Genomic DNA, 115,343 nt, shown 5'->3' with positions numbered 1-115,343 from the left:
ATTCTTCTGCAACGGAGAGAAGTACTGCTCAGTGCTTTCTCCCTCTCCCGTGGGAGAAGGGCGGGGTGAGGGCACCAGACCGCACGGTTAAAATCCGAAACCCAATTTCATTTCAGTCAAACTCGCCGCCCGATCCACTTCACAGTTCTCTGTCCTTTTGTGAAAAGTATCACTCCCTCCCGTGCATATGCACAATAAATGGCCGATGCTTAGCGGAATTTGTCTAAGGCCGTGGATGAATTTTGCGCTTAAAGTTAGTTTCGAAACAGCTTTTCAAATTACGACGTCGCTCTGACCTCTGTTGTGTTAAGGACTGATAATGAAAATTGAATCTGTAAACGTCACCGTCTTCCAGTATCCCACGCGTCGGGTGTCCGACACCGCCGGGCACTCGCATCCTGGACCTGAAAGCATGGCCAAAATGGCGATGCTGACGATTACCGCAGACGATGGCACTAAAGGGTATTCATTTGCACCGCCGGAAGTGGTGCGCCCTTTTGTTGTGAATACCTTCTTTCGTAAAGTGCTGGTCGGCCAGGATGCGTTCAACCGCGAACGCATCTGGCAGGATCTGGCGCACTGGCAGCGCGGCAGCGCGCATCAGCTTACCGAACGCGCCCTGTCGTTTGTGGAGCAAGCGCTGTGGGATCTGATCGGTCGCAAACTGAATATGCCCGTGTGGAAACTATTGGGCGGGTTCCGCGATAAAGTGCCTGCGTACGGCAGCACCATGTGCGGTGACGATCTGCCGGGTGGCCTCTCGACGCCGGACGAATACGCAAGCTTTGCTGAAAAACTGGTGGCGCGCGGTTATAAAGCCATCAAGCTGCACACCTGGATGCCGCCGGTTTCTTTCGCGCCAAACCCCAAAATGGACGTCAAAGCGTGCGCTGCCGTGCGTGAAGCGGTCGGTCCGGATATCGACCTGATGATCGACGGCTATCACTGGTACAGCCGTACCGAAGCGCTGTACATCGGCAAAGAGCTGGAGAAACTCGACTTTGCCTGGTTCGAAGAACCGATGGAAGAAGAGAGCATGTCCTCTTACGCCTGGCTTGCTGAAAACCTGTCCATCCCAATCATTGGCCCGGAAAGCCTCGGCGGAAAACACCACAGCCGCGCCGACTGGGTTAAGGCGGGTGCGTGCGACATCTTACGCGCAGGCGCAAACGGTGTGGGCGGCATTTCCCCGACGCTCAAAGTGGCGAACCTTGCTGAGTCGTTTGGCATGGATTGCGAAGTCCACGGCAACGGCGCTGCAAGCCTGGCAGTTATCGGTGCCATCAAGAACTGCCGCTGGTACGAACGCGGTCTGTTGCATCCGTTCCTGGATTACGATGAACCCGCCGCCTACCTCAACAGTATCGTCGATCCGATGGATGAAAACGGCATTGTCAGCCTGCCGACTGGCCCAGGACTGGGCGAAGACATTAATTTTGCGTATATCGAAAACAATACCGTCAGCCACGACTGACACATAACGATATCTCACCCTACAAACGGTATACACAGATGAACAAAAACTCCCTCACGGGGGCGTGTTTACTCGCGCTCTCGCTGATGATGGGGAGCGGTGCGGCGTACGCAAAAACGCCGCCCGACCAGCTCATCATCGGTATGAATATGAACAACCTGCTGACGCTCGACCCGGCCGCCATGACCGGGAACGAAGTGGTCGGCATCGTGGTGAATCTCTACGATTCGCTGGTGGAACTCGATCCAAACCAGCTCACCAACGTCAGGCCCGCGCTGGCGAAACGCTGGGATATCGCCCCTGACCGCAAAACCCTGACCTTCCATCTGCGTGATGACGTCAAATTCCATTCCGGCAACCCGCTCACCGCACAGGACGTGGTGTGGTCGATGCGCCGTCTGCTGCACCTTAATCTGGCGCAGGCCTCGGTATGGAAATCCTATGGCTTCAGTAAAAAAAATATCGACCAGCAGATCAGCGCGCCGGACGACTACACGGTCCAGATCGTGTTGCCGAAAGCCAACGATCCCCAGCTGGTGATTTACTCTCTCGGCGCGCTGGGCAACCTGGGCGTGCTCGACAGCAAAACGGTGCAAACCCATGAGGTCAATAACGACTGGGGCAACCGCTGGCTGACAACGAACGAAGCCGGGTCAGGGCCGTTTATGCTCGACATCTGGCAGGCGAAGGACGTGCTGCGGATGCAGCGTAATCCGCACTACTGGCGCGAACAGCCGAAGATGAACCGCGTTGTGCTGCGCCATTTCCAGGAATCACAAACCCTGCGCCTGATGATTGAAAAAGGCGATTTGGATATTGCCAATAATATGGCCGTCTCCGACATCAACGCCCTGCGTAAAGACCCAAACCTCACGGTTGAAGCCGTGCAAAAAGGGACGGTGTATTACGTGGCGATGAGCATGAAAGAGGCGCATTTCGCGAACCCTAAAGTGCGTGAAGCGGTGCGTTATCTGATCGATTATCAGGGCATCAATAAGGCGCTGATGCCGGGATATGGCGTACTGCATCAGCGGCCGATTAAAGCCGGAATGCCGTCGACGCTGCCGGATCCGGGCTACAAGCTGGATATCCCGCGCGCCAAAAAACTGCTGGCGGAAGCAGGTTATCCGGAAGGATTTGACACCACGCTGCGCGTACTGGCCGATCAGCCGTTTTTGAATATCGCCATCGCGGTGCAGTCGACGCTGATGCAGGCGGGGATCAACGCCAAAATCATCACCGGCACCGGGAACCAGATTTACGGCGCAATGCGCGAGCGTAAATTCGATCTGCTGGTCGGGCGCGGCGGCAGCGGCGTGGAGCCACATCCGCATTCCAGCCTGCGTGCGCTGGTCTACAACCCTGACAACAGCGACGAAGCGCGGCTGACCAACTTCCAGGGCTGGCGCACCAGTTTCTACGATAAACCGCTGAATGAGATGATCGACAAAGCGCTGCTTGAGCGCGATCCGAAACAGCAAATTGCCGATTACCAGCAAATCCAGGTACGCTACGACGAGCTGATCCCGGCGATGATTCCGCTCTCGCAAATGGTCGATTCCGTGGTGGTGCGTAATGAAGTCAAAAACTTCCAGTCGCACCCGTCAGCCACCACGTTCCTGCGCGAAGTGTATAAAACCGGAGGTGACAAATGAGCGTTGCGATCCTCTCTCCCGGCTCGCGTACCCGTCGTTTTTCGAAGCGACTGACGCAGGTGCTGATCACGCTGTTTGGCCTGCTGGTGCTGACGTTTTTTATCGGCCGCGTAATGCCGGTCGATCCGGTGCTGGCGATTGTCGGCCCGGATGCCGACCACAGCACCTATCAGCAGGTGTATCAGCAGTTAGGCTTTGATAAGTCGCTGCTGACGCAGTTCGGCATTTATCTGAACAATCTCCTGCATGGTGATCTGGGCAATGCGCTGCTCACCGGTAAACCGGTGACTGACGATATCATGCGCGTCTTCCCGGCCACGCTGGAGCTGGCCACCATGGCGATTATCGTCGGCGCAGGGCTTGGCATTCCGCTGGGCGTGCTGGCGGCAGCCCGTCGCAACAGCCTTTCCGATTACGTGGTCCGTATCATTAGCCTGGCGGGGTATTCCACACCGATCTTCTGGGTCGGGATGATGGGGCTGCTGCTGTTCTACGCCTGGCTCGGTTGGGTGGGCGGGGCCGGACGGCTTGATTTGGGGCTGGACGGTATCGTGCCGCGTCGTACCGGATTAATGACCGTCGATGCACTGCTGGCGGGCAACAGCGCGGTGTTCTGGAACGCGATAAACCATCTGGTACTGCCTGCGTCCTTGCTCGGATTTCACTCGCTGGCCTACATCAGCCGTATGACCCGCAGCTTTATGCTGGCGCAGCTGTCGCAGGAGTTCATCATCACGGCGCGCGTGAAAGGCTTAACCGAGCGTCAGGTTATCTGGAATCACGCGTTCCGCAATATTCTGGTACAGCTCCTGACCGTCGTGGCGCTGGCCTACGGCTCTTTGCTTGAAGGTGCGGTCCTGATTGAAACCGTCTTCTCCTGGCCGGGCTTTGGCTCGTATCTCACCGGCAGTTTACTGCTCGGCGATATGAACGCGGTGATGGGTTGTGTGCTGCTGGTGGGGCTGATCTTCGTGATGCTCAACCTGCTCTCCGACATGTTGTATCAATTCTTCGACCCGAGGACGAAATCATGACCGTTTCTCTGGATACGCCGCTGGGGGCACGCAACAGCGAAAGCCGTCAGCGTATTAAACGTACGGCTCTGCGCGCCGCAGGATTTGTAGGCAAAATGGCGCGCAATCCGCTGACCGCGATTGGCGGCGGAATTGTTCTGCTCCTGCTGATTGTCGCGGCGTTTGCTCCGTGGATCGCGCCGTACAATCCGCTGGTTCAGGATCTCAACAATGCGCTGGTCGCGCCGAACGCGCAGCACTGGTTTGGCACCGACGAATTCGGTCGCGATATCTTTAGCCGGTTGGTCTATGGCTCGCGTATCACGCTTTACATCGTGCTGCTGGTGTCGGTTACCGTGGGGCCGCTGGGCCTGTTGCTGGGCGTCACCGCCGGGTATTTCGGTGGCAAAGTCGATGCGGTGCTGATGCGCGTGACCGACATTTTCATCTCGTTCCCAAGCCTCGTTCTGGCGCTGGCGTTTGTCGCCGCGCTGGGGCCAGGGCTTGAGCACGTGGTCATCGCGATTACGATCACTGCATGGCCGCCGATTGCCCGTCTGGCACGTGCCGAAACGCTCTCACTGCGTCAGGCTGATTTTATCTCCGCCGTGCGTTTGCAGGGGGCGTCCGCGCCACGCGTGCTGTGGCGACATATCGTGCCGCTGTGTCTGCCGTCGGTCATTATCCGCATCACCATGAATATGGCCGGGATCATCCTGACCGCTGCCGGGCTGGGCTTCCTTGGGCTTGGCGCACAGCCGCCGGAGCCGGAGTGGGGCGCAATGATTTCCAGCGGGCGCACCTACATGATGGAGTGCTGGTGGGTAGTGACTATTCCGGGGCTGGCGATTTTGATCAACAGCCTGGCGTTTAACTTCTTAGGAGATGGCCTACGTGACATCCTCGATCCTCGCAGCGAATAATGCACCTCTGCTCGACGTGCGCGATCTCCACGTCGATTTTATCAACGGCGGCGCGGTCACCCACGCGGTGCGCGGCGTCTCCTTCCAGCTCGGACGCGAAAAGCTGGCAATTGTCGGCGAATCAGGTTCCGGTAAATCCACGGTCGGGCGCGCACTATTACGCCTGCACCCGGCGAAAGCCCGTATCAGCGCCACGCGCATGCAGTTTGGCGATGTGGATCTTCAGCGCGTCAGCGAGGCGCAAATGCGCGGCATTCGCGGCAAGCGCATCTCGATGATCATGCAGGACCCGAAATACTCGCTCAATCCGGTGGTTTGCGTCGGCAACCAGATTGCTGAAGCCTGGCTGACGCACCATCCTGGTCGCAAAGCCGAGGCCAAGGCCAAAGTGCTGGAGATGCTCGATGTGGTGCGCATCCGCCAGCCGGAGCGGGTGTATAACCTTTATCCGCATGAAATTTCCGGCGGTCAGGGGCAGCGCATCATGATTGCGATGATGCTCATCACCGACCCGGATCTGGTGATCGCCGACGAACCAACATCCGCGCTGGATGTGTCCGTGCGTTTGCAGGTGCTGGGGTTGCTGGACGATCTGGTGAAATCGCGTGGTCTGGGGCTGATTTTTATCAGCCATGACATCAACCTGGTACGCAGTTTCTGCGACCGTGTGCTGGTGATGTACGCCGGGCGGGTGGTGGAATCCATCGCTGCCTGCGATCTGCATAACGCCAAACATCCGTACACGCAGGGCCTGATCAACGCGCTGCCGGAACTTAACCATCGCCGTCCGACGTTACCCGTCATGCAGCGTCAGGCCAGCTGGCTCACCGAGTAAGGAGCAGAGATGATCGAGATTAAACACCTCAACCTCGCGTTTGGCGAAGGTGAGAAGCGTAATCAGGTGCTGGACGACGTGAACATTCACGTCAAGGAAGGGGAGATTTACGGACTGGTGGGCGAATCGGGTTCCGGTAAAACCACGGTACTGAAATGCCTCGCCGGTCTGTTTACCCACTGGGACGGGGAGCTGGCAATCAACGGCAAACCCCTGGAGAAGCGCATCAGCCAGGAACGCTGCCGTCGCGTGCAGATGGTGTTTCAGGATCCGTACGGCTCGTTGCATCCGCGCCATACCATCGGTGACATTCTGGAGGAACCGCTACAAATTCAGGGCATGAATGACCGGGATCGCCGCATCCACGGTTTGCTGGACAAAGTGGGACTCAACCGGGCGTTTCGCGATCGCTATCCGCACCAGCTTTCGGGCGGCCAACGACAGCGCGTGGCGATTGCCCGGGCGTTGATTCTGGAACCGCAGGTGCTGCTGCTGGATGAGCCGACGTCAGCGCTGGATGTCTCCGTGCAGGCCGAGATCCTGAATTTATTGGCGGATTTGCAGCGCGAATCCAATCTCACTTATCTGATGGTGACGCACGATTTGGGGGTGATTGCGCATCTGTGCCAGAAAGTGGCCGTGATGCAGTACGGCAAAATTCTGGAAACCTTGACCGTTGATGAGCTGGTGGCTGGCAATGCCAAAACCGACTATACCCGCATGCTGGTGAATGCCAGCCAGCAGTACAGTCGTGAAATGGCGCGTGAAGTGGCGGTGTATTAAAACGATGATTCCCTCTCCGCGCGGGAGAGGGGACTTTTCGTGCAGCGCTAAAACATTAGCGTAAAAGCGGGCAATCGGGCGGCAGTCGACAGTTCAGCGCGCGGGGCAACAGCGAAATACGGAAATGTTCACCGCTTAGCGGCTCGCCGTCCAGATTAAACGTCATACCGTGTGGGGCGATAATTTCAAACCACGCGGACTGACCGTCGAGAATATTGGGGCTTTCTTCTGGATTGGTCAGCGTGGTGAACAGCGCCGGCAGCAATCCATCACTGGTAAAAATACGCAGTTGTAGCAAACCGTCATTAATCAATGCATCGGGGCAAAGCTGCTGCCCGCCACCGGCTTGACGCCCGTTACCGATGCCAATCACCAGTGCATCGCCCTGCCAGTGAAAATTCTCACCGTTGATTTCACAGCGGTCGGGCTTCAGCATATCCATCCGCATCAGGCCATGAATCAAATACGACACGCCGCCGAGCGCAGCTTTAAGTTTTTCCGGCGTTTCGCTGGTGATCCGCGTGCCAAAACCGCCTGTCGCCATGTTAATAAAGCAGGTTTTATCATTAACCTGAGCGATATCCACCGCCGCGGCTTTCCCCGCAATCGCCAGCTGGAGCGCTTTATCCAGGCTTTCCGGAATCCCCGCGCTGGTGGCGAAATCATTCGCGGTACCGAGCGGTAAAATCCCCATCGCCGGACGATCCGCCGCATCGCGCTCGATAAGCGCGGTCGCAATTTCATTGATTGTCCCGTCGCCACCGCCTGCGATAACGGTCTCAACGCCCAACTGGCAGGCCTCTTCGATATAACGCGCGGCGTCGCCTTTTTCCCAGGTGACGCGAACGTGAATAATCACTCCGTTATCACGCAGTTCAGAGATGACCTCGCGCAGCAGTTCGTTACCGGCACTTTTGCCGTTGAGGATCAGTAAACTTTCCGGATATGTCGCCATCCACGATGCTCCCTATTTAGCTCTACCAAGAGTGTATCTCAGGGAAGGGAAAAGCGCGTAAGAACAGGATGAAAGGGACAAAATATGTCCCTCATCGATTTGTGATGATGATTGCGTGGCTGTCGCCTCCGTACCAGGAGTGGACTCCGCCTGGCAGTGAGTGCTGACATAAATATCATTCTACTCGTCGCAATCCACGAAGTAGCAGGTTCAGCGCAGTAATGGCTTTTGTTAATCGCCATCTTGTTCGCCTACGGTGTCGCAGGTATCGTCGGTAACTTTCTGGCGGGCATCACCGCAGCGCGCTACACGACATTCACTCTTATTATGATTGCGGCAGGTCTTGTGTTAACGCCGTTACTGTTTATTACCACCGGGCAATCGGTCACTGGGGGCGGCGGTGTTCTCATCTTTTGGGGGCTGGCATATGGTGGACTTTCCGTCGGACTGATGACCTGGATGATGAAAGCCGCACCGCGTGCGGTGGAAATTGCCGCTGCGCTTTATGTCGGGGTATTCAACACTGGGATTGCGTTGGGATCGTGGAGCGGGGGGCAGATCGTCGATATGATGGCCCTGACAGACACACTCTGGTTGGCCTGCGGGTTAGCGACAGCAGCCTTGCTTTTGGCAGTGGCCGCTGGCCTGAATCGAGATAATACTGAGTAAAATCTGGCGCAGGGTGCCTGTTGGTTGCTCTTACCGTTCGACTTTGCAAAGATGAATCGCATACGATTCCCGACCTGCCACGCACTCTGGACCGGGGTCTTCTCTTCACGACACATACCCTGTGCTCCCGAGACAGCACAATAGGTTAATGTCGACGTCGAACCGGTTCAACTTTGAGGATTCCCCTATGACCGCCTTTTATCAACTTACGGCCACCAGCCTTGGCGGCCAGATTATCTCTATGAACGACTACGCGGGTAAGGTGGTTCTGGTCGTCAATACCGCCAGCCAGTGCGGTTTCACGCCACAATATGGCGGCCTTGAGGCGCTTCATAAGAAATACGCCGCACAGGGTTTGGTGGTGCTTGGTTTCCCTTGCAATCAATTCGGTAAACAAGAACCCGGCGGGGCCGACGACATTGCGCGGACCTGCCACATTAACTACGGGGTGAGCTTCCCGATGTTCGAGAAAGTCGAGGTCAACGGAACTGCAGCGCACCCGGTTTTTCGTTATCTAAAAAGCGAATTGCCCGGCGTGCTGGGTGGGCGGATCAAGTGGAACTTCACGAAATTCCTGATTGGACGCGACGGTAAACCGCTCAAGCGTTTTGCACCGATCACCACACCGGAGAAAATGGAAACCGCCATCCTTGCTGCACTTGGGATTTAGGTGTCCGGTAAAACTATCCCGCAAAGGTTAGTGAGTAACGTGCATATATCGGCAACGTTGGAGGGTGATCATCATGCTTCACTGCCCAAAATGCTGTGCCCAGCTCATGCTCGCACGAGTCGCTATTTTTCAGACATGACAAACGAGCGTTATCATCAGTGCACCAACATCAACTGCAGTTCTCATCAGTGCACACACATCAACTGCAGTTCTCATCAGTGCACACACATCAACTGCAGCTGCACCTTTTCACGGTCGAAACACAATCGTTTTCTATCGTTTCACCGGTGAAGTTGTGCCGATACCGCCGCACCCGACAAAGATTGGTCAGCAGCAAACCCATTGGATGTAACCAAAAAAAGCCCGTATTCACGGGCTTTTTTTATCCGCTAGATTTGTGGTGGTAATGACATGACAGTCGGCAAAGTGCCAGAAGCGGACGTCGATATCCTAAGCCAGTGTTATTCAAAGGGAGCAGGTCAGATTTACAGTAATGATTCCAGTCAGTTAAATGTTAAGGTATAACTATTTTCAGTAGAGCAACTTATGCAATCGACACTGGGAAAGGAAGATGTCATCAGACAAAAAAGAAACCGTTTGTAGCGATATAGATGTCTATAGTGTTTTAGAGCATAGAGCAAGGTTTGTGAGACGGACAAACATCGCTCTGATAATTCTATTGATTATGGCTGCCACTTTAGTTACGACTCTTATTGTTGGATATAAGGACAATCAGAAAAACTGGATTTCCGATATTCTTAATGCGTCCATAATTAAAAAAAATAACCTCAAGCCGGGCGATCTGGTTTTATTTAATACTGGTAAAAATGAGGGGGATAGGCATGTGGGTGTATTTTTAGGCAATAACTCGGAAGTCGGTTCCTTTAAGCCCCTCAGTCCGGAACAAGAGGCTTCCTATAAGGCTTGGAAAGGGATCACTTACAACACCACAAAAAATCAGAGTGAAAAAATTGCTGATTCGATAGCTACGGTCCTACTAACTCTATCTCTAATAATATTTGTTGGTTTCATAATGAGAGCCGTTTTGGTGTTCATTAGATATTACATGCAACTTGGGACTGATTTTGAAAATCAGAGGCTGGCTTATATTATAAGTAAAAAAGAAGGAGGCGATTTTAGTAAAACATTGCAAGATCTTAGGAGTAGCAACATCAATTTTGAGAAAACACCTCAATTACCACAAGAGAAAATAATCATAGGTCTAATTGACGTGTTAAAAAAGATTGACCCGTCTAATAAAAATTCAGCTACAAAGGATTGATACAGTGAAAAGATTTAAAGATACAAGCATAACTGGATGGTCAGGAGAATATTATTTTGCATATTGGGTTGTTTCAAACTTTAAATGGGCTTGCAGACTTCTTGATATAGATATTGGGATTGATGCGCAAGTTGAAGTTTTTGACAAGGAGTTTTCAACTGGTGACTTTTTTGCAGTTCAAATAAAGAGCACTGTTTCTGACTCTCCTAACATATCCTTGTATCTTTCAGATTTTAATTACTGGAATCAGATTGATGGAGTCGTGGTTTTGGTGTCCATAGTTCTTGGTGATAGAACATCTAATCCCGTTATTTACTACAAAGTCATGAATGAAAATGAAGTTGAAAAACTAATTTTAGCTGCAAACAAAAATAATGGTGGTAGCGCAACGGTAAAATTTAATAATAGAGACCTTCTCACCAAAAGGTCCAAGATGAAATGGCTTTCTTCACTTATCCGAGGAGAGAGTATTGTAATTGTTGAAAAGGCAAAAGAGCTTTCAGGGCTTATCGATGTCGTTTTTACTTACTCGCAAGATAACAGTGTCCAAGATATGGATGGTCACATGGAAATTTTTAAAAATATTAATGACATCTGGTATTCTTATGAAAAGATATGCGAAGCAACTCGGTACCATAAGAATTTAGAAAATTATTCAAGAGATATTCGTCTCGCGCTTGCTAAATTCTCGAAAGATAAAGACGAACTTCTTGAAGTATTTTCAAACTTAGTATATGAAGTTAAAAGAGATTATCAACCTGAAGAAATGTTGCCTGACAACTTACATGAGGAGTTAAGACAGTCAGAGTATTCATGGGTGAATAGTAGTCGTAATAGATAAATGAAGAAGGGATACGCCACCTTCATTTATCTAAGCAGTATATGCCATCCTCAATTACTGTCAGCATTGTTACTCTGCGAGGACATCGGTTTCAGTTCCATATCTTTTTAATACTTCCGCTCCTCGCTCATTGCAGACCTTCGGCTCCAGCAGATCGTCCGCTTCGTGCCAGGAGCAGAAGTGACTGCCCCCCCGGTACGCTATTAAACAGTTTGCAGTGCCGCTTATTCATATTCCGCATGTAAAAAGGGCACTAACTGAAAGATGTCACTCCACCTCCTCATGTATATCTACATCCACACAAAGTAACTAAGAAAAGGATGCATGAAGATGCTGAGAGGTAAAAGAGCGGTTATTACTGGTGGAGGCGGGGGATTTGGTCAGGCGCTGTGCGTGTGGTTGGCACGAGAGGGTGTCGAGGTGGATTTTTGCGCGCGACGGGATGATGATATTCAAAAAACCTGCAGCATCATTGCCGCTGAGAGCGGCATTGCAAAAGGGTATATCTGTGATTTAACCCGACATGAATCGGTTGCTCAGCTTTCTTCACAGCTGTTAACTGCAGACAAGCCCATAGACATTTTAATCCTCAATGCTGCTCAGTGGTTGTCAGGGAGATTAGACGATCAGCCTGACACAGAAATTATCAATACCGTCAGTTCGGGGCTCACAGGTTCGATTCTACTGACTCAGGCGTTGCTGCCTGGATTAAGACGTTCAGACAGTGCTGATATCATCTCAATTATATCTTCATGCGGGATCCCGAATTTTACGGATTCAATTGCGCATCCCGCCTTTTTCGCGAGCAAACACGGGCTGAGCGGGTTTACTTCTAAACTGTCACAGCAACTGTCTGAAGAAAACATCCGTGTGACCGGCCTGTATCCACCGGATTTTGAGCTTACAGGGTTGGAGACGTTTGTTGATAGTCAATCCAGAATGGGGGAACGTCTGATGAACGGGCGATCGATCTGGGAAACGATTCGTTTTGTACTAACTCAACCGCGCAGTTGCCATATAAGTAGCATCTACTTTCAAGGTCCAACTCGCGAAGACCTGAGTGCCAGGAGCTGAATCCGATGAGGTTGAACTCACAGCGCTTAGCAGGCCTTTAGCTTAGCCCCAGTTCGTCCGCTTCGTGGTGTGAGTTCAACGGGTCGAAGCATGCCCTGTGGACTAAATGGGGTTTACCTACCAGCGTCAGTACAAACAAAAGCCCCGCATGAGCGAGGCTTTACGTATTGATATGGTCAATGCGGATAAATTGATGGAAAAGACCATGTATGTCATTTGGTTAAAACAAAAAATAAGCCTGCGTAAGGGCGTTTATACGCCCTTACAACAGGGGCTTTCAGCGGTGCAATGCGGGTTTGCACGGCACACAAGACCACTGAAAACCACTATAAATCACTCAAGCGTGGACACTGTGTGGACACTCTGAGCGTCCGTGCCACCGCGTAAAGGATTGAGCGTTATCGCGTCCTGCAGGTATTCAGGGGCGAAATGTGCATACGTCATTGTTTGCTCAATTCGTGAATGCCCGAGAATCCGTTGAAGCGTGATAATGCTGCCCCCGTTAATCATAAAGTGAGTGGCAAAGCTGTGACGCAATGCGTGCGTTGCCTGACCCGGTGGCAGGTCCGGTTTCAACTCCTTCATTAGCCGTCTGAACGCTGGATAGTTAGCGTCAGTGAACAGAAAGCCACGCTTACCTGCAGTGATCATTGTTGCCAGCTCCTCTGATATCGGAACGGTTCGCGGCTTGTTGGTCTTTGTCTTAACGAACGTGACGCGATTTTGGATGATGTTTTCCGCTTTCAGTTTTGCCGCCTCACTCCATCTCGCGCCGGTGCTAAGGCAAAGAATCGCAATTTTTTTATTATCTCCGTCTACTTTAGACAGGAGCTCGGCGATCTCTTCTTGCGTGAGATATCCAGTTTCCGGTTTATCTTCCTTCAACCTTTTCAGGCCCCGGAAAGGATGCTCCCCGAAAAATAGCTCCGCATCTATCAATGCAGTAAACATCCCGCTAAGACACGTTAAATCACGATTTATACTCGATGGCTTGATGCCTTGAGAACGCCGCACAGTGCTGTATTGGCTTATCAATGATTTTGTAATCTGAAAAGCACATGGGTCACTGGTTATCTTGGTAAACAGCTCAATCTTGCCCAGGTAATCTCGACCGTGAGTCTCATGTTTGCCTTTCAACTCCCACCAAATTTTTGTCAGTTCCGACAGATGCCGCTTATCAGTCGGTTTCGCTAACCATTCTTTGTTGTGATGGTTGTACTGCGTATGTTTCTCGAAAGCGATAGCTTCGCTTTTCTTTTCGAACTTCCTGCGGATGCGCTTTCCGTTGCGCCCTGCAGGTCTAATGTCCACTTCATATCGACCATCATCGAGTTTCTTAATTGTCATAAGAAAACCCTCCGAAGGTATGTTTACTCTTTGTTGCTAACTGCTTGTTTTTAAATGCTGGGTACTTTTCGGCCAGTATTAAGCACTTTTCAAAAATGTACCTGCGATGAAGCGTTAACCAGTCTTTTGGTCTGAGTGCGGCAAGTTTGTTGTTTCTTGCCCAAAGTGTGCGAGTGCCGGTGCAATCTGCCCGGATTCTGGTGATATTTGTTCAGTCATAAACCACAAGGTGTATTTACTAAAGCGGGGGTTTTGAAGGATTTTCATCGTTACATCTGTCGGCGGAACAGTCCTTCCACTTTCATAGTAAGTTAAGGAGCTGTAAGGAACTCCTGTAATTTCAGCAAATTGCTTCCGATTCAGCCTTTCTGACTCCCTTATAAGCGCCAGCTTCTCACTGATTGCTGTTGACATGTTTTCAAGATCCTCTAATATTTACGAAATGTTCTATTGTGATTCAAGTTACTCTAAGTTCACTTGGAAACATTAGAGAACATTGAAGCCCATTGGTTAGATCTAGATGAAAGGTTATCAGATGATCAAACAAGTTGTCAGTACTAGTGATGCAGTTCCCTACCCTGAGTTTGCCAAACTCATCGGCAAGACACCTGCAGCGGTGCGTGGAATGATTGAGAAAGGGAAGTTGCCAGTAATTGAAATGACTGACCCGCAATCAACTTCTGGCAGGGCGGGGGAGTTCTGGGTGTACCTCCCTGCATGGAACAATGGGATGAAACTTGCCTACGAAAGCCGCCCGAAAGAAATTCGCGAAGGGTGGCTTATGTGGCTTGGTTTGGGGGAGCCCAAATGATGACCGAGCCACGTTGTATTGCCCAGTTGCTCCGTAATGAAAGCCCTGTGTCGATTAACTTCACGATCACTCATGGCCGTGGACGTCAGGGCGTTATTATTAGAACCCGCAAGCCTGGCATTTTTGCCACCGCGAAACGCATCTTTAAATCAAGAGGGTTATCCCTATGTCGGTTATGACTCTTGCGCTGGTCCAAAAACAACCTCAATCACTTCGCGTTGTAATTGGTAAACATCTTGCGCTTCCCCGCTGGCAGGATACTTGCGATTTTTATAATCAGATGATGGAACGTGATCGCCTGACAGTATGTTTTCATGCTCAGTTAAAACAGCGTCATGCAACTATGCGCTTTGAGGAAATGAATGATGTAGACCGTGAGCGTCTGGCTTGTGGTATTGATGAATTGCGAGCCGCATTTTCGAAACGTCGGCAGGTTGGCGCTTCTGAGTCGGCTTATATTAGTTTTTTGTCAGTGGGTCAGCGTCGCGCTTTATTCCTTCATGCTGGTTTAAGCGAGGTCGAATTTAATCAGCCTTACTGGCGCATTGATGAAGATTCTTGTTATTGGCGTGAGAAATTATTCCGCGCGCTCCGTGAATTATTCAGCTTGTTTGAGTATGCCCCAACTATTTTAACCTCGGTTAAGCCTGAGCAATATTTGCATTAATTAACTAGTCGAACATTTCACGCACTTGAATGTGCGGGGCATCTTTTTGTCTGGAGCCGGGTAAATGGAAAAAGAATTATCAGCACCTCCCAGCAATATGAAAGCTCTGTTGGAACAGGCTGCAGTTGAGGCGCAGCTAGTCACGGCGACCCGTTTCGCGTCGGCGCTTGATTCTTTGATAGCTCACATTTGCAAGTCTGAAATGAATCGGACTGAAATCATCGAGCTGTTGGGGCAGGAATCAGCAAAGATTCACAATGATATTTTAGGAAGTAATGGTTTTTAATTATGACTCAAATTAAACGTTCTGGAAAAAAACTAACTGACTTTCAAATTGTGTTGCTTAAAAAACTCCACTTACTAACCCCTTTATACATTACTAAAGGATTGTTTAGAACGTGCCCCTCTAAAGTGAGTAAAGCCTATCTAGGCATGGTTGGTCGTGGATATGTAATTGAAGTGGATGGTGGGTTTTGCATTACGAGTGAAGGTTTAAAGGTAGTTTGTCTTTAATATTGTTAAGGTGGTTTTTTTATGAGCATTCATATCGTTATCGGAAATAAATTCGTAATTACCAGCGATCAATTCCAATTTATTTTGCAGGAAAAGAAAATCGCTAAATCTGGAAAGAGTGCCGGTAAAGAGTGGCTTGATATCGTGGGCTTTTATCCAACGATTCCTAAGCTCGTTTCTGGCCTGATTTTGCATACCCTTCTAACCGGTGAAGCTCGTCAGTTTTCGGATTTAGAAAAGCAGGTTGAGCAGTTGGGACACAAATGTCTGGAAGCATTCACTGCTAATGGCCGCTGAGAATCGGGGGCGCGTCGCCCCCTCGCCACAACCCCCACTATCAAAAAGCACCGGTGATACTTTCGTCGGTGCTTATTCGTGGAATAAACCCCGCGAGGCCATAGGCCGCGACAGACCCCTTACACGTGCCGAACTCCGTCAGGTGCAAGGTGTTTTAAACCGAATTGACCGGCTGCCTTTTTTCCTACAAACGCTGTTTACGTCGCGTTATAACTTCATCCGCCGCACTAAGAGCCCACTCGGTGCGCTCTATTTCCTGAAAAATACTTTTGAGAGGAAGCTGTTGCCGCGTCTTGAGCGCGTTAACGAGCTGTGTGGGATGAATGAATCCGCCTCGATTGGCTTTTTGTCCGAGCGTGACCAATATGCGCGCCTGCCTGATATGAGCGACAAAGAGCTCAGGAAATTTTCAGCCCGAATTGCCTCACAGCTCTGGAGCAAATACGAGGAACTGAGCGACGCCTGGGCGGAGGCGCACGGCGGTAAAGAGACCCTTTTTACCGACGAGGCGCAGGCGCATTTGTATGGTCAGGTGGCCGGTGTTGCACGTGCTTTCAACTTCACCCCTTTGCACTGGAAAAAATACCGTAAGGGTCAGATGACGATCCGACAGGCATTTTCCGCTATCTCCCGTCTGATTAAAGATGAGTGGTGGGTCAACCAGCTCAAAGCGCAGCGTATGCGATGGCGCGAGGCGTTGCTAATTGCTGCCGGTGAGGTCAATAAAGACCGTTCACCCTACGCCAGCAAAATGGCGATCCGCGATGTTCACGCGCGCCGCCTGGCTAATCTCGAATACCTCAAATCCTGTGAGCTGGAAAACAAAGTTACCGGCGAACGAATCGACCTTATTAGCAAGGTTATGGGAAGCATTTCAAATCCTGAAATACGTCGAATGGAGCTGATGAACACTATCGCCGGGATTGAACGCTACGCGGCAAGCGTTGGCGACGTGGGGATGTTTATCACACTGACCACACCATCGAAGTATCACCCGACTCGTCAGGTTGGCAAAGGCAACAGCAAAACGGTTCAGCTCAATCACGGCTGGAACGATACCGCATTCACCCCCAAAGACGGCCAGCGCTATCTCTGCCGAATATGGAGCCTGATGCGCACTGCTTTCAAAGATAACGATTTAGAGGTTTACGGAATGCGGGTTGTCGAGCCTCATCACGACGGTACGCCACACTGGCACATGATGCTGTTTTGCAAACCCGGTCAGCGTAAAACTATCAACGAAATTATGCGTCGTTATGCACTCAAAGAGGACGGACACGAAAAGGGTGCGGCAAAACAGCGCTTTGAGTCCCGTCATCTTAATCAGGGTGGCGCGGCGGGTTATATCGCTAAATACGTTGCCAAAAACATCGACGGCTACGCGCTCGACGGCCAGCTCGACCACGACACCGGCAAGCCACTGAAAGACACGGCTGCAGCGGTCACCGCATGGGCGTCTACGTGGCGCATTCCTCAGTTTAAACCGATTGGCCTCCCGACAATGGGCGCTTACCGGGAACTGCGCAAACTGCCGCGCGGGGTGAGTATTGCCAGCGAGTTTGACGACAGGGTCGAGGCCGCGCGAGCTGCTGCAGATGAGGGCGAGTTTGACCTCTATATCATCGCGCAGGGTGGGGCAAATATGCCGCGTGATGCTCAGGCCGTCAGGGTCGCCCGTAAAGCGACGGATGAGGTCAACGATTATGAGGAGGATATTGAGAGAGTGGTTGGTATTTATGCCCCTCACCTCGGCGCGGGTCATATCCGTATAACGCGATCCGCAGACTGGCGCATCGTTCCAAAGGCTTTGGCCGTTGAGCCTTTGACTTTAAAAAGCGGCTCTGCCGCGCCTCGGAGTCCTGTCAATAACTGTGGAAAGCTCACCGGCGGTGGCGATCCAGTTATGACCCCCACACCGTCAGAGCAAGCCGCAGCGGTGTTAAATCTGATTGATAACGGGGTGATTGGCTGGGATGACCCCGAGGTGATGAGCGTGTTCAGAGCCGCGTCAAAAGTGGGGGCGCGTCGTAAAAATCGTCAGCAAAGAAATGCAGCACCGCTAAAACCTGCCGAACAGGCACCATCAGCCAGGATGACAAAACCCGAAAGGGATCGCGTCGCAAAAATTCGTTTCGATTTGGCTCAGGAAGGTATTACGCCGGAACGGTGGGAGCTCGACGTGCTGGCGCGTGGGGCATCGGTTATTTATGGCGATAAAAAATTCAAATATCTGGTTGCTGATGAGTGGCCAGGATTTTCAACAAACCAATAAGGGTTATTTAAATGGCTGATTTTGCATCAACAAAGAGAGCCGCTAGTTTTGAGGAGTGGCACGAGCAGTTAATGGATTATGCAGAGCTACGCGGAGGTAGCGCTTCTGACGCGGATGCGTGGAGAGAAGATTATGATTCTGGCCGAAGTGTTGCGGATGCCTGGCATGATGCATGGGGGGATGACTGATGCATGTAGTTCGAGGCGAGATACCGCAGCACAAAACCAAAAGTATCAAGCTGATGGCCGTCGTGCATCGCCTGCAGCAAATTATGATTAACGAGAATCTGACGCCTGACGAACTGGTCAGGTGTGCCGGTGTCGTCCGGGATAATCACCGTAAATTTAACGACATCAGCAACCCGAAATTAGATGTTATCCAGCCGCCACCACGGCGACCGTAAAACGTCGCCGGTGCTGAAACTCGCTTTCAGTGCCGGTGGCGTTGAACAACGAGCCCGGCGAGGCGTTAGCTGGTTATCAGATTGACACCGAGGGAAAGCAGGTTTGTCACCGCGCCGGCAATAACTCCCGGCGTCCCGTCTTTCACTGCGCTGATAATTTTATCGCCCATCGTTTCATTGCCGCCGAGTGCATCAGGTTTTTTGTTGAGGACAGCGAGTGCTTTCTCGGTCAGGCGCACGTCCCGAAAATAGGTCTGATGGTCTGTCTCATACTGGATGTAGCCGTTTTCATTAAGAAAAGTGAATGTGCCCTCAACCACACTACGTAACTGATTGAGTGCTTTCATTTCTGGTGAGTTAAGTTGGTCAAAGTAGTCATGAGGTAGTGCGGCGTTAAATTTTTCGTAGGTAATAACCTGTGGTACGGGGAAGTTATCCCATAACACCGCAAAGATTGCCGCCGTCTGCTGGTTAAATAATTCGAGGTTTTTGGACATGCAAAATTCCGTTTTATCGTTAGACCCGTTTGCCAACTGGGCAAAGAGATTGACTGTTATGGCCTCAAATAACGACCTGAGCTCCCGTGAGGTGGAAAGCTACACTGCAAAAATGGTTGAGCAAGCCAGTAAAGATGAGCTTACGGTCATTATTAAACACCTGTTAAACCACATCAGAATGCACAAATAATAGGATCTATTTCAATATGTTATCTCTCGTTTATGAAAATCCGTGGACTACGATTTTTCTGCTGATTGTTGCCAGTATGTGCCTCAACAGTGTTATTGGCGCATTGCGCGGCCAGTAACCCGCCATAAAACCCGTCCCAAACCGGCACACTGTATGCCGGTTTTTTTATGCCATTTATCCGTGCTTGCTTCGTTTTTTAGCGGCGCATGCAACAGGTGCATGAGTTTGCATTCGTTTTTTATTTCCGGTTTTGCCAACCAGCGCCAGCGCTGGCGTGGCACGGGGCTCCTGATGCACCTGCATTAAAAGCGACCCGATAAGCGTGCAGGCGTGGCGGGGAAAGCATTGCGCGCCAGATGTGGTGTCAGCATTTAATTGTGTACGCCTGCGAGCCTCCTGACGGCGCTGCCGCTTCGCTGGCCTGCGACGGGGCTGACTGATAAATGCGTTGCGTGTGGCGCGTCTGAGGCGGTCTGTGATGATGCCGCCCGGAGGCGGCATTTTTTGCGGGTTTTATTCTGATTCGAGGCTGTAATCTTTAAAGCGGATCACCTCCATTCCGAGCCAGTCGTTTACCTCTTTGAAACGCTCCTGCAGTGGTGACAGCTCGTTACGCACAAACACCTTCGCCACCTTCTCGACATCACCCATTGAGCCGATATTTTCAGGCTTGCCGCCCATCAACTGGAACGGCACGCGGTGCGCATCGAGCAGGTCAGCGGCGCTCACTTTTTTGATATTGAAAAAATCATCCTTCGTGGCGACTTCACTCAGTGGCACGATCTTAATGCCGTCCGGTTTTCCGTTGGGTGCATAGAAAAACAGGTTTTTAAAATTCCCGAGCCCTTTCGAATCCCGCATTGCAGAGCGCAGCGACTCAACGTCGGTGCTGCTTTGCGCCGCGTCAGTGACGTACATGATGTAACCCGCGTGTGCGCCGTTCTGGTAATACTTGCGACGAAACAGCGTGGCGGACTCATTCAGCCAGGCGGAATTGAGCGCGCTCAGGTATTCCGGCATCCCGTAAAGCTCCTGATTAATATCAGGCTCAAGCAGGTGAAATACCGAGCCGGGCGCAAATTCGTGCGGATGGGTGAAGCTCGACACGTACCAGTAAACATCCTCCTCGACGCCACGGCGGGTGTATTTTGCAGGCGATGTTTCCAGCTTCATGAGCTGGCCAGTGACGCTCATGCGTTTTTCAAGATAGCCGTTGGCAAAGACCAGATAATCGAGCACCAGGCGGCTGAAATCCTGACGCGACAGCAACGGATGCGGGATGTAGGTGCTCGCCAGAATATTACGCTTCACGTAAATTGGTGAGCTGTGATGTACGGCGGCGCGCAGGCTTTTCGCCAGCCCCGACAAGTTGACCGGCGGCTCGTACCATTTTCCGTTATGAATACACTCAACGTAATCAAGAATGTCACGGCGATCCAGAACAGGGGAGGGCTCACCAAAAGTAAACGCCTCCATTTTTTGCGGTGCGCTGGCGGTCGTGGTGGCTGGTTTTTTCTGTCGTTTTTTCATCTTAGTAAATTTCCAGAATTGAATTGGAGTGCATCCCGCTCCCGGCGGAAAGCGGTTCGTTTAACAGTGCGTGCATGGTCGCCCACGCGATATCCGCGTGGCTGGCTTCCTCGCTGCGACTCGCTTCATAGGTCGAGCTGCGCCCGCTGCTGGTCATGGTTTTTCGAATGGCCATAAACGACAGCGTGATGTCAGTTGCACCGGCGTCGTATTCCAGACACCCGCGTCGGATGGTGTCTTTGGCTTTGAGCACCATCGCGGTTTTCATTTCAGGCGTGTAACGGATGGCGCGCGCCGCCGGGAAGAAGGAGCGCACGAGCTGGTAAACACCCTGGCCGATGCCGGTCGCATCGATGCCGATATAGTCGACGGTATATTTTTCGGTGAGTGACCTGATGGCCTCCGCCTGCGCCGCAAAATCCATCCCTTTCCACTGGTGACGCTCAAGGATGCGGAACTTGCCCCCGGCAACCAGCGGCGGAGCCAGTACCGCACAGCCTGCGCTGTCGCCGGTGTGTGACGGGTCATAGCCAATCCAGACCGGACGCCAGTTAAACGGACGGTCGGCAAATTGTTCGAAGTCCTCCCATTCTTCCATCGCATCGACCATGCAGCGCTGCAGCTCCTCGAACGGGAATACCGACGCTTTGTCGTCGACGAACTCGCACATGAACAGATTGCGGAAATCGTCGGCGCTGTTTTCCTGTTTCAGTTGATCCAGATTGAACAGGGTGCAGCCCCCGGCGAGCGCGTCCTCGATAGTGACAATCTGCCGCCACTGACCATCCGGGCACAGCACGCCACCGGCGAGCGCCTTGTGGCTGATATCGATGTCGACCCGTTCGTCGCGGTTGCTGCGCCCCCGGTTAAACAGCTCGCCTGACCAGAACGGATAAGCCCCATGCGCCAGCGTGGACGGGGTCGAGAAATAGGTGGTGCGCAGGTGCGACTGTGACGCCATCCCTGAGGCCACTTTGCGCAGCCGCTGAAAGTTGGGTATCCAGAAAATTTCATCGACGTACAGGTCGCCGTTGTGGCTCTGCGCGGTGTTGGAGTTAGTCCCGAGGAAAATCAGCTCTGCGCCGTTGTTGCCGATGACAATCGGATCGCCTGACAGGTCAACGTCGACCAGCCGCGCAAAGGCGATGATGTACTTACGGAACACGTATGCCTGCGTTTTACTGGCTGACAAAAATATCTGGTTTTGTCCTGTTTTCAGCGCGCGCAGCAGTGCCTCGCGTGCAAAGTAGAACGTTGCGCCAATCTGGCGCGATTTGAGGATATGGCGAATACGGTGCGCGATGCCTGCCCTGTGCCAGTTGAGCTGATACTCAAACGACTGGTGGAGGAAAATCTCTTCCAGCTTTTCGATAGCCTCGTCGCTAAAGAAATTGCGTTTCGGCTTTTTGCGATCGCCTTTGTTGCGGTTCGCAATGTTGGGATTTAAATCCACTTCATTTCCGGTCTGGCCGTAGCGGTTGATGCGTGCGAAACGTTCCATCTGGCGTGACAGAAAATCAGCGACCTTAAAATCATGCGGTGTCAGGTCTGGCTTGGCGTAAAGCTGAATCAGCCGCGCCTCAAGTGTGGTTTCCACGCGGTTGAGCGGGGCGGTTTCCTCCCATCCGTCGCGCTGTTTCCAGCTCTGCACCGTCGGGCGCTTCACCTGCAGCGTGTCGGCGATTTGCGGCACGGAAAACCCCTGCCAGAACAGCAGGCGTGCCTGTCGTCGCGGGTCGTGCAAAAGGGAGAGGTCAGTCGAAATGGTCATGGTTGCCTCGTGTCGGTGAATACGGGGCAAGGCTAAGGAATTAACAGGTCTTTATCGCTAAGCCCCTGTTGTGTCAGGGGTTGCACTTCTGCAAGCGGTGGCTGATGCGGGGCGGAGTCGGGAAACTAAGCCCGAACCGAAAACCCAACATCAGGACACCTGAACAATGGCAAAGAAAGTTTCTAAGTGGTTTCGCATCGGCGTCGAGGGTGATACCTGCGATGGCCGCGTGATTAACGGCGATGATATTCAGGACATGGCGGACACCTTTGACCCGCGTGTCTATGGCTGTCGTATCAACCTCGAACATCTGCGCGGCATCCTGCCCGACAGCGTGCTCAAACGTTATGGCGATGTGACCGAAGTCAAAGCGGAAATCATCAGCGATGACTCGGCGCTGAACGGCAAGAAAGCGCTGTTTGGCAAAATCGCGCCGCTCGACGAGCTGGTCAGCATGGTGAAAGCCGGGCAGAAGGTTTACACCTCCATGGAAATTCGCCCGAACTTCGCCAACAGCGGCAAGTGTTACCTGATTGGTCTCGCCGTCACCGATGACCCCGCAAGCCTTGGCACGGAATACCTCGAATTCTGCAGCCGCGCCACGCAGAACCCGCTCGCCGGTAAAAAAGCCCATCCTGACGACGTGTTTTCCGTTGCCTCGCTGGCTGAGCTGGAATTTGAAGATGTCCCCGACACCGTGCTCAGCAGCCTGACCGACAAGGTCAAGGCCATTTTCAGCCGCAAGCAGGTCAGCGACGACGCGCGTTTTGCTGACGTGCATGAGGCGGTGACGGAAGTCTCTGAACTAGTGCAGACCTGTCTCAGCGCGACTGACCAGCGCATCGCGGAGCTTGAGACCACCTTCGCTCAGTTTAAGCAGGACGTGACGCGCAAGGCCGAAGAAAGCGCGCAGGCGTTTTCCTCGCTAAAAAGCACCCTCGATAACACCGAAAGTCTGAGCCAGCCGCGCCGCGAAAAATCGAAAGGCGGGACGGGCGACGAGCTGCTGACTAACTGCTGATAACGCGCCGGGCGCTGTCCAGCCTGAAACCCCATTTTTAGAAAACAGGAATAACAATGCGTAAAGAAACCCGCTTTAAATTTAATGCTTACCTGTCCCGCGTTGCGGAACTGAACGGCGTCGGCACCGACGACGTGGCGAAGAAATTCACCGTCGAGCCGTCGGTCACGCAAACCCTGATGAACACCCTGCAGTTGTCATCCGCGTTTCTGACCAAAATCAACATCGTCCCGGTCGATGAGCTGAAAGGCGAAAAAGTTGGGGTGGGTGTCAACGGTACGATTGCGAGCACCGCTGATACTGCCGGGGATGACGAGCGCAAGACCGCCGATTTTACGGCGCTGGAATCCAACAAATACGAATGTGCGCAAATCAACTTTGATTTCCATATCCGTTACAAACAGCTCGACCTGTGGGCGCGATTCCAGGACTTCCAGACCCGTATCCGTGACGCGATTATCAAGCGACAGTCGCTCGATTTCATCATGGCCGGTTTCAACGGTATCGAGCGCGCGGAAACCTCCAACCGCAAAACGCATCCGATGCTGCAGGATGTGGCGGTGGGCTGGCTGCAGAAATACCGCAATGAAGCACCGGCACGCGTCATGTCGAAAATCACTGATGCAAACGGCGATGTGGTTTCGGCGGTGATCCGCGTGGGTGAAAACGGCGATTATGCCAACCTCGACGCGCTGGTGATGGACGCCACCACTAACCTGATTGACGAGATTTATCAGGACGACCCGGAGCTCGTGGTCATCACAGGTCGCAAGCTGCTCGCGGATAAATATTTCCCGATTGTCAACAAGACGCAGGAAAACAGCGAGTCGCTGGCCGCTGACATCATCATCAGCCAGAAGCGCATTGGCAATTTGCCTGCCGTGCGTGTGCCGTACTTCCCGGCCAATGCGCTGATGGTGACGCGCCTCGATAACCTGTCGATTTACTTCATGGATGATGCGCACCGCCGCGCCATCATCGAGGAGCCGAAAAAAGACCGCATCGAAAACTATGAATCGATGAACATCGATTATGTGGTCGAGGCTCACGCCGCCGGTTGCCTGATTGAAAACATCACTCTCGGCAACTTCGCGGCTCCTGCTGAGCCAGAAAGCGCCGCCGCGCCTGCTGACCAGAACGGCGGAGAGTAAGCCATGACGAGCCCCGCAGCGCTTCACATGATGCGGGTCTCGGCCTCTGAAACTGCGCGGCGGGGTGCTGCTCCGCTGCGCAATGCAACTGCCTATGAGCAGATGCTGGTTAAGCTGGCCGCAGACAATCGCACACTTAGACAAATCAGTTCCAAAGAGCAGAAAGCCGAGAAAAAGCGTGAGCTGCTGCCGTTCTACCTGCCATGGGTGGCGGGTGTTCTTGCCAATGGTAAAGGCGTACAGGATGACATTGTTATGACCGTCATGCTCTGGCGTCTCGATGCAAATGACATCGCCGGTGCGCTGGAGATTGCCCGTTACGCCATGACCTATGGCATGACGATGCCGGTCGGTCGCCGTCCGACGCCATGCCTGCTGGCTGAGGAAGTGGCGCTTGCCGCACAGCGTCTGTGTGACGCAAAACAGTCACCTGAGCTGGCGCTGCTGGCGTATTTCGGGGCGATGTCCCCTGAAAAGCTGGCGCTGTATGTCGGCGGTGGCTGCGCCATTTTTACCGCGCTGACGAATTACTGGTTTAAGCGAAAAACCTATCGCTATCTGATTTCGCTCGGACTCGATAAGGGGGCTATTCGTGAGCTCAATCATTAAAAAATGCAGTGTGGCCGCTGTGCTGGCGCTGGCGGCGCTGATGCCTGACTTTCGTCTGCTGAATACCTCGCCCGAGGGGCTGGCGTTACTCGCTGACCTCGAAGGATGTCGCCTGACACCTTACCAGTGTAGCGCGGGCGTGTGGACGTCAGGCATCGGCCACACTGCCGGTGTCACCCCGAAAGGGGATATCACCGAGCGACAGGCGGCGGTGAACCTCGTCGCGGATGTGCTCAATACCGAGCAACGACTCGCCGTGTGCGTGCCGGTGAAGATGCCGCCGCGCGTCTATGACGCGCTGGTCAGTTTTGCCTTCAACGTTGGAACCGGCGCGGCCTGTCGCTCGACGCTGGTCTCGTTTATCAAACGTCAGCAGTGGTGGCAGGCGTGCGACCAGCTTACCCGCTGGGTGTTTGTGAATGGCGTCAAAAATCAAGGACTGGAAAACCGCCGTGCGCGGGAATGGGCTTACTGCATGAAAGGAGTACCTCAATGAAAGCGTTGTTATCTTCTCTGATTTTTAATGTCGTGATTGCCGTTCTACTTGTGCTGGGTTTGAACAATCCCGACGGTGTGGCCGTTAATTTTATTGCCGTCTGGGCGTTATTTGGCTGTTTGGTTTGTATCGGAGGAAGTGTGCTGGCTGCTGTCAGCTATGAGGACTGGTTTGCGAGTCAGTCTGACCCTTACCGAACGCCAAAACACATGGCTATTTTTAGGTCTCTTATCGGAAAGCCCCGCCCACTATGGCGTCGATTTTGGTCTCTGATTCTTTCTGCTGGTACGGTTTTATGCCTGCTTACCGGGGGCAAGGTGTTTATCGCATTCACGTACTTACTTTGGCTGATCCTGTTTAACATGGTTCGTTGTTCGTACCGTCGGCGCATTAAGGAGGCTGGCCTGTGTCCAGAATCATTGTGATATTGCTTGCCGCCGGTCTGGTGCTGGCGTCGGTGCTCTGGCTGCGTCATGAGAACGGCAATTTACGGCGCTCATTCGACAGGGCGAATAAAGTCGCCACCGAACAAAAGACGACTATCGGGATGCTGAAAAATCAGCTTGCCGTGTCGCAACGTATCGCCAGGGCGAATGAGGCCGGTCAGGTCAGGCTCGCTGATGAACTGACTGCCGCCGGTGAGCAGGCGGTAAGGCGCGAACAAACTATCACGAGGTTACTCAATGAAAACGAAGATTTACGCCGCTGGTATCGCGCTGATTTGCCTGATGCTGTGCGCCGGTTGCACACCCGAAAGGCCTGCGCCTCCGCCGGTCATTGTTTACAACAACTGCCCGAAAGTGAGCCTTTGCCCGATGCCGGGAAGCGAGCCCACGATTAACGGCGATTTGAGTGCCGATATCCGCAGGCTTGAGAATGCGCTCGCCGCCTGCGCGCTCAAGGTCGAGACCACTAAAGACTGTCAGGACAAAATCGATGCAGAAAATGAAAAGTCTGCGCAAGGCACTCACTGATGCCGTGCCGCAGTTAGAAACAAATCCCGAAATGATGCGCATCTTTGCCGACGAGGGGAATATCGATGCACGCCTCGCGGCCTCGCTGTCGCACGAAAAGATTTACACCCTGAATGTGATCGTGTGTGACTTTGTCGGCGACCCCGATTTGATTTTTGTACCGGTGACGGCGTGGCTGCGTGAGAATCAGCCGGATATTTGCACCTCGGATGAGGGGCGCAAAAAGGGCTACCGCTTCCAGATGGATTTAAACGACGGTGACAACGTTGATCTCAGTATCAGTCTGCAGCTTACCGAGCGCACGCTGGTCAGGGAGGAGAACGGCGCGCTGCACGTCAGCTATGCACCTGAGCCGCCATTACCCGAGCCGGTCACGCGCCCGACCGAGCTCTATATCAATGGCGAACTGGTGAGCAAATGGGATGAATGAGTTTAAGCCTTTTGACGATAAGCTCGCCGGGCTGATTGGGGCGCTGTCACCGGCGGGGCGGCGAAAGCTTGCTGCTGCGATTGCGAAAGAGCTGCGAAAATCGCAACAGCAACGGATTAAACTGCAAAAAGCCCCGGATGGCACGCCGTATCAGGCGCGAAAGCGTCAGCCGATCAGGGCAAAAAAAGGGCGTATTAAAAGGGCGATGTTTCAGAAGCTGCGAACCAGCCGCTACATGAAAGCCCGTGGCCGCAATGATACTGCTGTGGTGCAGTTTACCGGTAAGGTGCAACGTATCGTGCAGATCCATCAGTACGGACTTAAAGACAGGCCAACCCCTAATAGTCAGGATGTTCAGTATCCACAGCGTGAGTTGCTGGGATTTAGTCGTGCTGATAAAAAATATATTGAGGAGCTGATAGTTGATTACCTTGGGGATAGTTCAGCCTTTGAATAATTTCGGATGGGAATTTTGCATTTCATTATGATAGTATTTAAAGCGCTTGAATAGCCAGGTTATAGCAGAAACTGTTCCTGCCAAGACATTCGCTACGTAACGATATTACGAGTATTCTGTAGCTTGATAAAAGTGTTAGCGTTACCTTGTGGCTGTTCCAGAACGATAGCCAACGTAACGTTTTTTGGACGATAAGCATTCTAGCTATCAGGAAATATAAATGACGATCTCTTCTACTGCACGCGTTTCGAGTAGCAGTATCATAGCACCAGGCGCAGTGATCGAGGCACATGTCAATATCGGTCCATTTTGTATTATTTCTGCGGATGTTGTTATTGGTGAGGGAACTATTATAGGGTCCCATTCAGTTATTAATGGATTTACAGTTATCGGGTGTGATAATCAGATTGGGCAGTTTTCATCGATAGGTGAAGTGAATCAAGATCTAAAATATAAAAATGAGTCAACCAGGCTAATTATAGGGAGTCGTAACAATATTGGTAACAATGCAACAATCCATCGAGGCACGGCGCAAGATAATGATTACACTATAATAGGTGACGATAATACCCTCCTGAATAACGTTCACATTGGGCATGACTGCATCATTGGTAATAGTACGCACATTGGTGATAACAGCGGCCTGGCAGGACATGTTGCACTGGGTGATGGTGCTGTGGTCGGGTTCATGTGCGCAATCCATCAATTCTGTGTATTAGGTGCATATGCAAATGTTGGGCATCACTCAGGTGTAACTCAGGATATTCCCCCATTTGTTTATGCTAGCGGTAACTATGCTGAACCCAATGGAATAGACACCACATCCAGATATTTCACCGGGTCGGGTCAGAGCGATCAGAGCTTAATAAAAGGTTGTTACGATATACTTTACAATAAATCACTATCGTTACATGAAGCGAAGGTTATGTTAAAAGAGAGGTTAAATAAGCATCCTGTTGGCGAACTATTCGAATGGTTTTTCCAGCACTCAACACGTGGAATTATCCGTTAGTAGAGTATATATTTAGTTGGATGAGTGTCGAATCTCGAATTATGCGATAGGTAAACAGAATGAAGATTGAAAAATGCTACTGTCAGCAAAATGTGGAATGTGGCATTTAATAGTGGTGGTTCGTTTTAAATACGGCAATTGAAAAATATCTTTAACTATTTTTCGATTGGCTATTCAAGGTTTGGTGGCAGTAAATGTGCAATACCCAGAACGCAAGTTACTCGTGTTCGATATGCAAGAAAAGTTTCTCATTGAACAGTTGATTCTAAGAAAACTGAAGTGAGTTATGGAGAACGTATTCATATATTCTCTATTTTAAGCTGGAGTTTATTGATTTAAATAGAGTTGAAGCAGTTTTGTGTGGTTAAGCAGGTCCTTACTGAGTGGTTCCATGTGTTTTATCATAGACGCATGGTAAGCATTCTATTGGTTCTATAGGTAATGAATACTAAAAACTTGTACGTTTCTCATAAGTGGTGCTATGCTAAATTTACTTCATCTGAAGTAAATGGTTGGTAAGCACCTTTTCTGATATTTCAGAAGTCTGTCAATTTATTGATGGACTTTTTTTTGCGTTTTCATGCAGGTCAGATAATGATTGTCAATTAATGTTGGAAATATAAACTAAGCTGGTGTGACAAAAGCATGCTTTTTCGTTTGGTATAAGCATAGCTGACACAAAATTTCTTTATTGTGATCATGGGATCATGAAAAAACACATGTCTGCTAAAAAAACTTGACTCACGTGAGACTGTTTTCTATTTTTCTAGGTGTGGTGAATCCCCCTATGCGGCGGGTCGAACCAGACACCTTTGCGATATGCTCGCGCTTCTTTGGTCTGGCAAAGAAGCACCGGGAGGCACCCGGCACCACGATTTTAATTTCATGATCATATTTTTCTAACTTTCAAGCATTTATTATTGTAATAATTATTCTGGAGGGCTGGGTTTAATTTAATGAAAAGAGCGGAGTAGGCGACATCACCGTCCGCTAATATATCATTGCTTTGTTTTTGGTTTACCTACGCTATTATTATTGCCTGGTTTCCTTCATGGTTCAATCGGAAATTTTTTAACTTATAGCATGAGTTAATTGGTTTTATTTTTTTTAAATATTTCCTGATCGCAATGGAATAGTTCACTTGTATGACTTTCAATATCTCAATTATTTAAAAGTAAGAGGTTGAACAACAAGGGAACGACAGTTTTTTGATCTCGCACAGTATCAGTGTGTTGTTTCATGCCTCTTCAAACTGCATTTAATTGTCGTTGACCATACCAGGCGGCATTCTACCTCCATGAACACATTAAATTCACTTCAGGATATCGCTCGCGCTATGCGCAACCTTATCCGTACCGGCATCGTGACCGACGTCGATCACGATGCTGGGCTCTGTCGCGTCCAGACCGGCGGGATGCAAACCACCTGGCTTAACTGGCTGACCTCCCGCGCCGGTCGCTCGCGTGTGTGGTGGGCTCCTTCCGTTGGCGAGCAGGTGCTGATTCTTGCCATCGGTGGCGAACTCGACACCGCGTTTGTGCTGCCCGCCATTTTCTCGGATGACCATCCCGCGCCGGATGCCTCGCCGGATGCGCTTCACATCGCCTTTCCTGACGGCGCGGTCATTGAGTACGAGCCTGAAAGCGGGGCGCTCACCGTGTCCGGGATTAAAACCGCTGACGTCACCGCGTCAGATTCCCTTACCGCCACTGTGCCGGTGGTGCTGGTCAAAGCTGAAACCCGCATCACGCTCAATACCCCAGAAGTGGTGTGCACTAACAAGCTCATCACCGGCTCACTCGAAGTGCAGAAGGGCGGGACGATGAAAGGAAATATCGAGCACAGCGGCGGGAAACTGACCTCGAACGGCGTGCAGGTGGATGACCACGACCACGGCGGAGTAGAACGCGGCGGTAGCAGAACGGAGGGGACGAAATGACGGTGCGTTATTTAGGTATGAACAGCCACACCGGGCTCAGTATTTCTGAGGCCGACCATATCAGGCAGAGCGTGCGCGATATTCTGGTCACGCCGGTTGGCTCGCGTGTCATGCGCCGTGAATACGGCTCGCTGCTGTCAGCGCTGATTGACCAGCCGCAGACCCCGGCGCTGCGGCTGCAGATTATGGCCGCGTGCTACTCGGCTATCCAGAAGTGGGAGCCACGCGTCAGTTTGTCGACCATCACCTTTGAGCGCGGTGAGGATGACGGCGCGCTGTATGTCGATATCACCGGGACGCGCTCGACGACGAGCCAGCCCTTTTCACTGACCATTCCACTGAGTTAAACGCTATGGCGACCATTGTTGACCTGAGCCAGCTCGCCGCGCCCGATGTCGTGGAAACGCTGGATTATGAAACCATCCTGACCGAACGAAAGGCGATTCTCGTCTCGCTCTATCCTGCAGACCAACAGGAAGCGGTCGCGCGCACGCTGACGCTCGAATCCGAGCCGATTGTGAAACTGCTGCAGGAGAACGCTTATCGGGAAGTTATCTGGCGTCAGCGCGTCAATGAGGCCGCGCGTGCGGTCATGCTGGCTTACGCTGCCGGTGCTGACCTCGACCAGCTCGGGGCTAATTCCAGCGTTGAGCGCCTCGTGATTACGCCTGCAGACGAGACCACGCTGCCGCCGACGCCTGCCGTGATGGAATCGGACACCGACTATCGCCTGCGCATTCAGCAATAACCGACTGCTGCCGGTCGGCTCGTCACCGCTTGAGGTGGCGGCGGCGCGCGCCTGTGCGGATATCGAAAATACCCCCGTCCCGCTACGCCGTCTGTGGAACGCCGACACCTGCCCCGCGAATCTGCTGCCGTGGCTGGCGTGGGCGTTTTCAGTTGACCGCTGGGATGAGAGCTGGCCGGAAGAAACGAAACGCGAGGTGATCCGCGCGGCGTGGTTTATCCATGCGCACAAAGGGACGATAGGCGCGGTGCGTCGCGTAGTGGAGCCGCTCGGGTAGCGGGATGACGGCCAGCGGAAAACCTATCCCACAAATGACCGTTGAGCGTGGCGACGGCGACCGTCATCAGTTTGCGATTGCTGACCGGGAGGCGTACACCGGCGTGACGGCGAAATGGCTGCACACCAAAGACCCGAAACCGCAAAAGCAAAAGGTGAAGCTCAAACGAAAACCTAAAGTGAAGCACCTGCGCGCGCTGCAGCATCCGAAAGCGGCCAAAACCACCACAAAGGCCAAAGCCAAAAAAGAGCAAGAGGCGCGCGAGGGTGAGTATATGGCCGGTGAGGCTGACAACGTGCTGGAGCTGACAACCATCTACGCGACAAAATCGCAGGCGATGCGCGCCGCTCAGGCGAAGTGGGACAAAATACAGCGCGGCGTGGCGGAGTTTTCAATCTCGCTGGCTATTGGCCGTGCAGATTTATTTCCTGAAACGCCGGTAGCGGTGAAAGGCTTTAAGCGCGTGATAGACGAGCAGGCGTGGATAATCAGCCGCGTGGTGCACAGTCTCAACGGGAACGGCTACACGACGGGCTTAGAGCTTGAGGTCAAGGTTTCTGACGTGGAGTATGAGAGCGAAGAAACAGAAAGCTGAACTGTTTATATGTGTTTGTTTTGTATGGTTAAAGTGAGTAAAATGCATGCATCGGAAACGTTCAAAGGTGCTCATCATGTTTCACTGTCCTAAATGCCATCACGCCGCTCATGCTCGCACGAGTCGCTATTTTTCAGACACGACAAAAGAGCGTTATCATCAGTGCCAAAATATCAACTGCAGTTGCACCTTTGTCACGACCGAAACCCTTTCGCGTTTTATCGTTTCACCGGGTGAGGTCGTGCCAGCACCACCACACCCGACAAGCTCAGGACAGCAGCAGATCCACTGGATGTGATCAACGAGAAAGCCCCGCAATTGCGGGGCTTTTTGTATCTGTTAGATTTGTGCTGTTAATCACATGACCGTCTGCAAAGTGCCAGGAGCGGACACCCAGATAAAAAAGCATATTAACGTTGAATGATTTCCTGGATGGCATTGGCTGATTAGGTCTTTACTCGACCGCATGACATATTGGCCCAATTTCATTGATTCCTGGCGTGCAGCCCACTCACTGACTACTCATCACTCTCCCTATAATGGCAACGTCAGCAGGCCATTAGCTCATCTTTCTCATGAAAAATCGCCTTGTTCAAACCTGATCGCCATCCTGGCCCAGCATCTTTCTGAGTGACGCAACCTTAACTCAGTCAGTAATAGTCACTGAGACTGAAATTGTATTGATGCTTAATTTCGTGTCTTTCGGAGCTTCAAAAAAATGAGGAATATGCATCGACAGGTCCTGATACTTGCAGGTTCTCAGGCCATCTTTCAATCCATAGCGGTACTGATAATGACTATCGGTGGGCTTGCAGGTGCGCTTCTTGCCCCCGGCCCCGCGCTGAGCACCGTACCGCTCGCAATGGCAAGTCTTGGCACTGTGTTAGTGATGTTTCCTGCATCGTTATGGATGAGCCGGATAGGCAGGAAAACCGGCTTTATAACCGGTGCTCTGAGCGGAATTATATCGGCTATTATTTCCATGGCGGCAATGATCCAATATTCCTTCATTCTGCTGTGTATTGGTATGTTCTTTCTGGGGATTTATCAGGCGTTCGCTCAGTTTTATCGCTTTGCCGCCGGTGAAGTCGTTCTCCCGGCATTCCGGACTAAAGCTATTTCGCTGGTATTGGCTGGAGGTGTCGTTGCCGCTCTGCTTGGCCCGTTTCTGGCAAGCTTCGGAAGCGCATTTTTTAGCGTTTCCTATGCAGGGTCATTCCTCTTTATGGGAATAATGGCTTCGGTGGGTCTGTTGCTATTATCACGTTTACAGATACCGGTTCAGTCAATGGAAGCTTCTGAACACGTTATCGCGAGGTCATGGAAAAAAGTCGTTTTTCAGCCCGCTTATCTTGTTGCCCTTTTTTCCGGCGCGTCAGGATTTGGAATTATGGTACTGGGCCTGACCGCGACACCTATCGCGATGAAGCACTACGATTTTGACTTGCCTCAAATTGCTACCGTGATACAGCTCCACATACTGGGCCGGTTTGTACCGTCATTCTTCACCGGAAAACTGATCGACCGATTTGGCGTCATTAACATTATGCTGGCGGGCATTCTTCTCATGCTTGCTTACCTTGCTCTGGCGTTTTCAGGCGTCACCTGGGGAGTGTTTACGGGTGCATTAATATTGATGGGAATCGGTTGGAACTTTCTCTATGTCGGCGGAACCAGCTTATTGGCAACAACTTACACTACAGAGGAAAAGGGGGTTGCGCAGGCGACCAATGACATGAGCGTTTTTATCTTCAGCCTGATTTGTTCGCTGGGTGCCGGCCCACTGCTAAATGCTTATGGCTGGAAAACCATGCACCTCCTTTTAGTACCCTGGGTCCTGTTTCTTATGGTGCCGCTACTGTGGCTCGCTGTGCGTAAAAAACGTCAGGATAACGCTGAGAATGAGGTCACTTTACCACTGCAGTAAATTGACTCTGTGAACCTTCCAACCAATAAACCCCAAGGACTCAACATGAAAAATGCTCTGATTGTTATTGATATTCAGAATGATTATTTCCCGGGCGGAGCCTTTCCGCTTGAGGAGCCTGAGCTAGCCTGTAAAGCTGCAATGACTGCGATTGAAAAAGCGCGCAAAGAAGGTTGGCTTATCGTCGGCATCCAGCATATTGCAACGCCCGAAGCTCCTTTCTTCAAACCTGACAGTAAAGGCGCGAACATTCATCCGGATGTTGTTGCTGCACTGGGAAATGCACCCGTGATTATCAAGAAAGAGGCAGACAGCTTCTTCGAAACCAGCCTTGAGCAGTTGCTACGTGAGAATGGCATCACTGATATCTATCTTACCGGCATGATGACGCAGCACTGTGTCACACATACTGCGCTTTCCCCGCAAGCTCAGGGCATGAAGATGCATATCATTGCGCAAGCATGCGCTGCACCCACCAAAGCTCTGAGCGATCTTGCCCTGTTCGGACTGAGTGCACGCTGCAATGTGAGTTAACCAACTGATTTTGTTAAGTACAGGCCTATCCAGGGGATGTGTTTTTTCAGATAACACATCCCTTTTTTATTTCATTTGAACCGTCATTGGGTTGTAACGGAATACCACTAAACCCTGCGCATTACGATTGACCTGATTTCATCGGTTAATGACCAGAGAGCATGTCACGACCTCTCCCTTCCTCATTTTATAGTAAGCCAACTCGCATCCCCCCGGCAGCACAACAGCCAATACGGTGGGTGAATAAATCTGATTAATGACTGGAGCAATAAATGAAATTAACGCAAATCCGCAACGCCACGCTGGTACTGGAATATGCCGGTAAAAAATTCCTTATCGATCCTATGCTGGCCGAAAAAGAAGCCTGGGACGGCTTTGCTGGAAGTGCACGCCCACATCTGCGTAATCCAATGGTGGCCTTGCCTGTGGCCGTTAAGGATTTACTGACGGTTGATGCCGTTATCCTGACTCACACCCATACCGATCACTGGGATGAGGCTGCCCAGCAGGCTATTCCCAAAGACATGCTTATCTACACGCAGGATGAAAAAGATGCGGCACTTCTCCGCTCTCAGGGCTTTCTCAACATTCGCGTTCTGAAAGAGGAAAATCATTTCGTAGACGGCATGACTATTTACAAAACCGACGGCCAGCATGGCAGCAACGAATTGTACGCTGATGCCCAGTGGGGTGAGCTACTCGGTGATGCATGTGGGCTGGTCTTCACTCACCATGATGAAAAAACGTTGTATATCGCGGGTGATACTGTCTGGGTTAAGCCTTACGCAAAAAACCTGCAACGTTTCAAACCGGAGATTGTGGTGCTGAACACCGGTTATGCGGTAAATGACCTTTACGGTCCGATTATCATGGGCAAAGAGGACACACTGCGCACACTGAAAATGTTGCCCAATGCCACCGTCGTGGCGTCTCATATGGAATCGATTAATCATTGCCTTCTTACCCGTGCGGAACTTCGCGAGTTCACGCTTGAACATGGTATTGAAGATAAGGTTCTGATTCCCGCAGACGGCGAGACAATGGCTTTCTGACAGGCCATCCCACCTGACCTGATGAGGAATGCCATTACTACTGGTCACCTGTTATTGTTTGGTCAGTTAAAATAAGCGTTTTAGCCGCCGGTAAGCCGGTGGCTATCATTTACGGTAAGGTTAACGTTATGTCTGCACTGACGGTCGCCGTGATTGCCACGGCCGGATTTAGCCCATTTCACTTTTCAGTCCCTTGTATTATTTTCGGGCAGTCTATGCCGCAACCGGATTTATTCTGCGTCGAAATCTGCGCTGAAAACCCTGGCGTTGTTATGTCTGATATGGGCCTGTCCATCAACGTGGAGCATGGACTTGAGCTGCTGGACACCGCAGACATTATTATCGTGCCTTACTGGAATCATCCGGAAGAAAAACCATCTCAGGCCCTGCTGGATGGGTTAATAAAAGCATGGCAGCGTGGTGCAGAAGTGGTGGGACTTTGTCTCGGTGCTTACGTACTTGCCTATTCCGGCTTACTGGATGGGCACCGTGCTGCCACACACTGGGAATACGAACAGGACTTTATTGAACGATTTCCTGCTGTCCATCTGGACAGCAACTCGCTGTATACCAGTGATGAACGTCTGATTACCTCAGCGGGCACCGCCGCCGGTATTGATTGCTGCCTGAATATTATCCGTGACCATTACGGTTCTGCTATAGCTAACCGGGTGGCAAGAAGAATGGTTGTTCCACCTTACCGGGAAGGTGGCCAGGCCCAGTTTATTGAACGCCCGGTCCCGGTATCGACCCGGGATAGCAAAATGAATGAACTGATAGAGTATCTGCGCCGTAACCTGGACAAGCCTCATGATCTCGACTCACTTGCCGGGTTTGTCAGCATGAGTCGACGAACGTTAACGCGTCATTTTTTCAGGGCAACCGGAACGACGCTTGGCGATTGGCTGAACGCGGAACGCCTTCAGAGAAGTCAGGAGTTACTGGAAACGACAAACATTAGTATTGAACGTGTATCCGAAATGGTGGGTTTTCAGTCGCCAGTCTCATTTCGTCAGAGCTTCAAAGCGAGATTCAGCGTCAGTCCAAGCGAATGGCGTAGAGCTTTTCGAGGGCCTGCGCCTGTTGATGTCGACGTGAAGTGAGAGCCAACCCCTACCAGTTTAAATCCTCTTAGCTAGAAGGTTTGTATCACGTCCGTTCCTCGCTCATAGCAGACGGTCAAAAGCATGCTCGTTACTGACTAAATATGATTTATCTATCAGCCTCAGTTAAAACAAAAGCCCCGCATATGCAGGGCTTTAGCTATCGATGTGGTCAATGCGTGGACGCTACCAGAAATAAATCCTTTTATTTCATTGGCTTAATCAAAAAAAATAAGCCTGCGTAAGGGAGATTACGCAGGCTAAGGAGGTGGTTCCTGGTACAGCTAGCATTTATGGGTTATGTTTTTCAGCGGAAGGGATAATACCCGTAACAAACGAAGCCGTATGTGATCCGATTCTAAGAATCTTCCTGATGTGAAAAATAACCCTAATAAACTATTTATTGTGCGGATTACGGGTGCTTTCACCGGCGAAATTACGCATCAGCAGTGCATATTCCAGCTCCACTTCTTCCGGTACGGGTAACCACACGGTGTGTCCGTCACCAGGTGCCACGGTGATGGTTTCGCCTTTGCCGTTTTCCAGGTGTTCCAGCGTAAAGTTGAGATTGCCCTGCGGGGTCATCAGCTCAAGACTATCGCCCAGGGTGAATTTGTTTTTCACCGCGACGGCTGCTAAATGGCCTTTACGTGCGCCGGTGAAATCACCGACAAACTGCTGACGCTCGGACACGGAATAGCCGTGCTCGTAGTTTTGGTAATCGTCATGTGTATGGCGACGCAGGAAACCTTCGGTATAGCCGCGATGGGCCAGGCCTTCCAGCGTCTCCAGCAGGCTGGTGTCAAACGGTTTGCCCGCTGCGGCGTCGTCAATGGCTTTGCGATACACTTGGGCGGTACGTGCGCAGTAGTAATAGGATTTGGTACGGCCTTCGATTTTTAACGAATGCACGCCCATCTGGGTCAAACGCTCAACGTGCGCAATCGCACGCAGATCTTTGGAGTTCATGATGTAAGTGCCGTGCTCGTCTTCGAACGCCGTCATGTACTCGCCCGGACGTTTGGCCTCTTCAATCATAAACACGCTGTCGGTCGGTGCGCCCACGCCCAGGGTCGGCTCAACGTTTTTCACCGGGATTGGTTCGTGCTGATGCACGATGTTGCCGATGTCGTCTTCTTTCCCTTCCTGGACATTGTATTCCCAGCGGCAGGCGTTGGTGCAGGTGCCCTGATTCGGGTCACGTTTATTGATGTAGCCCGACAGCAGGCAACGGCCAGAATAGGCCATGCACAGCGCGCCGTGAACGAAGATTTCGAGCTCCATTTCTGGCACCTGAGTACGGATTTCTTCGATCTCTTCCAGCGACAACTCACGCGAGAGGATCACGCGGGTCAGACCCATTTGTTTCCAGAATTTCACCGTCGCCCAGTTCACGGCGTTCGCCTGCACGGATAAGTGAATATCCATTTCCGGGAAGTTCTCGCGCACCAGCATGATTAAACCCGGATCCGACATAATCAGCGCGTCAGGACCCATTTCCACAACTGGCTTGAGATCGCGAATAAACGTTTTCAGCTTGGCGTTATGCGGCGCAATGTTCACCACAACGTAGAATTTTTTGCCCAGGGCATGCGCTTCATTGATGCCGAGCTGTAAATTTTCGTGGTTGAATTCGTTATTACGCACGCGCAGCGAGTAGCGCGGCTGACCCGCATACACGGCATCCGCGCCATAGGCGAAAGCGTAACGCATATTCTGCAGCGTTCCCGCCGGGGAAAGGAGTTCTGGTTTAAACATGTTTGTTCTCGTTCTGATGACAGGTCAGATCCGCCTGCACCAGGTGCAGCGGTGGGGAGATCCCGTACTTTAAGGGCGGGCATTGTAGCGCTGCGGGGGAGGGAGGTAAACCCTTTGCCCCGCCGCATTTATTCTCGTCCGGCTTTGCGGTACTGCCAGTAGTGATAAGCCATATAGATCAATCCCAGGGGAATGGCGAGCGCAAGCACCGTGAACAGATAGAGGGGGCCCAGCCCCCTAAACCCTCTGTCGTCAATCATTTCAAATACTCTTTCGGAAACGCGAGGCCGGATAACGTCGTCGGTTCCTCTTTTTGCAAACGGAAAGAAAACAATTGAGAGGGCGGCGATGAAAAGCAACGGCGTGAAACCGGCGTAGTGATAAATATTGAAGATCGCGATGCCAAGAAGCAGAGCACCCAATGCCAGCTTGCCCAAAAAATCCAGGCTCCGGATAAACAGGATTAACGGGTTTTGCCTCCAGCGATTTTTCTTCTGCGCTTTTTGTTTTTGTAAATATCGACTGCCGCTTTTGCTCACGGTATTTCCTTCACCATCCCGAGGGCCATCAGAATAAAGGATAATATGGCTGCTTTCACCGCTCAGAATTTATGGGGCAGGTAACGCCATCGCCACAATTAATTCAGACGACAGCAGCTGTCTACACGATCTCAGGGAGACAGGTTACACGGTTAAGCAAATCACGATACGGCCTTGACCTAAAGTTAACTTGAGCTTTTAAGATGCACGTTCTGAACTCAACCTGGGACATATTCTGCATATGAAAGATATTGATGTTGGTTTCACGCACGTTGCGTTTGTCGTCAGAGATTTAGATAAGAGCGTTGCTTTCTATCAGCGCTATGCCGGTATGGAGGTTGTCCATTCGCGTGAGCCCGGCGTTCCGGATGCGCGTAAAGTGGCGTGGTTAAGCGATCATACGCGCCCGTTTGCGCTGGTCCTTGTCCAGGCGGACAACGTCACCGATACCCCTTTGGGTCAGTTTGGTCACCTTGGCGTAGCCTGCGCGACCCGCGAAGAAATTGATCGTAAAACCCTGATGGCGCGTGAAGAAGGGTGCTTACGAAAAGCGCCTCAGGACTATGGCGAGCCGGTTGGCTATTTTGTCTTTTTTGCTGATCCAGACGGCAATACGCTGGAGCTCTCTTTCGGGCAACGTGTCGGGCTGGAAGCCATTCGCAACGCGTGATCTCAACGCATGCGCAGCGCCGGGGGATAACGCCGGCAGCGCTGCGCGCTCGATCATTGACGGAAGTAAAACGTTCAGTTTCTCAATTTGGATCACCGCATGAATGAGGTTGTCGCACAGGCGTAAGACGGGCACTATGCGTACTGCCTGAGTCAATAATAAATAAGGGATTTTAATGTTCCGAAAATCGACTGCGATGACTTTATCTCTGCTGATGACGTCGGTATTCCTGCTGACAGGGTGTCCACCGCCACCGGATCTCACACAGTGGCAGCGCCCGGATACGGATATCGACGGCGTGCGCGACGCGATGCGTCAATGCGGCGAGCAAATTCCTGGCCCGGACATTCCCAAAACGGATAATGAATCTGTCCTGTATTATCAGTGTATGGAGAATCAGGGCTTTACCCGTAAAGACGGATTCAAAATTTGCAGCATTCGTGTTTATCGTGATACGCCAGCCTGTATCAGCCGAGATCAAGGATATCCCTTGAGCCAGAGGCAGCTAGACGCACTGCCTTTTGTCGCAGACCGTGGTTTCCATCCCATCAAGCCCGAATTTGGCGTAAGTCAGTCTTCCCTGGTTTCCTGGCGCAAAGCAGGGGCTTCGCTGCATTATTCTCATGAAATTGAAAACGACAAACAAGCACTGGCGGTGATGTATCAATGCGGTTATCCGCAACCTCTCGGCTCGGTGTCTTACGTACCGACGCTACGTAAAGCCGCGTATGTTCAGCAATGTGTGTTGGATAAAGGTTTCGAACCGAAAAATAAGCTCAATTTAGTGTGCCGTAATTATCCGCACGTCACGGGCTGTCCAAAAATGTAAGGCTGTCGCGGAATGTATCCCAGAGAAACGGTATTAACACTCTGGGATTTTCTTCCGGATGTAATATCTATAATTTATTCAATTGATAATATTATATCTGCGACGACATATTTATAATGAAGCATTTATAATGGAATACTGTATTTGAACGTCGAGAAAAATTCTGACTTAAGGCATTTCGTTACGTCCATATTTCTTGCCCATCAGACGTCAACCAAACAATCCCGGCCGGTGCTTTTACTAAAAACCACAGCCCAAACTCATCAAGGTCATCATCCTCGTCTTCCGATGAATAAGATGGCCAGGAATGGTGTAATAGCGCAAGCTGCTCTGAGAGCGTACCTGTCAAAAATATACCGTTCTTTGCAAGCTTAATGACTTTCTTTTCTAATAATTGAGTCAAAATATCAAAGAAGATCTTTTTTCTGAATAAGCGATCGTCGGAATAGGCGGTGCAATCGATGCGAACGTGTTGCCACATTGCTCCCATCGACAGGCCATAAGAACTTTTGATAACGGATGAGTATAACACGTTGAGATTTTCCATTATTTCTCCCTCAATTATCTCGTTCTCATGAACTTATCATTTGATAGTACTTTAATGAGAATTGCAACGGACTCCTCTGGCATGCGATAAACGGGAAATATACCCCCTCTCACGCGTGAGAAACTGTAAAAACTAGCCCAATATCTATAAGATTTCTTTTTAGCACCTGACGAATAAAGGAATGTGATGCGTACCGTCGACGACGTAAAAATGAAGTATCCAGGCGCCAATGCCTGGCAAATGGGTGATAGTCCAGAGCTGGCTAACGCGCTTGCCGATCTTATTATAAGAGGCCTAAAAACAGCCTCATGCGGCTCTTTGGCCTCTTACCAGCGAGAAGAATTCGCACCCAGGATGGGGAGTTACAACATCATCCTTAACGGTGAGGATGAACCGGTATGCGTTATCAGACTGGTTTCGATGCAACTGGTGCGTTTTTGCGATGTGACTGCTGAGTATGCCCGAAAGGAAGGTGAGGGCGATTTAAGCCTGGCGTACTGGCGGAAAGAACATCAGCGATTTTTTACTCGGGAAGGCTATTTTTCTGAGGATATGGAGCTGATTGCCGAAGAGTTTGAGGTGGTTGAAGTGCTGTGACCCAAAGAGACGTTCTTTGACAAAGCGTTTATCGCACGTGTTCCTGACGGCCACCGCGTCCGTGTCGTCTCTATCCGTAGTAAAGAGAAACCTGGGTCGTTAAAAATTCAAACGCATTGCTACGCGTCGCGCTGGATTAAGCTCATGTTTTACGTCCTCAGCTTTCTCGATTCTCAGATGCGGCGGACACGCGTGGTCCTCCACAGGCTCAAAACCCAGCGTGGCGTAAAATTTGGCATTGAAGGCGGCCATATTATCCGTTGTCAGTGTCGCGCCAGCCAAACCGCGTTGTTGCCCGCTGGAGAGCACTGTCTGCATCAACAATCTCCCGATTCCGCGGCGCTGCCAGTGGGGATGCACATCAATTTCAGCAATGTGCAGCCATAAATTGACGATTTTTCCTGCGACAAATCCAACGGGGGTCAAATCAGGTGTAAAGGCCGCAAACAGCAGACCGTCGCGGCTGAAATCACTCAATTCCTGGAGACTGTTTGCGACAGGCTCACCCGTCACCGCGCCTGCGTCACGCAGCGTTTCAAAAGCCGCTAACTCAATGGCGCGCAGTGCAGGAAAATGTGTAGGTTGTGCAGGGCTGACAGTGATATCCATAACTCAGTTCTCCATGGTTTAATGCATTTACATCCCTGGCGGAAGACTATTTCGGGAACGATAAGGTTAGCCAGGCTACCTTTATAGCAAACATCACATCGGGTGCAGCGATGATTAACGGTGTGATGACTCACGCGGCCATCGACAGCCTGCCATTTGGTAGCGTCGGCGCATCCGGTATGGGGGAATACCGCGGGATCCCTGTTTTCCGACATCGGAAACCGGTGGTGGTACAGAACGAAGACGGCGCGTCTAGCCTGCGCTTGCGCGCGCTATCAGGAAAAAATCGCCGACATTATCGCATTTTTATCACGCTTAACCCGACACACTTGTCCAACAAAATCATCAGGAGAGAGCAATGAAAGTATTAATGGTTCTGACCTCGCACAGTGAACTGGGTAATACCGGTAAAAAAACCGGTTTCTGGCTGGAGGAGTTTGCTGCCCCGTACTACGTCTTTAAAGACGCGGGTGCCGAAGTGGTGCTGGCGTCTCCGGCGGGCGGCCAGCCGCCGCTGGATCCGAAAAGCGATTTAGCCGATTTTCAGACCGAGATGACGGATCGCTTCAAAGCCGACCCGGACGCGCAGCGCGAACTCGCTAACACCCTGAAGCTCGACAGCGTGCGCGAGGCAGATTTTGATACCGTCTTCTATCCTGGCGGCCACGGCCCGCTGTGGGATTTGGCGGAGTCGAAGACCTCTATCGCCCTGATTGAAGCCTTTATCCGTGCCGGCAAACCGACGGGTTTCGTCTGCCACGCCCCGGGCGTGTTGCGCCACGTGAAAGCCGCCTCTGGCGAGCCGCTGGTTAAAGGTCGTCAGGTGACCGGTTTTACCAACGGTGAAGAGGCCGATGTTGAACTGACAGATGTTGTGCCTTTTCTGATTGAAGACGAGTTTATCGCGATGGGTGCGCACTACCAGAAAGGCCCGAACTGGGCACCGTTTGTTGTTGAAGACGGTAAGCTTGTCACCGGACAGAATCCCGCCAGCTCTGAAGACGCGGCCAAAGCCTTAGTCGCCCAGCTTCGCTAATCATTCAGGCAAGCATTCTCCCCTAAGCACAGCACGCGCTGTGCTTTCGCTTGCGTGCCGCATGGGATAAATAATCCATCTTCAAACGGGTACGGCTGTTTCTGGCACAGCGCGTAGAGAGCCAGGCGAGTCAGGGGGACTTCTGTGCGTGGGAAGCGGGAATGGCGCACCGCTTCCCCGGGGCAAATGATGTTGGCGATTGCCTCCTGTCACAGGCAGAAGCAAACCGCCGCTGTCGTCACTCGTGTATCTTAACGACAACTTTGCCCTTCGCATGACCTCCAGCAAGATAGTCAAGCGCATCCTTTGTTGCTGTAAACGGGAACACCTTGTCGATCACCGGGACGATCTGTTCCGCTTCGATGAGCTTACTGATTTGAGTGAGTTGCGCGCCATCAGGCCGAACGAAGAGAAATGAATAGCTTAGGTTTCGCTTCTTGGAGAGACGCATAATTTTACGGCTCATCAGGCTAAATACAAAACGCAGGACGATATTTAAATGTCGATCCCGTGCAAAAGCCGCATCTAACGGCCCAATGAGAGAAATGATCTTTCCGCCAGGATTAAGAATTTGAGTCGACTTTTCAATCGTATCCCCTCTGACCGTGCCCAGAACACAATCGTAGCCACTCAGCACGTTTTCAAATTCCTGTTTTTTATAATCAACCACTTCATCTGCGCCAAGACGACTCACCCACTCGATATTGGCTGAACTCGTTGTCGTTCCCACTTTGGCGCCAAGGTGCTTCGCCAGCTGGATGGCAAAGCTGCCAATGCCGCCGGAACCTGCCGGGATGAAAACCTTCTGACCGGGCTGCAGACGCGTGCGCTCTGTGAACGCCTGCCAGGAGGTAAGGCTCACCATGGGCAGTGACGCTGCCTGCACAAAATCCAGATTGGCAGGTTTAATGGCCGCGAGCCTTTCAGGCACAACGGCAAATTCGGCAAGCGATCCTCTTCCCGTGTCGAAAATACTGGCGAAGACTTCGTCGCCTGGCTTGAACCGCGTGACCCGGCTTCCTGTTTCAATGACCACCCCGGCCAGGTCGCTGCCCAGTGTTGCGGGGAGCGTAAAATGCAAAACCGGTTTGAACATGCCAGTGGGGATCATGTTGTCAATGGGATTCAGACCAACAGCGTGAACCTTAACCAGAATTTCGTCAGCACCAATCGAAGGATAATCTCTGTCATCAAATCCCAGCTCAGGGGATTTACCATAGCGTTTAAACGTAAAGGCTTTCATCGTTCTGGTTCTCATCTGTTGTTAATCCTGTCGGTTTTGCGGATGCCCATATTGCTGAATAAAAAAGCGGCTCCCAGTAACAGCTCGATAAACACGGCAAAAAGAATTTGCCTGTTAACATGTCCTTCGCGCCATTCGACGAATCCCGACAGGGCTAACACGAAAGATATCGTGCTAATACCGGCGGCCAGCGCATATCGGGCAGGAGAAGGCTCAGCATTCCTCGCTAAAACACACATTACTCCTGTTCCTGCAAAGAAAGCGGCAGAACGTCGGCTAAGTACATCAGTACCGGATGTGGTTTGAATTCCCCACAGCGTGAGGAACTGTGCCGGGAAAAACATCCATACCGTAGCCAGTATGAAAAACAGCACAGATGCCAGAATGGCCAGTCGGGAAAATTTCATTTTTATTCTTTCGCATCAAGCTGAAGGCTATTTCGCACGACGTTATCGAGGATTTTTGCTGGCGCGAATCTGCGAAGAAAATTCAATTTACCGGCCAGCGTTCCCGCCGTGTAACGTACTTTTGGTCGTAAAGCCTCGGCAGCTTTAACCACGACTTCTGCCACCACTTCCGGACTTTCCGCTTCGGCCATCGCCTTACTGAGCACTTTCGTGAGCTTAGCCCGGAGAAGGTCATATTCTTCAAGCTTTGCATCCGGTTCTATATTATGAGCTTCAAACTGCGTTCTTATAAAGGCAGGTTCGATAACAGATACCCTAATGCCTTGCGTGCGCAGTTCATGGTCCAGAGCGCCTGTGTATCCTTCGACCGCATGCTTACTGGCAGTATAAAGTGCCACATACGGCATCGGCACAATCCCGAGTATCGAACCGATGTTAATGATGCGCCCGCTGCCCTGACGGCGCATCTGAGGGATAACTGCTCGCGTTAACCTGACGATGCCCAGAAAATTGGTGTCAAAAATGTCTCTGGCCTGCTCGACAGAACTTTCTTCAGCCGCCGCCGGAGCGACGCCGAAACCCGCATTATTCACCAGAATATCGATCCGTCCCTCCAGGCGCAGCAGCTCATCAATGGCCGCCTGGACAGAATCGTCGTCCGTCACATCGAGCGTCAATAACGGAAACGGATGCGTTCCCGCCAGCGCACCACGCCGACTTGTGCCGTATACCGTATAACCCGCGGCTAAAAGTTGAATGGCAGACGCTCTGCCAATACCGGAGGACGCGCCCGTAACCAGCGCTACACGTTTTTTTGTCATGCTAAAACCTACATAAATTGTTTGGGGTTTCTCATTGGAGATGAGATGACGCGCTGTAAGGGATTGATGTTCTGCAGAACAACCAAAGATCGTTCTGCAGAAGGCATCTCTTTAGCTACAGGGCTTTATATCGCTCTGCGGCTTCATCTTGTTTGACGTCTGAAAGCAGAGCCTGACGCGAAGCATCGAGCGTGTCCCAGCGTGCCGCATTGTGTAAAGGCGGGATGGTGACCCGTTCACGGCGATCAAAGCCAATCAGTGCGGCATCCACTAACTCACCCACTTCCATGAATTTTGGTGAGTTACTGATGTCGATACCCGCGCGGTCCCAAATTTCTGTGTAAGTACCGGCAGGGAGCACCGCCTGGATATAAATGCCTTTAGATGACAGCTCTACATCCATTCCCTGAGACAGGAAAAGCACAAAGGCTTTCGTTGCGCCGTAAACCGTCATGGCAAATTCCGGGGCGAGCCCGACGATGGAACTGATGTTGACGATCGAACCTTCACCGGCTTTTACCCATCGCGGCGTCACGGCACTGGCAAGCCTTGTGAGGGCGGTGACGTTAAGTGCGATTAGGCGTTCTATCGAATCAGGCGTCTGCTCTGCAAAACCGCCGGACTGCGCGACACCTGCGTTATTGATAAGAATACCAATCCGCGAATCGTCGCGCAGACGCGCTTCGACAGTCGCTAAGTCTGCCGCTTGCGTGAGATCAGCAGGCAGAACATCAACAGCGATACCCCTTTCCTGTCGCAGATGTTCAGCCAGTAGGTCTAACTTTGCTTTGTCGCGGGCGACCAGAACAAGATCGTGTCCCCGGCGGGCGAACCGTTCTGCGTAAACAGCACCAATACCCGTGGATGCGCCTGTAATGAGAACTGAAGGTTTAGTCATAAGTTGATCTTCTTTATTGATATGTAAACAGAATCCGAAATGTGCGCTGCCGTTAGAGCCGAGGCATTCGCAGATTTACTCGCGGGTGTCAGTCAGCGACGGGTAATCGGTGTATCCCGCTGCGCCACCGCCATAAAGGGTTTCAGGATTCAGTGGTGCCAGAGGCGCGTCCGTCTTCAGCCTTTCGACCAGATCCGGGTTGGAGATGAACGGACGACCGAACGCGAACAGATCGGCTTTGCCCTGTGCAAGGTGTGTGGACGCCAACGGCAGGTCATAGCCATTGTTAGCGATGTACGTGTTCTTAAAGCGTCGACGCAGTGAGTCGTAATCGAACGGTGCGATATCGCGTGGGCCGCCCGTAGCGCCTTCAACCACATGGAGATACACGATGCCTAATGCATTGAGTTGCTCAGCGAGGTAGTCATATTGAGGCTGCGGGTCACTGGATGAAATCGCATTAGCCGGTGAAACCGGTGAAATACGCACGCCAGTGCGATCTGCGCCGATCTCATCTACTACGGCAGCGGTGACTTCTAACAGCAGGCGGGCACGATTCTCGACAGAACCGCCGTACTCATCAGTACGCTGGTTTGCGCCATCTTTCAGGAACTGTTCCAGCAGATAACCATTCGCACCGTGGATCTCTACACCGTCAAACCCAGCGGCAATGGCATTGGCTGAGGCATTTCTGAAATCGTCAATAATTCCCGGTATTTCCTGCAATTCAAGCGCACGTGGCTCAGAGACATCAGCAAAACCGTTGTTCACAAAGGTCTTCGTCTCGGCGCGGATAGCGGACGGTGCGACGGGTGCAGCGCCACCAGGCTGTAAATCGACATGCGAAATGCGTCCTACGTGCCACAGCTGCACAAATATGCGCCCACCTTTGGCATGCACCGCGTCAGTTACTTTGCGCCAACCCGTGATTTGAGCTGGCGTATAGATCCCCGGGGTATCCTGATAACCCTGCGCCTGTGCGGAAATCTGCGTGGCTTCGGTAATCAATAATCCAGCGCTAGCGCGCTGGGCGTAATACGTTGCTGCCAGTTCGCTCGGTACCAGTCCTGCTTCGGCCCGGTTGCGCGTCAGGGGAGCCATCACGATGCGGTTCGCAAGTGTTATGGGGCCAAGATCATACGATTGAAATAATGCCTGGTTTGTCATGTTTATTCGCCTGCTAAGGGTTGGTCGATGCGTTGAATTAATGATGATGGTCATAATCTATAAAGTCAACTGGTTTGATTATGATCATCATCAATGTATAATCAGGCTCTGTTTTGAGAGGGTAAAAAGCATGAAAGTGTCAAAAGAGCAGATGCGCGAGAACAGGATGCGCGTTGTTGAAACGGCCTCAGAACTTTTTCGTGAGCGCGGTTACGATGGCATCGGGATCTCGGAACTGATGTCGGAGGCCGGGTTAACGCATGGCGGCTTCTACAAGAACTTTGCTTCCAAGGCTGATTTGTTGTCGGAAGCGATGCATTGCGGTTTTACACGATCCGCAGAAAAAACGCAGGGCGTAAACCGGGATAAATTTGTTGAATATTATCTCTCCCGACCACATCGTGATGACATGGGAAAGGGCTGTGTGATGTCGGCTCTGGGCACTGATGCAGCCCGTCAATCTGAGTCAATCAAAGAGACGTTTGCGGCCGGACTTGAACGCCAACTGGCGATTTTAGGCACTGAAAATGGCACGCGCGCTGACCTGATCGATACCCTCGCGCATCTTGTCGGGGCCCTGGTGCTGTCTCGTGCTTGCCCGGATAATTCCGCGCTGGCGGATGAAATTCTGGATGTGTGCCGTGCGCGTCTACTCAGTCATGATGCCCCTAAGGATTGAGTTTGATGGCTCAGGGCATTTTCTCAACAAGGGCATAAATGATGAGAGGCAAGCAAAAATCAGAGTAAAGCGTGATCAACATTTGAGGATGTTTGCGTCATTTTAGTGCGCTATGACGACGTTTAAACTGCCTGATTGTGCCTAAAAACGATCGGCTAATTTATAATCATCTGTTGTTATGCCAAATCAAACTTCATCCAGTGAATGAATGCTTTACTGCATACTCTTCTTTGCTGACAGGAGTATTGGAATGATTGATCACACCGGTTTCAGCGTCACTCATCTTGAAGACAGTAAACGGTTTTACACGCGCATTCTGGCGAGCCTGGGCCATATTATCCGGCATGAAATCCCGGAAGCCGCGGTAGGTTTTGGTCCCGCCCAATCGGACGAAGGGGCCGATCCGGGAGGCGGTTTCTGGATAACGCAAGGCACACCTTCGACCCCTCGGATGCATCTGGCCTTTAGCGCAAAAAGCAAAGAACAGGTTGATGCCTTTCACCGTGCTGGCCTCGACGCGGGGGGGAGAGATAACGGCGCTCCGGGATACAGGCCGCAGTATCATCCCGGGTATTACGCCGCCTTTGTTCTTGATCCAGATGGCTACAACATTGAAGCGGTTTACCACGAGACACCCTAACGACTCACGCCGCGCTCAGTGTGGCGATGCCGCATTTATAAATATTTTGGATAAAACCCCGTTATCCAGATACACAAAACCCGCCAGACGGCGGGTTTGAGGAATCATCAGTCAGGCGATCCTGCATGCATCCGCTTCCCATCGATACCCCACGCCATACACGGCACGAATAAACGACTGGTCAGCGTCGAGTGCTTCGAGTTTACGACGCAGGTTTTTGATATGGCTGTCGATGGTACGGTCAGTGACCACGCGGTAATCGTCATACAGCTGGTTCAACAGCTGTTCGCGGGAGAACACTTTTCCCGGTTCGTGCGATAGCGTTTTTAACAGCCTAAACTCAGCAGGCGTCAGATCCAACAATTTGCTGCGCCAGCTTGCCTGGAAGCGACTTTCATCGACAATCAGCGGGCTTTCGGCATCCAGCACCTGCAGTTCACGCTGCGGCTTGCAGCGGCGCAAAATCGTTTTGACGCGCGCCACCACTTCACGCGGGCTGTAGGGCTTACAGATGTAATCATCCGCACCAATCTCCAGCCCCAGCAGGCGATCGATCTCTTCGATTTTGGCGGTCACCATCACAATAGGCACTTCGGAAAAACGGCGGATCTCACGGCATAGCGTCAGGCCATCGGTGCCGGGCAGCATCAAATCCAGCAGGATAAGATGGGGCGGCGTCTGGCGGACATACGGTAAAACCTGGTCGCCATGGCTGATAAGCGACGGGGCATAGCCCGCCGCACGCAAATAGTCGATTAACAGTTGCCCAAGCTTAGGCTCGTCCTCCACGATCAAAATGCGTGGCGTGTTTTCGTCAATGGGTAACTCAGTCATACTTCTCTCGATAAATCCCGTTCCAGCGGTAACTCTACTGTAATGCTAACCCCGCCAAAAGGCGAATGGGCCGCGCGAATCGAGCCGCCGTGAGCTTCAACGATGTTAACGCAAATCGCCAGCCCTAAACCGGACCCGCCGCTGGCGCGATTGCGGGAACCTTCTGTGCGATAAAAACGCTCGAACAGTTTTTCCAGCTGCGCGTCTTGCACGCCGGGCGCGGTGTCCGCGAAGGTCAGCGCGAAAGACCTGTCATTCAGCGCGCCGGAAATATGCAGCGCGCCGCCGCTGTCGGTGTAGCGCAGGCTGTTTTCGAGCAGATTATTGAACAGCTGCATCAGCCTGTCAGGGTCACCAAATACGACAGCGCTATCCGGCAGCGACAGGTCGATGTTCAGGTTGCGGCTGGCGAAGCGTTCGCGGAACGCACCGGTGGTGACTTCCAGAATATTGATCACGTCCACCGGTGATTTTTGATAGGCCAGCGCACCTTCGTCGGACATGGACAGCTGGTGCAAATCGTTCACCAGCTTGGTGAGCGTGCCCACTTCCGCCTGCAACGACGTCACCGATTCCGGCGTAAACTGACGCACGCCGTCCTGAATCGCTTCCAGTTCGCCGCGCAATACGGCCAGCGGGGTACGCAATTCGTGGGAAATATCGGCCATAAAGTCGCGGCGCATCTGCTGGTTTTTCTCCAGGGTGCTGGCGAGCTGGTTAAAATCCTGGGCCAGTTTGCCGATCTCGTCCTGGCTGCGCGTATCCACGCGCGTAGAGAAATCGCCCGCTGCCAGCTTGTGGGTGCCTTCCACCAGTCGTTTCACCGGGGCCAGAAGACCGCGTGCCAGTGGGAACGTCGCCAGCGCGGCGAGCAGCGTGGAAAGGGCGACAATCAGCCAGCTGGTCTGGCGCTGCTGGCGGTCAAAATTGATATCAGTATTGCGCGTTAATCGTTCGACGGGCGACGCAATCACCCAGCCAACGGGCGCGTCGTTAAAGGTAATCGAGCGCTTTGTGCCGTCAGGCGGAACCGGGGCGCGTGGGCCAACCAGCACGTGTTTATCCTGATCGATAACCCAGAATTGCGTGCGCCAGCCGTGCGGCGGCATGCCCGGGCCGGGACGATCGTCGTCGTTATCATGCTCAAGCGAGCGCAAAATCTGGAAAACAAAACGGTCATTATTGCGTAAAAAACGCCAGTTACCGTGCAGGGCATACTGATCGGCCAGGGCATCGCTCAACCCCTGCAATCGCTGCTCGTTACCGCGTTTAATGTAGTCAATAAAGCCGCGCTCAAAGCTGATGCGTACCGCCCAGTGCATGGTGATCAGCAGGACGATGCAGGTGGCGAAAATCGCCAGAAACAGTTTGCCAGTAATACCGGGACGCCAGAATTTCATCGTTCACTCCTTTTGCGTCGGCCGATGACGACGTTCTTGTTGGTATCATTCGGCACCCGGGCGAAAATCAACGCGGGCAGGGCGATAATCACCGCCATGCTCAGATAGGTGTACAGGAAGACGTGATGGGCGCCGGCCGTGTCGGCGCTCAGATGTTGCTGACCATACATTCCCAGCAGCAAACCCGCGACGGTGACGCCCACGCTCATCGAAAGCTGCATGATCATCGACAGCAGGCTGTTGCCGCTGCTCGCCAGTTCATCGGGCAAATCTTTCAACGTCAGCGTGTTCATTGACGAAAAGCGCGTCGAGTTGATCATCCCCTGGAAGAACAGCACCAGCGGCAAAACGTAGTACCAGCCCATAAGCGCCACGGCCATAAACACCAGGCTTATCAGCGCCAGCCCAAGCGTGGAGGCAACCAGCACCCGGCGATAGCCAAAATAATTCACTACCTGCACCACGATGCGCTTCATCCCCATACTGCCCAGCACCATCGGGATCATCATCAAACCGGCGTGGAACGGTGAAAAACCCAGCCCAATTTGCAGGAATACGGGCGTCATAAACGGCAGCATTCCGCTGCCGAGGCGTCCGACGAAGCTCCCAAGCAACCCGATCCGATAGGTGGTGTTACGGAAAAGCGCCAGGCTGAACAGCGCACGGTCATTGTCACGCGCATGCCACAGATACCAGAGGATGGCGGTAATCCCGATAACGATCAGCAGGCACAGCGTGAGCGTGGAGATGCCTAACCCTTTTTGCCCGTCGAGCGCCAGCGTGAGCGTCGCCATCCCTGCTGCCAGCAGCACGAAGCCGAAAATATCAAAGCGCCGCGTCTGCATTGTGTAGTTTGGCATCAACCATAACGTGGCAATCGCGCCGACAATACCGACCGGCAGGTTTATCAGGAATATCCAGTGCCAGGACGCATATTCGACCAGAATCCCGCCCAGCGCCGGGCCGAGCAACGGACCGACCTGTCCAGGTAAGGTGACGAACGTCATTGCCGCCATGTACTGCGCGCGTGGGACGATTTTCATCACCGTCAGTCGCCCGACGGGCACCATCATCGCGCCGCCGACGCCCTGTAACACGCGCGACATCACCAGCTCATTCAGCGTATCGGCCTGGGCGCAAAACAACGAGCCGAGGGTAAACAGGACGATGGCGGCGAAAAAGATATTTCGTACGCCGATTTTGTCCGCCATCCAGCCGCTCGCAGGCAGCATCACGGCCACCGTCAGCACGTAGGAGACAATCACCATGTGCATATGCAGCGGACTTTCCCCAAGGCTTTTCGCCATCGAGGGGAGGGCGGTATTGACGATAGTCGTATCCAGCGACTGCATAAAAAAGCCGAAGGCGACAATCCACAATTGCCAGCGCACGTTGTTGGGGAGATCGGCCATTTACTCGGTTACCGTCGTTCTGTTTTTACGCGAAAAACGTACTCGCAAGCGGTCGAAGAACAGATACACCACCGGCGTTGTATAGAGGGTTAACAGCTGACTCATCACCAGCCCACCCACGATAGTGATCCCCAGCGGCTGGCGCAGCTCAGAGCCGTCACCGCTGGAAATGACCAACGGCAGCGCGCCAAACAAGGCGGCCAGCGTGGTCATCATGATCGGGCGAAAACGCAGAATGCAGGCCTGGAAGATGGCGTCCTGAGGCGACATATTGCCGTTGCGCTGCGCGTCGAGGGCGAAATCCACCATCATGATCGCGTTTTTCTTCACGATACCTATTAATAGCATGATCCCGATAAGCGCAATGAGGCTAAAGGGCGCATCGAACAACTCCAGCGCCAGCAGCGCTCCCACGCCCGCTGACGGCAGGGTGGAGAGGATCGTCAGCGGATGCACGTAGCTTTCATACAGAATGCCCAGCACGATATAGACCGTCGCAATGGCCGCCAGAATTAAAATCACCTGCGAATTCATGGTGTCCTGGAACACCTGTGCGGTGCCTGCAAAACTGCCGCGCACGGTGGACGGCACGCCAAGCTGAGTCATGGTGCGATTAATCGCGTCGCTGGCTGCGGATAATGACGAGCCAGTCGGCAGGTTAAACGAAATTGTCGAGGCGGCAGACAGCCCCTGATGGTTTACCGACAGCGGCGCATTGGCCGGTTGCCAACTGGCAAAATAGGACAGTGGGATCGATTTACCGTCGTTGTTAATGACGTACATTTTATCCAGCGCGCTGATATCCTGGGTGTAGCGGGGATCGACTTCCATCACCACTTTGTACTGGTTCATCGGCTGGTAAATCGTGGAGATCTGCCGCTGACCAAACGCGTTATTCAGAAGGCTATTGGCAGCTGCAACGTCAATCCCCAGCCGCGACATGGTTTCGCGATCGTAGGTCAGGTTCATCTCCGCACCGTTGTCCTGTTGGTCGGAGTTTACGTCTGCCAGCTCAGGCAATGCCGCCAGCGCTTTGCGGATTTTGGGCTCCCATTCGCGCAGCGCCGCCAGGTCGTCGGACAGCAGCGTGTACTGATAGCTGGCGTTCGACTGACGTCCGCCCACGCGGATATCCTGAACGGCCATCAAAAACAGATTCGCGCCCGGCTCTTTAGCCAGCTTGCCACGCAGGCGGTCAATCACCTGCTGGGCCGTTTCGTTACGCTCCCCGCGCGCCTTCAGGGTAATAAACATCATCCCGCTGTTCACCCGCGACCCGCCGGTAAAACCGGTGACGTTATCTACCGCCGGGTCTTCGCGAATAATCTTCATAAAATCCTGGAGCTTCACGCGCATCGCCTGGAACGAAATGCTCTGATCCGCCTGAATCCCCCCCATCAGCACGCCGGTGTCCTGTTCCGGGAAGAACGTTTTGGGAATGGTGATGTACATCCAGACGTTCAGCGCAATAGTCCCTACCAGCACCAGCCCCACAATCCGCGTATGGTTCAGCACCCATTTCAGCGATGTGCCGTAGCCTTCCTGCATCGCCACCAGCACGCGGCCAAAGCCTTTTTTGCGCGGCTGTGAATGGGGCTTACTGCGTTTGAGCATCCAGCCGCACATCATCGGCGTGAGGGTCAGCGAAATCACCAGCGAAATGCCAATCGCCACCGAGAGCGTCACGGCAAACTCCCGTAATAAGCGTCCCGGTAGCCCGCCCATCAACAGCAGCGGCAGGAAAACCGCCACCAGCGACACGCTCATGGAGAGCACCGTAAAGCCCACTTCACGCGTGCCCTGCAAAGAGGCTTGCAGCGGCTTCATGCCGGCTTCCAGATGGCGCGAAATGTTTTCCAGCACCACGATGGCGTCATCAACGACAAATCCGGTGGCGATGGTCAGCGCCATCAGCGACAGATTATTGAGGCTGAAATCGCACAGGTACATGGCGGCGAACGTGCCGATCAGCGAGACGGGAACCGCCACGGCAGGGATCAGCGTAGCACGTCCGGAGCGCAGGAACAGGAACACCACCAGGATCACCAGCGCAATGGAAATCACCAGCGTCTGTTCGACCTCTTCCAGCGAGGCGCGAATCGTCGGCGAGCGGTCTTGGGCGATTTGCAGATCAATGGCCGCCGGAATCGTCTCCTGCAGTTCCGGCAGACGGGCACGAATGCTATTCACCGTCTGGATAATATTGGCTTCCGGCAGCTTGCGGATCATCAGCAAAATGGCCGGTTTGGCGTTGGTCATCCCGGCGTTACGCACGTCCTGGACGGAATCGGTGACGCTCGCCACGTCGCTCAAACGCACCGCTGCACCATTGTTGTAGTGAATAATCAGCGGCTGATATTCGGCGGCGGTTTTGAGTTCGTCGTTGGTCTGGATTTGCCAGCGGTGGCTGCTGTCCTCAATCGCCCCCTGCGGTTTACGCACGTTGGCATTGCTGATGGCGCTTCGCACGTCGTCAAGGGACACGCCTTGATTAAACAGCGCTTCCGGGTTTAATCCCACGCGCACGGCGGGCAGGGAACTGCCGCCAACGTCCACGTCGCCCACACCGTCAATCTGGGCGATCGTTTGTGCCAGCTGGGTGGAGGCGAAATCGTACAGCTCCCCCTGAGAATAGGTGTCCGACGTGAGCGTCAAAATCATGATCGGCGCATCGGACGGGTTAGCTTTGCGATAGGTTGGACGACTCGGCATCCCGCTCGGCAACAGGTTTTGCGCGGCGTTGATCGCTGCCTGCACGTCGCGCGCCGCACCGTTGATATCGCGATTAAAATTGAATTCCAGAATAATGCGCGTACTGCCCAGCGAACTGCTGGAGGTCATTTCGTTGACCCCCGCAATGCGCCCAAGCGAGCGCTCCAGCGGGGTGGCCACTGACGAGGCCATGGTCTCCGGTGAAGCGCCCGGCAGCGAGGCGCTGATCATGATTACCGGGAAATCCACCTGCGGCAGCGGTGCCACCGGCAGCAGCCGGAAGCCGAGCACGCCGCACAGCGTGATGGCGAGCGCAATCAAAATCGTTGCGACCGGGCGGTAAATGAAGAGGGCGAAAAACTTCACTTACGCCTCCTCTTCACGTTTTGGGAAACGCGCTTTCATCTTCAGCGCCAGGCTGTCAAACAGCAGATAAATCACCGGTGTTGTGAACAGCGTCAATACCTGGCTCACCAGCAGGCCACCCACCATGCCAATCCCTAAGGGGCGGCGCAGTTCGGCACCGACGCCGGTGCTGAGCATCAGCGGCAGCGCGCCCAGCAGCGCCGCCATCGTGGTCATCAGGATCGGACGGAAACGTAGCAAACAGGCCTGGAAAATCGCGTCGCGCGGTGCCATACCCTGTTCGCGTTCGGCGGCGAGCGCAAAGTCGATCATCATGATGGCGTTTTTCTTGACGATACCGATCAGCAAAATGATGCCGATAATGGCGATCACGTCCAGCTCACTACCGGAAAGCATCAGCGCCAGCAGCGCGCCAACGCCTGCGGTCGGCAGGGTCGACAGGATTGTCACCGGATGGATAAAGCTTTCATACAGCACGCCGAGCACGATATACATCGCGACCACGGCGGCGACAATCAGCCAGATGGTATTGCCGAGTGCGGCCTGGAACGCCAGCGTGCTGCCCTGGAACTGAGTCTGAATATCAGCCGGGAAGTTCAGCGTTTTTTCTGCGTTCAGAATCGACTCAACCGCTTCGCCGAGCGAATAGTTATTCGGGACGTTGAACGAAATGGTGGTCGACGGGAACTGATCAAGATGGTTAATCGACAGCGGCGCAAACCGCTGTTCAACCGTTGCAATCGCACTCAACGGCACAGTGCCGCCGTCTTTGCTGGTGAGGCGCACCGTATCCAGCGCCGTAAGCCCCGGTGTTTGCTCGGTGTTGTGTTCCAGCACCACGCGATACTGGTTGGCCTGGGTGTAAATTGTCGAGATCAACCGCTGACCAAAGGCGTTATACAGCGCGTTATCGACATCCGCCATGCTGATACCCAGACGGCTGGCCGTGTCGCGGTTGACGTTCACGTATGCTGCCAGCCCTTTATCCTGCCAGTCGCTGCTCACGTCTGAAAGTTGCGGCAGTTCCTGGAGTTTAGCGACAAGTTGTGGCACCCAGGTGCTGAGGGCCTCCAGGCTGGTGGCCTGAAGCGTAAATTGATATTGGGTGCGGCTCACCGTGGTATCGATGGTGAGATCCTGCGTCGGTTGCAGGTACAGCTCAACGCCTGGCACCCTGGCAACGGCGTTTTGCAGGCGCTCAATCACGGTATTGACGCGATCGTCACGGTCATCCAACGGTTTTAGGTTGATCTGCAGGCGTGCGCTGTTCAGCGACGGGTTAGTGCCGTCAACGCCAACAAACGAGGTCAAACTTTCGACCGCCGGATCTTTCATGATCACATCCGACACCGCCTGCTGACGCTGCGCCATGCTGGCAAACGAGACCGATTGCGGTGCCTGCAATGTGCCCTGAATAATCCCGTTATCCTGAATCGGGAAGAAACCTTTCGGGATAACAATCCACAGCATCACGCTCAGCGCCAGCGTCCCGAGCGCCACGCTTAGCGTCGCCCACGGATGATTAAGCACTTTTTCCAGCATGCGCCCGTAGGCGGCAATAATGCGTTCAAACATGCGTTCAGACGCGCGGGAAAAGCGGTTTTGTTTGCGCAGCGATTCGGCGCTCAGCATGCGGGCGCACATCATTGGCGTCAGCGTCAGCGACACCACGGCGGAAATCAAAATCGCCACCGCCAGGGTTACCGCAAATTCACGGAACAGGCGACCGACAATATCGCCCATAAACAGCAGCGGGATCAGCACCGCAATCAGCGAGAAGGTCAGGGAGATAATGGTAAAGCCAATTTCGCCCGCGCCCTTGAGCGCTGCCGCCAGCGGCTTTTCGCCTTTTTCGATATAGCGCGAGATGTTTTCGATGACCACGATGGCGTCATCGACGACAAATCCGGTGGCGATGGTCAGCGCCATCAGCGTCAGGTTATTGATCGAGAAATCAAGGAACACCATTACCGCGAAAGTGCCGACCAGCGACAGCGGCACGGCGACGGCGGGAATAATCGTCGCCGGGACGTTGCGCAGGAACACATAGATAATCATGACCACCAGCGCTATCGCCAGCATCAGCTCAAACTGCGTGTCGCTGACGGATGCGCGAATATTGGTGGTGCGATCGGAAAGCACATTTACGTTTACCGATTTTGGCAGGCTTTCAATCAGCTGCGGCAGCATTGCACGGATGCTGTCGGCGGTGTCGATGATATTCGCGCCAGGCTGGCGCTGAACGTTCATCACGATCGCTTGCTCTTTGTTGGCCCACGCGCCGAGCCAGCGGTTTTCAGCCCCTTGCTCAACGGTGGCGACATCGCCCAGGCGAATCGGTGCACCGTTCTGATAAGCCACAATCAGCTGGCGATATTCATCGGCAGACTGCATCTGATCGTTCGCAGAGAGCGTGACCGCGCGGGTTGGTCCATCCAGCGAGCCTTTCGCCGAGTTGACGTTGGCGCTGGTGATCGCCGTGCGGATGGTTTCGCTGGTCAGCCCTAGCGCAGCAATCGCCTGGGCGTTGAGTTTGACGCGTACGGCCGGGCGCTGCCCGCCGGAGAGCGTCACCAGCCCGACGCCGGACACCTGAGAAATTTTCTGCGCCACGCGCGTTTCGACCATATCTTCCACCTGCGTCATTGGCAGGGCGGAAGAGGTGACGGCGAGCGTCATGATCGGCGGGTCCGCAGGGTTCACTTTGCTGTAAACCGGCGGATTGGGCAGGTCAGACGGCAGCAGATTGGTGGCGGCGTTAATCGCGGCCTGGACCTCTTGCTCGGCGACGTCGAGCGGCAGCGTCAGCTGGAACTGCAGCGTCACCACAGACGCGCCGCCGGAGCTTTGCGACGACATCTGTTTTAAGCCGGACATCTGGCCGAACTGGCGCTCAAGGGGCGCGGTAATAGCGGAGGTCACCACGTCCGGGCTGGCGCCAGGATAGAGGGTGATCACCTGAATGGTCGGGTAATCCACTTCGGGCAGGGCGGAGACCGGCAGGAAACGGTAGCCGATAATCCCCGCGATCAGGATCGCCACCATCAACAGCGTGGTGGCGACGGGGCGCATAATAAACAGGCGCGATGGCCCACCTGTCGAACTTGGTGGTAACACCTGCATCAGGAGTTCGCTCCCTGTTTGGCGTGTTCACGACGCGCAGGTTTTTCGCTTGCCGTGCTGGTGCTGTGTGCGTCCACCACTTCCACTTTCGCGCCTTCCGTCAGGCGATCGATTCCGTCAGTCACCACGCGGTCGCCCGCGGAGAGTCCGGCGTCGATCACCACCGTCTGGCTGTCCTGAATGCCCGGTTTCACGAGGTGTTTGCTGACTTTATTGTCGCTGTTCAACACCCAGACAAAATTGCCTTCGTTACCCATCTGCAACGCCGCCGTTGGGATCACCACCGCGTTTTCTTTCGTTGCGACCAGCATGCGCGCGTTGACGAACTGATTCGGGAACAGGGCATCATCCTGGTTGTTAAAGCGCGCTTTCACCTTGATTGTGCCCGTCGTCGCGTCGATCTGGTTATCCATGCTCAGCAGCGTGCCATCACTCAATTTTGCTTTGTTGGTGCGATCCCATGCTTCGACTGCCAGCGTCTGGCCTGTTTTCTGAGCCTGTACGACGGTAGCGATTTCGCTTTCGGGCAGCGTAAAGACCAAATCAACAGGATGAGTTTGGGTGATCACCACGATACCCGTGGTATCGCCGCTTGAAATCTGATTGCCAATATCCACCTGTTTGAGGCCGACGCGTCCGTCAATCGGGGCGGTGATTCGGCTCCAGTCGAGCTGCAGCTGCGCGCTGGCGACAGCGGCCTCGTCCGTTTTAATCGTGCCCTGTGCTTCGCTGACCAGCGACTGTTGGGTATCCAGCTCCTGACGAGAAACCAGATTGGTTTTCACCAGCTGTTGATAACGCGCGAGATCGCGGCGAGCGTTAGCCAGCGTGGCTTTGTCTTTTGCGAGCTGTCCCTGCGCCTGAGCCAGCGCCACCTTGAACTGGCTTGGATCGATCTCTGCCAGCAGATCGCCCGCTTTCACCTGTTGGCCTTCCTGGAAGTGAATCGCCATCAGTTGACCGTCAACGCGGCTACGCACGGTGACCGTGTTGGCGGCAACGATCGTACCGAGGCCAGTAAGATAACGAGGAACCGACTTGCTGACGGCCGTGGCCGCTTGCACAGGGGCCAGTGCGCCACCGCGCATGCCGTGACGCCCACCGCCAGCGGGACGCTGTTGCTGCGTTGTAGCTTCATTCGCAGAGGAGTGACTGTGCCAGTACCAGGCGGCGGCAAGCGCCACCACAATGATACCTGCGGCGATTGCCCAGCGTGATGTGTTACTGCCTTTCATCGTTATACGTTCTCATCCTGAATACTTCGGGGAATGATACTAGTTTAGTCACGCAACGCCGCGAAAAAATGGAGGAAATATGAAGGACTGTCTGGAATTGTCTGAATGGTGGCAGGCGCACCTGGACGGTCCGATGCCTATATCGAGCCTCTTTCAATCAGATCTGATTGAGCCTCAAAATTGAAAATCTGCGCGACGGGCTTCCTCTCCCTTGAGGGAAAGGTCTGGGGAGAGGGGGATAGGCGAGTATGTTGTGCGTTCCGTTCACTTCATGATTTCAGCGTATCTGAACAGTTGCACTTGTGAACGTGCCAGGGTGGCTCAATCGCCACCACCCTGGCGACCCCGGCTCCCGGCAAGAAAATCGCCGCAAGGCGGTGCCCTCGATTTATTCCCTCTGGCTTCGGGTCGGGCGCGATGCAGCGTCCCTGCAAGTCGCGCCCTCTCGGCGCATCCATGCGCCTCGCCCCGGCCACCGGGAAACATCTCGGCGATTTTCAGCCGGACGAAGGCCTCGCTTCGAAACTTTCGAATTCTGTGACGATTCGATGGCTATAGCTATATGGGTTCTCTCTCCCTGTAGGAGGGGAGAGAGCAATCCGCTACGCTTAACTAAACATCACCTTCGCCCAGCGCGCCAGTCCGGCGGTCACCGAGCCAAAATCATCACCACCCGCAATCGGAATGCCAGGCAGCTGTTCCGCCAGCGCTTTTTTGATCAACGGTGAACGGGCGCTACCGCCGGTCAGATAGATAACGTCAGGCTTATCGTTGCCGTTTTCCAGCGCCAGCTGCACCTGTTCCAGAATGCGTTGTAGCGGCTGAGACAGCGCGGTTTCGAGCCCGTGCTGCGAAATCGCAGTGGCCAGTTCATCACCGATAAACGGCAGCGTGACGGCGTGTTCTGGTGCTTCAGAGAGCGCAATTTTGCTCTCTTCGGCGCTACGTACCACGCGATAGCTCAGACGCTGACGCCAGACTTTGTGCAGCAGCGCCACTTTGTCACCGTCCTGCGCGTCACGCATCAGATCGTTCAGGAAACGGCCGTTGGCGGTGCTGTAGAAGTCACTCTGCGCCGGGACGTCGTTAATGGCGACGGCATTCCACCACGGCAGAATAGGCAGTGCGGTGCCTTTTTCGGTCTGTCCGCCCATGCCGAGCAGCGGCATCAGGCTCTTAAACGCCAGCGCGATATCCAGGTCGTTACCACCCACGCGGCAACCGCTGTGGCCTAACAGACTGTTTTCACGATCGCGGCGCGTGTGCCATTCAGGGCCCATCAGCAGCAGCGAACAGTCGGTGGTCCCGCCACCGATATCGACGACCAGCACGCGTTTTTCTTCACGCAGCGTGGCTTCAAAATCCAGACCGGCAGCAACCGGCTCATACTGGAACACCACGTCCTGGAAACCGGCGCGATGCGCGGCACGCTCAAGAATGCCCTGCGCCTGATGGTTAGCGTCATCGCCGCCCAGGCCCTGGAAGTTGATGGGGCGTCCGATCACCGCCTGGGTAATCGCTTCCGTCACCTGCGTTTGCGCCTGTTGACGGATGTGCAGCATCATGGCGCAAACCAGATCTTCAAACAACGCGACCTGCTGGGGCTTGAGTCCGCTGGCACCGAGAAAGGATTTTGGCGATTTCACGAAGTAAACTTCTTCCGGATCGTCGATGTACTGGCCCAACGAGGCTAATCCGAACTGGACGCTCGACGGCGTTACATCGATATCTTCTTCGCGGTTAAAATTGACGGCGCGACGCAGCAGCGCCTGGGTTTCCGTAGCGGTGGCAGGCACCTGATGATGACGATACAGCCATTCGCTCACCGCCTCACGCGTCGGTGCGCACAGCATCGACGGCAGCAGGGTACTCTCTTTTTCCATTTTCAGCAGACGTGGCTGATCGTTGTCCATCACTGCCACTGAGCAGTTTGCCGTACCGTAGTCAAATCCAATAAACACTGACGAAATCCCCATGCCGTTGAGAAGGGGCGAGACTTTAGCGAAATGTTACGCTCGCGACAACTGGAATATGAAAGCAAGGCAGCGCACAGAAAGACGGTTTATGCTGAGGAGCAGATGAAAAGGAGCAGCGATGTATACCCTGAACTGGAAACCACCTTATGACTGGCAATGGATGTTTGGATTTCTGAGTGCGCGTGCGGTGGCGGGCATCGAAACCGTCACTGACGAGTATTACGAACGCAGTTTCGCCTGTGACGGGCATCAGGGGGTGTTTCGCGTCGTCCCTGATATCAACAGATGTACGTTGCGCGTTACGCTCAGCGAAGGGCTAATTCCCGTCGCAGACGAGTGTCTTGAGCGCATCGATCGCCTGTTCGACCTCGGCTGCCATCCGCAGGAAATCGCCGCGACGTTAGGCGACCTGGGCGCGGCGCGGCCCGGATTACGGCTACCCGGCTCAATGGATGCCTTTGAACAGGGCGTGCGGGCGATTCTTGGCCAGCTGGTGAGCGTATCGATGGCGGCAAAGCTGGCGTCGCGAGTTGTAGCGTTGTGTGGTGAACCGCTAAACGATTTCCCTCAATACCGTTGTTTCCCGACGGCCGCGGCTCTTGCTGGTGCCGATCCGCTGGCGCTAAAGGCATTAGGAATGCCCGTTAAGCGCGCAGAATCGCTGATTCATCTGGCACAATCGGTCGTCGAGGGGACATTTCCGCTGCGACCGCCGGAGGATATTGACGCGGGAGTGAAGGCGCTGCAAACCCGTCCGGGGATAGGGCGCTGGACGGCGAACTATCTGGCGCTACGCGGCTGGCAGGCGAAAGACGTATTTTTACCGGATGATTATCTGATTAAACAGCGTTTTGCCGGTATGACCCCGGCGCAGATTCGCCGCTATGCTCAGCGCTGGCAGCCCTGGCGTTCCTATGCATTGCTGCATATCTGGTACACCGACGGCTGGATACCAGACGTGCAAATGCCCGATGCGTAAGGGCTGCGGTCTAGTTGATCGCGAAATAGCTGGTATTGAGCAGCAGCTCTAACGGCTGCGGCTCGGCAATACAGTCGCCGTAGATATAATCGATACCAATCCCGGAAAGCGTATCCATCATCAAGGGCTGGTTACTCGGCCCGGCGATGGTTTTCATGCCGAGTCGTTGGGCGTGGCCCTGAATGATAGACACCATCATTTCGTCCATCAGATTACCGTGAACGTTGGTGACGAGTTCAGGATCCAACAACAGATAATCCGCCATGTGCGGGATGAGATGGTTGAACACATCCATGTTGCGCCCGACGTGACACAGCACAATTCGGCATCCCGCCAGACGGAGTTTTTGTAATCCATTCTGAATGTTTATGTCCTGGTTCTGCAGGGTTTCTACCGGGATAACCAGGTGCAGCAAGCGCCCCTGCAGAGGACTTTTCTCCAGTAAATCGAGCAGTTCGCTTACAAGCGTCGTGCTGGATAGCCCTTCAGCAGAGAGCGGCAGCGCCACGCCCATTCCTTTGGTGGCGACCTGGCTTGCGTAGGTACGGAAAAAGGTCTGGAAGATCCGGCGATCCAACGCATGTAACAGATCCGGCTCCATCAGACCTGAGCGGAACGCCTGTTCTTCCACGACGTCGCCCTGGCTGGTCCACAGTCGCAGGGAGATGAGCCAGAAGTTGCTGCTTTCCGGGATGCGTGGGGAGGCCACGCTACGGCCCGTCATCAGCAGCTGGTTGTCTTTGATCATATGCCACTGCTCATCCAGCGACATCATGCCCCGCGCGCTGTGAATACGTTCCTGCTGCGGCTCATACACCGTCACCACGCCACGGCCGTTATTCTTCGACGCATAGCAGGCGATATCGGCCTGAGACATCACGTCCGCAGCCTGATAGTTGGTGTCATCAAGCAGCGTAATCCCGGCGCTGGCACCGATACGATGCAGACGACCTTCCCACATAAACTGGTAATCATTGATGGCGTGAATGATGCGCCCGGCAATGTAGCGCGAACTTTCAACGTTGCAGTCCGGAAGCAGCAAACCAAATTCATCGCCACCCAGACGTGCTAATACGTCGCTGGAGCGCAGCATGCTGAGCATCAGCGAGGAGAGCTCGCGCAGCAGCGCATCGCCCGCGGCGTGCCCTGCGGTATCGTTCACCGCTTTAAAGCGATCGAGATCGATAAACACCAGAGCGTGGCGTTGATGCGTGTCATGAACGGTTTGCAGCAGGCGCTTTAAATGGCTTTCAAAACTGACGCGGTTTGCGAGGTGAGTAAGACCATCATGCGAGGCGCTGTAGCTGAGCTGGCGCAGCATTTTACGCGATTCAGTGACATCCTGAATGACCAGAACGGAACCGATGTTTTGCCCGTCCAGCGTGCTTAATGGCGTGATACTGTAATGAATATCGAACGTTCCTCCGGTGCGGCTGTGCAGCACCACATCCTGATTAATGTCGGAACGTGACATATCGCCGCTGTGAATATTTTCCATCGGCGGACCGTTTTCGCTGAACGTGATGTGTAACACGCTCAAAATCGGCTGACCCATCGCTTCCTGTTGCGTCCAGCCGCTCATTTTCTCTGCGACGGGGTTCATAAAGGTGACGTGCATATCGACATCGGTACAGAGCACGGCTTCACCGATGGAGTCGAGCGTGATGTGCAGACGCTCTTTTTCCTGGAACAACGCTTCGTTAAGTTCCTTAACTTCAGTCATGTCCATATTAATGCCGAGCAGTCGTTCGACTTCACCTTGTTTATTGAGAACCCGATTAGCCAAAGCACGGATATGACGCACGCCTTCTTTCACGCGTATGCGGAACTCAAGCTTAAAGGGCACTCTGGCCATCAGAGAATCGCGAATAACCTGCTCGGCGTAAGCGCGATCTTCGGGAATAATGCTGTCGTTCCAGAGTTGCCAGGTCGGCTTGATGTGCGCCGGAATTTCATACATCTCGAACATGCGTTTGTCCCAACTGATCACGTCAGGCTGCAGGTCCCATTCCCAGATGCCAATGCCACCGGCTTCGTTCGCCAGCGTAATACGCTCCATCAGGCGCTTATTCACCCATTCGGTGTGTTTAAGGTCATTAATGTCTTCAACTTGCGCAATAAAATAGAGCGGCGATCCGTCCGTATGACGCACAACCGATACGGTCAGCAGCGCCCACACGACTTCGCCGTTACGGGTGTAATAGCGTTTCTCCAGTGAGTAGCTGTTGATGTCACCACGCGCCAGTTGCTCCAGACTCTCAAGATCGATATGTAAATCTTCAGGCCAGGTCAATTGTTGAAACGTGAGGGATTGCAGCTCGGTCTGGGAATAGCCAAGAAATTCACAAAGGGCTTTGTTGGTCTGCAGCCATTGGCCATCGATCCCGACCAGCGCCATGCCAATCGCCGAATATTCCATAGCGTTACGAAAACGTTCTTCGCTTTCGGTAATGTGCTTACGTTCGGCCCGAAAGGCGTACATCACCATGGTCATGACGTTCGCGGGAAGCAGCATCATCAGGAACGGTAGCCAGGGCGCATTCAGCATGACACCGGTATTTTGGGTGGTCATGTGGGTCGGATTGGTCGCCATCATCAGCGACACCATCATCACCGTGATCAAAAAAACGAGGAAGGCTTCCAGCCGCGGGAGGCGCACGGCACTCCACATCAGCAATACGATGACGCAGGTAAACGGCCAGGGAAGGAACGTAATCGCAATCCAACACAGCGCCAGCGTGACCGCCAGGGTGACGAGCGTTTCAAGCAGCAGTTTTGGGTTGCGATGGCGCAGTAAATAGTGCGGTTTAAACAGCAGTCCTAGCGGGACAAGCGCCAGCGCACCGATAGATTCCGATAATACCCACACCAAAAAGTTACGCAGTGGCTCCTCGCTGGGAACCAGAAGCCAGGCCAGAACGCCACCCAGTAACGGCGGGATCGCGGCGCCGCCGATCGCGAGACGTATCCAGTCGCCAAGATTTTTTAAAGGATTGTACCAGGGCAACATTTTACGCAGCAGAAGCGCGCCCACACATGCTTCGATAGCATTTATCGCGGGGTACCAGAAGTTAATCGCTTCCCAGGAGAACAATAAGCCTGAAGCGACAATATTCCCCAGTGAACAGGCCAGGGCAATACCCGGCCACATTTTCCCTGCATGGCGATAAAATGCGACCATCATGATAGAGGTCGGGAACCACAGCGGCGCCAGCAACGTTCCGAATCGAGTCAGTTCGAGCGAGAAAAGGGTAAAGATGAACGTTACCAGACCGAGACTGACAAGCCGTAGGGCTGGATGTGGGGTAGTAACCAAAACGCGCTGGTATTGTTTATTCATTACCGCTTTATCCAGGGACGCCATGCCGCCAGGAACCAGGTCCGGACGAGTTGAAATTTGAATTTGGATTATGCTAGTACAAACAATTTACAATTCATATGCCGACTGCTCATAATTTGTCATCATAGAGTTATTAAATACTTAGTCAGCAGAAATTTCTTCATGAATGCGTTAAAATTGACCATCAAAATTTGCGTCAGGGAGAAATGAGCGACTTTAGAATGACTCACGCATTAGCTGCGCTTACGACTAGTATCACGCAAGCGAAATCCCTATAATTGCGGCGTTTGACGCTCCGGCGTCGTCCTTCCTTTACATCCAGGTTAATCAGGTCGCTAAATTTATGACTGATAAGTCCCATCAGTGCGTCATTATCGGCATCGCCGGCGCATCGGCTTCAGGTAAAAGTCTTATTGCCAGTACGCTTTATCGTGAACTGCGCGATCAGGTTGGTGATGAACACATCGGCGTCATTCCCGAAGACAGCTATTACAAAGATCAATCGCATCTGTCGATGGAAGAGCGTGTAAAAACCAACTACGACCATCCCAATGCCATGGATCACAGTCTGTTGTTCCAGCATTTACAAATGATCAAAAACGGCACGCCTATTGATCTCCCGGTCTACAGCTACGTTGATCACACGCGTACGCAAGACACGATTCACATCGAACCGAAAAAGGTCATCATTCTGGAAGGGATCTTGTTGCTGACCGACGCGCGCCTGCGCGAAGCGATGAACTTCTCCATTTTTGTCGATACGCCGCTGGATATTTGTCTGATGCGCCGTATCAAACGTGATGTCAACGAGCGTGGCCGTTCGATGGATTCCGTCATGGCGCAATATCAAAAAACGGTACGGCCGATGTTCCTGCAATTTATCGAACCGTCTAAACAATACGCCGATATCATCGTGCCGCGTGGGGGTAAAAACCGCATTGCTATCGATATTCTGAAAGCGAAAATCAGTCAGTTTTTTGAATAATTCGCGCAAATTGTGTACCGTTCAGAAATAACCTGATACGCCCTGAAGCCAGTATGGCTTCAGGTTTTGATGCACGAAAGGAGAAAGTGGCATGCGTCTTTGTGACCGTGATATAGAAGCCTGGCTGGACGAAGGCCGTCTGTCTATCACCCCGCGTCCACCCGTGGAGCGAATTAACGGCGTGACCGTTGATGTGCGTCTGGGCAATAAATTCCGCACGTTTAGTGGTCATACCGCTGCCTATATCGATTTGAGCGGGCCGAAAGACGAAGTCAGCGCCGCGCTTGATCGTGTGATGAGTGACGAAATCGTGCTGGAAGAAGGTGAAGCCTTTTATTTGCATCCCGGCGAACTGGCGCTGGCGGTCACGTTTGAATCCGTCACATTGCCTGCTGATTTGGTTGGCTGGCTCGATGGGCGTTCTTCTCTGGCGCGGCTGGGATTGATGGTTCACGTCACCGCACACCGTATCGATCCAGGTTGGTCAGGTCATATTGTATTGGAGTTTTTCAACGCCGGGAAACTGCCCCTGGCATTACGTCCTGGAATGATGATCGGTGCGCTGAGCTTCGAGCCGTTAACCGGCCCGGCCGATCGTCCTTATAACCGCCGGCAGGATGCAAAGTATCGCGATCAGCAGGGTGCGGTTGCCAGTCGTATCGATAAAGACTGAAATTAGGCCGTTCACCGAGGATGCCATGAGAAGAGTTCTTACGACGCTGATGATTTTGCTGGTGGTGGTCGTCGCTGGCCTGTCGGCGTTAGTTCTGCTGGTTAACCCCAATGATTTCCGCAGCTATATGGTGCGGCAGGTCGAAGCACGAAGCGGGTATGAACTGAAGCTGGATGGGTCACTTCGCTGGCACGTTTGGCCGCAGCTCAGCATTCTGTCCGGGCGGATGTCGTTGACAGCGCCTGGTGCCTCCGTTCCTCTGGTCACTGCAGACAATATGCGCCTCGATGTGGCCTTACTGCCGCTGCTGTCGCATCAGCTGCAGGTGGAGCAGGTGATGCTGAAAGGCGCGGTCATTCAACTTACGCCGCAAACCGAAGCGGTTCGAAAAGAGAATGCGCCGGTCGCGCCGCATGAAAATTCGTTACCTGACGTCGCTGAAGATGCCGGTTGGTCGTTTGATATCGCTAATCTGAAGGTGGTGGACAGCATTCTGGTGTTCCAGCATGAGAGTGAAGAGCAGGTCACACTGCGTAATATCAATCTCAAAATGGAACAGGATCAACACCATGTGGCGACAGTTGATTTTTCAGGGCGCATAAACCGAAATCAGCGCGACTTGACGTTGTCGATGAATGCAAACGTCAATGCGTCCGACTATCCGCATCAGCTTACAGCGGATATCACCCAGCTCAACTGGCAGCTGTCCGGTGTTGATTTGCCTACCCAGGGGATTACCGGGCAGGGCAGTTTGCAGGGGATTTGGCGCGAAGATCACAAGCAGCTTGAACTGAATAATCTTAACCTGCAAGCCAACGACAGTGCCCTGAAAGGGCGCGCTAGCGTCGTGCTGGGCGAACAGCCAAAATGGGTCTTTGATCTCCAGTTTGACAAGCTGAATCTGGAAAATCTATTGGCGCCTCAACCTGTCGCTACCGACGATAAAGCGGTGCAGCAGGGGCAAAATCAGCCTAAACAAACGCGTCCTGTTATTGCCTCGAATGTCGATCAACCGGACTATAACGGGCTGCGCAGCTTCACCGCGGATATCCAGCTTAAAGCCAACGCTGTGCGCTGGCGTGGTATGGATTTCACCAATGTCAGCAGCCAGATGCTTAACCATAATGGCCTGCTGGTTATCTCCGCACTGAGTGGTCAAATGGGCGCGGGGCATATTTCGCTGCCGGGTATTCTGGATGTGCGTAAGGGCATGGCGAAAGCCGAGTTCCAGCCACGTCTGGACAACATTGAGATCGGTTCAATCCTCAATGCCTTCAATTATCCTATCGCGTTGACCGGCAATCTGACGATGGCGGGTGATTTTTCCGGCGATAAAATTGATGCTGAAGCATTCCGGCGCAGCTGGCAGGGAACGGCACACATTGACCTGACCAATACTCGCATGGAAGGCCTGAATTTCCAGCAGCTGGTGCAGCAGGCTGTCGAACGCAGCAGTAGCGTCAAAGCCACTGAAAGTTATGACAGCGCGACGCGGCTTGATAGCTTCACGGCCGATCTGACGCTGAATGACGGCCAGTTGAAGCTTGACGAGATGAAGGGGCAATCTTCACTTCTGGACCTGACGGGCGCAGGCACGATGGATCTGGTGCAAGAGACGACGGACACGCGTTTCAACGTCCGCGTGTTGTCCGGTTGGGAAGGGGAGGGCAAGCTGATCGATTTCCTGAAAGAAACGCCTATTCCACTCAACGTTTACGGAAAATGGCAGGAGCTGAATTACAGCCTCCAGGTCGACCAGATTCTGCGTAAACACCTGCAAGATGAAGCGAAGCGTCGTCTGAATGACTGGGCGGACAAAAACAAGGATTCGCAAAACGGCAAGGACGTGAAGAAGCTGATCGATAAGCTTTGATCTCTAGCCGGGCACGCGCGACAAACGCTTGCCCGGCTCTGTTTTACACTTCGTAATCTAAATCATCTTCCCCGCGCAGTGGTATCAACTGCACTTTTAGTACGCGATGGCTTTCGACCTGTAGCGTCTTCAACACGTAATCGCCCACCTGGACCTCTTCGCCCGGCTTCGGAATACGCTGTAGGTATTCCATCAACAATCCGGCAATGGTGTGATATTCACGTTTCTCATCCAGCGGCAGGGGAACATACTGGACCAGATCTTCCAGCGGCATATGGCCGTTAGCCGTCCAGGAACCGTCAGCGTTTTTCTGAATGTCGTGCCGCGCATCTATCTCATCGATTTCGTTCGGTAAATTCCCCGCGATGGTTTCCATCACGTCACTGAGGGTGACCAGACCTTCGACAGAACCAAATTCATCCACCACAAAGGCAAAGTGAGTTCGGGCATTACGGAACTGCTCAAGCGCTGACAGCAGCGGCAAGGTTTCCGGGAAAACCAGCGGTTGACGGACAAGCACGCGTAAATCCAGCGGATCGCCGCGTAAAGATTGTTGCAGCAGGTCAATGATGTGCACCACGCCGAGCAAATCGTCTTCTTCATCGCCGCCTGTGACGACCACGCGGGTATGCTGATTCTTATCCAGCAGCGCCCGTATCTGCGCCTCTGGTGAGTTGAGGTCGATATGCTCGATGTCGTGGCGCGATGTCATGATGCTGCTGACGGAGCGCTGATTCAGATTCAATACCCGCTCAATCATCCGTCGTTCTTGCGGGTTAAAAATCTGGCTGTCGTCGTGATCGGCAAGCAGCGAAGCGGATTCGGCGTCGAGTTCGGCATCTTCTTTTTTACCGCTCAACAGGCGCAACACCGTCTCAGCAGTACGCTGACGCAATGTCTGATTTGCGGACAGGAATCGGCGTCGATTGAAAATCGCCAACTGATTCAGCGTCTCGATAATGACCGAGAACCCAATCGCCGCGTACAGATAGCCTTTAGGAATGGAGAAACCGAAACCATCTGCCACAAGGCTAAAACCAATCATCAGCAGAAAACTCAGACACAGAATGACAATCGTTGGATGGCTGTTCACAAAACGGGTCAGCGCTTTGCTCGCCATGACCATCAGGGTAATAGCGATAATCACGGCGGCCATCATCACCGCCAGGTGATCGACCATTCCTACGGCGGTAATCACGGAATCCAGGGAGAAGACCGCGTCGAGGACCACGATTTGCGCCACGACCGGCCAGAACTTTGCGCCGCGCCGTTGGGTGGGATTATCACTGTCTTTGCCTTCCAGTCGTTCATTCAGTTCGACCGTGGCTTTAAACAGCAGGAACAGCCCACCGAACAGCATGATCAGATCGCGCGCGCTGAAGCTTAAGTCGTGGAAGGTAAAAAGGGGTTTGGTCAGCGTGACCATCCAGGAGATAGAGGCCAGCAGCAGCAGGCGCATCACCATTGCCAACAGCAAACCGGTTACGCGTGCGCGGTCGCGCTGCGCCGGAGGCAATTTATCGGCCAGTATAGCGATAAACACCAGATTATCGATGCCCAGGACTAATTCGATGACAACAAGCGTCACCAGCCCGGCCCAGATTGACGGATCGGCAATCCATTCCATAGTAATTGCAGTACCTTTAGTTATATGACAGTTGTCACACTTCGATCATGGATAATGTGGGCGGAAATTGCAATGCCGGGTTGAGATTTCTCTTAATCGATGCAGGGGAAATACCTCATGGTAATAACCGTATTATTTCTACTGGGAAGTTTAAATTTCTATTGGTGGTAATAATTAGGAAATATCGCACCAGCTAATTTAAGATTGCTATAAGTCAATATGAAGAAATTCCTAAAACTACGAAAGTTTGCGCTTAATATTATTCTTAAAAACGAATATTAGGGCGGATGTCTCCTTGCCTGATATTAGGTTAGCTGCAACAATTCCCGCAGCATCAAATGCTAAATCTTCTTGTTGCTATTTTTGTACTGGTCTTCGGGGCTGAATTTCAATTCGGCATGGCTGCTAAATGTGCCGGATATATATATCCGTGAAACCAGTTTTAAGAGGGTGTCTATCCATAACACATTGTTTCGTCAGTGGATTGGTAACTGAAAGCCAAGGGCGGTAGCGTGCCTGAAAGCGTGTGAATCAGCCTCGATTATTCTGTCAATAGCCAGTGGGTGAATAAGTTTTTTTTAGGAATGATGCCAGTTATATTTCTTTTTGATTAACTGCATTCTGAATGCCAAAACGATCCGCGCTTATTTAAATTGCACAGGATAATTACTCTGCCAAAGTGATAAATAATCAATGATGAAATCCAAAATGAAATTGATGCCATTATTGGTGTCTGTGACCTTGATGAGTGGTTGTACGGTCTTTCCCGGCAGCAATATGTCAACAGTGGGCAAGGATGTGATCAAGCAACAGGATGCTGATTTTGATCTCGACAAAATGGTGAATGTTTATCCATTAACGCCGCGTCTTGTCGAACAATTACGTCCGCGTCCTAATGTGGCGCAACCAAATATGTCTCTGGACCAGGAAATTGCGAGCTACCAATACCGCGTAGGTCCGGGCGATGTCGTCAGCGTGACCGTCTGGGATCACCCTGAACTGACCACTCCTGCTGGACAATATCGTAGCTCAAGCGACACCGGTAACTGGGTCCAGCCAGATGGCACGATGTTCTATCCCTATATCGGCAAAGTTCACGTCGTCGGGAAAACGCTCGCAGAAATTCGTAGTGATATTACCGGCCGCTTAGCGACGTACATCGCCGATCCGCAGGTAGACGTTAATATCGCCGCGTTCCGTTCGCAAAAAGCCTATGTGTCCGGAGAAGTCAATAAATCGGGCCAACAGGCGATCACTAACGTACCGCTGACGATTCTGGATGCGATTAACACGGCAGGCGGTCTGACCGATGCTGCTGACTGGCGCAACGTGGTGCTGACGCACGACGGTAAAGAAGAGCGCATTTCGCTCCAGGCGCTCATGCAGAACGGCGATCTGAGCCAAAACCGTTTGCTCTATCCTGGCGACATCCTGTTTGTTCCGCGCAATGACGATCTGAAAGTGTTCGTGATGGGCGAAGTGAAGAAACAAACCACGCTCAAAATGGACTTCAGCGGCATGACCCTGACCGAAGCGCTGGGCAATGCGGAAGGCCTCGACATGACGGCGTCTAACGCCAGCGGCATCTTCGTTATCCGTCCGCTGAAAGGCGAGGGCAGTGCCAAAGGCAAAATTGCCAACATCTACCAGCTCGATATGTCCGATGCGACGTCTCTGGTTATGGCAACCGAGTTCCGCCTCCAGCCATACGATGTGGTGTACGTCACCACGGCACCGGTTGCCCGCTGGAACCGTCTGATCAACCAGTTGCTGCCAACCATCAGTGGCGTCCGCTACATGACGGATACGGCGCGCAACATTCATACCTGGTAATCGCGATGTTTAACAAAATTCTGGTGGTGTGCGTGGGGAACATTTGCCGTTCCCCCACGGCTGAACGGCTGCTGAAAAATTACCAGCCCAATCTGATCGTGGAATCAGCAGGGCTGGGGGCGCTCGTCGGTAAAGGGGCTGATGAGCGCGCAACAAACGTGGCGCAGGAACATGACCTCTCCCTCGACGGGCACGTTGCTCGTCAGGTTTCGGGCCGGATGTGCCGGGATTACGACCTGATCCTGGCAATGGAAAAACGCCATATCCATGCGCTGTGTGAACTCGCTCCGGAGATGCGCGGCAAAGTGATGCTGTTTGGTCACTGGGACGGTGAACGCGAAATTCCCGATCCGTATCGTAAAAGCCGTGAGGCCTTTGAGGCGGTTTATACCTTACTTGACCAGTCTGCCCAACAGTGGGCGCAGGCACTGAAAGCTCAGCAGGGATAACAATGACAGAAAAAACAAAACCTTCTGCCGCCCCGATTTCGGGCAGTGATGAAATAGATATTGGTCGTCTGGTTGGGACGGTCGTTGAGGCGAAATGGTGGGTGCTGGGCATTACCGCAGTATTTGCGTTAGCCGCGGTGATTTACACCCTGTTTGCGACGCCAATCTATAGCGCCGATGCGCTGGTACAAATTGAGCAGAACTCGGGCAACTCGCTGGTTCAGGATATCGGCTCGGCGCTGGCGAATAAACCACCGGCGTCGGACGCTGAAATTCAGCTTATCCAGTCGCGTCTGGTGCTCGGCAAAACCGTTGACGATCTCGATCTCGACATCGGTGTCACCAAAGATACTTTCCCGATATTTGGTGCCGGCTGGGACAGGCTGATGGGCCGTCAAAATGACATGGTCAAAGTGACCACCTTTGAACTGCCAAAAGGGGCGGGCGATCAGGTCTTCACGCTTGAAGTTCTTGGGCCAAAACAATACCAGCTCACCAGCGACGCCGGGTTCAGCGCGCGTGGCGAAGTGGGACAGATGCTGACCAAAAACGGCGTGACCATGATGGTGAGCGACATCAAGGCGGCTGAGGGCGGCAAATTCACCGTCTCCAAATTCTCGATGCTGGGGATGATCAACAATCTGCAGGGCAATCTCACCGTCACGGAAAATGGTAAGGACACGGGTGTCCTGAGCATGACCTTTACCGGTGAAGATAAAGATAAGATCCGCGACATTCTGAACAGCATTACCCGTAATTATCTTGAGCAAAACGTCGAGCGTAAGTCAGCAGAGGCGGCAAAAAGCCTTGCCTTCCTGGCAAAACAGCTCCCGGAAGTGCGCGCGCATCTTGATGAAGCTGAAAACAAGCTGAACGCCTATCGTCAGGATAAAGATTCGGTCGATCTGCCGCTGGAGGCGAAATCCGTCCTCGACTCGATGGTGAACATCGACGCGCAGCTGAATGAGCTGACGTTCAAAGAAGCGGAAATTTCGAAGCTCTACACCAAACGTCACCCGGCGTATCGCACGCTGCTGGAAAAACGTCAGGCGCTGGAAGATGAGAAATCAAAACTCAATAACCGCGTAACGGCGATGCCAAAAACCCAGCAGGAAATTGTGCGTCTGACCCGCGATGTGGAATCCGGCCAGCAGGTGTACATGCAGCTGTTGAACAAACAGCAGGAGCTGAAGATCACCGAAGCCAGTACCGTTGGCGATGTCCGTATCGTTGACCCGGCGATCACCCAACCGGGCGTGCTCAAACCGAAAAAAGCGCTGATCGTTCTGGGCAGCATTATTCTCGGCCTGATGCTGTCGATTATGGGCGTGCTGCTGCGTTCCCTGTTCAACCGCGGAATCGAAAGCCCGCAGGTGCTCGAAGAGAATGGGATCAGCGTCTACGCCAGCATCCCGCTGTCGGAATGGCAGAAATCGCGTGATAGCGTCAAAACCGTTAAAGGGGTTAAACGCTACAAACAGAGTCAACTCCTGGCCGTGGGGAATCCAACGGACCTGGCGATTGAAGCGGTGCGTAGCCTGCGAACCAGCCTGCACTTCGCCATGATGCAGGCCAAAAATAACGTCCTGATGATGACAGGTGTCAGTCCATCGATTGGTAAAACCTTCGTCTGCGCCAACCTGGCGGCGGTGGTGAGTCAAACCAATAAACGCGTGCTGCTGATCGACTGCGATATGCGTAAGGGCTATACCCACGAACTGTTGGGGACCAACAACGTCAACGGCCTGTCTGAGATTCTGCTCGGCAAAGGCGAGATTGAGCAGTGCGCCAAGCCGACGTCGATTACTAACTTTGACCTTGTACCGCGCGGTCAGGTGCCACCCAATCCTTCCGAACTGCTGATGAGCGAGCGTTTCACTCAACTGATTGCGTGGGCGAGCAAACATTACGATTTCGTCCTGATTGATACCCCGCCGATTCTGGCCGTGACCGATGCCGCCGTGGTGGGTCGCCATGCTGGCACCACGCTGATGGTGGCCCGTTATGCGGTCAACACGCTGAAGGAAGTGGAAACCAGCCTGAATCGCTTCGAGCAGAACGGCATCGAGGTGAAAGGGGTGATTCTGAACTCCATCTTCCGCCGTGCGACGGGATACCAGGATTACGGGTATTACGAGTACGAGTACAAGTCCGACAGTAAATAACCGCCTGCCTCTCACCGTCACCCTCTGCTCATAAGAAGAGGGTGACAGCGCGATACGTCTTTTCCGCCCTCGCCCCTTGTGGAGAGGGTAGGGATGCAGGGCAAGTAATAAAAACAGCCATTCGGGGAAGAAAATGACAACACAACGCCCTTTGATCTCCATTTATATGCCGACCTGGAATCGTCAGCAGTTGGCGATCCGCGCGATTAAATCGGTATTACGTCAGGACTACGACAACTGGGAAATGATCATCGTCGATGACTGCTCTTCGTCTTATGAGCAGCTGCAGAAGTTCGTTGAAGAGCTGGGCGATACGCGGGTCAAATATGTTCACAATGACGTGAATTCCGGTGCGTGCGCGGTGCGAAACCAGGCGATTCTGCAATCTACTGGTGAGTTCATCACGGGTATTGATGATGATGATGAATGGACGCCAAACCGCTTGTCCATTTTCCTGGCGCATAAGCATCAGCTGGTGACGCATGCATTTTTGTACGCCAATGACTATATCTGCGAGGGTGAAGTCTACTCCCAACCGGCGAGCCTGCCGTTGTATCCGAAGTCACCGTACTCACGCCGCCTGTTCTACAAGCGCAACATTATTGGCAACCAGGTCTTTACCTGGGCGTGGCGTTTTAAAGAGTGTCTGTTTGATACCGAACTGAAAGCCGCGCAGGATTACGACATTTTCCTGCGCATGGTGGTGGAATATGGCGAACCGTGGAAAGTGGACGACGCCACGCAAATTCTGCATATCAATCACGGCGAGATGCAAATCACCTCGTCGCCAAAGAAATTCTCTGGCTACTTCCATTTTTACCGCAAGCACAAAGACAAGTTTGATCGTGCCAGCCGTAAATATCAGCTTTTTACGCTGTATCAGATCCGCAACAAGCGCATGAACTGGCGCACGCTGCTGACGCTCTTTTCCGTTCGCAATACCAAGCGTCTGGCTGATGGGCTGCGGGGGAAATAATGATTCTGGAAGATTTCCGCGCCAACAGCTGGAGCCTGCGCCCGTGCTGCATGGTTCTGGCGTACCGCATTGCGCATTTTTGCTCCGTCTGGCGCAAAAAAAATGTCCTCAATAATCTGTGGGCGGCACCGATTCTGGTGCTGTATCGCATTATCACCGAGTGCCTGTTTGGTTACGAAATTCAGGCCGCAGCCACTATCGGGCGACGCTTTACCATTCATCATGGTTATGCCGTGGTGATCAATAAATTTGTCGTCGCGGGTGATGATTTCACGATTCGTCACGGCGTGACCATCGGCAACCGTGGTCCGGCGAGTCTGGCGTGCCCGGTGATTGGCAACAATGTCGAACTGGGCGCAAACGTCGTCATGATCGGTGAAATTACCGTGGGTAATAACGTCACTATCGGCGCGGGCAGCGTGGTGCTGGACAGCATTCCTGATAACGCGCTTGTCACCGGTGAAAAAGCCCGTGTGAAGGTCATCAAATGAATATTCTGCAATTTAACGTTCGCCTGGCAGAAGGCGGGGCGGCTGGCGTCGCGCTGGATCTGCATCAACGCGCGCTGCAGAAAGGTCTGCAGTCACGTTTTGTCTACGGCTATGGCAAAGGCGGTAAAAAAAGCGTTAGTCATGATGATTATCCGCAGGTCTTAAAGCAGACGCCGCGCCTGACGTCCATTGCTAACATCGCGCTGTTCCGTCTGTTTAACCGCGATCTGTTTGGCAATCTCAACAGTCTTTATCGTACCGTGACCCGCACTTCCGGGCCGGTGGTACTGCATTTCCACGTTTTGCACAGCTACTGGCTCAATCTGGAAGAGGTGGTGGCATTTTGCGAGAACGTGCAGGCGCACAAACCGGACACTACATTCGTGTGGACCTTACACGATCACTGGAGCGTCACCGGGCGCTGCGCATTTACCGACGGCTGTGAAGGCTGGAAAACAGACTGCCAGAAATGTCCGACGCTTTCTAATTATCCCCCGGTGAAAGTGGATCGCGCGCACAAGCTGGTGGCCGGCAAACGTCAGCTGTTCCGTGACATGCTGGCGCTGGGGTGTACGTTTATCTCGCCAAGCCAGCACGTCGCCGATGCGTTTAATAGTCTGTACGGCCCGGGCCGTTGCCAGATCATTAACAACGGTATTGATGTGGCGACCGAAGAAATTCTGGCGGAGCTCACGCCGGTGGCGGTGACCCCCGGTAAACCGAAAATCGCCGTGGTGGCCCACGATCTGCGCTACGACGGGAAAACCAATCAGCAGCTGGTGCGCGACATGATGGCGCTCGGCGACAAAATTGAGCTGCATACCTTCGGTAAATTCTCACCGTTTGAAGGCGCTAACGTCACAAATCACGGATTCGAAACGGATAAGCGCAAGCTGATGAGCGCCCTGAACGGAATGGATGCCCTGGTATTCAGTTCGCGCGTGGATAACTATCCGCTGATTTTGTGCGAAGCGCTGTCCATTGGCGTACCGGTCATTGCGACCCACAGCGATGCCGCACGCGAAGTGCTGGAAAAGTCGGGCGGAAAAACCTTCAGCGAAGAGGCGGTTTTACCGCTGGTGCAACAATCCAAGGCTGACATCGCGCAGGCGGTTTTTGGCACTGACCTGGAATCGTTCCGCAACCGCAGCCGTAAAGCGTACAGCGGCCAACAGATGCTGGAGGAGTATGTCTCGTTCTATCAGAATCTGTAGTTATCTGCTGCTTCCGCTTATCTACCTGCTGGTCAACGTAAAAATTGCCCAGCTCGGCGAAAGCTTCCCGATAACCATCGTCACCTTCTTGCCCGTTTTGCTGTTGCTGTACGTTGAGAAAATCAGCCTTAAGAAGCTGATGATTGCACTGGGATTAGGTTTTGGCTTAACGGCCTTTAACTACCTCTTCGGTCAGTCGCTGGACGCGAGCAAATACGTTACCTCTACCATGCTGTTTGTCTATATCGTGATTATTATCGGCATGGTGTGGAGTATTCGCTTTAAAACAATTTCTCCGCACAATTATAGGAAAATCCTTAGGTTCTTTTATATTGCCGTGACGTTCATTGTTGTGCTTGCTGCATTAGAAATGGCGCAAATTATTTTGACCGGCGGCAGTAGCCTGATGGAAATAATTTCGAAATATCTGATTTACAGTAATAGCTATGTTCTGAATTTCATTAAATTTGGTGGCAAGCGAACCACGGCGCTTTATTTTGAACCGGCATTTTTTGCTCTGGCATTAATCTCAATTTGGCTGAGCATCAAACAGTTTGGTATCAAAACCCCCAAGACCGATGCTATGATTCTTGCTGGGATTGTTCTGTCAGGCTCATTCTCTGGGGTAATGACGTTTATCCTGTTTTACCTGCTTGAATGGGCATTTCAGTATCTGAACAAAGACGCGATCAAGAAAAAACTACCGTTAGCAATAATTTCGTTAACCGTATTTTTAGTGGGTATTGTTTTTGCATTTCCCTACATCGCCACGCGTCTGGGTGATTTAGGCACGGAAGGTTCGTCATCATATTATCGAATTATTGGGCCGCTGGTGATGGTTGGGTATTCTTTAACCCATATCGATGGCGTAGTCAGATTTGGCTCACTTTATGAATATGTTGCATCATTCGGAATCTTTAACGGTGCGGACGTCGGTAAAACCATAGACAATGGTCTGTATCTGCTGATTATTTATTTCTCATGGTTCGCAGTGCTGTTAACGCTGTGGTACATGTTTAAAGTTTTCAAAATGATGATCAATGCCTTTGGCGATAATCAAAACTTTCGTGTGCAGCTTTATCTTTTTACGCCGGTGTCACTGTTTTTTACCGGGTCAATATTTAGCCCGGAATATGCGTTCTTAATTGTGTGTCCGTTTATTTTGCGTAAAGCGCTCAATATTACGACCGTAGGCCCTAAATAATTCGAGTTGCATGAAGGCGGCGACGCAGTGAATCACCTGGAGCGTACTTAAGTACGTGACAGGGGTGAGCGAGGAAAGCCAACGCACAGGCAACCTGAAGTATGACGGGGATGATAAAATGAGGTGGTTTATGTTTCTAAGCGTCATTACTGTCGCCTTTCGCAATCACGAAGGGGTAGTAAAAACCTGGCGCTCGCTGCGCAACCTGGCACGCGATCCCAGCCTCACGTTTGAATGGATTGTGGTCGACGGCGGTTCAAACGATGGCACGGCTGAATTTCTCGAAAAACTTAACGGGGAGTTCAACTTACGCTACATCAGTGAGAAAGATAAAGGCATCTACGATGCGATGAATAAAGGCATCGAGATGGCGCAAGGGCGCTATGCCATTTTCCTGAATTCTGGCGATATCTTCCACGAAGACGTGGCGCTGTTTGCGCGTCAACTTGCACGCCAGAAAGACGACGCCATGGTTATCGGTGATGCGCTACTGGATTTTGGTGACGGCAATAAAGTGTGCCGTAGCGCGAAACCCGGCTGGTATATCTATCATAGTTTACCGGCAAGCCATCAGGCAATTTTCTTCCCGACAGCCGGGCTGAAAAAACAGCCCTATGATTTGCAATATAAGGTGTCATCTGATTATGCGCTGGCTGCCAGCCTGTATAAATCAGGTTATCCGTTCCGTCGAATTAAAGGCCTGGTGTCTGAATTCTCCATGGGCGGCGTGTCAACCTCGAATAATCTGGAATTATGTCAGGATGCCAAAAAAGTGCAGCGCAATATATTACGCGTGCCGGGCTTCTGGGCGGAATTATCCTATTTATTCCGTCTGAAAACGACGGGCAAAACGAAAGCCTTATATAACAAAATCTGAATATAAGGGAAGGTTATGCAGGATCTCAGTGGTTTTTCCGTTCCCAAAGGATTTCGGGGCGGCAATGGAATTAAGGTGCAATTGTGGTGGGCTGTGCAGGCAACATTATTTGCCTGGTCGCCGCAGGTTTTGTATCGCTGGCGCGCTTTTTTGCTGCGAATGTTTGGCGCAAAAATCGGCAAAAATGTGGTTATTCGTCCGTCAGTCAAAATTACGTATCCGTGGAAATTAACGCTCGGTGATTATGCCTGGGTAGGGGATGACGCGGTGTTATACACCCTGGGTGAAATTACCATCGGCGCACATTCCGTGGTGTCTCAGAAGTGTTATTTGTGTACCGGCAGTCATGATTTTATGAGTCCGCATTTTGATATTAACGCCACGCCGATTGTGATTGGCGAAAAATGCTGGCTGGCGACGGATGTCTTTGTTGCACCTGGTATTACTGTTGGCGATGGCACGGTTATTGGTGCACGCAGCAGCGTTTTTAAATCGCTACCGGCAAATAAGATTTGCCGTGGCAACCCCGCAGTGGTGATACGCGAACGCGTTGAAACTGAATGAATTCATAAGTAGAGGAAAATAAACATGTCTAAAGTCGCTCTCATCACCGGCGTTACCGGACAGGATGGTTCTTATCTGGCGGAGCTTTTGCTGGAAAAAGGGTATGAAGTTCACGGTATCAAACGTCGTGCTTCGTCGTTCAATACCGAACGTGTGGATCATATCTACCAGGATCCGCATTCCGCTAACCCTAAATTCCATCTGCATTACGGCGACCTGACCGACTCCTCCAACCTGACCCGTATTCTGCAGGAAGTGCAGCCCGATGAAGTGTACAACCTGGGTGCGATGAGCCACGTAGCGGTCTCGTTTGAATCCCCGGAATACACCGCGGATGTTGATGCCATGGGCACGCTGCGTCTGCTGGAAGCCATTCGCTTCCTGGGTCTTGAGAAGAAAACCCGTTTCTACCAGGCATCCACCTCTGAGCTGTACGGTCTGGTACAGGAAATCCCGCAGAAAGAGACCACGCCGTTCTACCCGCGCTCGCCGTATGCTGTCGCTAAACTGTACGCTTACTGGATCACCGTGAACTACCGTGAATCCTATGGCATGTACGCCTGTAACGGTATTTTGTTCAACCACGAATCCCCACGTCGTGGCGAAACCTTCGTGACCCGCAAAATCACCCGTGCGATCGCTAACATCGCTCAGGGCCTCGAGAAGAAACTGCACCTCGGCAACATGGATTCCCTGCGTGACTGGGGCCATGCGAAAGACTACGTGAAAATGCAGTGGATGATGTTGCAGCAGGAGAATCCGGAAGATTTCGTGATTGCGACCGGCGTGCAGTATTCCGTGCGTCAGTTCGTTGAGATGGCCGCAGCGCAGCTGGGTATCAAATTACGTTTCGAAGGCACCGGCGTTGAAGAGAAGGGCGTTGTGGTTTCTGTGACTGGCCATGATGCACCGGGCGTGAAACCGGGCGATGTGATCGTTGAAGTTGACCCGCGTTACTTCCGTCCCGCTGAAGTTGAAACGCTGCTCGGCGATCCCACCAAAGCGCATGAAAAACTGGGCTGGAAACCGGAAATTACGCTGCAGGAAATGGTGTCTGAAATGGTGGCCAAGGATCTCGAAGCGGCGAAAAAACACTCCCTGCTTAAGTCCCATGGCTACGAGGTTGCCATCGCGCTGGAGTCCTGAGAATGACCAAACAACGTATTTTTGTCGCCGGTCATCGTGGGATGGTGGGATCTGCCATCGTCCGTCAGCTTGAACAGCGCGGTGATGTAGACGTCGTGGTGCGTACCCGCGACGAGCTGAACCTGCTTGACGGTCAAGCCGTGCAGGCATTCTTTGCGAACGAACGTATCGATCAGGTGTATCTGGCGGCGGCAAAGGTTGGCGGCATTGTCGCCAACAATACCTACCCGGCGGATTTCATCTACGAAAACATGATGATTGAGAGCAACATTATTCACGCCGCGCATATGCACAACGTGAATAAGCTGCTGTTCCTGGGCTCTTCATGCATTTATCCGAAGCTGGCGAAGCAGCCGATCGCAGAGAGCGAACTACTGCAGGGCACGCTTGAAGAGACCAACGAGCCCTACGCGATTGCCAAGATTGCCGGTATCAAACTGTGCGAATCCTACAACCGCCAGTATGGCCGCGACTACCGTTCGGTGATGCCGACCAATCTGTACGGTCCGCACGATAACTTCCACCCGAGCAATTCGCACGTGATCCCGGCGCTGCTGCGTCGTTTCCACGAAGCGACGGCGGAAAGCGCGCCTGACGTGGTGGTGTGGGGGAGCGGCACGCCGATGCGCGAGTTCTTGCACGTTGATGACATGGCCGCTGCCAGCATTCACGTGATGGAGCTAGACAGCGAAGTGTGGCAGGAAAATACCGAGCCGATGCTTTCGCACATCAACGTCGGGACCGGTGTGGATTGCACTATTCGCGAGCTGGCGCAGACCATCGCGCACGTGGTGGGCTACAAAGGCCGCGTGGTGTTTGATGCCACCAAGCCGGACGGCACACCGCGCAAACTGCTGGACGTAACGCGTCTGCATCAGCTCGGCTGGTACCACGAGGTGTCACTTGAGCAGGGGCTGGCAAGCACCTACCAGTGGTTCCTGGAAAACCAGCACCGCTTCCGGGGGTAAACATGTTTTTAAGTCAGGAAGATTTTGCCACGGTAGTGCGTTCTACCCCGCTGATATCCATCGATTTGATTGTGGAAAACGAGCGAGGGGAGTTTCTGTTGGGTCAACGAACCAATCGCCCTGCGCAAGGGTACTGGTTCGTCCCAGGTGGACGCGTACAGAAGGATGAACGGCTTGAGCGCGCTTTCGAGCGCCTTACGCTGGCGGAACTGGGGCTGGGCCTGCCGATGACGGCAGGCCAGTTTTACGGGATCTGGCAGCACTTCTATGACGATAACTTTTCCGGCACGGATTTCAGCACCCATTACGTGGTGCTCGGTTTTTGCCTGAAAGTGAATCAGGCCGATCTGAATCTGCCTGATTCACAACATGATGCTTACCGCTGGCTGACGCCCGATGCTCTGCTGGCAAGCGATAACGTGCATGACAACAGCCGCGCGTACTTCCTTGCAGAGCGTCAGGCTGAGGCACCGGGTTGTAACACGAAATCTTTCAGCCTGAATCAAGGCGGCAAGTCTGGGAATTCTCAGGAGCTTGCTGAAGCAAGTGACTGGGGTGAGCAGACGCGGCCAACGCAGAGTCAGGTTGAAGGATGAAGTGTATGAAGATTTTGGTGTATGGCATCAACTACTCACCTGAACTGACCGGTATCGGTAAATACACCGGTGAAATGGTCGAGTGGATGGCGAGCCAGGGTCACGAGGTGCGGGTCATTACGGCCCCGCCGTACTATCCGGAGTGGAAAGTCGGCGAACGTTACTCCAGCTGGCGCTATCGCCGTGAAGTGGGCAATGCCACCGTCTGGCGCTGTCCGCTGTACGTGCCTAAACAGCCTTCGACGTTGAAGCGTCTGATTCATCTGGGCAGCTTTGCGCTCAGCAGCTTCTTCCCGCTGATGGCGCAGCGTCGCTGGAAGCCAGACCGTATTATCGGCGTAGTGCCCACGCTTTTTTGCACGCCAGGCATGCGCCTGCTGGGCAAACTCTCGGGTGCCCGTACGATCCTGCATATCCAGGACTACGAAGTTGACGCGATGCTCGGCCTGGGCATGGCGGGTAAAGGCAAGAGCGGCAACGTGGCCAAACTCGCCAGCGCCTTTGAGCGCAGCAATCTGCATAACGTCGATTACGTCTCCACGATCTCGCGCTCAATGATGAACAAAGCGCTGGAGAAAGGCGTCCCGGCTGAAAAAATGATTTTCTTCCCTAACTGGTCAGAAGTGGCCCGTTTTCGCGATGTAAGTGAGAGCGATGCGCTGGCATTGCGCGCCCAGCTCGGTTTACCTGCCGATCAAAAAATCATTCTTTACTCAGGCAACATCGGTGAAAAACAGGGGCTGGAAAGCGTCATCGACGCTGCCTCACAGCTGAGTAACCAGCCCTGGACATTCGTGATTGTCGGGCAGGGTGGCGGTAAAGCGCGCCTGGAGAAAATGGTCAGCGAACGCGGCCTGAACAACGTGAATTTTTTCCCGCTTCAGTCCTACGAGGCACTGCCTGCGTTACTGAAGATGGGCGATTGCCATTTGGTCGTGCAAAAGCGCGGCGCGGCGGATGCAGTACTGCCGTCAAAATTAACCAACATTTTGGCCGTCGGCGGCAACGCGGTGATCACTGCGGAGCCGGAAACCGAACTCGGCCAGCTGTGCGATACCTACCCGGAGATTGCTGTTTGCGTTGAACCGGAATCAGTCCCTGCGCTGGTCGCGGGCATTGAAAGGGCACTCGCTATGCCAAAACAGAACACGGTGGCACGTCAATATGCCGAACGCACGCTCGAAAAAGAGAACGTGCTTAGCCAATTTATTGCAGATATACGGGGATAAACATGAGTCAAAATAAACTTTACCCGGTTGTGATGGCGGGTGGCTCTGGTAGTCGGTTGTGGCCGCTGTCCCGCGTGCTTTATCCAAAACAGTTCCTTTGCCTAAAAGGGGAACTCACCATGTTGCAAACCACGGTGTCGCGCCTGAACGGCGTGGAGTGCGAAAGCCCGGTGGTGATTTGCAACGAGCAGCACCGTTTTATCGTAGCGGAACAGCTGCGTCAGCTGAACAAGCTGACTGAAAACATCATTCTTGAACCGGCAGGGCGTAATACTGCACCGGCCATCGCGCTGGCGGCGCTTGCGGCAAAACGCAGCAGCCCGGATTGCGATCCCCTGATGCTGGTACTGGCAGCGGACCATGTGATCCAGCAGGAAGATGCCTTCCGCGAGGCGGTTCGTGCCGCGATCCCTTACGCCGAAAGCGGCAAACTGGTCACTTTCGGTATCGTGCCGGATCTGCCGGAAACCGGCTACGGCTACATTCGTCGTGGTGATGTGACGCCGGGCAAAGGCGATAGCGTGGCGTTTAACGTGGCGCAGTTTGTCGAAAAACCGAATCTCGATACCGCCCAGGCGTATGTCGCAAGCGGTGAATATTACTGGAACAGCGGTATGTTCCTGTTCCGCGCGGGACGTTATCTGGAAGAGCTGCAAAAATATCGCCCGGATATTCTGAGCGCATGCGAAAAAGCCATGGCTGTTGTTGACCCGGATCTGGACTTTATCCGCGTGGATGAAGCGGCATTCCTGGCCTGTCCGGAAGAGTCGGTGGATTACGCGGTGATGGAGCGTACCGCGGATGCCGTGGTGGTACCGATGGACGCAGGCTGGAGCGACGTGGGTTCTTGGTCTTCGCTGTGGGAAATCAGCGCACACACGCCGGAAGGCAACGTGCATCACGGCGATGTGATCAGCCACAAAACAGAAAATAGCTATGTTTACGCTGAATCCGGTCTTGTGACCACGGTGGGCGTGAAAGATCTGGTCGTCGTCCAGACCAAAGATGCGGTGCTGATTGCCGATCGCAACTCCGTGCAGGACGTCAAAAAAGTGGTCGAGCAGATCAAAGCCGACGGTCGTCACGAGCACCATATTCATCGCGAAGTCTATCGTCCGTGGGGCAAATATGACTCCATCGATGCAGGCGATCGCTATCAGGTCAAACGCATTACCGTGAAACCGGGCGAAGGGTTATCGGTACAAATGCATCATCACCGAGCTGAGCATTGGGTTGTCGTGGCGGGCACCGCCAAGGTGACAATTAACGGCGAGATCAAGCTGCTGGGTGAGAACGAGTCTATTTATATCCCGTTGGGTGCGAAGCACTGCCTGGAAAACCCAGGGAAAATTCCTCTCGATCTGATTGAAGTGCGTTCCGGCTCGTATCTCGAAGATGACGACATCGTGCGCTTCGAAGATCGCTACGGCCGGGTTTAGCGCTAATTAGCCTTTTTCGCGTGGCGGGTGCGCTGATGCTCTGCAACGCGAAATCAAAGGGTTATTCATTTTAAAAATAAAATCTCCTGAACAGGAGAGGGCCGACTGTTGCCTTAAAAAGGGGTCATCATGGAAAAGTTAACCTGTTTTAAAGCCTACGATATTCGCGGCAAGCTGGGCGAAGAGCTGAATGAAGACATCGCGTGGCGCATTGGCCGTGCGTATGGCGAATATGTAAAACCAAAAACAATCGTGTTGGGCGGCGATGTGCGTCTGACCAGCGAGGCGCTTAAGCTGGCGCTGGCAAAAGGGTTGCAGGACGCAGGGGTGGATGTGCTGGATATCGGCCTGTCCGGAACCGAAGAGATTTATTTCGCCACCTTCCATCTGGGCGTTGATGGCGGGATTGAAGTGACCGCCAGCCATAACCCGATGGACTACAACGGGATGAAGCTGGTGCGCGAGGGGGCTCGCCCGGTCAGCGGCGATACCGGTCTGCGTGACGTGCAGCGACTGGCGGAGGCGAATGACTTCCCGCCGGTCAACGAAGCGAAACGCGGCAGCTACACACAAATCGACATGCGCAAAGCGTACATCGACCATCTGCTCGGCTACATCAACGTGGATAATCTTAAACCGCTGAAGCTGGTGATTAACTCCGGCAACGGCGCGGCGGGTCCGGTGGTTGATGCGCTGGAAGCCCGTTTTAAAGCACTGAACGTTCCCGTCACCTTTATCAAAGTCCATAACACGCCGGACGGCAATTTCCCGAACGGGATCCCGAATCCACTGCTGCCGGAATGCCGCGCCGATACCCGTAGCGCGGTGATTGAGCATGGAGCCGATCTGGGCATCGCCTTTGACGGCGATTTCGACCGCTGCTTCCTGTTCGACGAGAAAGGCCAGTTTATTGAAGGCTATTACATCGTCGGCCTGCTGGCCGAGGCATTCCTCGAGAAAAATCCGGGGGCCAAAATCATTCACGATCCGCGTCTGTCCTGGAACACCGTTGACGTGGTGAGTGCCGCAGGCGGCCAGCCGGTGATGTCGAAAACCGGTCACGCGTTTATCAAAGAGCGTATGCGCCAGGAAGATGCCATCTATGGCGGTGAGATGAGCGCTCACCACTACTTCCGCGATTTTGCCTACTGCGACAGCGGGATGATCCCGTGGCTGCTGGTGACAGAGCTGCTGTGCCTGAAAGGCCAGACGCTGGGCGAGCTGGTGCGTGACCGTATGGCGGCCTTCCCGGCGAGCGGAGAGATCAACAGCAAGCTTGAGAAGCCTGCAGAAGCGATCGCCCGCGTGGAGCAACATTTTGCACCGCAGGCGCTGGAGATTGACCGCACCGACGGGATCAGCATGGCGTTCCCGGAGTGGCGTTTCAATCTGCGCTCGTCCAATACGGAGCCCGTTGTGCGTCTGAACGTGGAGTCGCGGGCAGACACGGCGCTGATGGAGGCGCGAACACAGGACATTCTGGCGCTGTTGAAACAGTAATCCTTGCCCCCTTCCGCTGGAAGGGGGAACCCGAAAACAGGACCAACGATGACAAATCTAAAAAAGCGCGAGCGAGCCAAAACGAATGCATCGTTAATTTCTATGGTGCAGCGTTTTTCTGACATTACCATCATGTTCGGTGGGCTGTGGGTGGTATGTAAGGTCAGCGGGCTGCCGTTTTTATACATGCACCTGTTGATGGCGCTGATTGCGCTGGTGGTATTCCAGATGATCGGCGGCATGACGGATTTCTACCGTTCGTGGCGCGGCGTCAAAATCACGACAGAACTGATGTTATTGCTGCAAAACTGGACGCTGAGCCTGATTTTCAGCGCCGGTCTGGTGGCCTTTAGCAGCGATTTCGATAACAGCCTTATGACGTATCTCTGCTGGTATCTGCTCACCAGCGTTGGGTTAGTGGTCTGCCGATCGCTGATCCGCTTTGGCGCGGGCTGGCTGCGTAATCGCGGTTATAACAAGCGCTTTGTCGCCGTCGCGGGCGATTTGCCGGTGGGACTGGCGCTGCTGGACAGCTTCCGCAAAGAACCCTGGCTGGGGCTGGACGTAGTAGGTGTTTATCACGATGCAAAACCGGGCGGTGTACCGTCTGAATGGGCGGGCAATATCGAACAGCTCGTTGAAGATGCGCGGGCCGGGAAAATCCATAACGTCTATATCGCGATGCCGATGAGCGAGGAACGCAGTATTCGTAATCTGATGCGCGAACTGGCTGATACCACCTGTTCGGTGAGTCTTATTCCTGACGTGTTTACCTTTAACATTTTGCATTCCCGTGTTGAAGAAGTTAACGGCGTGCCGGTGGTGCCGCTGTACGACACGCCGCTTTCCGGCATTAACCGTGTCCTGAAACGTCTGGAAGATATCGTACTCGCTACTCTGATTTTACTGCTTATTTCGCCGGTACTGTGCGGGATAGCGCTGGCGGTCAAAGTCAGCTCGCCCGGCCCGATTATCTTCCGCCAGACGCGCTATGGCATGGACGGGAAGCCGATCAAAGTGTGGAAGTTCCGCTCCATGAAGGTGATGGAAAATGACAGTGTGGTGACTCAGGCGACGCAAAACGATCCGCGTGTCACCCGCGTGGGTAACTTTCTGCGCCGAAGCTCGCTGGATGAGTTGCCGCAGTTCATCAACGTGCTGACCGGTGGGATGTCGATTGTGGGGCCACGTCCGCATGCGGTTGCGCACAACGAAGAGTATCGCGCGCTCATTGAGGGCTATATGTTGCGCCATAAAGTGAAGCCAGGCATTACCGGCTGGGCGCAGATCAATGGCTGGCGCGGTGAAACGGACACGCTGGAAAAAATGGAAAAACGTATTGAGTTCGATCTGGAGTACATCCGTGAGTGGAGCGTCTGGTTCGATATCAAAATCGTATTCCTGACGATCTTTAAGGGCTTTGTGAATAAAGCAGCTTATTAAATGCCTTCCTCACCAGGCTACATTGTTTGCCATTTTGAACCCGTGCAGCGCTCAACATTCCCACGTACGCGCCGGATGTTGTGTACTGACGGTGTTCAAACTGGCTGCGCCAGTATCGCCTCTGAGAAGGTATGAAGGAACAGTCATGAGCTTACGTGAAAAAACCATCAGCGGCGCCAAGTGGTCGGCTATCGCCACGGTGATTATCATCGGCCTCGGGCTGGTGCAGATGACCGTGCTGGCACGCATTATTGATAATCATCAGTTTGGTCTGTTGACCATCTCGCTGGTGATTATCGCCCTGGCCGATACGCTGTCGGATTTTGGTATCGCCAATTCGATTATCCAGCGCAAAGAGATTAGCCACCTTGAACTGACCACGCTTTACTGGCTGAACGTTGGGCTGGGGATTGTGGTCTGCGTTACGGTGTTTTTGCTGAGCGGATTGATTGGCGACGTGCTGAATAACCCTGACCTGGCGCCGCTGATCCGCACGCTTTCGCTTGCCTTTGTGGTGATCCCGCATGGACAGCAGTTCCGCGCATTAATGCAAAAAGAGCTGGAGTTCAGCAAAATCGGCACGATCGAAACGACCTCGGTGCTCGCGGGGTTCACTTTCACCGTCGTGAGTGCGCATTACTGGCCGCTGGCGATGACGGCGATTCTGGGTTATCTGGTCAATACCGCCGTGCGAACCCTGCTGTTCGGCTATTTTGGCCGGAAGATCTATCGTCCGGGATTGCATTTCTCGCTGGCGTCAGTGTCTTCTAACCTGCGTTTTGGTGCGTGGCTGACCGCCGACAGCATTATCAATTACGTAAACACCAACCTCTCTACGCTGTTTCTGGCGCGCATTCTCGGTGCCAGCGTGGCGGGGGGGTATAACCTCGCTTACAACGTGGCGGTCGTCCCGCCGATGAAGCTGAACCCTATTATCACGCGTGTTCTGTTCCCGGCGTTTGCCAAAATTCAGGACGATACCGAGAAGCTGCGCGTCAATTTCTACAAGCTGCTGTCGGTGGTGGGGATTATTAACTTCCCGGCGCTGCTTGGGCTGATGGTGGTCGCCAATAATTTTGTTCCGCTGGTGTTTGGCGAGAAGTGGAGCGGCATTGTGCCGATTCTGCAGTTGCTCTGCGTTGTCGGTTTGCTGCGTTCAGTCGGTAATCCGATTGGCTCGCTGCTGATGGCAAAAGCGCGCGTTGATATCAGCTTCAAATTCAATGTGTTCAAAACGTTCCTGTTTATCCCGGCGATTGTCGTCGGTGGTCATATGGCAGGCGCGATTGGCGTGACGCTTGGCTTCCTGCTGGTGCAAATCATCAATACCGTTCTGAGCTATTTCGTGATGATCAAACCCGTGCTGGGCTCCAGCTATCGTCAGTACATTCTGAGTTTATGGTTGCCGTTTTACCTGTCGCTGCCGACGCTGGCGGTGAGCTATGGCCTGGGCGTTGTACTCAATGGCCATCTGCCGCTGGGAACGCTGCTGGCGACGCAAATTGCTGCCGGTGCGCTGGCCTTTGTGGTGATGATTGTGCTGTCCCGAAACGCGCTGGTGGTCGAAATGAAACGCCAGTTTTGCCGTAGCGAGAAGATGAAAACGCTGCTTCGTGCAGGCTAATTATTTCTCCCTCTCGAGTCGGAGAGGGCCGGGGTGAGGGCACTGCGCCGCACCCCATGGATCCAGAACCCCTTTAAGAGGTCATTATGAAATTACTGATTCTTGGCAATCATACTTGTGGCAACCGTGGCGATAGCGCCATTTTACGCGGGTTGCTGGATGCCATTAACATACTTGCGCCAGAGACCGACGTTGATGTGATGAGCCGCTATCCGGTGAGCTCATCGTGGTTGCTTAACCGCCCGGTGATGGGTGATCCGCTCTACAGCCAGATGAAAGAACATAACAGCGCGGCAGGTGTGATGGGCCGTGTGAAGAAAGTGCTGCGCCGTCGTTATCAGCACCAGGTGTTGCTCTCGCGTGTGACCGATACCGGCAAGCTGCGCAATATCGCTATCGCCCAGGGCTTTACTGATTTTGTCCGTCTGCTGTCGGGCTATGACGCGATTATTCAGGTCGGCGGGTCGTTCTTTGTTGATCTGTACGGTGTGCCGCAGTTTGAGCACGCGCTGTGTACTTTTATGGCGAAAAAACCGCTGTATATGATTGGTCACAGCGTGGGGCCGTTCCAGAATCCGCAGTTCAACCAGCTGGCAAATTATGTCTTTGGCCATTGCGATGCGCTGATTCTGCGCGAGTCTGTCAGCCTCGACCTGATGAAACGCAGCGATATCGACACCTCAAAGGTGGAGCACGGCGTGGATACCGCCTGGCTGGTGGATCATCAGGTTCAGAATTTTGAGCCGAGCTATGCGGTTCAGCACTGGCTGAACGTGGTTGGACAGCAGAAAACTGTCGCCATTACGCTGCGCGAACTGGCACCGTTTGATAAGCGTCTGGGGACCACTCAGGCTGCATATGAGAAAGCCTTTGCAGAGGTGGTGAATCGCGTGCTCGATAGCGGCTATCAGGTGCTGGCGCTGTCGACGTGTACGGGAATTGACAGTTACAACAAAGATGACCGCATGGTGGCGTTGAATCTGCGTCATCTCGTTAACGATCCGTCGCGTTATCACGTGGTGATGGATGAACTGAACGATCTGGAAATGGGTAAACTCCTTTCTGCCTGCGACCTGACTGTCGGCACGCGTTTGCACTCTGCGATTATTTCGATGAATTTTGGTACGCCAGCCATTGCGATCAATTACGAACACAAATCAGCGGGCATCATGCAGCAGCTGGGGATGCCGGAGATGGCGGTGGATATTCGCCATCTGCTCGACGGCTCGCTTGGGGCGATGGTGGGCGATACGCTGGGACAACTCCCTGCCATCAACGAACGTCTTGCGGTGGCCGTTAAAGCCGAACGTGAAAACGGAATCGGAATGGTGAAATCCGTGCTCGACCGCATCGGGGAGGGGAAATGAAGGTTGGTTTCTTTTTACTGAAGTTTCCGCTGTCGTCAGAGACGTTTGTGTTAAACCAAATCACCGCGTTTATCGATATGGGATATGACGTGGAAATTATCGCCCTGCAAAAGGGCGATACGCAAAACACGCACGCAGCCTGGACGGAATATGGGCTGGAAGCAAAAACACGCTGGTTGCAGCATGAACCCCAGGGGCGACTGGCGAAACTGCGCTACCGTGCGAGCCAGACGCTGCGCGGATCCTTTCGAGCGTCCACCTGGAAAGCGCTGAATATTTCCCGTTACGGTTCTGAATCGCGCAATTTGATTCTGTCGTCGATTTGCGGTCAGACAACTAAGCCGTATCACGCAGACGTCTTTATCGCCCATTTCGGTCCAGCGGGCGTTACCGCTGCGAAACTCCGCGAACTTGGGGTGATTGACGGTAAAATTGCGACTATTTTCCACGGGATTGATATCTCCAGCCGGGAAGTGCTTAACCATTACACGCCTGAATATCAGCAGCTGTTCCGTCGCGGCGATATGATGCTGCCGATCAGCGACCTGTGGGCGGGTCGGTTGAAAAACATGGGCTGTCCCGGTGAGAAAATTACCGTATCGCGGATGGGCGTAGACATGGAACGCTTTACGCAGCGCGCGGTAAAAGTACCCGGCAAGCCACTGCAAATTATCTCCGTTGCGCGTCTGACCGAGAAAAAAGGGCTGCACGTCGCCATTGAAGCCTGTCGTCAGCTCAAAGCCCGTGGCGTGGATTTCCACTATCGCATTCTCGGGATTGGCCCGTGGGAACGACGCCTGCGCACGCTTATCGAACAATATCAGCTTGAAGGCTACGTCGAGATGCCGGGTTTTAAGCCCAGCCACGAAGTGAAAGCCATGCTCGATGACGCCGACGTATTTTTACTTCCGTCGGTGACCGGTGCGGATGGCGACATGGAAGGTATCCCCGTCGCGCTGATGGAGGCGATGGCGGTAGGAATCCCGGTGGTATCGACCGTACACAGCGGGATCCCGGAACTTATCGAACCGGGCCATTCCGGCTGGCTGGTACCCGAAAATAACGCGCTCGCGCTAGCGGACAGGCTGGCCGCCTTTAGCCACATCGAGCAGCAGGAGCTGGTTCCTGTCCTGCGTAATGCGCGACAGAAAGTCGAAGCCGAATTCAATCAGCAGGTAATTAATCGTCAGTTAGCGAGCCTGTTACACACGCTTTAACGCCGAGGAAATATGCTGAAAAAACTCACCCGACGCACCTTTGTTACGTCTTGTACGCTGCTGGCCGCCGCGCCGCTACTCCATTCTCGCGTGGCGCGCGCTGCTGGCAGCGGGGCGGTCAATATCAGCCAGTACAATCCTAAAGACTGGATTGCCTCTTTTAAGCAGGCTTTCTCAGAGAGCGATACGGTTATCGTTCCTGCCGGATTAACCTGCGAAAATATTAACACCGGTATTTTTATTCCCGATGGCAAAACGCTGCTGATTCGCGGTGCGCTGACCGGCAATGGACGCGGGCGTTTCGTCCTTCAGGAAGGCAGCAAAGTGATCGGCGAAGGGAAAGGGCGCACCGAAAATATAACCCTGGACGTGCGCGGCTCTGATTGCGTTATCCAGGGGCTGGCGATGAGCGGCTTTGGGCCGGTTACGCAAATCTACATTGGCGGTAAAAAGCCCAGAGTGATGCGTAATCTGCTGATCGACAATATTACCGTTACGCAGGCGAACTACGCGATTTTGCGACAAGGCTTCCACAATCAGGTGGACGGCGCGCGCATAACGAACAGTCGCTTCAGCCATCTGCAGGGCGATGCCATTGAGTGGAACGTGGCCATCAACGACCGCAATATTCTGATTTCTGACCATGTTATCGACAACATTAACTGTACGAATGGCAAGATTAACTGGGGTATTGGAATCGGCCTGGCGGGAAGCACCTATGACAATGATTACCCTGAGAAGCAAACCGTCAAAAACTTTGTCGTCGCGAACATTACGGGAAGCAACTGTCGACAACTCGTGCATGTCGAAAACGGTAAACATTTTATTATCCGCAATGTAAAAGCGAAAAATATCACCCCTGACTTCAGTAAAAAGGCGGGAATCGATAACGCTACGGTGGCTATTTACGGATGCGATAATTTCGTTATTGATAATGTCGACATGGTTAATAGTGCAGGAATGTTAATTGGTTACGGGGTGATTAAAGGCGACTATTTGTCGATACCTCAAAACTTTAAGCTCAATGACATTCGACTCGATAACAGCCAGCTTGATTATAAACTGCGCGGCATTCAGATCTCATCCGGCAATGCGACGTCGTTTGTCGCCATCACCAACCTTGAAATGAAACGCGCAACGCTTGAACTTCATAACAAGCCCCAGCATCTCTTTTTGCGAAATATCAATGTCATGCAGGAGGCGGCTATCGGCCCTGCGCTGAAGATGAACTTTGACCTGCGCAAAGATGTTCGTGGCAAATTTATGGCTAAGGACGAAACCCTGCTGTCGCTGGCAAACATCAAAGCCGTGAATGAAAAGGGGCAAAGTTCGGTCGATATTGATAGGGTTGATCAGCAGGTGGTGAACGTTGAAAAACTAAACTTCTCCCTCCCGGCCAAAGGGAGATGATCCCTGCGTTGTTCCAGGAATGGACAGGGGAAACTGCGCCCCTTAAATTTTGTTACTGAATACACTGAAGTTAGGGTCTATAATCCCGGCCAGTATTTCGCATCGCAATTTCGTCTATGCGCGGCACCTCATGGAAGATTCCTAACGATGACCAGGGGATGCTCTCAACTTAACTCAATGAGTGATTTATGAAGGATAAAGTTTTATTTATTGGCGCATCTGGATTTGTTGGCACCCGACTGATTGAGATTACGCAGAGTGATTTTGAAGTCACAAACTTAGATAAGCAACAAAGCTACTTTTACCCAGATATCACAGTGTTGGGTGATGTAAGACATCAAGAACAACTTGATCAGGCTTTGGCAGGATTCAGTACTGTTGTACTGCTTGCGGCTGAACATCGTGATGATGTGAGCCCGACCTCGCTCTACTATGACGTGAATGTTCAGGGTACGCGCAATGTTCTCGCCGCGATGGAAAAAAATGGTGTAAAGAACATTATTTTCACCAGTTCGGTAGCGGTCTATGGTTTGAACAAAGTCAATCCAGACGAAACGCACCCACACGATCCCTTCAATCATTACGGCAAAAGTAAATGGCAGGCGGAAGAAGTTCTGCGCGAATGGTTCAATAAAGCGCCGCAGGAAAACTCCCTGACCATTATTCGTCCGACGGTTATTTTTGGCGAACGTAACCGTGGCAATGTTTACAATTTGCTTAAGCAGATTGCAGGCGGGAAATTTGCGATGGTTGGGGCGGGTACTAATTTTAAATCAATGGCTTACGTGGGTAATATCGTCGATTTCATCAAGTTTAGGCTGATAAATATTAAGCCTGGCTATGATGTTTACAATTACGTTGACAAACCTGATCTGAACATGAACCAACTTGTCTCTGAAGTTGAGAAAAGTCTGAATAAAAAAATCCCTTCTGTCCATCTTCCTTATGCACTTGGCATGTTGGGTGGATACTGTTTTGATCTGTTAAGCAAAGTCACTGGCAAAAAATACGCAATCAGCGCTGTCCGCGTGAAGAAGTTCTGTGCGACGACTCAGTTTGATGCCAGCAAAGTTCATAGCTCTGGCTTTACAGCACCGTATTCACTTTCGGAAGGCCTCGATCGCACTTTAAAGCATGAGTTTGTCAATGAGCAAAAAGACGATGTGACTTTTGTCTCTGAGTAGGCATTGGCTAAGTGCGATTTCTCGGAAAAAGGTAAGGAAAAGCGGTCACAGAGCAGGATTCCGATTATTCTGGATCTAATCTTACGTTTAATAAGGCTAAGTAGCTCTTACTCAATTAACAATGTGATTCGCATGCGACATTTATCAGACCTCATTAACTAGGCTGTTTTCCTGTTTGAGTCTATAATTCGTCAACCATTTTAAGGTGGAAGTAACAATGATTAATTTGAAAGCAGTCATTCCGGTAGCGGGCTTAGGCATGCATATGCTGCCAGCCACAAAAGCGATTCCAAAAGAGATGCTACCGATCGTCGACAAGCCGATGATTCAGTACATCGTTGATGAGATTGTTGCTGCAGGGATCAAAGAAATCGTTCTGGTAACCCATTCCTCTAAGAATGCGGTCGAAAACCACTTTGATACGTCTTACGAGCTTGAAGCGCTGCTTGAGCTGCGCGTTAAGCGTCAGCTACTGGCCGAAGTGCAGTCTATCTGCCCGCCAGGCGTGACCATCATGAACGTTCGTCAGGCACAGCCTCTGGGTCTGGGACACTCTATCCTTTGTGCTCGTCCAGTAGTTGGTGATAACCCATTCATCGTTGTACTGCCAGATATCATTCTGGACAATGCTTCTGCTGATCCACTGCGTTACAACCTGGCCGCGATGGTGGCACGTTTTAACGAGACTGGTCGTAGTCAGGTGCTGGCAAAACGCATGAAAGGTGACCTTTCTGAGTACTCTGTCATCCAGACTAAAGAACCGCTGGATTCTGAAGGGCAGGTCAGCCGTATCGTTGAGTTTATTGAAAAACCCGATCAGCCGCAGACGCTGGATTCCGATCTGATGGCAGTAGGGCGTTATGTTTTGAACGCGGATATCTGGGCAGAGCTTGAAAACACCGAGCCAGGCGCATGGGGTCGTGTCCAGTTGACGGATGCAATCGCTCAACTGGCGAAGAAACAGTCCGTTGATGCGATGCTAATGACCGGCGACAGCTATGATTGCGGTAAGAAAATGGGCTATATGCAAGCATTTGTGAACTACGGCCTGCGCAATCTGAAGGAAGGACAGAAGTTCCGTAACAGCATCCAGAAATTACTTACTAATGATTGATCAGTTATTCTGTTTGTAATCTGTTCTACAGTAGCGGCAACCTGTCATTCTGAGTCGATTTTTTCTCAAGAAAGGCAGTTGCTGCTATTTTTTTACTTCCATTAAAACAGTAGCTTATACGAGCCATTTTTATACTATTCGTAAAAAGTTTATACTTGTTTCTGCAGTCAATTAGGACGACAATTAACACCTTTTCCGGTAGTCCAGTGACATGCATTGCCCAGAAACGAACCTGGAAATACACATTTTATAATGCCTTCAGTGCACTGGTAGCTGTTAAGCCAGGGGCGGTAGCGTTCATTTTTCTGTTGCAGTCTCAACAAGGCTGAGAATCAGAGTCTCATTATTTCGATATATCCATTAAACGGAACAGCAAACGTGAAAATTCTTGTTACTGGTGGTGCCGGTTTTATCGGTTCCGCAGTTGTGCGACATATCATTAAAAATACCCAGGACGATGTAGTCAATGTGGATAAATTGACATATGCCGGTAACCTGGAGTCACTTGCAGAAGTCAGTGATAGCGAACGCTATGCGTTTGAACAAGCCGATATTTGTGATAAGACCGCAATGGAGCGTGTTTTTGCCATCCATAAACCTGATGCGGTAATGCATCTCGCAGCAGAAAGCCACGTAGATCGTTCCATTACCGGACCCGCAGCATTCATTGAAACGAATATTGTGGGCACTTACGTTTTGCTGGAAGCGGCTCGCGCATATTGGTCAGGTCTTACTGACGATGCGAAAAAATCATTCCGTTTCCACCATATTTCCACAGATGAGGTGTATGGTGATTTGCCACATCCTGATGAGCATCAGGCATCATCTGAGCTGCCTCTTTTTACCGAAACAACGGCTTACGCACCCAGCAGCCCATATTCTGCATCGAAAGCATCAAGCGATCATCTGGTACGTGCCTGGATGCGTACCTACGGATTCCCGACAATTGTCACGAACTGCTCCAACAACTATGGCCCTTACCATTTCCCGGAAAAACTGATCCCGCTTGTTATTCTTAATGCATTGGACGGTAAAGCTTTGCCAATTTACGGCAAAGGTGATCAGATTCGTGACTGGCTGTATGTCGAAGATCACGCACGTGCGCTTTACTCTGTTGTGACAGAAGGCCAACCGGGTGAAACCTATAACATTGGTGGCCATAATGAGAAGCAGAACCTGGATGTTGTGCACACAATCTGCGATCTGCTTGATGAGATCGTACCTAAAGAAGGGTCATACCGTGAGCAAATCACTTATGTCACAGATCGTCCTGGCCACGATCGCCGCTATGCCATTGATGCTCACAAAATTGGCAAAGAATTAGGCTGGAAGCCAGAAGAAACTTTTGAGAGCGGAATTCGTAAAACGGTTGAATGGTATCTCAGCAATCAAGACTGGGTAAACAATGTTAAAAGTGGTGCCTACAAAAGCTGGATTGAGAAGAATTACGGAGAACGCGAGTAATGAATATTCTGCTTTTCGGTAAGACAGGGCAGGTGGGCTGGGAACTGCAGCGTGCGCTGGCCCCACTCGGCAACCTCATTGCTCTTGATATTCATTCAAAAGATTATTGCGGTGATTTCAGTAATCCGGAAGGAATCGCACAGACCATTCGCGCAATCAAACCTGATGTTATCGTCAATGCGGCCGCGCATACTGCCGTTGATAGAGCAGAGTCTGAACCTGAGTTTGCTCAACTATTGAATGCAACGAGTGTAGAAGTGCTGGCAAAAGAGGCTGCCGCGATCGGAGCTTGGATAGTGCACTATTCAACCGATTATGTTTTCCCAGGCAATGGTGAAACGCCATGGCAGGAAACGGATGAAACCGGGCCTTTAAACGTTTACGGACGTACAAAATTAGACGGTGAGATAGCCCTACAAAAATATTGTGCGAAACATCTGATTTTCCGCACAAGTTGGGTATATGCCGGTAAAGGTAACAACTTCGCGAAGACTATGCTACGTCTTGCAAAAGAACGCAGCGAGCTGTCAGTTATTAGCGATCAGTTCGGTGCCCCAACAGGAGCAGAGCTCCTGGCGGATTGTACTGCACACGCTATTCGCACCGCATTGGTTAATCCCGAAGTTGCTGGGCTGTACCATCTTGTTGCATCCAATACGACAACCTGGCATGACTTTGCGGCATTAGTATTTGAAGAAGCCCGCGCAGCGGGAATCGAACTGATCATTGAGAAATTGCATGCGGTCCCTACTTCAGCTTATGTGACTCCCGCCCAACGTCCGCTTAACTCCCGTTTGAACACCGGGAAATTTCAACGCAACTTTGGCCTGGTGCTGCCCTCCTGGGAAGTTGGCGTGAAGCGAATGCTTGCAGAGCTTTTTACTGCTCAAAACTTCTAATAATGAATGACCTAATAGGGTCATTCTGTATTGATAGAGAAAAATGATGACAACGCGTAAAGGTATTATTCTTGCTGGTGGTTCTGGCACTCGTCTATATCCGGTAACCATGGCTGTGAGTAAACAGTTATTACCGATTTATGATAAACCAATGATCTATTACCCATTGTCCACGCTAATGTTGGCTGGTATCAAAGACATTCTTATCATCAGTACGCCTCAAGATACACCGCGATTTGAACAATTGCTTGGCGACGGAAGCCAGTGGGGCTTGAATCTACAATATAAAGTCCAGGCAAGCCCCGATGGACTGGCACAAGCTTTTATTATTGGTGAGGAATTTATTGGTGAAGATAGTTGTGCGCTTGTACTGGGCGACAATATTTTCTATGGTCATGATTTACCAAAACAGCTTGAAGCAGCCCTGAATAAAGATGCAGGAGCAACCGTATTTGCTTACCACGTTAATGATCCTGAACGTTATGGTGTTGTTGAATTTGATAAGAATGGCACAGCAGTTAGTCTTGAAGAAAAGCCACTTGAACCAAAAAGCAATTATGCTGTAACTGGGCTTTATTTCTACGATAATGATGTTGTGGAAATGGCTAAACAACTTAAACCCTCTGCACGTGGTGAGTTAGAAATTACTGATATTAACCGTATCTACATGGAACAGGGGAGAATGTCCGTCGCTATGATGGGGCGTGGGTACGCCTGGCTAGATACTGGTACGCATCAAAGCATGATCGAAGCAAGTAATTTTATTGCAACTATCGAAGAGCGTCAGGGATTAAAAGTATCTTGCCCAGAAGAAATTGCTTATCGCAAAGGATTTATAGATGCGGAGCAAGTGAAGAAATTAGCCGAGCCCCTGAAAAAAAATGCGTATGGGCAATATCTTCTAAAGATGATCAAAGGTTATTAAGTAATGAAAGTAATTAAAACTGAAATTCCTGATGTGCTCATTTTTGAACCCAAGGTATTTGGAGATGAACGCGGGTTTTTCTTTGAAAGCTTTAATCATCAAACTTTCGAAGAGGCAGTAAAACGCAAGATTGAATTCGTTCAGGACAACCATTCAAAGTCAACTAAAGGTGTCCTTCGAGGGTTACACTATCAATTGGCGCCCTATGAACAAGGAAAGTTAGTACGTTGTGTCGTTGGTGAAGTATTTGATGTTGCAGTTGATATTCGCAAATCTTCTCCAACATACGGTAAGTGGGTTGGAGCCTTCCTCTCAGCAGAAAACAAACGTCAACTTTGGATACCTGAAGGCTTTGCCCATGGTTTTCTGGTCACAAGTGAAGTGGCCGAATTCGTCTATAAAACAACTAATTACTATCATCCTGAAAGCGATCGTGGGCTTAAATGGAATGACGCTACGCTGAAAATTGAATGGCCTCTGGATATGGAGCCACGACTTTCTCCGAAAGATGCGGAACAGCCAAGTTTTATAACTTACTAGTCCTTTATAAATAAACCCACAAGATTTTCTTGTGGGCTATAATTCCTTGATGAATTAATATGTTTAAATCCTTTAACGATGTGCCCATCAAATCTATAGTACATCTTTTTATGGTAAGAGGAAGTCTGTATCTCTTCCCCTTCATTACACTTCCAATCATAACACGAAGTCTTGGTGTTACTCAGTTCGGCATCCTCTCGCTTTTTTTAGCTGGCCAACAATATCTTATTATGCTGATTGAGTATGGTTTCACATTAACGGGAGCTCGAGATATTTCTCGAACAACTGAGAAAAAAGAAGAAACTAAAATACTCGGTGAAATTTTAGTTTGTAGAAGTCTTATATTTTTAGCAAGTTCCGTATTTATTGCATGTTCTTATTATTTTTTAACAGACTATGGTTATGCTGGGTGTTATCTTATTTTATTGATTGCTGTGCTGAGTTCTGTATTTAATCAGACGCATTTTTTCATAGGAAAGGAAAGAACAGGTTTTATCGTTATATCAACAGCCATAACAAGAATTATATCAATCCTAATCGTCGTTTTATTTGTGAGAACAAAGAGCGATATTTACATTGCAATGATGGCTTATTCATTAAATGTAGCATTGCCAAATATATTATCATTAATATATTTGCGCATGCATCTTGGTTATAAATTTATAAATCAAATGTCGCGCGCTGATGTTTATGAACGTTTTAAAAGTGGGTTCGATATCTTTATATCGAACGTATTTACAAATATTTATAGCACATTAACGCTCATATATCTTGGCTCAACCCGAGGACCAACAGAAACGGGTTATTATTCAAGTGCGGATAAATTGAAATCAGCGGCTCAGGGCTTTCTCTCTCCTGTGGCGCAGGCGTTTTTCCCAAGAGTATCGAAAAAAAGTGGCGCTGAATTTTATAAGCTTTGGCTTAAATCAACATTCATAATCGTTTCAATCGCTATCTGTATTGTTATTGGCTTATTGGGATTTAGTGAACTCATATACAATATATTCTTAGGGAAGCAATACATTGCTGGGTTACCAATTTATTATATTTTGTCAATAAGCATTATATCAATATCCTTCGGGATAACATATGCCCAAAATCTTTATTTGACGCAAGGTAAAACAAGGCTTCTTAGGAAGATTTACTTTGTTGTCTCAATACTACATTTGATCCATATGCCTATACTTGTACATTATTATGGGGCTATAGGTGCTGCGTTATCAGTATTAATTACTGAATCACTTGCATCATTACTCATGTTTATATTTAGAAAAAAATGCTATACATGGAGTCAAAGTTGAACATTTATGCAATAATTATAACATTTAATCCTTCATTGGACTCTTTTAGTAAAAATTTGCTTTCAATTCAAGAGCAGGTGCAAAAGGTCATCGTTGTCGATAATAGTAATGATGCAACCATCCAGAATGAGTTGAAAGAGTATTTGAGCACCGTCGAAAAAGTTGACCTTATTCAGCCTAAAGAAAACCTGGGAATCGCCTACGCTCAGAACATAGGTTTTGTACATGCATTAAAGACGGGTGCAAACTATGTTATTACGTTTGATCAAGATTCATCTGTAGAACATGGATTAGTTAAGGCGTTATACGAAGAATATCATTCTATCCAGCAAAACACATCGGTAAAGATAGCATGTATTGGTCCTTCGGTTATTAATGAAAGGAATAATGTACGTTACGAAAAATACTTTAAAAACAGCACGAAAATAGATGAAGCAACTTTTAGTGTGAAATCCATAATATCCTCGGGTTCTCTTTATAACATTGATGTTTTTTCAGCTATCGGATTTAATAAAGCAGAATGGTTCATTGATTCAATAGACATCGAGTGGTGCTATCGTGCCCGATATCTCGGCTACCATGTCTTAATGACAACACGCGTTGCAATGAAACATAACCTGGGAGCAAAGGATGTAAGCTTACTTGCAGGAAAGTCTATCAATGTAGGTTCTCCATTCAGGCTTTATTTTGTCTATCGTAACTGGATTTTTTCTCTTCGCGAGCCACAGTTTGAATTAAGATATAAATTAAAACTTCTGGTAATGATGCCAATTAAGTTTTTGATTTTTTCAAACATAGCACCTAGGAAGTCTAGAGCAATGCACATGCTTAAAGGTATCAAAGATGGTATTTTGAAAAGACATTCCTTCCTAAAATAAAATTTTCGTGCAACGACAGTTAAAGTTTTTTAATAAATAGCTGTCTTTCTGCATTTTTTAGGAGACAAATTTTGGCCGAAAAATATTTTAAGTCCTATCTTATTTTTATATTTCTAACAACAGTATCGATTTTCATCGGTATGCGAGTGTTAGGTCAAGATAGCGATTTTTTATCATATTCAAATTTTTATGATAGTTTAAGTAGTGGATTTTCATATTCGGATACGCGCTATGAGTTGGGTTTTGTTGGTGTGTCGTATATATTCCATAATATATTTCACGCCAACATTTATGTAATGTTGTTCTTTTTGGCATTTATCTCACTTTTAATAAAAGAGTATTTATTTTTCAAAGCAAGAGATGCCATGCTTATGACAGTAATTTATATCCTAAGTATGGGATTACTTCATGAGATGACCCAAATAAGAGTTGCTTTAGCTGTTAGTATTGTATTGTTGAGTTTATATTATAAATCTAATAATAAATTTTATGTTTCATTACTTTCATTTGCCATTTCTGTAATGTTTCATTATTCCATGCTTTTTTTCCTTATCGCTTTTTTGATACCGAATGACTGGCTTACAAAAAATAAGATAAATATACCTGTCATCTTCATGTACGCATTTGCAACCGGATTACTTCTCTTTTTTACGAAGGACTTGCTCCTAAATCATATTACCATGTTACAGGTTTATGCTAGCCGAGCGGATGAAGAAACCTTTAATTTCATATCTGTAAGATTTATTGGTCTATTTTTACCATTGCTAATTGGAATGTTTACATTTGATCAATTAAATGCTTTTCAAAAAAGGTGCTTCATTATTTCCTTTGCTGCTTTTATGATTTCAGTTCCGGCTTCATTTATCCCAACTTTAGCTAGCCGGTTATTTGAGTTAGGATGGGTTTGTTTCTACTTTTGGGTTTCGGGTATAAATTCTGTCTATAAGAGACACATATCCATTTTGTCATTGGTTGCAGTTAGCTTATATTTTGCAATTAGAAATATCTATTTGGCACCAATATTTATTACTCAATAATAAAATGTAATTACTGAAGTAATGAGGAAGTAATGAAGGTATTGTTTGTTATAACTAAAGCCGATGAAATCGGTGGGGCACAGATTCACATTCGTGATCTATCTACTCGTCTGATTAAAGATGGATGTGACGTCGAGGTAATTGTTGGGGAAGAGGGTGCATTGGTTTCTGAGTTAACTAGCAGAAATATTCCCGTCCATATTGTTCCAACGTTAGTGCGAAATATAGATCCTATTAAAGATTTTAAGGCCATACTGTCAATACGATCTTTAATTAAAGAATTGAAACCGAATTTGATATCACTGCACTCATCAAAAGCAGGCATTGTCGGACGTCTTGCTGCGGCGTTTACGAAAGTGCCTGTAATATTCACTGCTCATGGCTGGGCTTTTGCGAATGGTGTAGGGAAAAAACAGCAAAAGTTTTATGTATTCATTGAGAGAATGATGGCGCCGTTGGCGAAGAAAATAATTACTGTTTCGAAACAAGATAAAGAATTAGCCCTTAAATATAATGTGGCTTCAAATGAGAAACAGGTCGTCATACACAACGGTATGCCAGAATTGGATTTAAATCCTACAGACAAAATTCGGGCTGATGGTAAAACTGTCAATATGATTTCAGTTGCACGTTTTTCAGAGCAAAAAGATCATAAAACTATGTTTCTCGCTTTATCTGAATTAACCGATCTGGATTGGCGGCTACAATTAGTTGGCAAAGGACCATTGTTGGAACACTACCAACAGCTGGCTGCGCAACTTGGTATACTTAAGCGAATCGAATTTCTGGGTGAGCGTCATGATGTCGCGCAGCTTTTAAGTAATAGCGATGTTTTTCTTCTCATATCTAACTGGGAAGGTTTCCCGAGAAGTATTCTCGAAGCAATGCGTGCTGGCATTTCTGTCATTGCCTCTGATGTGGGCGGTTCTTCTGAATCAATCATTAATAATGAAACGGGTTTCCTTATCAAGCGCGGTGATGTAAGGATGCTTAAAGATAAAATACGATATTTGATTGAAAATCCTAACCTCCGTGAACAATTCGGAGCAGCCGGTTATGCGCGTTATAAAGCAAATTTTACATTCGAAGCGATGTATACCAAAACAAAAGCGCTTTATGCCTCTCTTCTGACTCCTCACTGACTCGGTCTTCTATAAAAGTACATTCTGATAATGATCCAAGCATCTTCAGCTACCCACGCTGTATGAACCTGAGTTAACATCAAAGATACATTCAAGCCGCGCATAAGTCGCGGTGACCACACCTGACAGGAGTATGTAATGTCCAAGCAACAGATCGGCGTTGTCGGTATGGCAGTGATGGGGCGCAACCTGGCGCTCAACATCGAAAGCCGCGGTTATACCGTCTCCGTTTTCAACCGCTCCCGCGATAAAACCGAAGAAGTCATCGCTGAAAATCCGGGCAAGAAGCTTGTTCCTTTTTACACGGTCCAGGAATTTGTTGAATCCCTGGAAACACCACGTCGTATCCTGTTAATGGTGAAAGCAGGCGCTGGCACTGATGCTGCTATCGATTCCCTGAAGCCGTACCTGGATAAAGGCGACATCATTATTGATGGCGGTAATACCTTCTTCCACGACACTATCCGTCGTAATCGCGAACTGTCTGCTGAAGGCTTCAACTTCATCGGTACGGGTGTGTCCGGTGGCGAAGAGGGCGCTCTGAAGGGCCCATCCATCATGCCTGGCGGTCAGAAAGAAGCGTATGAATTAGTTGCGCCAATCCTGACGAAAATCGCTGCTGTCGCGGAAGATGGCGAACCGTGCGTAACCTACATTGGTCCAGACGGTGCGGGTCATTACGTTAAAATGGTCCATAACGGCATTGAATACGGCGACATGCAGCTGATTGCAGAAGCCTATGCTCTGTTGAAAGGCGGCCTGAATCTTTCTAACGAAGAGCTAGCGCAGACGTTCACTGAGTGGAACAATGGCGAGCTAAGCAGCTACCTGATCGATATCACCAAAGACATCTTCACTAAGAAGGACGAAGACGGAATCTACCTGGTTGACGTTATCCTGGATGAAGCTGCTAACAAAGGTACCGGTAAATGGACCAGCCAGAGCTCTCTGGATCTCGGTGAGCCACTGTCTCTGATTACTGAATCCGTGTTCGCACGCTATATCTCTTCCTTGAAAGAGCAGCGTGTTGCAGCATCTAAAGTGCTGTCTGGCCCGCAGGCGAAGCCTGCTGGTGATAAAGCTGAATTCATCGAGAAAGTCCGTCGCGCACTGTATCTGGGCAAATTGGTTTCTTATGCTCAGGGCTTCTCACAATTGCGTGCCGCTTCCGATGAGAACAACTGGGATCTGAATTACGGTGAGATCGCGAAGATCTTCCGTGCGGGCTGCATCATTCGTGCCCAGTTCCTGCAGAAAATCACCGATGCTTATGCGGAAAATGCGAATATCGCCAACTTGTTGCTGGCTCCGTACTTCAAAAAGATCGCTGATGACTATCAGCAAGCGCTGCGTGATGTTGTTGCCTATGCGATTCAGAACGGCATTCCTGTTCCGACCTTCTCTGCAGCTGTTGCCTATTACGATAGCTATCGTTCAGCCGTGCTGCCAGCCAACTTGATTCAGGCGCAGCGTGACTACTTCGGTGCGCACACATACAAACGCACTGACAAAGAAGGTGTGTTCCACACCGAATGGCTGGATTAATCTGATTTAATTGAGTCCCAAAGCATAGCCCGGTGATAATTTCCGGGCTTTTTTATGGCGTTAATGCCCTTATTTCGCTGCGTTATCCCCTTTCACTGCATTTTCTCAAAACAGAATGCTGTTTTTTCACACATTAATTCAAAGGGCTTTGCCTTGACAGCAGATAAACATAAGAGGTAAAAACCTCAACAGTTGTTTATTGTGGCGGTGCTGTTAATGCCTCCTGAAACTCATACTTGAAGAAGTTGAAAGAATGAAAATTACAATCTCCGGTACAGGCTATGTTGGTCTTTCTAACGGTATTTTGATCGCGCAGAACCATGAAGTGGTCGCATTGGATATCGTGCAGGCTAAAGTGGATATGCTTAACCAGAAGATCTCTCCTATTGTTGACAAAGAGATCGAGGATTATCTGGCGAATAAACCGCTTAATTTCCGCGCTACGACCGATAAAGAAGACGCATACCGCGGCGCAGATTATGTGATTATCGCTACGCCAACTGATTACGATGCAAAGACAAACTACTTCAACACGTCCAGCGTAGAAGCCGTCATCAACGATGTGACTGCGATTAACCCTAATGCCGTGATGATTATCAAATCGACCATTCCAGTGGGCTTTACCCAGTCCATCAAGGAAAAATTAGGCATTGATAACGTCATCTTCTCACCCGAGTTTTTGCGTGAAGGCAAAGCGTTGTACGACAATCTGCATCCATCGCGCATTGTCATTGGTGAACGTTCTGAACGTGCCGAGCGTTTTGCAGCGCTATTGCAGGAAGGGGCTATTAAGAAAAACATTGATGTGCTCTTCACAGATGCGACAGAAGCCGAGGCGATAAAACTGTTCGCTAATACCTATCTGGCGATGCGCGTGGCGTACTTCAACGAGCTGGATAGCTATGCGGAAAGCCTGGGACTAAACACCCGTCAGATCATCGAAGGGGTCTGCCTGGATCCTCGCATCGGCAATCACTATAACAACCCTTCCTTCGGCTATGGCGGTTACTGCCTGCCAAAAGATACCAAACAGTTGCTGGCGAACTATCAGGCGGTGCCAAACAATCTGATTTCAGCGATTGTTGATGCTAACCGTACGCGTAAAGATTTTATCTCTGACTCTATTCTGGCGCGACAGCCTAAAGTCGTTGGGGTTTATCGCCTGATTATGAAGAGTGGTTCGGATAACTTCCGCGCCTCTTCAATTCAAGGGATTATGAAGCGTATTAAGGCAAAAGGCGTTCAGGTCATTATTTATGAACCGGCGATGAAAGAAGATGAATTCTTCCACTCGCGCGTCATCCGTGATCTGGATGCCTTCAAAAAAGAAGCCGATGTCATTATCTCTAACCGTATGGCGGAGGAGTTAGCAGACGTCGCGGATAAAGTGTATACACGCGATCTTTTCGGAAGCGATTAAGTCACTTATTTAGCGTGTAAAAAAGCCCGGCATTGCCGGGCTTTTTGTTTTATTACACCTTGTAAAAATTACGGTACCAGTCCACGAAATTCTTCACACCGTCTTTGACGGTCGTTTGCGGCTTGAAGCCGATCACTTCAAACAGTGCTTTGGTGTCTGCGCTGGTTTCCAGAACATCACCTGGCTGGATAGGCATCATATTTTTCTGCGCTTCTTTGCCCAGCGCTTCTTCTAGTGCGGTGATGTAATCCATCAGTTCGACAGGGGAACTGTTGCCGATATTATAGACGCGATACGGAGCTGAACTTGTGGCAGGCGATCCGGTTTCGACAGTCCATTCCGTATCGGCCTGCGGAATAACATCCTGCAAACGAATGATGGCTTCGGCAATATCATCAATATAGGTGAAGTCGCGCTTCATCTTGCCGTAGTTATAGACATCGATACTATTACCTTCGATCATCGCCTTTGTGAACTTGAACAGGGCCATATCCGGGCGACCCCATGGGCCATATACCGTAAAGAAGCGCAGCCCAGTCGTTGGCAAGTTATAAAGATGGGAATAAGTATGCGACATCAACTCGTTGGCTTTTTTGGTCGCTGCATACAGTGACACTGGGTGATCCACTGAGTCATCGGTAGAGAAGGGCATCTTGCGATTAAGGCCATAAACCGAGCTGGAGGAGGCATAAAGCAGGTGTTGAACCTGATTATGTCGACACCCTTCAAGCACGTTCAGATGACCAATGAGGTTAGCATCCGCATAAGCGTGCGGATTCTCCAGTGAATAACGTACGCCAGCTTGAGCCGCCAGATGGATGACGCGGTCAAATTTCTCGTTGGCAAACAGTGCTGCCATTCCTTCACGATCGGCCAGATCAAGCTTATGGAAAGTGAAGTTCTCAGATGTCAGCAGATTCAATCGGGCTTCTTTCAGACTGACATCGTAGTAATCATTAAGATTATCAATCCCGACAACCTGATGACCTGCGTCCAGAAGGCGTCCGCTAACATGGAAGCCGATAAAGCCTGCTGCACCGGTGACCAGAAATTTCATATTCATCCTCTGTATTAACATATAACGCTATTCGTATAGCATAAACCGTTAAGCGTCATCATACTCCTAAGCCGGAAGTAAGCAAAACTTCGCCAGTCAGCAGATAACTCACAGGATTCTTATAGAAAATTTGCCAACAAGCGATACACTAGCTAAATATTATTTTTGCGTAGATATTTCGTTAAGGATTATATGTCCCAGAACAGCAATAATGAGGTCAGAAGTCAAAATGACCCAGAACAGATAGATTTGATTGATTTGGTGATGCAACTATGGCGTGGGAAGTGGACAATTGCTGCATTTGTGGTAGTCGCGATAGTGTTTGCCGGTGTATACATCAGCACTGCCAAAGAGAAATGGACTTCTAGTGCGATTATCACTCAGCCAGATGCTGCACAGATTGTTACCTATACCAACGCCCTTAACATTCTTTATGGCTCCTCTGCTCCAACCATGTTGGATACACAACTCCGTGTTGTTGGACGTTTTAATTCTGCTTTCTCTGCGTTAGCGCAGTCGCTAGATAATCAGGAAGCTCCCGAAAAATTAACCATTGATGCGGCTGTTAAAGGCCAGCCATTGCCTCTGAGCGTCTCCTACGTTGGCGAGTCTGCTGAAGCTGCGCAGAAACAATTGGCACAGTATATTCAACAGGTTGACGAGCAGACGGCTAAAGAGCTTGATGTTGACCTTAAAGACAATATTAAGCAGCAAATCAAAACCCTGAATGATTCTCTGGAAAACCAGGAAAAAGTGGCTCAGGAACAAAAAGACCTGCGAATCAAACAAATCGCCGAGGCGGTGAAGTTCGCTCAGGCGGCGAAAATCACCGCACCGCAAATCCAACAAACGCAGGACGTCACGCAGGACACCATGTTCCTGCTGGGTAGCGAAGCGCTGAATTCCATGATTCAGAATGAGTCAACCCGTCCACTGGTTTTCTCCCCCGCTTATTATCAGACAAAACAAAACTTGCTGGATATCCAAAATCTGAACGTTGACCCGGCAACTATCCATGCCTATCGCTATGTAATGAAACCGGATCTACCTATTCGCCGCGACAGTCCGAAAAAAGGTATTACATTAATTCTGGCCATACTGTTGGGCGGCATTATCGGTGCTGGTGTGGTGCTGGGTCGTAATGCGTTACGCAACTACACACCAAAGCATTAAGTCAGTTTCTCTCGATAAAAAGAGAAAGGCATAAAAGAGAAGACCGGGTTTCCCCGGTCTTTTTTTATTGTCACCCCTAAACCACCTCCTAGGGAGGTGGTGATTGATCCTGTAAGGCTATAGCCTGAAGAATGCCCATGCCGGAATATCTCTGCTTACTCACCACAAGTAAAAGGAGACAAACCGACATGGGGCTTTACAGGAGTTCATCACATGTATATTGGCGTTGCAAATACCACATAGTGTGGACGCCAAAGTACCGTTTCAGGATCCTGAAAGATAAGCCTGGCAAGGAACTGTATAGGACGATCTATATTCTCTGTGGAATAAAAGATTGTGAGGTCCTTGAGCTAAATATTCAGCCAGATCATGTACATCTTGTCGTAATCGTTCCACCCAAAATCTCAATATCCACTCTGATGGGGCATCTGAAAGGGCGTAGTGCAATCAGGCTCTACAACCGTTTTCCACACATCAGGAAAAAATTATGGGGAAACCATTTTTGGTCCCGTGGGTATTTTGTCGATACGGTTGGGGTGAATGAAGAAATTATCAGACGATACGTGCGGCATCAGGAGAAAACGGAACAAACGCATGAACAGCAGATGGAATTGCTAGAGTAGGAACAGAAGGTGATAATCGCCCCCCTTACAGGGGGCATTCTCAAAAGCCACCTTCTAAGAAGGTGGTCTTTTACTTGTGTCGCTGGCGTAAATTCTCAATGACAGCCGTTAAATCCAGCTCCTGATCCTGCAACAGGACGAGCAGGTGATACATCAAATCAGAGGCTTCGTTTTTTAACTCTTCGCGGTCGTTGACCGTTGCCGCCAGTGCGGTTTCAACGCCTTCTTCGCCCACTTTCTGCGCAATACGTTTGGTGCCGCTGGCATACAGTTTCGCCGTATATGAGCTGTCCGGATCGGCCGTTTTGCGCTTAGCCAACAGTTGCTCAAGCTGATAGAGGAACAGCCACTGGTGGCTGGCATCGCCAAAGCAGCTGCTGGTCCCCAGATGACAGGTTGGGCCAACAGGGTTAGCCAACACCAGCAACGTATCGTTATCGCAATCGGGAGTCACACTGACCACGTTCAGAAAATTACCGGAGCTTTCACCCTTGGTCCAAAGACGCTGTTTAGTGCGTGAGAAAAAGGTCACTTTCTTGCTGTCGAGTGTTTGCGCTAATGCCTCCTGGTTCATGTAACCCAGCATCAGCACTTCGCCAGACACCGCGTGTTGCACAACCACCGGCAATAATCCGTCAGTTTTTTCCCAGTCCAGTTGCGCCCGTTGTTGTTCAGTTAACATAACCTAATCTCCACGCCCTGGCCGGCCAGGTACGTTTTTAACTCACCAATATTGATAATCTGTTTGTGGAATACCGATGCGGCTAACGCGCCGTCAACATCCGCATCGCGGAAGGCTTCGAGAAAATGCTCCATGGTTCCCGCGCCGCCGGAGGCGATCATTGGCACATGGCACACGGCCCGCACTTTCTTGAGCTGCTCCAGATCATAGCCGTTACGCACACCATCCTGGTTCATCATATTCAGGACGATTTCGCCCGCGCCGCGTTTTTGCACTTCCTGTACCCAATCCAGGGTTTCCCACTGCGTCACGCGAGTACGGCTTTCATCGCCCGTGTATTGGTTAACGTGGTACTTACCGGTGACGTCGTCATACCAGGTATCAATCCCCACGACGATACACTGCACGCCGAAGCGCTCCGCAAGACGTGTGATCAGTTCCGGGTCTGCCAGAGCAGGGGAGTTGATGGAAATCTTATCAGCCCCAAACGACAGGATTTTTGCCGCGTCGTCCGCAGACTTGATTCCGCCAGCGACGCAGAAGGGAATATCAATCACTTCGGCAACGCGTGCAACCCAGCTTTTATCAACCACACGGCCATCGCTTGATGCGGTGATATCGTAAAACACCAGCTCATCTGCACCTTCTTCGGCATAACGTTTTGCCAGCGGCACGATATCGCCAATGATTTCGTGATTGCGAAACTGTACGCCTTTCACTACCTGACCGTCGCGCACGTCAAGACAGGGGATTATCCGTTTTGCCAGCATTGAATTGCCTCCGTCACAGTAAACTTTTCTTCCAGTAAGGCACGCCCAACGATTACCCCACGTACGCCTGTTCCACGCAATGCAGCGATATCGGCTAAATCACCGATTCCACCCGATGACTGGAAAGCCACCTGCGGGTAACGCGCGCAGACCTCTTCGTACAATGAAACATTCGATCCCGCCAGCGTGCCGTCGCGGGAAATATCCGTGCACAGCACATGCTTCAGTCCGACGGGCAGATAGATTTCAACCAGTTCTTCCAGCGTCACGCCGGAGTTTTCCTGCCAGCCGCTGACCGCGACCTGCTTGTTCCCATGGTCGTCGATACGCACGTCGAGCGCGAGTACCAGCGCATCCGCGCCAAAACGACGGAACCAGCCTTTGACCATTTCAGGATCGTTGACCGCCGTAGATCCCACCACCACGCGTGCGACGCCGGCCTCAAGCAGTGCAGCAACATCCTCTTCAGTGCGCACGCCGCCGCCAACCTGCACGGGAACGTTAACACCTGAAACGAGCGATTTTAATAACGTAATCTGGCGTTTGGCTGGGTCTTTCGCGCCGGTCAGATCCACCAGATGTAAGACTTCTGCGCCCTGCGCCGCATAATCCTGCAAGCGTGGGAGCGGGTCGTTTCCGTAATCGCGCTGCTGGCCGTAATCCCCCTGATGGAGGCGAACCACCGTGCCGTCAATTAAATCCAGTGCGGGAATAATCATCACATCTCCAGGAAGTTTTTGAGCAACTGCGCCCCTGCGGCGCCGGAGCGCTCCGGGTGAAACTGCACGCCAAAGAAATTATCTTTGTTTACGGCGGCGGTAAAAGGCTCGCCATAATGGCATTGCGCAATGGTCCAGGTGTTCACCGGCATCGCGTAGCTATGGACGAAATAGAAATATGCGCCATCTTCGATACCCCGGAACAAACGGTCACCCGCTTTTGGGTAGACGCGGTTCCAGCCCATGTGCGGGAGCGGCAGACCAAAGTCGGTCATCTTTGGTACGTCTTCTTCGATGATACCCAGCATATCCACGCCGTGACTCTCTTCACTGCGACGGCCAAGAAGCTGCATGCCCAGGCAAATCCCCAGCACGGGCTGGGTGCAGGCTTTGATCAGGTCCACTAATTCGCGTTCGTGGATCTGATCCATTGCCGCCTGAGCGGTGCCCACGCCTGGCAGGAAAAGTTTGTCCGCCCGCAACACCAGGTCAGGATCGCGGCTGACCACCGGCTCGTAGCCGTGACGCGCAATGGCCGATGTGACGGAATTCAGATTGGCGCAGCCCGTGTCCAGAATCACCACGTTCATCACAGCACTCCTTTAGAAGAAGGCAGCGTGTCACCGTCGACACGAATGGCCTGACGCAGCGTACGACCGAAGACTTTGAACAAGCTTTCCACGCGGTGGTGATCGTTCTTACCTTTTGTTTTCAGGTGCAGCGTCACGCCCATGGTGTAGGAGAGGGAGCGGAAGAAGTGTTCAACCATTTCGGTGCTCAAATCGCCCACGCGCTGATAGGTAAAATCAGCTTTATATTCCAGGTGCGGGCGACCGGAAATGTCCAGCGCACAGCGTGCCAGACACTCATCCATCGGCAGGACAAAGCCGAAACGGTTGATGCCGCGCTTATCACCCAGCGCCAGTTTCAACGCTTCACCCAGAGCCAGGCCGGTATCTTCAACGGTGTGGTGATCGTCGATATACAGATCGCCTTTCACATTGATCTCCATACGGAAACCACCGTGAGTGCAAATTTGATCCAGCATGTGGTCGAAGAAACCCACACCCGTGTGAATCTTGCTGCCGCCTTCGCGATCCAGCCAGACCTTAACGTCGATTTGCGTCTCTTTGGTGTTGCGCTCGACGTGTGAGTAGCGGTCGCGTTTCGTCAGCTTTTCGCCAATCATCGCCCAGTTCAGTTCGGAGCGGTTAAAGCGCAGACCTTGAATGCCCATATTATCGGCCAGCTCAATATCCGTCGCGCGGTCGCCAATCACGTAACTGTTCGCACGGTCCAGAGCATCTTCAGCCAGATAGCGTTCAACCAACTTCACTTTAGGTTTGCGGCAATCGCAATTCTCCGCCGGCAGGTGCGGGCAAATCA

The 115,343-nt window shown here is 51.6% G+C and carries 111 protein-coding genes and 6 pseudogenes (1 of these 117 only partly in view); 86 read left to right on the top strand and 31 right to left on the bottom strand.

Annotation, left to right across the window (positions count from 1 at the left end):
- Positions 1-319 precede the first annotated feature (319 nt).
- Genes I6L74_RS01135 through I6L74_RS01110 form a run of 6 tightly spaced genes read left to right on the top strand, consistent with a single transcriptional unit; the run spans position 320 to position 6,683 of the window.
- Complete coding sequence (locus tag I6L74_RS01135) at positions 320-1,474, top strand: mandelate racemase family protein (protein WP_059179216.1); 1,155 nt, start codon at positions 320-322, stop codon at positions 1,472-1,474.
- Positions 1,475-1,512: 38 nt separating this feature from the next.
- The gene (locus I6L74_RS01130) at positions 1,513-3,129 is read left to right on the top strand and encodes an ABC transporter substrate-binding protein (RefSeq protein WP_059179215.1); all 1,617 of its coding nucleotides are present in this window, start codon (positions 1,513-1,515) and stop codon (positions 3,127-3,129) included.
- A complete protein-coding gene (locus I6L74_RS01125) occupies positions 3,126-4,163 on the top strand; it encodes an ABC transporter permease (protein WP_059179214.1) in 1,038 nt (345 codons plus the stop codon). Before I6L74_RS01130 ends, I6L74_RS01125 begins: the two co-directional genes overlap by 4 nt.
- Positions 4,160-5,065 carry an ABC transporter permease gene (locus I6L74_RS01120; RefSeq protein ID WP_059179213.1) on the top strand — a complete coding sequence of 302 codons (906 nt, stop codon included), beginning with the start codon at positions 4,160-4,162 and terminating at the stop codon, positions 5,063-5,065. The genes I6L74_RS01125 and I6L74_RS01120 overlap by 4 nt, the downstream gene beginning before the upstream one ends.
- Positions 5,037-5,900 carry an ABC transporter ATP-binding protein gene (locus tag I6L74_RS01115; RefSeq protein WP_059179491.1) on the top strand — a complete coding sequence of 288 codons (864 nt, stop codon included), beginning with the start codon at positions 5,037-5,039 and terminating at the stop codon, positions 5,898-5,900. The genes I6L74_RS01120 and I6L74_RS01115 overlap by 29 nt, the downstream gene beginning before the upstream one ends.
- Positions 5,901-5,909: 9 nt before the next feature.
- Entirely contained in the window at positions 5,910-6,683 is a 774-nt protein-coding gene (locus I6L74_RS01110; protein WP_059179212.1) for an ABC transporter ATP-binding protein, read from the top strand.
- 55 nt (positions 6,684-6,738) lie between these two features.
- Here I6L74_RS01110 and yegS read toward each other — a convergent pair whose 3' ends face one another.
- A complete protein-coding gene (gene yegS, locus I6L74_RS01105; RefSeq protein WP_059179211.1) occupies positions 6,739-7,638 on the bottom strand; it encodes a lipid kinase YegS in 900 nt (299 codons plus the stop codon).
- 228 nt (positions 7,639-7,866) lie between these two features.
- Here yegS and I6L74_RS01100 point away from each other — a divergent pair, with 228 nt between their 5' ends.
- From I6L74_RS01100 to I6L74_RS01075, 6 genes and pseudogenes are all read left to right on the top strand, one after another.
- The gene (locus I6L74_RS01100) at positions 7,867-8,307 is read left to right on the top strand and encodes an MFS transporter (protein WP_059179210.1); all 441 of its coding nucleotides are present in this window, start codon (positions 7,867-7,869) and stop codon (positions 8,305-8,307) included.
- Between the two features lie 187 nt (positions 8,308-8,494).
- On the top strand, positions 8,495-8,977 hold the full coding sequence (locus tag I6L74_RS01095; RefSeq protein ID WP_059179209.1) for a glutathione peroxidase: 483 nt from the start codon (positions 8,495-8,497) through the stop codon (positions 8,975-8,977).
- Between the two features lie 73 nt (positions 8,978-9,050).
- Positions 9,051-9,175 (top strand): annotated as a pseudogene (locus tag I6L74_RS21340) (ogr/Delta-like zinc finger family protein); the annotation flags it as partial.
- Positions 9,176-9,548: 373 nt separating this feature from the next.
- Positions 9,549-10,259, top strand: coding sequence for an NlpC/P60 family protein (locus I6L74_RS01085; RefSeq protein ID WP_059179208.1), 711 nt, complete (start codon positions 9,549-9,551; stop codon positions 10,257-10,259).
- Between the two features lie 4 nt (positions 10,260-10,263).
- Complete coding sequence (locus I6L74_RS01080) at positions 10,264-11,100, top strand: DUF4365 domain-containing protein (RefSeq protein ID WP_059179207.1); 837 nt, start codon at positions 10,264-10,266, stop codon at positions 11,098-11,100.
- 330 nt (positions 11,101-11,430) lie between these two features.
- Positions 11,431-12,174 carry an SDR family oxidoreductase gene (locus I6L74_RS01075; protein WP_059179490.1) on the top strand — a complete coding sequence of 248 codons (744 nt, stop codon included), beginning with the start codon at positions 11,431-11,433 and terminating at the stop codon, positions 12,172-12,174.
- Positions 12,175-12,507: 333 nt separating this feature from the next.
- Here I6L74_RS01075 and I6L74_RS01070 read toward each other — a convergent pair whose 3' ends face one another.
- Complete coding sequence (locus I6L74_RS01070; protein WP_059179206.1) at positions 12,508-13,521, bottom strand: phage integrase; 1,014 nt, start codon at positions 13,519-13,521, stop codon at positions 12,508-12,510.
- A gap of 114 nt (positions 13,522-13,635) precedes the next feature.
- Positions 13,636-13,935, bottom strand: a complete 300-nt coding sequence (locus I6L74_RS01065) for a helix-turn-helix domain-containing protein (protein ID WP_059179205.1) — start codon at positions 13,933-13,935, stop codon at positions 13,636-13,638.
- A 121-nt stretch (positions 13,936-14,056) separates the two neighbouring features.
- Between I6L74_RS01065 and I6L74_RS01060 the strand changes: the two genes are divergently transcribed.
- The 8 genes from I6L74_RS01060 to I6L74_RS01030 all read left to right on the top strand — a co-directional run bounded on the left by I6L74_RS01060 (position 14,057) and on the right by I6L74_RS01030 (position 18,484).
- Positions 14,057-14,332, top strand: a complete 276-nt coding sequence (locus I6L74_RS01060; protein ID WP_059179204.1) for a regulatory phage cox family protein — start codon at positions 14,057-14,059, stop codon at positions 14,330-14,332.
- A complete protein-coding gene (locus tag I6L74_RS21335) occupies positions 14,332-14,511 on the top strand; it encodes a hypothetical protein (RefSeq protein WP_072241886.1) in 180 nt (59 codons plus the stop codon). Before I6L74_RS01060 ends, I6L74_RS21335 begins: the two co-directional genes overlap by 1 nt.
- Positions 14,499-14,999 (top strand): phage replication protein B, encoded by a 501-nt coding sequence (repB, locus tag I6L74_RS01055; RefSeq protein ID WP_059179203.1) that lies wholly within the window; start codon positions 14,499-14,501, stop codon positions 14,997-14,999. Before I6L74_RS21335 ends, repB begins: the two co-directional genes overlap by 13 nt.
- Before the next feature lie 64 nt (positions 15,000-15,063).
- A complete protein-coding gene (locus I6L74_RS01050; protein WP_059179202.1) occupies positions 15,064-15,285 on the top strand; it encodes a DUF2732 family protein in 222 nt (73 codons plus the stop codon).
- 2 nt (positions 15,286-15,287) lie between these two features.
- The gene (locus tag I6L74_RS01045; protein WP_072241869.1) at positions 15,288-15,512 is read left to right on the top strand and encodes a hypothetical protein; all 225 of its coding nucleotides are present in this window, start codon (positions 15,288-15,290) and stop codon (positions 15,510-15,512) included.
- 21 nt (positions 15,513-15,533) lie between these two features.
- Positions 15,534-15,809 (top strand): DUF5405 family protein, encoded by a 276-nt coding sequence (locus tag I6L74_RS01040; RefSeq protein ID WP_059179201.1) that lies wholly within the window; start codon positions 15,534-15,536, stop codon positions 15,807-15,809.
- A complete protein-coding gene (locus tag I6L74_RS01035) occupies positions 15,799-18,081 on the top strand; it encodes a replication endonuclease (RefSeq protein WP_059179200.1) in 2,283 nt (760 codons plus the stop codon). Before I6L74_RS01040 ends, I6L74_RS01035 begins: the two co-directional genes overlap by 11 nt.
- 187 nt (positions 18,082-18,268) lie before the next feature.
- A complete protein-coding gene (locus I6L74_RS01030) occupies positions 18,269-18,484 on the top strand; it encodes a hypothetical protein (RefSeq protein WP_059179199.1) in 216 nt (71 codons plus the stop codon).
- 65 nt (positions 18,485-18,549) lie between these two features.
- On the opposite strand, the gene I6L74_RS01025 is transcribed toward I6L74_RS01030, so the two are convergent.
- Positions 18,550-18,981 carry a hypothetical protein gene (locus I6L74_RS01025; protein ID WP_059179198.1) on the bottom strand — a complete coding sequence of 144 codons (432 nt, stop codon included), beginning with the start codon at positions 18,979-18,981 and terminating at the stop codon, positions 18,550-18,552.
- Here I6L74_RS01025 and I6L74_RS01020 point away from each other — a divergent pair.
- Positions 18,980-19,171 (top strand): hypothetical protein, encoded by a 192-nt coding sequence (locus tag I6L74_RS01020; protein WP_059179197.1) that lies wholly within the window; start codon positions 18,980-18,982, stop codon positions 19,169-19,171. The two genes, I6L74_RS01025 and I6L74_RS01020, sit on opposite strands and share 2 nt — an antisense overlap.
- A gap of 92 nt (positions 19,172-19,263) precedes the next feature.
- On the opposite strand, the gene I6L74_RS21330 is transcribed toward I6L74_RS01020, so the two are convergent.
- From I6L74_RS21330 to I6L74_RS01005, 3 genes are all read right to left on the bottom strand, one after another.
- Positions 19,264-19,452, bottom strand: coding sequence for a hypothetical protein (locus tag I6L74_RS21330; protein WP_156421720.1), 189 nt, complete (start codon positions 19,450-19,452; stop codon positions 19,264-19,266).
- A 232-nt stretch (positions 19,453-19,684) separates the two neighbouring features.
- The gene (locus tag I6L74_RS01010) at positions 19,685-20,701 is read right to left on the bottom strand and encodes a phage portal protein (RefSeq protein ID WP_059179195.1); all 1,017 of its coding nucleotides are present in this window, start codon (positions 20,699-20,701) and stop codon (positions 19,685-19,687) included.
- Between the two features lies 1 nt (position 20,702).
- Positions 20,703-22,472, bottom strand: a complete 1,770-nt coding sequence (locus I6L74_RS01005; protein ID WP_059179194.1) for a terminase ATPase subunit family protein — start codon at positions 22,470-22,472, stop codon at positions 20,703-20,705.
- A gap of 166 nt (positions 22,473-22,638) precedes the next feature.
- Here I6L74_RS01005 and I6L74_RS01000 point away from each other — a divergent pair, with 166 nt between their 5' ends.
- The 20 genes and pseudogenes from I6L74_RS01000 (at position 22,639) to I6L74_RS00910 (ending at position 36,797) form a co-directional block, all read left to right on the top strand.
- On the top strand, positions 22,639-23,493 hold the full coding sequence (locus I6L74_RS01000; protein WP_059179193.1) for a GPO family capsid scaffolding protein: 855 nt from the start codon (positions 22,639-22,641) through the stop codon (positions 23,491-23,493).
- 56 nt (positions 23,494-23,549) lie between these two features.
- Positions 23,550-24,644: a phage major capsid protein, P2 family gene (locus I6L74_RS00995; RefSeq protein ID WP_059179192.1), complete on the top strand. Its 1,095-nt coding sequence runs from the start codon at positions 23,550-23,552 to the stop codon at positions 24,642-24,644.
- Between the two features lie 3 nt (positions 24,645-24,647).
- Positions 24,648-25,091 (top strand): annotated as a pseudogene (gpM, locus tag I6L74_RS00990) (phage terminase small subunit); the annotation flags it as partial.
- Between the two features lie 145 nt (positions 25,092-25,236).
- Positions 25,237-25,749, top strand: coding sequence for a lysozyme (locus I6L74_RS00985; RefSeq protein WP_059179191.1), 513 nt, complete (start codon positions 25,237-25,239; stop codon positions 25,747-25,749).
- Positions 25,746-26,174 (top strand): DNZ54_00345 family protein, encoded by a 429-nt coding sequence (locus tag I6L74_RS00980; protein ID WP_059179190.1) that lies wholly within the window; start codon positions 25,746-25,748, stop codon positions 26,172-26,174. The genes I6L74_RS00985 and I6L74_RS00980 overlap by 4 nt, the downstream gene beginning before the upstream one ends.
- Positions 26,156-26,590 carry an Rz-like lysis system protein LysB gene (lysB, locus tag I6L74_RS21325; RefSeq protein WP_059179189.1) on the top strand — a complete coding sequence of 145 codons (435 nt, stop codon included), beginning with the start codon at positions 26,156-26,158 and terminating at the stop codon, positions 26,588-26,590. The genes I6L74_RS00980 and lysB overlap by 19 nt, the downstream gene beginning before the upstream one ends.
- On the top strand, positions 26,478-26,723 hold the full coding sequence (lysC, locus tag I6L74_RS00975) for an Rz1-like lysis system protein LysC (protein WP_082691933.1): 246 nt from the start codon (positions 26,478-26,480) through the stop codon (positions 26,721-26,723). The genes lysB and lysC overlap by 113 nt, the downstream gene beginning before the upstream one ends.
- Positions 26,686-27,153, top strand: coding sequence for a phage tail protein (locus I6L74_RS00970; protein WP_059179188.1), 468 nt, complete (start codon positions 26,686-26,688; stop codon positions 27,151-27,153). Before lysC ends, I6L74_RS00970 begins: the two co-directional genes overlap by 38 nt.
- Positions 27,146-27,610: a phage virion morphogenesis protein gene (locus I6L74_RS00965; protein WP_059179187.1), complete on the top strand. Its 465-nt coding sequence runs from the start codon at positions 27,146-27,148 to the stop codon at positions 27,608-27,610. The genes I6L74_RS00970 and I6L74_RS00965 overlap by 8 nt, the downstream gene beginning before the upstream one ends.
- Positions 27,611-27,830: 220 nt before the next feature.
- A complete protein-coding gene (gene lpxA / locus I6L74_RS00960; RefSeq protein ID WP_059179186.1) occupies positions 27,831-28,622 on the top strand; it encodes an acyl-ACP--UDP-N-acetylglucosamine O-acyltransferase in 792 nt (263 codons plus the stop codon).
- Between the two features lie 1,297 nt (positions 28,623-29,919).
- On the top strand, positions 29,920-30,561 hold the full coding sequence (locus I6L74_RS00955; RefSeq protein ID WP_059179185.1) for a phage baseplate assembly protein V: 642 nt from the start codon (positions 29,920-29,922) through the stop codon (positions 30,559-30,561).
- Positions 30,558-30,908, top strand: coding sequence for a GPW/gp25 family protein (locus I6L74_RS00950; protein WP_059179184.1), 351 nt, complete (start codon positions 30,558-30,560; stop codon positions 30,906-30,908). Before I6L74_RS00955 ends, I6L74_RS00950 begins: the two co-directional genes overlap by 4 nt.
- Positions 30,909-30,913: 5 nt before the next feature.
- Positions 30,914-31,306: pseudogene (locus I6L74_RS00945) on the top strand (baseplate J/gp47 family protein); the annotation flags it as partial.
- Positions 31,287-31,583, top strand: a pseudogene (locus I6L74_RS00940) (phage tail protein I); the annotation flags it as partial. The pseudogenes I6L74_RS00945 and I6L74_RS00940, both read left to right, overlap by 20 nt.
- A pseudogene (locus I6L74_RS00935) lies at positions 31,576-32,181 on the top strand (contractile injection system protein, VgrG/Pvc8 family); the annotation flags it as partial. The pseudogenes I6L74_RS00940 and I6L74_RS00935, both read left to right, overlap by 8 nt.
- A 76-nt stretch (positions 32,182-32,257) precedes the next feature.
- The gene (locus tag I6L74_RS00930) at positions 32,258-32,479 is read left to right on the top strand and encodes a DNA-binding transcriptional regulator (protein WP_072241892.1); all 222 of its coding nucleotides are present in this window, start codon (positions 32,258-32,260) and stop codon (positions 32,477-32,479) included.
- Between the two features lie 420 nt (positions 32,480-32,899).
- Positions 32,900-34,108 (top strand): MFS transporter, encoded by a 1,209-nt coding sequence (locus I6L74_RS00925; RefSeq protein ID WP_059179505.1) that lies wholly within the window; start codon positions 32,900-32,902, stop codon positions 34,106-34,108.
- 45 nt (positions 34,109-34,153) lie between these two features.
- Positions 34,154-34,642, top strand: a complete 489-nt coding sequence (locus I6L74_RS00920) for a cysteine hydrolase family protein (protein ID WP_016246481.1) — start codon at positions 34,154-34,156, stop codon at positions 34,640-34,642.
- Between the two features lie 272 nt (positions 34,643-34,914).
- A complete protein-coding gene (locus I6L74_RS00915) occupies positions 34,915-35,694 on the top strand; it encodes an MBL fold metallo-hydrolase (protein ID WP_016246480.1) in 780 nt (259 codons plus the stop codon).
- A gap of 128 nt (positions 35,695-35,822) precedes the next feature.
- Positions 35,823-36,797, top strand: a complete 975-nt coding sequence (locus I6L74_RS00910; protein WP_034496757.1) for a GlxA family transcriptional regulator — start codon at positions 35,823-35,825, stop codon at positions 36,795-36,797.
- Between the two features lie 396 nt (positions 36,798-37,193).
- On the opposite strand, the gene trhP is transcribed toward I6L74_RS00910, so the two are convergent.
- Positions 37,194-38,555 carry a prephenate-dependent tRNA uridine(34) hydroxylase TrhP gene (gene trhP, locus I6L74_RS00905; protein ID WP_059179506.1) on the bottom strand — a complete coding sequence of 454 codons (1,362 nt, stop codon included), beginning with the start codon at positions 38,553-38,555 and terminating at the stop codon, positions 37,194-37,196.
- Positions 38,556-38,683: 128 nt separating this feature from the next.
- Entirely contained in the window at positions 38,684-39,094 is a 411-nt protein-coding gene (locus I6L74_RS00900) for a hypothetical protein (RefSeq protein ID WP_059179507.1), read from the bottom strand.
- Between the two features lie 241 nt (positions 39,095-39,335).
- Here I6L74_RS00900 and I6L74_RS00895 point away from each other — a divergent pair, with 241 nt between their 5' ends.
- Entirely contained in the window at positions 39,336-39,764 is a 429-nt protein-coding gene (locus tag I6L74_RS00895; protein ID WP_059179508.1) for a VOC family protein, read from the top strand.
- Positions 39,765-39,939: 175 nt separating this feature from the next.
- Positions 39,940-40,593: a hypothetical protein gene (locus I6L74_RS00890; RefSeq protein ID WP_059179509.1), complete on the top strand. Its 654-nt coding sequence runs from the start codon at positions 39,940-39,942 to the stop codon at positions 40,591-40,593.
- 181 nt (positions 40,594-40,774) lie between these two features.
- Here I6L74_RS00890 and I6L74_RS00885 read toward each other — a convergent pair whose 3' ends face one another.
- Positions 40,775-41,140, bottom strand: a complete 366-nt coding sequence (locus tag I6L74_RS00885) for a DUF596 domain-containing protein (RefSeq protein WP_217445674.1) — start codon at positions 41,138-41,140, stop codon at positions 40,775-40,777.
- Between the two features lie 186 nt (positions 41,141-41,326).
- Between I6L74_RS00885 and I6L74_RS00880 the strand changes: the two genes are divergently transcribed.
- Positions 41,327-41,737, top strand: coding sequence for an ASCH domain-containing protein (locus I6L74_RS00880; RefSeq protein ID WP_059179511.1), 411 nt, complete (start codon positions 41,327-41,329; stop codon positions 41,735-41,737).
- Positions 41,738-41,836: 99 nt separating this feature from the next.
- Here I6L74_RS00880 and I6L74_RS00875 read toward each other — a convergent pair whose 3' ends face one another.
- Positions 41,837-42,346: a GNAT family N-acetyltransferase gene (locus I6L74_RS00875; protein WP_059179512.1), complete on the bottom strand. Its 510-nt coding sequence runs from the start codon at positions 42,344-42,346 to the stop codon at positions 41,837-41,839.
- A gap of 110 nt (positions 42,347-42,456) precedes the next feature.
- Between I6L74_RS00875 and I6L74_RS00870 the strand changes: the two genes are divergently transcribed.
- Entirely contained in the window at positions 42,457-42,708 is a 252-nt protein-coding gene (locus I6L74_RS00870) for a hypothetical protein (RefSeq protein ID WP_059179513.1), read from the top strand.
- Positions 42,705-43,382 (top strand): type 1 glutamine amidotransferase domain-containing protein, encoded by a 678-nt coding sequence (locus tag I6L74_RS00865; protein WP_059179514.1) that lies wholly within the window; start codon positions 42,705-42,707, stop codon positions 43,380-43,382. The genes I6L74_RS00870 and I6L74_RS00865 overlap by 4 nt, the downstream gene beginning before the upstream one ends.
- A 238-nt stretch (positions 43,383-43,620) precedes the next feature.
- Here I6L74_RS00865 and I6L74_RS00860 read toward each other — a convergent pair whose 3' ends face one another.
- The 5 genes from I6L74_RS00860 to I6L74_RS00840 form a co-directional block, all read right to left on the bottom strand.
- Positions 43,621-44,640: an NADP-dependent oxidoreductase gene (locus I6L74_RS00860; RefSeq protein WP_072241893.1), complete on the bottom strand. Its 1,020-nt coding sequence runs from the start codon at positions 44,638-44,640 to the stop codon at positions 43,621-43,623.
- Complete coding sequence (locus I6L74_RS00855; protein ID WP_059179516.1) at positions 44,637-45,032, bottom strand: hypothetical protein; 396 nt, start codon at positions 45,030-45,032, stop codon at positions 44,637-44,639. The genes I6L74_RS00860 and I6L74_RS00855 overlap by 4 nt, the downstream gene beginning before the upstream one ends.
- Positions 45,033-45,034: 2 nt before the next feature.
- On the bottom strand, positions 45,035-45,853 hold the full coding sequence (locus I6L74_RS00850; protein ID WP_059179517.1) for an oxidoreductase: 819 nt from the start codon (positions 45,851-45,853) through the stop codon (positions 45,035-45,037).
- A gap of 115 nt (positions 45,854-45,968) precedes the next feature.
- Complete coding sequence (locus I6L74_RS00845) at positions 45,969-46,751, bottom strand: SDR family NAD(P)-dependent oxidoreductase (protein ID WP_059179518.1); 783 nt, start codon at positions 46,749-46,751, stop codon at positions 45,969-45,971.
- 75 nt (positions 46,752-46,826) lie between these two features.
- Positions 46,827-47,918 (bottom strand): alkene reductase, encoded by a 1,092-nt coding sequence (locus tag I6L74_RS00840; protein ID WP_059179519.1) that lies wholly within the window; start codon positions 47,916-47,918, stop codon positions 46,827-46,829.
- Positions 47,919-48,048: 130 nt separating this feature from the next.
- Between I6L74_RS00840 and I6L74_RS00835 the strand changes: the two genes are divergently transcribed.
- Both I6L74_RS00835 and I6L74_RS00830 read left to right on the top strand, forming a co-directional pair.
- The gene (locus tag I6L74_RS00835) at positions 48,049-48,597 is read left to right on the top strand and encodes a TetR/AcrR family transcriptional regulator (protein WP_059179520.1); all 549 of its coding nucleotides are present in this window, start codon (positions 48,049-48,051) and stop codon (positions 48,595-48,597) included.
- Positions 48,598-48,847: 250 nt separating this feature from the next.
- Entirely contained in the window at positions 48,848-49,237 is a 390-nt protein-coding gene (locus I6L74_RS00830) for a VOC family protein (protein WP_059179521.1), read from the top strand.
- Positions 49,238-49,348: 111 nt separating this feature from the next.
- Here the strand turns inward: I6L74_RS00830 and baeR are convergent, their stop codons facing one another.
- The 7 genes from baeR to yegD all read right to left on the bottom strand — a co-directional run bounded on the left by baeR (position 49,349) and on the right by yegD (position 62,280).
- Positions 49,349-50,071, bottom strand: a complete 723-nt coding sequence (gene baeR, locus I6L74_RS00825; RefSeq protein ID WP_059179522.1) for an envelope stress response regulator BaeR — start codon at positions 50,069-50,071, stop codon at positions 49,349-49,351.
- Positions 50,068-51,471: an envelope stress sensor histidine kinase BaeS gene (gene baeS / locus I6L74_RS00820; protein WP_059179523.1), complete on the bottom strand. Its 1,404-nt coding sequence runs from the start codon at positions 51,469-51,471 to the stop codon at positions 50,068-50,070. Before baeS ends, baeR begins: the two co-directional genes overlap by 4 nt.
- Complete coding sequence (locus I6L74_RS00815; RefSeq protein ID WP_059179524.1) at positions 51,468-52,883, bottom strand: MFS transporter; 1,416 nt, start codon at positions 52,881-52,883, stop codon at positions 51,468-51,470. Before I6L74_RS00815 ends, baeS begins: the two co-directional genes overlap by 4 nt.
- Positions 52,884-55,961, bottom strand: a complete 3,078-nt coding sequence (mdtC, locus tag I6L74_RS00810; protein ID WP_059179525.1) for a multidrug efflux RND transporter permease subunit MdtC — start codon at positions 55,959-55,961, stop codon at positions 52,884-52,886. It abuts the gene before it with no gap.
- Positions 55,962-59,084 (bottom strand): MdtB/MuxB family multidrug efflux RND transporter permease subunit, encoded by a 3,123-nt coding sequence (locus I6L74_RS00805; protein WP_059179526.1) that lies wholly within the window; start codon positions 59,082-59,084, stop codon positions 55,962-55,964. It lies immediately after the preceding gene.
- A complete protein-coding gene (locus tag I6L74_RS00800; protein WP_059179527.1) occupies positions 59,084-60,319 on the bottom strand; it encodes an MdtA/MuxA family multidrug efflux RND transporter periplasmic adaptor subunit in 1,236 nt (411 codons plus the stop codon). Before I6L74_RS00800 ends, I6L74_RS00805 begins: the two co-directional genes overlap by 1 nt.
- A gap of 608 nt (positions 60,320-60,927) precedes the next feature.
- Positions 60,928-62,280, bottom strand: a complete 1,353-nt coding sequence (gene yegD, locus I6L74_RS00795) for a molecular chaperone (RefSeq protein ID WP_059179528.1) — start codon at positions 62,278-62,280, stop codon at positions 60,928-60,930.
- A 133-nt stretch (positions 62,281-62,413) separates the two neighbouring features.
- Here yegD and alkA point away from each other — a divergent pair, with 133 nt between their 5' ends.
- Positions 62,414-63,274 carry a DNA-3-methyladenine glycosylase 2 gene (gene alkA, locus I6L74_RS00790; RefSeq protein ID WP_059179529.1) on the top strand — a complete coding sequence of 287 codons (861 nt, stop codon included), beginning with the start codon at positions 62,414-62,416 and terminating at the stop codon, positions 63,272-63,274.
- Between the two features lie 10 nt (positions 63,275-63,284).
- Here the strand turns inward: alkA and I6L74_RS00785 are convergent, their stop codons facing one another.
- Positions 63,285-66,614 carry a diguanylate cyclase gene (locus I6L74_RS00785; RefSeq protein WP_059179801.1) on the bottom strand — a complete coding sequence of 1,110 codons (3,330 nt, stop codon included), beginning with the start codon at positions 66,612-66,614 and terminating at the stop codon, positions 63,285-63,287.
- 343 nt (positions 66,615-66,957) lie between these two features.
- On the opposite strand from I6L74_RS00785, the gene udk reads away from it, so the two are divergent.
- The 3 genes from udk (at position 66,958) to asmA (ending at position 70,145) form a co-directional block, all read left to right on the top strand.
- The gene (udk, locus tag I6L74_RS00780) at positions 66,958-67,599 is read left to right on the top strand and encodes a uridine kinase (RefSeq protein ID WP_015959679.1); all 642 of its coding nucleotides are present in this window, start codon (positions 66,958-66,960) and stop codon (positions 67,597-67,599) included.
- Positions 67,600-67,690: 91 nt separating this feature from the next.
- Positions 67,691-68,272: a dCTP deaminase gene (dcd, locus tag I6L74_RS00775; RefSeq protein WP_059179530.1), complete on the top strand. Its 582-nt coding sequence runs from the start codon at positions 67,691-67,693 to the stop codon at positions 68,270-68,272.
- 25 nt (positions 68,273-68,297) lie between these two features.
- Positions 68,298-70,145 (top strand): outer membrane assembly protein AsmA, encoded by a 1,848-nt coding sequence (asmA, locus tag I6L74_RS00770; RefSeq protein ID WP_059179531.1) that lies wholly within the window; start codon positions 68,298-68,300, stop codon positions 70,143-70,145.
- A gap of 43 nt (positions 70,146-70,188) precedes the next feature.
- On the opposite strand, the gene I6L74_RS00765 is transcribed toward asmA, so the two are convergent.
- The gene (locus I6L74_RS00765) at positions 70,189-71,772 is read right to left on the bottom strand and encodes a TerC family protein (RefSeq protein WP_059179532.1); all 1,584 of its coding nucleotides are present in this window, start codon (positions 71,770-71,772) and stop codon (positions 70,189-70,191) included.
- A gap of 693 nt (positions 71,773-72,465) precedes the next feature.
- Between I6L74_RS00765 and I6L74_RS00760 the strand changes: the two genes are divergently transcribed.
- From I6L74_RS00760 to ugd, 32 genes and pseudogenes are all read left to right on the top strand, one after another.
- A complete protein-coding gene (locus tag I6L74_RS00760) occupies positions 72,466-73,605 on the top strand; it encodes a polysaccharide export protein (RefSeq protein ID WP_059179533.1) in 1,140 nt (379 codons plus the stop codon).
- A 5-nt stretch (positions 73,606-73,610) separates the two neighbouring features.
- Positions 73,611-74,054, top strand: coding sequence for a low molecular weight protein-tyrosine-phosphatase Wzb (gene wzb / locus I6L74_RS00755; protein WP_059179534.1), 444 nt, complete (start codon positions 73,611-73,613; stop codon positions 74,052-74,054).
- A gap of 2 nt (positions 74,055-74,056) precedes the next feature.
- Complete coding sequence (gene wzc / locus I6L74_RS00750; protein ID WP_059179535.1) at positions 74,057-76,219, top strand: tyrosine-protein kinase Wzc; 2,163 nt, start codon at positions 74,057-74,059, stop codon at positions 76,217-76,219.
- Positions 76,220-76,352: 133 nt separating this feature from the next.
- Entirely contained in the window at positions 76,353-77,195 is an 843-nt protein-coding gene (gene wcaA / locus I6L74_RS00745; RefSeq protein ID WP_059179536.1) for a colanic acid biosynthesis glycosyltransferase WcaA, read from the top strand.
- Positions 77,196-77,197: 2 nt separating this feature from the next.
- Entirely contained in the window at positions 77,198-77,686 is a 489-nt protein-coding gene (gene wcaB / locus I6L74_RS00740; protein WP_096759587.1) for a colanic acid biosynthesis acetyltransferase WcaB, read from the top strand.
- Positions 77,683-78,900, top strand: a complete 1,218-nt coding sequence (gene wcaC / locus I6L74_RS00735; RefSeq protein ID WP_059179538.1) for a colanic acid biosynthesis glycosyltransferase WcaC — start codon at positions 77,683-77,685, stop codon at positions 78,898-78,900. The genes wcaB and wcaC overlap by 4 nt, the downstream gene beginning before the upstream one ends.
- Positions 78,875-80,104, top strand: a complete 1,230-nt coding sequence (wcaD, locus tag I6L74_RS00730; RefSeq protein ID WP_059179539.1) for a colanic acid polymerase WcaD — start codon at positions 78,875-78,877, stop codon at positions 80,102-80,104. The genes wcaC and wcaD overlap by 26 nt, the downstream gene beginning before the upstream one ends.
- Before the next feature lie 130 nt (positions 80,105-80,234).
- A complete protein-coding gene (wcaE, locus tag I6L74_RS00725) occupies positions 80,235-80,981 on the top strand; it encodes a colanic acid biosynthesis glycosyltransferase WcaE (RefSeq protein ID WP_059179540.1) in 747 nt (248 codons plus the stop codon).
- 15 nt (positions 80,982-80,996) lie between these two features.
- On the top strand, positions 80,997-81,545 hold the full coding sequence (wcaF, locus tag I6L74_RS00720; RefSeq protein WP_015959667.1) for a colanic acid biosynthesis acetyltransferase WcaF: 549 nt from the start codon (positions 80,997-80,999) through the stop codon (positions 81,543-81,545).
- Between the two features lie 24 nt (positions 81,546-81,569).
- Positions 81,570-82,691: a GDP-mannose 4,6-dehydratase gene (gene gmd, locus I6L74_RS00715; RefSeq protein WP_059179541.1), complete on the top strand. Its 1,122-nt coding sequence runs from the start codon at positions 81,570-81,572 to the stop codon at positions 82,689-82,691.
- 2 nt (positions 82,692-82,693) lie between these two features.
- A complete protein-coding gene (fcl, locus tag I6L74_RS00710) occupies positions 82,694-83,659 on the top strand; it encodes a GDP-L-fucose synthase (RefSeq protein ID WP_059179542.1) in 966 nt (321 codons plus the stop codon).
- Between the two features lie 2 nt (positions 83,660-83,661).
- Positions 83,662-84,135, top strand: a pseudogene (locus I6L74_RS00705) (GDP-mannose mannosyl hydrolase); the annotation flags it as partial.
- A 125-nt stretch (positions 84,136-84,260) separates the two neighbouring features.
- Positions 84,261-85,484 (top strand): colanic acid biosynthesis fucosyltransferase WcaI, encoded by a 1,224-nt coding sequence (gene wcaI / locus I6L74_RS00700; RefSeq protein WP_059179544.1) that lies wholly within the window; start codon positions 84,261-84,263, stop codon positions 85,482-85,484.
- Between the two features lie 2 nt (positions 85,485-85,486).
- The gene (cpsB, locus tag I6L74_RS00695; RefSeq protein ID WP_059179545.1) at positions 85,487-86,923 is read left to right on the top strand and encodes a mannose-1-phosphate guanyltransferase; all 1,437 of its coding nucleotides are present in this window, start codon (positions 85,487-85,489) and stop codon (positions 86,921-86,923) included.
- Between the two features lie 129 nt (positions 86,924-87,052).
- Positions 87,053-88,423, top strand: coding sequence for a colanic acid biosynthesis phosphomannomutase CpsG (gene cpsG, locus I6L74_RS00690; RefSeq protein WP_059179546.1), 1,371 nt, complete (start codon positions 87,053-87,055; stop codon positions 88,421-88,423).
- Positions 88,424-88,471: 48 nt separating this feature from the next.
- Complete coding sequence (gene wcaJ / locus I6L74_RS00685) at positions 88,472-89,866, top strand: undecaprenyl-phosphate glucose phosphotransferase (protein ID WP_059179547.1); 1,395 nt, start codon at positions 88,472-88,474, stop codon at positions 89,864-89,866.
- Positions 89,867-90,011: 145 nt separating this feature from the next.
- On the top strand, positions 90,012-91,490 hold the full coding sequence (gene wzxC / locus I6L74_RS00680; RefSeq protein WP_059179548.1) for a colanic acid undecaprenyl disphosphate flippase WzxC: 1,479 nt from the start codon (positions 90,012-90,014) through the stop codon (positions 91,488-91,490).
- Between the two features lie 86 nt (positions 91,491-91,576).
- Positions 91,577-92,857 carry a colanic acid biosynthesis pyruvyl transferase WcaK gene (wcaK, locus tag I6L74_RS00675; RefSeq protein ID WP_059179549.1) on the top strand — a complete coding sequence of 427 codons (1,281 nt, stop codon included), beginning with the start codon at positions 91,577-91,579 and terminating at the stop codon, positions 92,855-92,857.
- Entirely contained in the window at positions 92,854-94,074 is a 1,221-nt protein-coding gene (wcaL, locus tag I6L74_RS00670) for a colanic acid biosynthesis glycosyltransferase WcaL (protein WP_059179550.1), read from the top strand. Before wcaK ends, wcaL begins: the two co-directional genes overlap by 4 nt.
- A 12-nt stretch (positions 94,075-94,086) precedes the next feature.
- Positions 94,087-95,484, top strand: a complete 1,398-nt coding sequence (wcaM, locus tag I6L74_RS00665) for a colanic acid biosynthesis protein WcaM (RefSeq protein ID WP_059179551.1) — start codon at positions 94,087-94,089, stop codon at positions 95,482-95,484.
- A 188-nt stretch (positions 95,485-95,672) separates the two neighbouring features.
- Positions 95,673-96,668: an NAD-dependent epimerase/dehydratase family protein gene (locus I6L74_RS00660; protein WP_059179552.1), complete on the top strand. Its 996-nt coding sequence runs from the start codon at positions 95,673-95,675 to the stop codon at positions 96,666-96,668.
- 217 nt (positions 96,669-96,885) lie between these two features.
- On the top strand, positions 96,886-97,782 hold the full coding sequence (gene galF, locus I6L74_RS00655) for a GalU regulator GalF (protein WP_059179553.1): 897 nt from the start codon (positions 96,886-96,888) through the stop codon (positions 97,780-97,782).
- Between the two features lie 378 nt (positions 97,783-98,160).
- Positions 98,161-99,246 carry a dTDP-glucose 4,6-dehydratase gene (rfbB, locus tag I6L74_RS00650; protein ID WP_059179554.1) on the top strand — a complete coding sequence of 362 codons (1,086 nt, stop codon included), beginning with the start codon at positions 98,161-98,163 and terminating at the stop codon, positions 99,244-99,246.
- Positions 99,246-100,145, top strand: coding sequence for a dTDP-4-dehydrorhamnose reductase (gene rfbD, locus I6L74_RS00645; protein ID WP_059179555.1), 900 nt, complete (start codon positions 99,246-99,248; stop codon positions 100,143-100,145). The genes rfbB and rfbD overlap by 1 nt, the downstream gene beginning before the upstream one ends.
- A gap of 46 nt (positions 100,146-100,191) precedes the next feature.
- Entirely contained in the window at positions 100,192-101,070 is an 879-nt protein-coding gene (gene rfbA, locus I6L74_RS00640) for a glucose-1-phosphate thymidylyltransferase RfbA (RefSeq protein WP_059179802.1), read from the top strand.
- A gap of 3 nt (positions 101,071-101,073) precedes the next feature.
- Positions 101,074-101,610, top strand: coding sequence for a dTDP-4-dehydrorhamnose 3,5-epimerase (gene rfbC / locus I6L74_RS00635; protein WP_059179556.1), 537 nt, complete (start codon positions 101,074-101,076; stop codon positions 101,608-101,610).
- 59 nt (positions 101,611-101,669) lie between these two features.
- Positions 101,670-102,911 carry a flippase gene (locus I6L74_RS00630; protein ID WP_059179557.1) on the top strand — a complete coding sequence of 414 codons (1,242 nt, stop codon included), beginning with the start codon at positions 101,670-101,672 and terminating at the stop codon, positions 102,909-102,911.
- Complete coding sequence (locus tag I6L74_RS00625) at positions 102,908-103,789, top strand: glycosyltransferase family 2 protein (RefSeq protein ID WP_059179558.1); 882 nt, start codon at positions 102,908-102,910, stop codon at positions 103,787-103,789. The genes I6L74_RS00630 and I6L74_RS00625 overlap by 4 nt, the downstream gene beginning before the upstream one ends.
- Before the next feature lie 71 nt (positions 103,790-103,860).
- Positions 103,861-104,826, top strand: a complete 966-nt coding sequence (locus I6L74_RS00620) for an EpsG family protein (protein WP_059179559.1) — start codon at positions 103,861-103,863, stop codon at positions 104,824-104,826.
- 32 nt (positions 104,827-104,858) lie between these two features.
- The gene (locus tag I6L74_RS00615) at positions 104,859-105,968 is read left to right on the top strand and encodes a glycosyltransferase family 4 protein (protein WP_059179560.1); all 1,110 of its coding nucleotides are present in this window, start codon (positions 104,859-104,861) and stop codon (positions 105,966-105,968) included.
- Positions 105,969-106,106: 138 nt separating this feature from the next.
- Positions 106,107-107,513, top strand: coding sequence for an NADP-dependent phosphogluconate dehydrogenase (gene gnd / locus I6L74_RS00610; protein WP_059179561.1), 1,407 nt, complete (start codon positions 106,107-106,109; stop codon positions 107,511-107,513).
- A 253-nt stretch (positions 107,514-107,766) separates the two neighbouring features.
- On the top strand, positions 107,767-108,933 hold the full coding sequence (gene ugd / locus I6L74_RS00605) for a UDP-glucose 6-dehydrogenase (protein WP_059179562.1): 1,167 nt from the start codon (positions 107,767-107,769) through the stop codon (positions 108,931-108,933).
- A 52-nt stretch (positions 108,934-108,985) separates the two neighbouring features.
- Here ugd and I6L74_RS00600 read toward each other — a convergent pair whose 3' ends face one another.
- Positions 108,986-109,990 carry an NAD-dependent epimerase gene (locus I6L74_RS00600; protein WP_059179563.1) on the bottom strand — a complete coding sequence of 335 codons (1,005 nt, stop codon included), beginning with the start codon at positions 109,988-109,990 and terminating at the stop codon, positions 108,986-108,988.
- Positions 109,991-110,182: 192 nt separating this feature from the next.
- Between I6L74_RS00600 and wzzB the strand changes: the two genes are divergently transcribed.
- Both wzzB and tnpA read left to right on the top strand, forming a co-directional pair.
- Complete coding sequence (gene wzzB, locus I6L74_RS00595) at positions 110,183-111,163, top strand: LPS O-antigen chain length determinant protein WzzB (protein WP_059179564.1); 981 nt, start codon at positions 110,183-110,185, stop codon at positions 111,161-111,163.
- 188 nt (positions 111,164-111,351) lie between these two features.
- Complete coding sequence (gene tnpA / locus I6L74_RS00590) at positions 111,352-111,786, top strand: IS200/IS605 family transposase (RefSeq protein WP_059178301.1); 435 nt, start codon at positions 111,352-111,354, stop codon at positions 111,784-111,786.
- A 70-nt stretch (positions 111,787-111,856) separates the two neighbouring features.
- On the opposite strand, the gene hisIE is transcribed toward tnpA, so the two are convergent.
- The 5 genes in view from hisIE to hisB are tightly spaced (each overlapping or abutting the next) and all read right to left on the bottom strand, a layout consistent with a single transcriptional unit that may run on beyond the window.
- Positions 111,857-112,468 carry a bifunctional phosphoribosyl-AMP cyclohydrolase/phosphoribosyl-ATP diphosphatase HisIE gene (gene hisIE, locus I6L74_RS00585; RefSeq protein WP_059179565.1) on the bottom strand — a complete coding sequence of 204 codons (612 nt, stop codon included), beginning with the start codon at positions 112,466-112,468 and terminating at the stop codon, positions 111,857-111,859.
- Positions 112,462-113,238: an imidazole glycerol phosphate synthase subunit HisF gene (gene hisF, locus I6L74_RS00580; RefSeq protein WP_059179566.1), complete on the bottom strand. Its 777-nt coding sequence runs from the start codon at positions 113,236-113,238 to the stop codon at positions 112,462-112,464. The genes hisIE and hisF overlap by 7 nt, the downstream gene beginning before the upstream one ends.
- Entirely contained in the window at positions 113,220-113,957 is a 738-nt protein-coding gene (gene hisA / locus I6L74_RS00575) for a 1-(5-phosphoribosyl)-5-[(5-phosphoribosylamino)methylideneamino]imidazole-4-carboxamide isomerase (RefSeq protein WP_059179567.1), read from the bottom strand. The genes hisF and hisA overlap by 19 nt, the downstream gene beginning before the upstream one ends.
- Positions 113,957-114,547 (bottom strand): imidazole glycerol phosphate synthase subunit HisH, encoded by a 591-nt coding sequence (hisH, locus tag I6L74_RS00570; protein WP_059179568.1) that lies wholly within the window; start codon positions 114,545-114,547, stop codon positions 113,957-113,959. Before hisH ends, hisA begins: the two co-directional genes overlap by 1 nt.
- Positions 114,547-115,343, bottom strand: partial view of a bifunctional histidinol-phosphatase/imidazoleglycerol-phosphate dehydratase HisB gene (gene hisB / locus I6L74_RS00565; RefSeq protein WP_059179569.1) — the 3' portion only. It continues 271 nt past the right edge of the window; the window shows 797 of its 1,068 coding nt (coding positions 272-1,068); its start codon lies off the right edge, out of view; its stop codon occupies positions 114,547-114,549. Before hisB ends, hisH begins: the two co-directional genes overlap by 1 nt.

This window comes from Lelliottia amnigena (assembly GCF_019047465.1).
Taxonomy (GTDB): domain Bacteria; phylum Pseudomonadota; class Gammaproteobacteria; order Enterobacterales; family Enterobacteriaceae; genus Enterobacter; species Enterobacter amnigenus.
The sequence above is the reverse complement of the archived record's forward strand: the minus strand, read 5'-3'. Positions and strand labels throughout refer to the sequence as shown.

Bases quoted from the DNA above. Each gene is read 5' to 3' on its own strand.
- I6L74_RS00840 (WP_059179519.1), bottom strand. From the start codon at position 47,918: ATGACAAACCAGGCATTATTTCAATCGTATGATCTTGGCCCCATAACA.
- wcaF (WP_015959667.1), top strand. From the start codon at position 80,997: ATGCAGGATCTCAGTGGTTTTTCCGTTCCCAAAGGATTTCGGGGCGGC.
- I6L74_RS21335 (WP_072241886.1), top strand. From the start codon at position 14,332: ATGACCGAGCCACGTTGTATTGCCCAGTTGCTCCGTAATGAAAGCCCT.
- wcaD (WP_059179539.1), top strand. From the start codon at position 78,875: ATGTCTCGTTCTATCAGAATCTGTAGTTATCTGCTGCTTCCGCTTATC.
- I6L74_RS00845 (WP_059179518.1), bottom strand. From the start codon at position 46,751: ATGACTAAACCTTCAGTTCTCATTACAGGCGCATCCACGGGTATTGGT.
- I6L74_RS01025 (WP_059179198.1), bottom strand. From the start codon at position 18,981: ATGTCCAAAAACCTCGAATTATTTAACCAGCAGACGGCGGCAATCTTT.
- I6L74_RS00950 (WP_059179184.1), top strand. From the start codon at position 30,558: ATGACGGTGCGTTATTTAGGTATGAACAGCCACACCGGGCTCAGTATT.
- dcd (WP_059179530.1), top strand. From the start codon at position 67,691: ATGCGTCTTTGTGACCGTGATATAGAAGCCTGGCTGGACGAAGGCCGT.
- I6L74_RS01010 (WP_059179195.1), bottom strand. From the start codon at position 20,701: ATGAAAAAACGACAGAAAAAACCAGCCACCACGACCGCCAGCGCACCG.
- hisH (WP_059179568.1), bottom strand. From the start codon at position 114,547: ATGAACGTGGTGATTCTGGACACGGGCTGCGCCAATCTGAATTCCGTC.
- I6L74_RS01130 (WP_059179215.1), top strand. From the start codon at position 1,513: ATGAACAAAAACTCCCTCACGGGGGCGTGTTTACTCGCGCTCTCGCTG.
- I6L74_RS01120 (WP_059179213.1), top strand. From the start codon at position 4,160: ATGACCGTTTCTCTGGATACGCCGCTGGGGGCACGCAACAGCGAAAGC.
- fcl (WP_059179542.1), top strand. From the start codon at position 82,694: ATGACCAAACAACGTATTTTTGTCGCCGGTCATCGTGGGATGGTGGGA.
- udk (WP_015959679.1), top strand. From the start codon at position 66,958: ATGACTGATAAGTCCCATCAGTGCGTCATTATCGGCATCGCCGGCGCA.
- I6L74_RS01070 (WP_059179206.1), bottom strand. From the start codon at position 13,521: ATGACAATTAAGAAACTCGATGATGGTCGATATGAAGTGGACATTAGA.
- I6L74_RS01045 (WP_072241869.1), top strand. From the start codon at position 15,288: ATGACTCAAATTAAACGTTCTGGAAAAAAACTAACTGACTTTCAAATT.
- cpsB (WP_059179545.1), top strand. From the start codon at position 85,487: ATGAGTCAAAATAAACTTTACCCGGTTGTGATGGCGGGTGGCTCTGGT.
- I6L74_RS01030 (WP_059179199.1), top strand. From the start codon at position 18,269: ATGCATGTAGTTCGAGGCGAGATACCGCAGCACAAAACCAAAAGTATC.
- I6L74_RS00850 (WP_059179517.1), bottom strand. From the start codon at position 45,853: ATGACAAAAAAACGTGTAGCGCTGGTTACGGGCGCGTCCTCCGGTATT.
- I6L74_RS00600 (WP_059179563.1), bottom strand. From the start codon at position 109,990: ATGAAATTTCTGGTCACCGGTGCAGCAGGCTTTATCGGCTTCCATGTT.
- I6L74_RS00890 (WP_059179509.1), top strand. From the start codon at position 39,940: ATGTTCCGAAAATCGACTGCGATGACTTTATCTCTGCTGATGACGTCG.
- asmA (WP_059179531.1), top strand. From the start codon at position 68,298: ATGAGAAGAGTTCTTACGACGCTGATGATTTTGCTGGTGGTGGTCGTC.
- wcaC (WP_059179538.1), top strand. From the start codon at position 77,683: ATGAATATTCTGCAATTTAACGTTCGCCTGGCAGAAGGCGGGGCGGCT.
- I6L74_RS00835 (WP_059179520.1), top strand. From the start codon at position 48,049: ATGAAAGTGTCAAAAGAGCAGATGCGCGAGAACAGGATGCGCGTTGTT.
- I6L74_RS00760 (WP_059179533.1), top strand. From the start codon at position 72,466: ATGATGAAATCCAAAATGAAATTGATGCCATTATTGGTGTCTGTGACC.
- wcaA (WP_059179536.1), top strand. From the start codon at position 76,353: ATGACAACACAACGCCCTTTGATCTCCATTTATATGCCGACCTGGAAT.
- I6L74_RS00815 (WP_059179524.1), bottom strand. From the start codon at position 52,883: ATGGCCGATCTCCCCAACAACGTGCGCTGGCAATTGTGGATTGTCGCC.
- I6L74_RS01060 (WP_059179204.1), top strand. From the start codon at position 14,057: ATGATCAAACAAGTTGTCAGTACTAGTGATGCAGTTCCCTACCCTGAG.
- I6L74_RS00925 (WP_059179505.1), top strand. From the start codon at position 32,900: ATGAGGAATATGCATCGACAGGTCCTGATACTTGCAGGTTCTCAGGCC.
- I6L74_RS00980 (WP_059179190.1), top strand. From the start codon at position 25,746: ATGAAAGCGTTGTTATCTTCTCTGATTTTTAATGTCGTGATTGCCGTT.
- I6L74_RS01020 (WP_059179197.1), top strand. From the start codon at position 18,980: ATGCAAAATTCCGTTTTATCGTTAGACCCGTTTGCCAACTGGGCAAAG.
- I6L74_RS00885 (WP_217445674.1), bottom strand. From the start codon at position 41,140: ATGGAAAATCTCAACGTGTTATACTCATCCGTTATCAAAAGTTCTTAT.
- I6L74_RS00965 (WP_059179187.1), top strand. From the start codon at position 27,146: ATGAATGAGTTTAAGCCTTTTGACGATAAGCTCGCCGGGCTGATTGGG.
- wcaJ (WP_059179547.1), top strand. From the start codon at position 88,472: ATGACAAATCTAAAAAAGCGCGAGCGAGCCAAAACGAATGCATCGTTA.
- I6L74_RS00910 (WP_034496757.1), top strand. From the start codon at position 35,823: ATGTCTGCACTGACGGTCGCCGTGATTGCCACGGCCGGATTTAGCCCA.
- I6L74_RS00970 (WP_059179188.1), top strand. From the start codon at position 26,686: ATGCAGAAAATGAAAAGTCTGCGCAAGGCACTCACTGATGCCGTGCCG.
- I6L74_RS01095 (WP_059179209.1), top strand. From the start codon at position 8,495: ATGACCGCCTTTTATCAACTTACGGCCACCAGCCTTGGCGGCCAGATT.
- I6L74_RS00895 (WP_059179508.1), top strand. From the start codon at position 39,336: ATGAAAGATATTGATGTTGGTTTCACGCACGTTGCGTTTGTCGTCAGA.
- I6L74_RS01135 (WP_059179216.1), top strand. From the start codon at position 320: ATGAAAATTGAATCTGTAAACGTCACCGTCTTCCAGTATCCCACGCGT.
- I6L74_RS00865 (WP_059179514.1), top strand. From the start codon at position 42,705: ATGAAAGTATTAATGGTTCTGACCTCGCACAGTGAACTGGGTAATACC.
- cpsG (WP_059179546.1), top strand. From the start codon at position 87,053: ATGGAAAAGTTAACCTGTTTTAAAGCCTACGATATTCGCGGCAAGCTG.
- I6L74_RS01110 (WP_059179212.1), top strand. From the start codon at position 5,910: ATGATCGAGATTAAACACCTCAACCTCGCGTTTGGCGAAGGTGAGAAG.
- wzc (WP_059179535.1), top strand. From the start codon at position 74,057: ATGACAGAAAAAACAAAACCTTCTGCCGCCCCGATTTCGGGCAGTGAT.
- rfbA (WP_059179802.1), top strand. From the start codon at position 100,192: ATGACAACGCGTAAAGGTATTATTCTTGCTGGTGGTTCTGGCACTCGT.
- I6L74_RS01125 (WP_059179214.1), top strand. From the start codon at position 3,126: ATGAGCGTTGCGATCCTCTCTCCCGGCTCGCGTACCCGTCGTTTTTCG.
- I6L74_RS01005 (WP_059179194.1), bottom strand. From the start codon at position 22,472: ATGACCATTTCGACTGACCTCTCCCTTTTGCACGACCCGCGACGACAG.
- I6L74_RS00660 (WP_059179552.1), top strand. From the start codon at position 95,673: ATGAAGGATAAAGTTTTATTTATTGGCGCATCTGGATTTGTTGGCACC.
- tnpA (WP_059178301.1), top strand. From the start codon at position 111,352: ATGGGGCTTTACAGGAGTTCATCACATGTATATTGGCGTTGCAAATAC.
- galF (WP_059179553.1), top strand. From the start codon at position 96,886: ATGATTAATTTGAAAGCAGTCATTCCGGTAGCGGGCTTAGGCATGCAT.
- I6L74_RS01065 (WP_059179205.1), bottom strand. From the start codon at position 13,935: ATGTCAACAGCAATCAGTGAGAAGCTGGCGCTTATAAGGGAGTCAGAA.
- I6L74_RS00955 (WP_059179185.1), top strand. From the start codon at position 29,920: ATGAACACATTAAATTCACTTCAGGATATCGCTCGCGCTATGCGCAAC.
- I6L74_RS01075 (WP_059179490.1), top strand. From the start codon at position 11,431: ATGCTGAGAGGTAAAAGAGCGGTTATTACTGGTGGAGGCGGGGGATTT.
- wzxC (WP_059179548.1), top strand. From the start codon at position 90,012: ATGAGCTTACGTGAAAAAACCATCAGCGGCGCCAAGTGGTCGGCTATC.
- I6L74_RS00915 (WP_016246480.1), top strand. From the start codon at position 34,915: ATGAAATTAACGCAAATCCGCAACGCCACGCTGGTACTGGAATATGCC.
- hisIE (WP_059179565.1), bottom strand. From the start codon at position 112,468: ATGTTAACTGAACAACAACGGGCGCAACTGGACTGGGAAAAAACTGAC.
- baeR (WP_059179522.1), bottom strand. From the start codon at position 50,071: ATGACTGAGTTACCCATTGACGAAAACACGCCACGCATTTTGATCGTG.
- baeS (WP_059179523.1), bottom strand. From the start codon at position 51,471: ATGAAATTCTGGCGTCCCGGTATTACTGGCAAACTGTTTCTGGCGATT.
- I6L74_RS00615 (WP_059179560.1), top strand. From the start codon at position 104,859: ATGAAGGTATTGTTTGTTATAACTAAAGCCGATGAAATCGGTGGGGCA.
- alkA (WP_059179529.1), top strand. From the start codon at position 62,414: ATGTATACCCTGAACTGGAAACCACCTTATGACTGGCAATGGATGTTT.
- I6L74_RS00880 (WP_059179511.1), top strand. From the start codon at position 41,327: ATGCGTACCGTCGACGACGTAAAAATGAAGTATCCAGGCGCCAATGCC.
- I6L74_RS00995 (WP_059179192.1), top strand. From the start codon at position 23,550: ATGCGTAAAGAAACCCGCTTTAAATTTAATGCTTACCTGTCCCGCGTT.
- I6L74_RS00870 (WP_059179513.1), top strand. From the start codon at position 42,457: ATGATTAACGGTGTGATGACTCACGCGGCCATCGACAGCCTGCCATTT.
- I6L74_RS00630 (WP_059179557.1), top strand. From the start codon at position 101,670: ATGTTTAAATCCTTTAACGATGTGCCCATCAAATCTATAGTACATCTT.
- I6L74_RS01000 (WP_059179193.1), top strand. From the start codon at position 22,639: ATGGCAAAGAAAGTTTCTAAGTGGTTTCGCATCGGCGTCGAGGGTGAT.
- wcaK (WP_059179549.1), top strand. From the start codon at position 91,577: ATGAAATTACTGATTCTTGGCAATCATACTTGTGGCAACCGTGGCGAT.
- wzb (WP_059179534.1), top strand. From the start codon at position 73,611: ATGTTTAACAAAATTCTGGTGGTGTGCGTGGGGAACATTTGCCGTTCC.
- wcaL (WP_059179550.1), top strand. From the start codon at position 92,854: ATGAAGGTTGGTTTCTTTTTACTGAAGTTTCCGCTGTCGTCAGAGACG.
- rfbC (WP_059179556.1), top strand. From the start codon at position 101,074: ATGAAAGTAATTAAAACTGAAATTCCTGATGTGCTCATTTTTGAACCC.
- yegS (WP_059179211.1), bottom strand. From the start codon at position 7,638: ATGGCGACATATCCGGAAAGTTTACTGATCCTCAACGGCAAAAGTGCC.
- I6L74_RS00800 (WP_059179527.1), bottom strand. From the start codon at position 60,319: ATGAAAGGCAGTAACACATCACGCTGGGCAATCGCCGCAGGTATCATT.
- I6L74_RS00785 (WP_059179801.1), bottom strand. From the start codon at position 66,614: ATGAATAAACAATACCAGCGCGTTTTGGTTACTACCCCACATCCAGCC.
- repB (WP_059179203.1), top strand. From the start codon at position 14,499: ATGTCGGTTATGACTCTTGCGCTGGTCCAAAAACAACCTCAATCACTT.
- hisF (WP_059179566.1), bottom strand. From the start codon at position 113,238: ATGCTGGCAAAACGGATAATCCCCTGTCTTGACGTGCGCGACGGTCAG.
- wcaE (WP_059179540.1), top strand. From the start codon at position 80,235: ATGTTTCTAAGCGTCATTACTGTCGCCTTTCGCAATCACGAAGGGGTA.
- lysC (WP_082691933.1), top strand. From the start codon at position 26,478: ATGCTGTGCGCCGGTTGCACACCCGAAAGGCCTGCGCCTCCGCCGGTC.
- I6L74_RS00930 (WP_072241892.1), top strand. From the start codon at position 32,258: ATGTTTCACTGTCCTAAATGCCATCACGCCGCTCATGCTCGCACGAGT.
- I6L74_RS00860 (WP_072241893.1), bottom strand. From the start codon at position 44,640: ATGAGAACCAGAACGATGAAAGCCTTTACGTTTAAACGCTATGGTAAA.
- I6L74_RS00765 (WP_059179532.1), bottom strand. From the start codon at position 71,772: ATGGAATGGATTGCCGATCCGTCAATCTGGGCCGGGCTGGTGACGCTT.
- I6L74_RS01085 (WP_059179208.1), top strand. From the start codon at position 9,549: ATGTCATCAGACAAAAAAGAAACCGTTTGTAGCGATATAGATGTCTAT.
- wcaM (WP_059179551.1), top strand. From the start codon at position 94,087: ATGCTGAAAAAACTCACCCGACGCACCTTTGTTACGTCTTGTACGCTG.
- trhP (WP_059179506.1), bottom strand. From the start codon at position 38,555: ATGTTTAAACCAGAACTCCTTTCCCCGGCGGGAACGCTGCAGAATATG.
- I6L74_RS00855 (WP_059179516.1), bottom strand. From the start codon at position 45,032: ATGAAATTTTCCCGACTGGCCATTCTGGCATCTGTGCTGTTTTTCATA.
- I6L74_RS00875 (WP_059179512.1), bottom strand. From the start codon at position 42,346: ATGGATATCACTGTCAGCCCTGCACAACCTACACATTTTCCTGCACTG.
- wcaI (WP_059179544.1), top strand. From the start codon at position 84,261: ATGAAGATTTTGGTGTATGGCATCAACTACTCACCTGAACTGACCGGT.
- I6L74_RS01040 (WP_059179201.1), top strand. From the start codon at position 15,534: ATGAGCATTCATATCGTTATCGGAAATAAATTCGTAATTACCAGCGAT.
- lpxA (WP_059179186.1), top strand. From the start codon at position 27,831: ATGACGATCTCTTCTACTGCACGCGTTTCGAGTAGCAGTATCATAGCA.
- I6L74_RS00920 (WP_016246481.1), top strand. From the start codon at position 34,154: ATGAAAAATGCTCTGATTGTTATTGATATTCAGAATGATTATTTCCCG.
- rfbD (WP_059179555.1), top strand. From the start codon at position 99,246: ATGAATATTCTGCTTTTCGGTAAGACAGGGCAGGTGGGCTGGGAACTG.
- gnd (WP_059179561.1), top strand. From the start codon at position 106,107: ATGTCCAAGCAACAGATCGGCGTTGTCGGTATGGCAGTGATGGGGCGC.
- wzzB (WP_059179564.1), top strand. From the start codon at position 110,183: ATGTCCCAGAACAGCAATAATGAGGTCAGAAGTCAAAATGACCCAGAA.
- I6L74_RS00805 (WP_059179526.1), bottom strand. From the start codon at position 59,084: ATGCAGGTGTTACCACCAAGTTCGACAGGTGGGCCATCGCGCCTGTTT.
- I6L74_RS00830 (WP_059179521.1), top strand. From the start codon at position 48,848: ATGATTGATCACACCGGTTTCAGCGTCACTCATCTTGAAGACAGTAAA.
- ugd (WP_059179562.1), top strand. From the start codon at position 107,767: ATGAAAATTACAATCTCCGGTACAGGCTATGTTGGTCTTTCTAACGGT.
- gmd (WP_059179541.1), top strand. From the start codon at position 81,570: ATGTCTAAAGTCGCTCTCATCACCGGCGTTACCGGACAGGATGGTTCT.
- I6L74_RS01035 (WP_059179200.1), top strand. From the start codon at position 15,799: ATGGCCGCTGAGAATCGGGGGCGCGTCGCCCCCTCGCCACAACCCCCA.
- I6L74_RS01050 (WP_059179202.1), top strand. From the start codon at position 15,064: ATGGAAAAAGAATTATCAGCACCTCCCAGCAATATGAAAGCTCTGTTG.
- hisA (WP_059179567.1), bottom strand. From the start codon at position 113,957: ATGATTATTCCCGCACTGGATTTAATTGACGGCACGGTGGTTCGCCTC.